This is a genomic window from Paraburkholderia sp. BL27I4N3 (assembly GCF_003386115.1).
GTDB lineage: Bacteria > Pseudomonadota > Gammaproteobacteria > Burkholderiales > Burkholderiaceae > Paraburkholderia.
This window is the reverse complement of record NZ_QREJ01000001.1, coordinates 6,032,957-6,148,299: the sequence shown is the minus strand read 5'-3', so window position 1 is coordinate 6,148,299 and position 115,343 is coordinate 6,032,957. Positions and strand designations below refer to the sequence as shown.

The following is a 115,343-nucleotide window of genomic DNA, read 5'->3' as shown; positions in this document are numbered from 1 at the left end:
CAGCCGTCGGCGCTGCATCCGACCATCGGCGTGGACGCGCCGCTCACTTTCGATCTGGTCGACACATGGGCCGGCCGCTCGGTGGGCGGATGCCAGTATCATGTCGCTCATCCGGGCGGGCGCAACTACCAGACCTTCCCGGTGAACGCCTATGAGGCGGAAAGCCGGCGGCGCGCGCGCTTCTTCGCGTCGGGTCATACGCCGGGGCCGCTCACGGTCGATGCGCCGCACCGCAGTCTGGAGTTTCCGTTCACACTCGATCTGCGCTACTGGTGAAACCAGCACACTCTTAAAACGACACGACCTTGGCCTTTCAATCGACTTTTCCCTTCGAGACGTCCGCGGCGCGCGCGGACGCTTCGTCCCTGTTGCGCCTGCTGCCGGCCTACGAGGGACATTGGGACGAGTTACGCGACGCCTCGGGCGCGCTGCGCGAACCGTGGCGGCAATTCTTCCAGCGGCTCGGCGAGGACGGCATCGCGCGGCTCGACGATCATCTCGCCTCGGTCGCGCAGCAGATCCGCGACAACGACATCAGCTACAACGTCTACGCGGACAACGGCGAGCCGCGGCCGTGGGCGCTCGACCTGCTGCCGTTCCTGATCAGCGAGGACGAGTGGGCGCATATCGAGCGCGGCGTGACGCAGCGCGCGCATCTGCTCAACGCCATCGTCGCCGATATTTATGGGCCGCAAACCTTGCTGGAGCGCGGGCAATTGCCGCCCGCGCTGGTTTTCGGCCACCCCGGCTATCTGCGCTCGGTGAAGGGCTACGCGCTGCCGGGCGGCCAGTACCTGCAAGTGGTCGCGGTCGACCTGGCGCGCACGCCCGACGGCGACTGGACCGTGATGGCGCATCGCACCGAGGCGCCCTCGGGTCTCGGCTACGCGCTGGAAAACCGCCTGATCGTCTCGACGCTATTCGCCGATCCGTTCCGCGCCCTGCGCGTGAGCCGGCTTGCGCCGACCTATTCGCAGCTGATCGCGACGCTCGTGCAGGCGGCGCAGGCCACGATGCGTCACGAGAGCGACGGCGCCGACCACTCGCCGCATATTGCGCTGCTCACGCCGGGGCCGTTCAGCGAAACCTATTTCGAGCACGTGTTTCTGGCGCGCTACCTCGGCGTGACGCTGGTCGAAGGCAAAGATCTGACCGTGCGCGACGACAAGCTTTATCTGAAGACGCTCGCCGGTCTCGAACGCGTGCACGTGGTGCTGCGGCGTCTGGACGACGCGTTCTGCGATCCGGTCGAGTTGCGCGCCGATTCGAGCATCGGCGTGCCCGGCTTGTTGCAGGTCATGCGCGCGGGCAATGTGATCGTCTCGAACGTGCCGGGTTCGGGCTTTGTCGAATCGCCGGCGTTGCACGGTTTTCTGCCCGGCATCGCCGAAGTGCTGCTCGACGAAGACCTCATATTGCCGAGCGTGGCGACGTGGTGGTGCGGCGAGGAGGCAGCACGCGAGCACGCATTCCGGCGGCTCGACGAGGCGTTCATCGTGCCGACCTGGCCCGTTACCGGCCGCGATGCGCCGCCTGGTGTGGAGCAGGGACGCCAGCGCTTGTCGACGTGGCGCGAACGCATCGAAGCCATGCCCGACACGTACACGATCCAGCAGGCGCAGCGCTTTTCCTGCACACCGCGTTATGAGGATGGCACCGTGGGGCGCCGGCCGTCGGTGCTGCGCGTCTATGCGATTGCGGACGTCAACGGCGGCTGGCATGTGATGCCTGGCGGCTTCACCCGCATGGCGGCCGAACGCCAGACCACCGTGTCCATGCAGTACGGCGGCAGCAGCGTCGATACCTGGGTACTGTCGAGCCAGCCGACTTCGACGTTCACCTTGCTGCCTTCACCGATGCAGCCCGCCGACCTCGCGCGCAAGCATCGCACCGTGTCGAGCCGCGCGGCGGAAAACCTGTTCTGGGCCGGACGTTACGGCGAGCGCGCCGAGAACAACGTGCGGCTGTTGCGCCTGATCCTCGGTTCGCTGGAAGGCAACGACGCCGACGCGATGTTTCCGACGCTGGTCGAACTCGCCTTGCATTGCGGGCTCGTGCAATCCGGCGACATGTTCGCGCCGCATTCGCCACAAGCTTTCGAGCGTGCGCTGGTCGCCAACCTGATCGAGAGCACCGGCGCCGCGAGCATCGGCCAGAACCTGACTTCGCAGGCGCGATCCAATGGCGAAGTGCGCGGGCGTCTGTCGAACGATCACTGGCGCACGATTCTCGCGGCGCGCAACGACTTCCGCGACGCGTTGCAGATGTTGATGCCGGCGCCGGGCAATGGTGGCGGTTCAGCTTCCTCACAAGCTAACGGTAACGGCCGCGGCGAACGTTACGAGCGTTACGACCGCGTCACGCTGATGAACGCGCTCGAACACCTGTCGGTGCAATTGTCGGCAATCAGCGGTGCACAGGGCGACCGCATGACGCGCGACGAAGCATGGCGTTTGCTGTTCGTGGGCCGCCATATTGAACGCGTGTCGGCGATGACCGCGTTCCTGCGCGTGGTCGCCGACAAAGGCCAGCTCTCCACGCCAGCCGGTTTCGATCTGCTGCTGCAGTTGTTCGACAGTACGTTGACGTACCGCTCGCTCTATCCGGGCCGCTTCGAAGTGCCGGCCCTGCTTGACCTGCTGGTCATCGAGCCGACCAATCCGCGCGGCATCTACGGCGTCTATGAGCGGCTGCGTAAAAAGCTCGACGAGATCGCCGTGGCGGCGGGCAGCACGCGGCATCGTCCGTTCGCCGAATTGATGGCGCCCACCGATGTGTTGCCGACGCTGGAATCGCTGTGCGAGGTGGACGAACACGGCGCGTACGTCAATCTGATTGCGGTATGCGATCAGATCGCCGGATTCGTCGGCGCGGCCGGGCATGAGATCAGCGCGCGCTATTTCAGTCACGCCAGCACGGTCGCCTCGCAGGTGTGGTCATGAAGCACACGCCGACCGTGCTGTCCGTCTCGCATCGCACCACTTACCGCTACTCCACGTATGTGGAGACCGCGCAGCATCTCGCGACGATCCGGCCGATTGCCTGTTCGTGGCAACGCGTGGTCTCGCACAGCGAAAAGATCGAACCCGAACCGTCGTATCTGAATAGCCGGATCGACGCATTCGGCAACGACGTGCTGTATTTCGCGCTGGATGCGCCGCACGAGCGCTTGCAACTCGTGAGCGAAACCACGGTGGCGCTCATGCCGCGCTGGACCGATCTCGATCCCGAGGCGACGCCCGAATGGGACGACGTGGCCGATGCGCTGCGCTTTCGCGTCGGCGGCCAGTTCCGGCCCGAAGCGGAATTCTGTTTCGCGTCGCCGAATATCGTGCCGCGGCCGTCGCTGCGCGACTATGCATTGCCGAGTTTTCCACCCGGCATGCCCATCGCCGCGGGCGCGATCGATCTGATGCACCGCATTCACGAAGACTTCGCCTACAAGCCTTCCGCGACGATGTTCGATACGCCCGCCGAACGCGCCTTCGAACTGAAGAGCGGCGTGTGCCAGGACTTCGCACAGGTGATGATCGGCTGCTTGCGCTCGCTGGGTTTGCCGGCGCGCTACGTGAGCGGTTATCTGCGCAACGATCCGCCGCCGGGACAGCCGCGGCTGATCGGCGCGGACGCGTCGCACGCGTGGGTGTCGGTGTATTGCCCCGGCAGCGGCTGGATCGATCTCGATCCGACCAACGACGTGCTCGCCGATATGGATCACGTGACGCTTGCCATCGGCCGCGATTACAGTGACGTGTCCTTGCTGCGCGGGATGATTCTCGGCGGCGGTGCGCATCGCGTGGAAGTGGGGGTGACGGTGCTTGCGCTGTAGGGGCCACGTCGCGCTTTCGCGTGCTAATTCACGTAGATATTTCCGGCCTGGACAAGCTTCAGGCCGCGACCCATCTGTCGGAGCTGCCGCGCTCACGGCTGCGCTCCTTTCCCGCATTCGCAAATCCACGTCTACACCGGCAATGCAGCAACGCCGCCGAATGCTTATACCGCACGTAAAACCCACGGCCCTGTTGGGAAAGTTCCCGTCTTCTCTCAGTGAAATCGACTAGCGGGCGCGAGCGCCAGCGCCGATACTTTCCTTCGAAAACGCGCTCACACAGAGCCACGTGCGCATCGCTAGACGCATAACGAACACTGACGGTTGAAATGGCGGGGAAAAGACAGTCCGAACTCGCGCGGGGACTGAATAGGCATGCGTTCAGGCACACCCATGCGCTAATGTTCGGCGCGCTCGGCGCTTGCGTGTCGGCGTCCGGGCACGCGCAGGCGCTTGACGGCGTGAGCAGCGTGTTCAGCGGCCCGCGCAATGGCGATGGCGTCGATGCTTCGGCAATCGTGCCCGACGTGCCGGCGCCGACGAGCGAACCTGTCGTGAATCCGTACGCGGACAGCCCGTCGGCGGCGCTTGGCTACGCGTTCAATACGTTTCATACGTCCGGTCAGGGAGTAGCGGATACACAGAGTTATCTTGGCTTGACTGCCGGCGTCAATATCGGCACCTGGCGAGTGCGCGAACAGGGTGTGTTGCAGTCCAATACGGGCCGGGGCACGTCATACCAGAATGTCGCGGCTTACCTGCAACACGACATCCCCTCGTTGAAGAGCCAGATCGTGCTCGGGGACCAGTTCACGGACGGCGCGGTGTTCGACAGCATCGGCGTGCGTGGCGTAAAGATGGAGAGTATCGATAGCGCGGCGTCTGAGTCGCTGCCCGGTTACGCACCTGTGGTGCGCGGTGTGGCGATGTCGAATGCGCTGGTCACCGTTACGCAGAACGGCAACCGTTTATACGAAGCGACAGTTGCGCCAGGGCCGTTTGAGATTGATGACGTTGTACCAACCGGGTACGGCGGCAACCTGAACGTTACCGTGACGGAGGCAGACGGCAGTCGGCACAGTTTCACTGTGCCGTACGCATCTGTCGTACCGCTCGTGCGTCCGGCCTCGACGCGCTTCAGCATCGTCGGTGGCGTGACCCGTGACACGCAGGTCAGGCATCAGGGCGCTTTGCTGCAAGGTGCGGTGCAGCGCGGTATCAACGGCGTGATAACGGGCTATGGCGGGGCGATCGTCGCGGACGGCTATCTGTCCGGCCTGATCGGCGCGGCGCTCCGTACGCCGATCGGTGCGCTGTCGGCCGATGTTTCGGAGGCTCAGGCCGATCTATCGCATGCACGAAGGTCGCGCGGCACAAGTTTGCGTATCGGCTACAGCAAGTTTATCGAGCAGACGGATACGACCGTGTCCGTCGCAGCGTACGGCTACTCGTCCGGTGGCTTCCTCACGCTGCGCGACGCAATGCTGCAGCGCGACGCCGTGCAGGCGGGTTCCGGCGCAGACAGCATCGGACGCCCGCGCAACCGGTTGCAGATCACCCTGAGCCAGCGCACCGGCGCCGGTGACGGTTCGCTTTATGTGGCCGGCTCGACAGCGAATTATTGGAACCATTCGGGTTCCGACACGCAGTTTCAGATCGGCTACGCCAGCGCGTTACGGGTGGTCGAAACGAATCTGAATTACACGGTATCGGTTTCTCGTCAGCGCAACGGGTTGGCAGGGCCAATGAGCAACCAGGTATTCGCAAGCGTCTCGCTGCCGCTCGGCAAGACGGAGCGCGCTTCGTCGCTGTCAGCGGGCCTGATGCATGACAGTCGCGCTGGCTGGTCCGAACAGGCCATGCTCGCGGGCTCCGCCGGCACCGCGGATGAACTGCGCTACGGCATGTACGGAACGCACTCGGAACGCTCGACTACAGGTGGCGGCAATGCGCAGTACCAGAGTGCTTACGCGACTGTCGGCGGGAGTGCGAGCGGCGGTTCTGGCTACTCGCAGGCGTCGGCGAATATGCGGGGCTCGGTGTTTGTTCATCGCGGCGGCATTGAGCTGGGCAATCGACCTGAAATGGCAGCGGACATTGGCCTGCTGAAGAAAGGCTTGAATGTCGGCGCGTCGGACTCTGTTGACCCCAACGTGAGCAGTCCCGGTTATGTGCCGGTGCCGCATCTGGAGCCGGGTGGTGCGGATCCGATCGACATCGGCGTCCACCGCGATCTGGTCACGGGTGGCACCGAGCCGACGAGCCGGCAGACTGAGTCGCGATGGGACGCGTGGGTCACCAGGCAGGAGCCGGCTGGCGACAACGTCGCTGGGAATGTCGCCACGGCGGACCAGACGGAAGGCGCCGAGCGTCTGATGCTGTTCATGAACGCCGTGCCGATGAAGGTGTATGCACGTAATTCGGTTGTTTTGTGGTCGGATGTCGAGCGCGCGAACGGGCATCACTGATAGGGCTTGGGACGCTCGCGCGACGTCCTGACTCCGGCTGTCAGTAAGACCGCGTGGCCCGGGTAGCTAAGATTAAAGAATTGGCCGAGCCTCAATAGAAGCAAAGCCATGTTTTGCAGTTCGCAGTCTGTAGTTATAGCTGTACTAACTTTATTTCACTAAAGGCAAGAAAATGCAAAAAATCGATCGTAACGCGCTGGCTCAATCGAAAATCGCTGGTGGCTGCTGCAAGTCATCCTGCGCACCGAAGTCTGCTCCGGCGCCGAAGGCTGCTCCGGCACCGGTAGCAAAGACCCAGTCGCGCGTCTAAGCAGCGTGCAGTAAGGGTGCAAAGGCGGACTGATTGTCGGCCCGTCTTCTCGCGAAACCCGTCGTTCATGACCGGGTTTCGCGTCCAGATGACGAATGATGGCGTTCCTGCGGGATGGCTATGTCACCGTGACGAAGGAGCCAGCATGGAGTGGTTGAAGGCGTTTCGCGCGATGCCCGTTGCCTTCAGGCGCGGTGCGAGGCGAAGCCGCGCCTGGGCGCAAGGCGCCTGTCTCGCGCGTATTCCTCTCCGTGCGATCGAGCCGCTTGCCATTTCCGCATGGTATGTGGGGAGTCGTTTCAACGCTCGGCTCCGCTGGAGCGGTATTGAGCGGCGGGATGTCGGGCGCGACGTGTTGAAGCTCGAACGTGTTGGCGATCATCGCGTGCTGTCGGGCAGGGTGCTCGAGAAATTGATCGATCAACGGCTTCATTTTGGCCGCCAGCGCAACCGCGCCGAAACCTGGCCGGATTTGCAACGCGCGGCTGGCGATCTCGCGCAGATCATCAGGAACGTGAGAACAGCGACGCCGGAACGGGCGGTCATCGTTTCGCCGTTTCACTACCTTTCGCAATACGCAAACATTTATCTGATCGACGAACTGCGCCAGCAACTTGGTCTCGCGTCCATCGGTGTCGTATCCGGCGTGCCGCAAGATATCTACGGAAGCGATGAGGCGATGATTCCGCACATCGAGATCCTTCACACCTATAGCGAAACGAATCGCGGCGGATTGGGTTTGCGCGCGGCGCGCTCGCTCAGACGCAACGGTGTCGTCGTACTGTTTTCCGATGCTCCGCCGTTCACGTTGAGCGGCTATCCCATGGAGACGGTCGGCGTGTCCATTTTTGGCCGTCCGGCGCGTATTCATAACGGCGTATTCCGCATGGGCGCGCCGCTCGACGCGCTGCTGCTGCCGTTCTATCTGCGTTTCGCGCGCGGACGTTTCCGAGCCGTCGTGCTGGAGCCGATCGAGCTCGCGCAAAGCGACGCGCCTCAACGTCTTGCCGACTGCATCGAGAAAGCGCTGAGAGACAACTATGCGCGCTCGCTGGCCGCCGGACATCCTTCAATGTACGCGTTCGCGCCCGCCAGATAGCCCACGCAACCGGTGTTGAACAGATACATCCCGGCTCCAGAAGAGAGGCGGAAGGACAGTAATGGAACCAACCAGTATTCCGCAGTTCAAGGACATCTCGTGGCGATGGATCGCCTATGTCGCGTCCGCAATCATGATGCTCGCAATCGGCTTCGGCTTCCTGCATGAAGTCGAACTCAAGCAGGATGTGCAGTGCGAAATCGTCTCGCCGTCTGAAGTGAAGATACGGGGGTTGAGCGGACTCGTGACGTCGGTGTACGTGCACCCGTCGGAACGTGTGGCGTCGGGTGCACCCTTGTTCGCACTGCAGCGCGATCTATCGCTGTCCAGCGACGGCCGCCAGCGCACTGTGTTCGACTCGCAAATGCGCGACGAGCAGATTCGCGTCGCTGACGAGCAGTACACGCAACGCAAGGCGCAACTCATTGCGCAGCGGGATGCTTCGTCGCTGACCGGCGCGAGCCGGAGAGCGGAACTCAGCGCGCTGGATGAACAGATTGCCCAGAACCGTGAGCTTGTGGACGAATCGCAGCAGAAGCTCGTGCGCCTCAAGTCGGTGTCGGACTACGTGACAGCCGATCGTATCGAGCAGGCCAGCGCCGACGAGCATCAGGTCAAGGTCTCCATTGCTCAGGGCAGGGCGCGCCGCGAACAGTTGCGCGGCGAGATATCCACGTTAAGCGGCACGCTGATCGACCTCGACGCGCAACTGAAAGAGAACGACGCCAGGCACGAACAAAGCATTCAGGAAATCCAGATGCGCTTCGAACAGTCGCGCCTCGACGCAACCATCTCGGCACCGCACGCGGGCGTCGTCATGTTTTCAAAGCTCGTGCCGGGCCACACGCTGGAGGCTTCCGACGTCGCGCTCGTCATCGCGACGGACGAGAAGGGCGCGTTGCGGGCGGCCTTACGTATTCCGTCGCGGCGTCGTGGGTTCGTCGAAAAAGGTCAAACGGTACGGCTTAAATTCGATGCGTTTCCGTACGCGAAATTCGGCAGCTACGAAGCCCGCATCGACGCTATTTCCGACACGACCATGCAGGCGTCCGCGGTGCCGCCTGGCGTTCCCGCGTCGCTGGTCGCTCAAGGCGGTGGCGACGGCGACTATCTGGCGTGGGCGACGCTGCGAGGCAAGACGTTCGACTACGGCAGGCAACATTTCGACATCTTGCCGGGGATGCGGGCAACGGCGAGCATCGTCGTCGAGCGCAGGACGATCGCCGAATGGGTGCTGGCGCCGCTTTTCCGCATGATCAGAGGCTGACAGGAGGCCCAGTGCGAACGATCTATCAGAACGAACTCGCGGAATGCGGCTATGCCTGCCTGGCAATGGTGCTTTCATATCTCGGCCGCGCGACCGAAGTGCGCGAATTGTCCGCGTTCAGGCCAATATCGGCAAACGGTCTGACGTTGATGGATCTCTACGACATAGCGACCGACTTCGGCCTGGCCGTACAGGCCTACCGGTTCGACATGGCGGATCTTCATTCGGTCAAGCGGGGCTCGATTCTTCACTTCGGCGGCGCGCATTTCGTGGTGTTCGAGAAGTGCGGGCATGGTTACGTTCAGGTTGTGGATCCGGCTAGCGGGCGGCGGCGGGTCTCGATGGATACGTTTATGGCGAGCGTGTCCGGTTATCTGCTGGAATGTTCGGCAACCCCTTCCATGCCGCGCATTCGCGCGAAATCGCCGGTGCCCGGCGCGCTTGCACGCGTGCGAGCACTGAATCCCGCACTGCGCAGACAACTGGCGAAAGTCATGTTCGTCGCGCTGGGAAGCCAGTTCGCAATTCTCGCCATGCCTTATCTCGGCAACCTTGTGCTCGACTACGTGGTCTCCGCGGACAACCTGAATTTGCTGAGCGTGTTGGTGCTGACATTTGCCGGCATTTTCGCGGTCGGGGCACTGAGCCAGTATGTGGAGTCGCGCCTTGTCGAACTGCTGCATCAGCTTACGCAGATCAACATGACCGAGGGATTGCTCGGCCATCTCCTGCGCAACCCGATGTCGTGGTTCGAAAAGCGTCACGTCGGCGACGTGTTTGCGCGCGTCAAGGCGCAGGACGAGATCAGCGTCTATGCGACCCGAACCGTGACGTCGATGTGCATCGACATTGCGGTGGGATCGCTGGCGCTCGGTCTGATGCTGGTGCAGAGCCGCATGCTGACGGCGGTCGCCGTGGCCATGTTCGTCCTCTATCTCGCCGTCGCACTGGGCATGTTCGCGCGCATGCGGGACAACCATGCACTCGTGCTGGAAACGTCGGCGCGCTGCGACGACGCATTGATCGAAACGATCCGGGCTGCGGGCCTGATCAAGCTCGCTCAGGGCGAGACGCGCCGCACGGCGCTCTACATGATCAAGTACAAGGAATATGTGGGTGTGCTGCTGGCCAGTAACCGGTTGAACAGCGCGCGCGACGCGATCCTCAAACTGGTTCAGTACGCGGACACGATTGCGATCACCTGGTTCGCCGCGCGGCTGATGCTGGCCGGCAGCGTTTCCGTGGGCGTGTTCTATTCGTTTCTGATCTACAAGTCGTTGATGTCCGAGCGCTTTGCCCACGCCGTCAATGGCGCGTTCGCGTATTTCATGCTGAGCGTGCCGACCGCGCGCGTGGCGGACATCGTCGAGTGCGAGGAAGAGCGGTATACGCCGCTTGCCGAGCGCAACCGCGTGACGGAGATACGCGTGTTCGAGCGTATCGAGGTGCGCAACCTCACGTTTCGCTACGGTGTGTCCGACCAGCCGGTTTTGCGAGACGTGAGCATCGATATCCGTAATGGCGACAAGATCGCTATTACGGGGCCGTCTGGTGCGGGGAAATCGACGTTATTCAAACTGCTGTCGGCTGCCGAGCCGCTTCAGGAAGGCCAGATCACGCTCAACGGCATCGCATGGCCCAATCTGACTATCGACGAAATCCGCCGGCATGCCGCCCATATGCGGCAGGGCGACCTGATCCTGCACGGCTCGATTGCCGAAAACATCACGTTATTTGCAGCCAGTGTCGACGAAGAGCGCGTCCATGCGCTGCTCGAAGACGTGGGATTGATGCAGGACGTCATGCGTCTGCCGATGCGCACCCGAACCGTGATTAGCGACACCATTGCGAACATCTCCGCTGGCCAGCGGCAACGCCTGCTGCTGGCGCGTGCGCTCTATCAGGGCCGAAGTCTGCTGCTGCTCGACGAGCCGACGTCCAATCTGGATCCGGCTTCGGTGCAACACGTGGCCGGCTTGCTGCGCCGGCTGAAGTGCACGGTCGTTGTGATCACCCACGACCGGTCCCTGGCAGCCGCATTCGACGTTCGGTATCGCCTGATAGACGGTGCACTGGTGCCCGAGCACTTACATCCTCTGCCGGAGCCGGCCCATGTTTAAGTTCCGTGTCGCGCGCGTGGCGGTGCACCTGTTTTGCGCCATGGCGAGTCCCGCATTTGCGGCCGACCTTGTCACCGTCACGCAACAGACGCTCGGCCGCGACACCGGTCTCGCGCAGGCACGTGCCGGCTACGCGGCCGCGCAGCAGGCCGTTCCGCAGGCGCGGGCAGGCTTACTGCCGCAGATTTCCGCAGGCTGGGGGCGCACTTACAATCGACTCGCGACGGATGGTTTTCCGACCACGACCTACTGGCAGTCGGGCTGGACCGTCAATATCGCGCAGCCGTTGTTCGACTGGACGAAATGGAGCAACTACAAGCAGGCGGATTTTGTCGAAGCGCGTGGCGCTGTCGAACTGAATGCTGCGCAACAGGCGGCAATTCTGCGGGCCGTGCGTGTCTATTTCGAAGCGCTTGTCGCCGAGGATGAGTTGAGACGCGTCAGCGAATACGCGGCCGCGGTCGATCAGCACCTGCAGTTGATCAATCGAGGCAAAGCGGCGGGTGAAGCAACGCTGATCGACTTGCGCGACGCCCAGACCGCGCGCGAGAAGGTCGCGATCGAGCGGATGGACGCTGAAAACACGCTGCTTGCGAAGCGCCGCGCATTCGAGCAAGCCACCGGCGTGCCGTTCGAGACGCTCGCGCGATTGCCTGAGTCCTTGCCCATGCCGCGCCTGCAACCGGAGGATATCGAAGCGTGGGCCGCGCAGGCAAAGGATCACGCCTTCAACGTTCAGCTGAAACAACTGGACTGGGAGATCGCCCGGACTGAAGTGAGCAAGGCGCAGTCGGAGCACTTGCCCTCGGTGTACCTCGCCGGAAGCTATACGCCGGCCGGCGCGGCCTCCGGTTACGCGCGACCCACCACCACGACAACGGGCATGCTGGCCGTCTCGATACCGATTTTTTCCGGCGGTGAGACACAGGCAAAGGTAAAGGCGTCATCGGCTCTGGAAGACAAGGCCCAAGAGGGCTTGACAGGCGCGGCGCGAGACGCCGAAGCCGCCGCCCGCGATGATTACAGCCGCTATCAGTACGGGCGCACGCGAATCGACTTGCTTGCCCATCTGGTGGCGTCTTCGCAAGAGGTGTTGGCGGCAAGTCGAGTCGGTTTTCGGGTGGGCAGCCGGACGGCCAGCGACGTGCTCAGAGCGATCGACGCGCTCTATTCTTCGCAACGCGATTTGCTGGCGGCTCGTTATGACGCCATTGTCGCGCTGATGCAACTCAAGGGCGACACAGCCGCCCTGAGCATTGCCGATGTGGTCCAGATCAACAATGTGCTGGTGCATTGAAGCAATCGCGATTTGGCCCCGTTGATATGTGATACGTGCTAAAAATACACCCGGCGTGCGCCACCCGCCCATCTATCGGGAAGCAGCCTTGATGGGGCCATTGATCATATTCAGCAACACTGTGTTCAAACCAGCCAAACTTGACGCTGTGCGTATGCACATATAGACTCCACCTCATGAACCGTCCCATCTCTTACGACGAATGCAACTGCTTCGCGCTGCGCCAGGCGGCCCGGCACGTCACGCAAATCTACGAGCGCCACCTCGGCGAAGTAGGCTTGACGGCTGCGCAGTTCACGATTCTCGCCAGGCTCGCGCGCATGCCGAATCTGCCCATGGTGGATCTGGCGGACGCGATGGTGATGGAACGCACCACGCTGGTCCGCGCAATGAAACCCCTGCAGCGCGACGGCCTGGTGGTCGCGGAAGCGGCGGAGCATGACGGCCGCACATTCCTGTTCAGTCTGACGGAGAAGGGCGAAGCCACGTTCGACCAGGCCGCCATTGCGTGGCGCGCCGCGCAGGACGAGTTCGAAAAGAAGTTTGGCCATGCGCGCGCCAAAACGCTGCGCGCCGAACTTTTCAGCATCACCGGCTAGTTGAGACGCACCCGCTCGTTCCGGCGAGCGTCGGTCCGCGTGTTTGTGTGCATACGCACTCACTAACGAGGAAGCGCAACAATGGAAGGGCTTTTCGACGACGACTGCTTTGCCATCCGCCAGGCCGCGCGTTATGTCTCACAGATATACGACCGGCACCTGGCGAATGTGGGGCTGACCATCACGCAGTTTTCGCTGCTGGGACGGCTCAAACGCACCGGCCCGATGACGATGAAGCAAATGGCTGAAGCCATGCGCATGGAACGCACCTCCCTGGTCCGCACGATCCAGCCGCTGCGCCGCAACGGTTTGGTGTCGAGCGAGGCGCTCGGCGCCGACGCGCGGGCGCTGACGATTGCGCTCACGGCGGCAGGTGAAGAGCGTCTCAAGGCGGGCCGCGAGCATTGGCATGCCGCGCAAGCCGAATTCGAGCATCGTTTCGGCGAACGGCGCGCGGCGGCATTGCGAGGCGAACTGTTCGCTATCACACGAGATCCAGTCTGAAAGTCGCGGCTACGGCGACGCACGGCCGGCGCGGTCCACGCGCTTTTTTTTCAACGTAACGAGTGCATACGCACATATCGACATCATGTCCACTACTCCATCGACTATCGCTCCGCCGAGCGCGGCGCAGACCGCCAAACCGGCACGCCGCATTCCGTGGATGTTGCTCGCGATCATCACGGTTCTTGCCGTGCTGGCGCTTGCGGCGTCGTACTGGTTCTTCGTCGGCCGCTTCGTCGAAACGACTGACGATGCCTACGTGGGCGGCGATGTCACGGTGATGGCGCCGAAGGTGAACGGCTTCGTCAAGGACGTGCTCGTGCACGACAACCAGTTCGTCCACGCGAACGAGGTGCTGATCCGGCTGGATGCGCGCGATTACGACGCGCGGCTCGCGCAGGCCACGGCGGAAGTGCAGAGCGCGCAGGCCTCGGTGACCGAACTGCAGGCGAAGAAGTCCTTGCAGCTCGCCACCATCAACGAGCAGGCCGCCGAAGTCCGCGCGTCCGGCGCCGAACTGACGCGTAGCGCCGCGGACCAGACGCGCTACCGCGAACTGGTGAAGGACGACGCGGTATCGAATCAGGTCGTCGAACGTGCGAATGCTGATTTGACCAAGGCGCGCGCGGCTGTGGATCGCAGCGGTGCCGCGCTGATCGCGGCGCAACGGCAGATCGCCGTGCTCGACGCGCAGATCGGCGACGCCGAGGCGCGCATCGCGACGGCGCAGGCCGCCCAGCGTGTCGCGGCGCTGAACGTGGAATACACGACGATTCGCTCGCCGATCGACGGCTATGTCGGCAATCGCACGGCGCGTGTCGGCCTGCTGGCGAACACCGGCGTGTCGCTGCTGACCGTGGTGCCATCAAGCGGTTTGTGGATCGACGCCAACTTCAAGGAAGACCAGTTGAAGAAGATGCGCGTCGGCGACAGCGTCGATGTCGATCTCGACGCCTCGAGCACGCCGATTCACGGCGTGGTTGAAAGTCTGGCGCCGGCCACCGGCGCGACCTTCAGCGTGCTGCCCGCCGAGAACGCCACTGGCAACTTCACGAAGATCGTGCAGCGTGTGCCGGTGCGTGTGCGGCTGGATGTGCCGAAGACCATGCAAGGCGTGCTGCGTCCGGGCCTGTCGGCCACGGTGAAAGTGCATGTCGATAGCGGCAACACGCCGGCGCGCGGATAAGCCGATCATGACTCAAGCTCCCGCCAACCCCGCCAACCCCGCCGACCTGCCGACGCGAATCAAGGTCCTGGCGTTCACGTTGATGTGCGTCGGGTTTTTCATGGCGACGCTCGATATCCAGATCGTGGCGTCGTCGCTCAAGGACATCGGCGGCGGCTTGTCCGCGAGCCAGGACGAACTCTCGTGGGTGCAGACCTCGTACCTGATCGCTGAAATTCTGGTGATCCCGATGTCCGGCTGGCTCACCCGAGTGTTCTCCACGCGCTGGGTGTTCGCGTTTTCCGCGCTCGGCTTCACGGTCACCAGCATGCTGTGCGGTCTCGCATGGGACATCAACTCGATGATCCTGTTCCGCGGTCTGCAGGGCGCGCTCGGCGCCGCGATGATCCCGACGGTGTTCACCACTGCGTTCGTGCTGTTCCCCGGCAAGCAGCGCCTGATCGCCTCCACCACCATCAGCGCGCTCGCCACGCTCGCGCCGACCATTGGTCCGGTGATCGGCGGCTGGATCACGTCGCAATGGTCGTGGCACTGGCTGTTCTATCTGAACCTCGTGCCGGGCCTCGCCGTCACGCTGTTGGTGCCGAAGTACGTGCACTTCGACAACGTCGACCTGTCGCTGCTGAAGAAGGGCGATTACCTCGGCATCCTGTTGATGTCCGGTTTTCTCGGTTGCCTCGAATACGTGCTGGAAGAAGGGCCGCGCAAGAACTGGTTCGGCGATCACGTGATCCTGACGTGCGCGTGGATCACCGCGATCTGCGGGTTTCTGTTCCTCGTGCATGCGTTCACCGCAAAAGAACCGATCGTCGATTTGCGCGCGTTGGCGATCCGCAACTTCGGCATTGGCAGTCTGCTGTCGTTCATTACCGGGATCGGGATTTTCTGCGCGGTGTTCCTGACGCCGGTGTTCCTGTCCCGTGTACGCGGTTTCGATTCGTTGCAGATCGGTGTGGCGTTGCTGTCGGTCGGCTGTTTTCAACTGGTCGCGATGGTGGTGTATTCGATAGTTGCGCGCTTTATCGATATGCGGATCCTGCTGGTGTTCGGCCTGGTGCTGTTCGGCGTCGGCTGTTATCTGTATGTGCCGCTGACTAATCAATGGGGCTGGCAGGAGTTGCTGATTCCGCAAGCGTTGCGCGGCATCGGCCAGCAGTTCTGCATTCCACCCATCGTGACGATGGCGCTGGGTTCGTTGCCGATGTCGAGGCTTCGTTCCGCCAGCGGCCTGTTCAACCTGATGCGTAACCTCGGCGGCGCGATCGGCATTGCCGTGAGCAGCACGATGCTCAACGACCGGTTGAACCTGCACTACGAGCGGCTCGATGAACATCTGAACGTGGGCCGTCCGGTGGTCGAATCGATCTTGCAGCAACAAAGCGCGCATTTCGCGGCAGTGGGCGGCAACGTGCTGAACGCGGCCAACGCCGGCCTCGGTGAACTGCACGCACTGCTGATGCGTGAAGCGCTCGTACTGACGTTCTCCGACACGTTTTACGCCCTGTCGCTGTGTTTCGTCGTCGGCCTGCTGAGCGTGCTGTTCTCGCGCCCGTTCGGCAACACCGCACCGCCGCCCGATGCTCATTGAGGAATCCAACATGAAACCGATCCTTTTCAAAGTACTGGCGAGCGCCGCCTTGCTGACGCTCGCGGCGTGCGCGGTGCAACCGGAAACGCACGCGGATTTGCCGCAAACCGTGAAGACCGTCGCGCCTGCCGCGTGGAATGTCGACGCGCCGCAAGACAGCGTCAGCGCTAACGCGTGGTGGGAGCAATTTGGCGACCCGGTCATGCATCAACTGGTCGAATCGGTGTTGACCGGCAACCTCGATGTGCAGGCGGCAGTGGAGCGCGTCAGGCAGGCGCAGGATCTGGCGACGCAGAATCGCGCCGCCCTGCTGCCGGAATTGAATGCGAGCGCGACCGCGTCCGACTCGCGTCAGAACACGCCGCCGCCGCTCGGCTATGTGCGCCAGGCCGGTGTCGGCTTGACGGCGAGCTGGACGCCCGACGTGTTCGGCGGCGAACGTCTTGCCGTGCTGGCGGCGCAGGCGCAAGTGTCGGGACGCCAGTCCGCATTGAACGAGGTGCGCCTCGCGCTCGCGGCAAATACGGCGGCAGCGTACATCGATCTGCGCTGGGCGCAATCGCAGTTGCAGATTCTGAGCGACAACGAGCAGATCCGCGCACGCGCGCTGAAGCTCACGCAGCAGCGTCTGCACTATGGGCTGTCGACGCAACTCGACGTTGCGCGCGCGCAGAACCAGCTCCAGGATTTGCAGGCGCAGATTCCGCGCGTGCAGTCGGCGGTGCAGCATCAATTGAGTCTGATCGCGGTGTATTCGGGGCGCACGCCGGAGAGCGTCGACAGCTTGTTGCTCGCCAATGCACGCGATATCCCGGTGCCCGCGCAAAGCGTGCCGCAGATGCTGCCCTCGGAAGCGCTCCTGCAGCGTCCCGACGTGCGCACCGCCTACGCGACGGTCGAGCAACGCGCGGCGGAAGTGGGCGTGTCGAAGGCGCAGCGCTATCCGCAGTTCCGCCTCAATCTCGCCGACGGCCTGCTGGCCTCGTCTTATCTCGGCTTGCCGACGCTGACCGACAACCTTTTCAGCGCCGCGTTAAGCGCGACGAGCCCGATCTTCAACGCGGGCCGCATCACCGCAAATATCGACGCGAGCGAGAGCCGCATGCGCGAATCGCAACTCGGTCTGCAGCAGACCATGCTGCAAGCGCTCAAGGAAATCGAGGACAACCGCAGCGATCTCGTGAGCGGCGCGGTGCAGGTGCAACGTCTCGGCGGCGCGCTCGATGCGTCGAATCAGGCGCTGCGTTTGTCGAGCGAACTGTACAAGGGCGGCGCGGCCGATTTTCTTGATGTGCTCACCGCGCAGGAGGCGTATCTGCGCGACGCCGAGTCCTTGAACCAAGCCAGGCGCGAGCACGCGCTCTCAGCTGTCGCGTTGTACCGGTCGCTCGGTGGCGGCTGGGATGCGCCTGACGCGGTCACGGCGGTGTCGTCGAACAACTGAATACTTGAACAAGCGATCGACTGATGCACGGGCGTGGCCAATGAGGTGTTGAACCAACTGGAGAGAAATGATGGCGAATCAGCGAGAAGTAGTGATCTGCAATCCGGTGAGAACGCCGATCGGCGCATTCGGCGGGGCGCTGAAGGACGTGCCCGCTACGGAGCTAGGCGCGCTCGCCGTGCGCGAGACGCTGCGCCGCAGCGGGCTCGACGCGGCCGAGTTGGCATCGGTCGTGATGGGCAATGTGATTCAGGCCGGCAACAAGATGAATCCAGCGCGCCAGGCGTCGATCGGCGGCGGCGTGCCGGTGGCCGTGCCGGCATTGACGGTCAATCGCGTATGCGGCTCGGGCGCGCAGGCGATCGCGTCGGCGGCCCAGGAAATCCTGCTGGGTCTCGGCGATGCGGCCGTCGCGGGCGGCATGGAAAACATGGACCGCGCGCCGTATCTGCTCGACGGCGGCCGCTGGGGCTACCGCATGGGCAACGCGCAAATCCACGACAGCCTGTTGCGCGACGGCCTGAACGACGCGTTTTCCGGCGAGCATTCCGGCTGGCACACGGAAGACCTCGTCGCGCAGTTCGATATCACGCGAGAAACGCAGGACCGTTGGGCCGCGCGCTCGCAGCAGCGATTCAGCGAAGCCCGAGCGCGCGGCGATTTCGACGCTGAACTGGTTGCCGTGGAAATAGCCGGGCGCAAAGGCCCGCAACATTTCACGCGCGATGAACAACCGCGTCCCGACACCACGGTGGACACGCTCGCGAAACTGCGGCCGGCATTTCGTCCCGACGGCACGATCACCGCGGGCAACGCGCCCGGATTGAACAGCGGCGCAGCCGCGATGCTGGTGGTCGAGCGCGGTTTCGCGGAAGCACGCGGCATCGCGCCGCTCGCGCGTCTCGTGTCTTATGGCGTCGCCGCTGTCGAACCCGGCATGTTCGGCCTCGGTCCCGTTCCGGCGGTGCAGATGGCGTTGGCACGAGCTGGTTGGCAACTGCACGATGTCGAGCGTTTCGAAATCAACGAAGCATTTGCCGCCGTGCCGATCGCGGTCGCGCGCAAACTCGGCATTGCGGACGAGTTGATCAACGTGCAAGGCGGCGCGATTGCGCATGGTCATCCGATCGGCGCGACGGGCGCCGTGCTGACCACGCGCCTGCTTCATTCGATGCAGCGCGATGGCATCAAACGCGGCATCGTGACGCTGTGTATTGGCGGCGGTCAAGGTATCGCGTTGGCATTGGAAATGCTGTGAGTTTGAACCGATAGCAGCAGGGTGCGTCGACGCGCGATAGACATGTCGATGCACCTCGCTGCGATTCCTGAGATGCGCGGCGCATCAACCGTGGCGCATCCTGCGGCACTAGAGTGCCGGCCCATATTTAAAGTTTTTATTCCGGCACCGGTTTCGTTTAGCATCACTGCCACTTTCACAAGAACACCACGAGACATGGCACTGATCGTTAGAAATATCCTGGGCATCGCAGTACTGCTACTCATCGCGTTCATCTTTTCCACCAACCGTGGCGCCATCCGCTTACGGACTGTAATTAGCGCGCTGCTGGCGCAGGTGGGAATCGGCGCGTTCATTCTGTTCGTGCCGCTCGGCAAGTCGATCCTTTCGGGCGCGGCATCCGCCGTCAATCATGTGCTCGGCTACGGTAACGCGGGCATCGAGTTCCTGTTCGGCGGCCTTGTGCAGGCCAAAATGTTTCAGGTCTTCGGCGACGGCGGTTTCGTGTTCGCCGTGCGTGTGCTGCCGGCCATCATCTTCGTCACTGCGTTGATCTCCGTGCTGTATTACCTCGGCGTGATGCGCTGGATCGTGATCGTGCTCGGCACGGTATTTCAGAAGCTGCTCGGCGTGTCGAAGATCGAATCGTTTTCCGCGGTCACCACCATTTTCCTCGGCCAGAGCGAAATGCCCGCCGTGGTCAAACCGTTCACGCCCGACATGACCGGCGCCGAACTGTTCGCGGTGATGTCGAGCGGCATGGCGGCCGTTGCCGGTTCGGTGCTGGCGGGCTACGCGGGCCTCGGCGTGCGCATCGAGTATCTGCTGGCGGCGTCGTTCATGGCGGTGCCGGGCGGCTTGCTGTTCGCCAAGATCATTCATCCGTCCACCGAGCCGAGCCGCGTTCGTCTCGACAACCTCAACTTCGACGAGAAGCGTCCCGCCAATATCATCGAAGCCGCGAGTTCCGGCGCGACCGTCGGCCTGAAAATCGCGGTGATGGTCGGCGCGATGCTGATCGCGTTTGTCGGTCTGATCGCGTTGGTCAACGGAATCGTGGGCGGCGTGGGCGGCTGGTTCGGCCATCCGCAACTGTCGATGCAATCGGTGCTCGGCGTGGTCTTCGCGCCGCTCGCCTATCTGATCGGCGTGCCGTGGAACGAGGCCACGATTGCCGGCAATTTCCTCGGCCAGAAAGTCATTCTCAACGAGTTTGTCGCGTATGCGTCGCTATCGCCGTATCTGAAGGACGCTGCGAGCGTGACCGCGGCCGGTCTGACGGCGCTCGATCCGCGTACCATTGCTATCCTGTCGTTTGCGTTGTGCGGCTTCGCGAACTTTTCGTCGATCGCGGTGCTGACGGGCGGCTTTAGTGCCGTCGCGCCGGGACGCCGTGCCGAAGTCGCGCGCTACGGCCTGCGTGTCGTGCTTGCCGCGACGCTCTCGAACCTGATGAGCGCCACCATCGCGGGCATGTTCATTACGCTGAATTGAATCGAGGATTGCTGGATGAATATGGAAGAACTGTTGGAACGCGCGGGCCTCGCGCGAGAAAAGGCCTATGCGCCTTATTCGAAGTTCAAGGTCGGCGCGGCGCTGCTGACTAAAGACGGCCAGGTGTTCGACGGCTGCAACGTCGAGAACGCGTCATATGGTTTGTGCAATTGCGCGGAACGTACCGCGTTTTTCAGCGCTATCGCTGCCGGTTATCGGCGTGACCAGTTCGCCGCGCTCGCCGTAATCGGCGACACGGACGGCCCGATCGCGCCGTGCGGCGCGTGCCGCCAGGTCATCATCGAACTGGGCGGCCCTGAACTGCCGATTCGCCTCGGCAACCTGCATGGCGTCACGCGCGACACCACCGCGCGCGAACAATTGCCGGACGCGTTCTATCTATGAGCAAGCACAAGGTCATCTACGACACCGACCCAGGCGTGGACGATGCCATGGCGCTCGTGTTTCAGGCGCTGCATCCGGATATCGAACTGCTCGGCCTGACGAGCGTATTCGGCAACGCGACGATCGAAACGACCACCCGCAACGCGCGCTTTCTCGCCGGACGGTTCGCCGCCGGCGTGCCGGTCGCGCAGGGCGCGGCAGCGCCGCTCAAGCGCGGCGCGCCCGAGCCGCTCGCATGGATTCACGGCGACAATGGGCTCGGCAATATCGCGCTGGATACAACGGACGAGGCTCCGCTCGACGCACGTCCCGCGCACCGCTTCATCATCGACATGGTGCGCGCGCATCCCGGCGATGTCACGCTGCTCGCGGTGGGCCCGCTCACGAACCTTGCGCTCGCGCTGGCCGACGATCCGCAGATCGCCTCCCTCGTCAAACAGGTGGTGATCATGGGCGGCGCGTTCGGCACGGACGGCGTGCTCGGCAACGTCACGCCCGCGGCGGAAGCCAATATCCTGGCCGACCCGGATGCCGCCGACATCGTGCTCGGCGCGGCGTGGCCGGTCGCGATCGTCGGGCTGGACGTCACGCAGCCCACCATCATGAGCCACGAGTATCTGGCGTCGCTACGCGAACGCGGCGGCGCGGCCGGTCAGTTCGTATGGGAAGTGTCGCGGCACTACGAGGCGTTTCACGAGCAAAGCGCGCAGCTGGCGGGCATCTACGTGCACGATTCGTCGGCGGTGGCCTATATGCTGGCGCCGCATCTCTATACGACGCGCAGCGGTCCCGTGCGTGTGCTGACGGAGGGCATCGCGGTGGGTCAGACCATCCAGAAGCCGGCGACTATGCCCGTGCCCGCGCCGGCCTGGGATAGCCGGCCCGACTGCAAGGCGTGTATCGGGGTGGACGTGCCGGGTATGCTGGCGCTTTACGAGCGCACCATTTGCGGCACGCTGTGAACGTGAAAGAGGCGCTTGCCTGACGCGCCGGCGGCATTGCCCGATTGATCTGAGGTAAGCCGCTGTGCAATGCAACACGGCGGCTCGCGTCAATCCTGGCCGGTGCCGATCTTCAATCTTTGCTACATTCTGCACACGCGCCGCATTCGCGCCCCCCGAAACTCTCGCTCGTGGAGGCAAGCGCGTGATCGAAATCTATCAAGAGGCCAAAGATGCGAATTCTTGTAGTAGGGGCGGGCGCAGTAGGCGGCTATTTCGGCGGCCGTCTCGCGGCGGCGGGCCAGGACGTGACCTTCCTCGTGCGTCCGGGCCGGGCGGAAAAACTCAAGCGTGACGGGCTCGTCATCAGCAGCGTGCGCGGCGATCTCAGTCTGCCCGATCCGCAAACCATTCTCGCCGGCGTCGGCGCCGAGCCGTTCGATCTGGTGCTGCTGAGCTGCAAAGCCTACAGTCTCGACGACGCCATCGACTCCTTCGCGCCGCTCGTCGGCGAGTCGACGCTGATTCTGCCGATGCTCAACGGCATGCGCCATATCGACGTGCTCAACGAAAAGTTCGGCGCGGCGCGCGTGCTGGGCGGCCAATGCGTGATCGCCGCCACGCTTAATGCCGAGCAGCACATCGTGCATCTGAACGACATGCATGCGATCACGTTCGGCGAACAGGCCGGCGGCACGTCGGAGCGTGTTCAGGCGATCGCCGAGGCCATGGCCGGCGCGAATTTCGACACGCTGGTCAGCGACAACATTTTGCTGCGCATGTGGGAGAAGTGGGTGTTCCTGGCCACGCTGGCGGCCAGCACGTGCTTGATGCGCGGTTCGGTCGGCGATATTCTGGCTGCGCCGGACGGCAAGCGCGTGATCGAGAATCTGCTCGGCGAGTGCCGCGCGGTGGCCGAGCACAACGGCTTCACCATGGGCCCGGACTTCGACGCACGCGCCACGCAAACGCTCTTCACGCCTTCGCCGCTCACCGCGTCCATGTTGCGGGATGTGGAAAACCATTCGCATACCGAGGCGGATCACATTCTCGGCGATCTGATTTCGCGCGGTGGCGACGCGCAAAAGGGCGAGCACGGCTTGTCGTTGTTGCGCATCGCCTATAGTCATCTGAAGACATATGAAGCGAGGCAGGCCCGCACGTCCTGAGGGATGCCACGGGCACGAATCGGGACTTCACGGGCATAGCCAACAGCCTAACGATCAGAGGTGAAGCATGCCGAGCCCCATCGGATCAGTGCCCGCACTCAGTGCCGCTTCGGCCACGATCTTCTCGATCGGCATCGTCTTTCTCGGCTACTGGGGTTTGTATGAACCGACCCATTGGCGAGTCGCCGATGTCTTCGTGTTCGTGTCCGCGCTGATCGGATTCGGCTGCCTCGGACTCGTGCCGTGGGTCGCCACGAGTCCTGTCGAACCCGAGGGCAGCGATAGCCGCATTCGCATTGCGCGGCATCTGTTTCTTGCCGGCGTGGTGGGAATCTGGCTTGCGGTGGCGATGTCGGTGATTTTCTAGAACGACACCCACGCTCAAGCATAAAAAACGCGCGCCTTGCACAGTTGCAAGGCGCGCGTTTTTGTTGATGCGCAACCGGTCAGCGCTTAGCGCTCGATCTGCCGGTTCCAGCGCGTATCCCACTGCGCGCGGTGCGCGTTGATCGTGTCCCAATCGACCACCGTCACCTTGTGCACCAGGTCGTCGACGTTGCCGAGGCTTTGCTGCATCGGCGGCGTCATCTTCGCGAGACGGTTGGTGGGAATCTGACGCCCGGCTTCGGCGGCCTTGGTCTGCGCCGGCGCGGACAACAGGAATTGCGCGAGCTTCTGTGCCAGTTGCGGATCGGGGTTGTTGTTGACCACGCACAAGTCGACCAGCAACAGCACCGGACCTTCCTTCGGATTCACATAGCCGACCGGAATGCCCTTGTCCGCCAGGTCGCCCACGGCGGTCGGCGTCAACGGGAACAGGCCCGCCTCGCCGGTCTGGACCATTTCGGAAATCTTCGCGGAGTTCGGCACGTACTCGACCACGTTCGGTCCCACCGTGGTTGCCCATTTCGTGAAGCCCGGCTCCACGTTCTGCTCGCTGCCGCCCATCAGGCGGTTGATGGCGAGAAAGCCGTGCAGCCCGAACGTGCTGCTCGACGCCGACTGGAACACCACCTTGCCCTTGTATTTCGGATCGGCGAAATCCATCCACGAGGTCGGCGGCGCCCAGCCTTTTTCAGCGAACAGCTTCTTGTTGTAGGCAATGCCGGTCATGCCGAGTTGCACGCCCGCGCCCATGTCGTCCTTCATGCGCGCGAACGGATAGAGTTCCTTGAGCACGGGCGCGTCGTCGAGCTTCTTGCACACGCCCATGCTGACCGCGCGCGCCATCACGCCGTCGTCGAGAAACACCACGTGGATCTGCGGGCTGGCCTTGTTGGCGAGCAGCTTGGCGAGAATGTCCGACGACGTGCCCGGCACCACAACCACCTTCACGTTGTTGGCCTTCTCGAAGTCGGGCAGTACCTGGCTCGTATAGGCCTTCTCCATCGGGCCGCCGTTCATGCCGATGTAGATCGTCTTGGTTTGCGACCACGCCGGCGCGGCCGCGCCGAATGCGCACAATGCGGCCAGCGCCGCGAGCGTCTTGAACAGTTTCATTGAGGGGCTCCTGAGGTTCGTTAAACGAGGACTTAAGCGACCGGTGAGGTCGCGACAGCAGCAAAGCGGCCAATCGAAAAAGCGTCGAGTGGCGTCGCGGTGGCGCCGTCGACGACGAGATCGGCGAGCACTTCGCCGACGCCCGGCGCGAGCAGGAAGCCGCCGCCTGAAAAACCGAATGCATGTAACAGACGCGGCACGCTACGGCTCGCACCGATGATCGGATTGCTGTCGGGCGTTTCGCCTTCCACGCCGCTCCACGTGCGGATCAGCAGCGCCTCGCGCAAGGCGGGCAGCAGCGCGCACGCGTCGCGCATCACGGCACGCGTGGTATCCGTCGACGGCTGGCCGTATTCGCCGTCGCCATGTCCGCGTCCACCGCCGATCACGCAATTGCCGCGCGCCACTTGCCGCGCGTAGATGCCGCCGCCATACACGCCCAGGTTGTGGGCGATGAAGAGCGGCAACGGCTCGGTGACCCACATGTTCGGGTAGATCGGTTTCATCGGCGCGGTCTCGCCGAAGTAGCCCGCCACCGTATTCGCCCACGCGCCTGCTGAATTGATGAGCCAGTCGGCGCTGATGCGAAGATCGCCGGCGCGCAGTTGAAAGCGCGTGCCGTCGTGATGAATGTCGGTGAGTTCGGTTTGCTCGCGCACATCCGCACCCGCAGCCCGCGCGGCGCGCGCGAAGGCGGGCGACACCAGCCGCGGGTTCGCATGGCCGTCGGTGGCGCACAGCGAGCCGCCCACGGCCGCCGGCCCGAGCCACGGGTAGCGCTGGCGGAACGCCGCGCCGCTGATCAGTTGCGTGTGTAGTCCATAGTCGCGCGCCATGTCGGCCCACGTCTGCAGCGCGGCGAGATCGCTTTCGCTGCGAGCAAGGCGCAAATGTCCTGACATCGTGAACTCGCCGTCGATGCCGATCAACTCCGGCAAGCGGTCCCAGATACGTCGCGCGCGGATTGCGAGCGGCATCTGTTCCACCGGTCGGCCCTGGCAGCGCACGCCGCCGTAGTTCACGCCGCTTGCCTGCGCGCCGCAATAGCGCCGCTCGAACAGGCCCACGCGCAAGCCGCGTTTCGCGAGCGCCAGTGCCGCCGATGAACCGACCAGGCCGCCACCCGCAATCGCGACGTCGTAATGCAGCGTGTTATTCATCGCGCGCCTCCGCGGGGATGTCGGCGACGTCGTCGGCATACATTTCCGGCGCGAGCGGAATCGGTTTGACGGGCGGCTGGCTGCGCAAACGGCCCACTGCGTCGAGCGGTTTGCCGGTTTCCCCGGCGAGCAGGGTCAGCGCGGCTTCGCCGCACATGCGTCCCTGGCAGCGGCCCATGCCGACGCGCGTGAGCGCCTTCAGCCGATTGATCTCATTCGCTTCGCCGCCGCGGATGCACCGCCGTAACGTGCCCGCGTCGATCTCTTCGCAGCGGCACACGGTCATGTCGTCGGGCCATTGCGACGCGCAGTTGGCGGGCGGCGCGAAGGCTGTTTCGATACCCTCGCGAAACACCGCGATACGTTTCAGACTACGCTCGATCGATGCGGCGTCGGGCATGCGCAGACCACGCGGATGCGCGATGCCGAGATCGTCGAGCAAGGCGAGCGCGGCGCGGCGCCCCGCCAGTTCGGCGGCGTCCGCGCCGGCGATGCCCGCGCCGTCGCCGGCGAGATAGAGGCCGGGCACGGAACTGCGGCCCGCTTGGTCGACTTCAGGCAGCCAGCATCGGTTGGTCGCGTCGAAGCGGAAGTGGCAGCCCGCGAGATCGGCGAGTTGCGTCTCGGGCTTGAGGCCGAAGCTCACGCCGACCGCGTCGCATGCAATGGTTTCAGTCGGCGAGCCTTCACGCGACGCGCGCCATTCGAGCGCTTGCACACCATCCACGCCACGAATGCCGACCAGCGTCACATCACGCTCGATCCGCACGCCATGTGTTTTCAGCCAGCCGACGTAATACAGGCCTTTCGCAAAAGTAGCCGGCAGACGCGCGAGTTTGGGCGCCGCGGCGATCTGCCGCGAGAACGGACTCGTGTCGAGCACGGCCGTGACTTGCGCGCCGGCTTTCACGTACTGATACGCCACGAGATATAACAGCGGTCCGGTGCCGGCCAGCACGACGCGTCGGCCGATCGCGCAGCCTTGCGCCTTCAGCGCGACCTGGGCCGCGCCGAGCGTGTAGACGCCAGGCAAGGTCCAGCCCGGCACCGGCAGCACGCGGTCGGTCGCGCCGCTGGCGATGATCAGATGCGAGAACGGCACGCGCAGCTCGCGTCCCGCATGCAACGTATCGAGTCGGCCCGCTTCGCAGGCCCACGCGAGCGTGTCGGGGCGATAGTCGAGATGAGGCAGCAGCGCGGCCATGGTCGAATGCAAGGCTTCGGCCTTGTGCGCTTCGAAACCGTAGAGCGTTTTTTTCGAGCGCTCGAAGCCGCCGTTCGCCGGCGGTTGCCGATAAATCTGGCCGCCCCAGCGCGCGTTTTCATCGATCACGATCGGCTTCACGCCAGCCGCGACCAGCGTCTCGGCAGCGCGTACGCCCGCCGGCCCGGCGCCGACGATCACGATGCGGTGTGCGTCGCTCATCGGGCGTCTCCGGTTTTATTCACCGCGCCGAGATCGGCATCGGCGCCGGCTGCGGTCGTGGCGAGCCGCGTCAGCACGCGCATGCCTTCGCTTACGAGCGTCGAGCACGCTCGCACGCGTTTGCCGTCTTCGGTACGCATCCAGCAGTCCTGGCATGCGCCGATCAGGCAGAAGCCCGCGCGCGGCGCGCCGCTGAATTCGCTTTCGCGCACGTGGCGCTGCTGCATCAGCACAGCGGTCAGCAGCGTGTCGCCTTGCAGCGCGGCGACCTGTTCGCCGTCGAGATAGAAGTGCAGCGTTGCGCGCCGCGTTTCCGCCACGCGAACGAACTGCGGCTCGCGGCGCGCGGCGTCCGCGTGGGTAGACGGTGAATGGGACGGCAGCGTGGACGGCATGAGAGCGTGGTCGGAAGAGGACATCAGTGCTGGCCGATCAGAATGCGGTTCAGGCCGTACACGCGGTCGAGCAGCAGCATCGCGCCGCCGGTAATGAAGATCACCAGCGCGGAGACGGAGGCCATCATCGGATCGATCGATTCGGTCGCGTACATATACATGCGCACCGGCAGCGTGACGGTTTGCGGCGAGGTGACGAAGATCGACATGGTCAATTCGTCGAAGCTGTTGATGAAGGCAAGTAGCCAGCCGCCGGTAATGCCTGGCAGAATCATCGGAAAAGTGATGCGGCGAAACGTGGTCCACGGGTCGGCGCCGAGCGAGTGCGCGGCATGCTCGATACTGCGATCGAGGCCGCTCACCGACGCCAGCACGAGCCGCATCACGAACGGCGTAATGATGATCATGTGCGCGAGCACGAGCCAAGCGAACGAGCCGGTCGCGCCGATCAGCGCGAAGAAGCGCAGCAGCGCGATGCCGAGTACGAGGCCGGGAATCACGAGTGGCGACAGCAACAGGCCGTTGAGAAAGCTGCGGCCCGGAAAGCGCGCGCGGCCGATGGCGAGCGCGGCGGGCAGCGCCACGATCAGCGACAGCGTCGCCGAAGCGAACGCCAGTTTCAGGCTGTTGAAAAACGCGCCGATGAAATCCGGGTAATTGAGGATCGCGCGGAACCAGCGCAATGAGACGCCGTGCGTGGGCAACGTGAGCGTTTCGTCGGGCGTGAAGGCGACCAGCACGACGATCACGAGCGGCGCGAGCACGAACGCAATCACTAGCGTATGGAAAATCAGCGCGATGGGGCCGTTTCTTCTCATGATGATTTCACTGAATATGCCGATGAAAATGCCGATGAATTAACCGAGGCTTCTGGTGTACCTGCGCTCCAGAACCCGGTAATACGTGAGCATCACGATCAGATTCGCGACCAGCAGCAGGAGCGCGATGGTCGCGCCGAGCGGCCAGTTCAGCGAGCCGAGGAATTCGTCGTAGACGGCGGTGGCGGCGACTTTCAGGCGTCGTCCGCCGAGCAGGCCGGGAATCGCGAAGGCGCTCGCCGACAACCCGAACACCATCAGGCTGCCCGACAGAATGCCCGGCGTCAGTTGCGGCAGAACAATGCGGCGCAGCGTGGTGGCGGGCGACGCCATCAGCGAAAGCGCGGCGTTTTCCGTTTGCGGGTCGAGCTTCTGCAGCGCGGTCCACACCGGAATCACCATGAACGGCAGCATCACGTGCACGAGTGCGATGACGATCGCGAAGGTGGTGTACTCCAGCTTGTACGGCCCGAGTCCGACCAGACCGAATGCCTGGTTCACGAGGCCGCCGGTGTTGAGCAGCATGCTCCAGCCGAACGCCCGCACCACTACCGAAACGAGCAGCGGCGCGAGAATCACCAGCAGGAACATCGAGCGATACGGATCGCGCATGCGCGACAGTACGTACGCTTCCGGCGTGCCGATCGCAACGCACAACAGCGTGACGAGAAACGCAATGCCGAAGGTGCGCAAAAAGATGGTGTGGTAATACGATGAACTCAGCACTTCCACGTAATTGCCGAACTGGAACGCGGCGATCGGCCCGCTGGCCGGATCGAAGCGATAGAAGGTCAGCACCAGCGTCATCAGAAGCGGCACCAGCACGAGCGCCACGAACAGCAGAAAGGCCGGCGCGCACATCAGCCAGAGCGGCAAAAATGCTTGCCAGGGCGCACGGAGGGCGTTGCCGGACTTCATGTCGCGGTCGTCGGCGGCGGGCAGCGTACTAGCCATGATGCGCGTCCCGTTGAATGAAGCGGATCGCCTCGCTGTTCCAGTCGACGCCGACCGCCGCGCCTTCGGGCAGCGGCTCCGTGCCTTCGTTCTGGCAGCACACCAGCACTTCGCCGAGGCGGCTGTCCAATCGATACAGCCATTGGCTGCCGAGGAAGAAACGGCTCGTCACGGTGGCCGGCACACGTCCCGCGTTCGGTGCGCACAGGCGCAGTTTTTCCGGACGGATGCACAAGGTCACCGCGTCGCCGACGCCGACCACGCGCTCGCGCGCCGGCAACTGCGCCGTATGTCCCGTCTCCGCGAGATCGTGGCCGAGGTCGATGCGGATCGCGTCGCCGTCGCGTGCCACCACGGTGCCCGGCAGCATGTTGGCCTTGCCGATGAACTGCGAGACGAAGCGATTTTCCGGGCGCTCGTACGCTTCGTACGGCGTGTCGATCTGCGTGATGCGGCCGGCTTCCATCACCACCACGCGATCGCTGATCGACAGCGCTTCGGATTGATCGTGCGTCACCATGATGGTGGTCGTGCCGATCTTGCGTTGAATGCCGCGCAGTTCGAACTGCATGTCTTCGCGCAGCTTGGCGTCGAGATTCGACATTGGTTCGTCGAGCAGCAGCACCGGCGGCGCGATCACTATGGCGCGGGCAATCGCCACACGCTGCCGTTGGCCGCCGGAGAGTTCGCGCGGAAAGCGATGCGCTAGTGCGTCGAGGCGCACCAGCGACAGCGCTTCGCGGATGCGCTCCTTGCGCTCGGCCTTGTCGATGTTGCGCATCTCCAGCCCGAAGCCGACGTTGTCGGCGACGCTCATGTGCGGAAACAGCGCGTAGCTCTGGAACACGATGCCGAGGCCGCGCTTGTTCGATTTCATGTGCGTGATGTCGCGGCCGTCGAGCGTGATGCGGCCGCGCGTCGTCTCCACGAAGCCCGCGATCATCTGCAAGGTGGTGGTCTTGCCGCAGCCGGACGGACCGAGCAGCGAAACGAACTCGCCTTTCTCCACCGACAGGTTCACGTCGGTGACTGCCTGCAGATCGCCGAACGATTTCGTTACGTCCGTGAGTGTGAGGAACGACATGATCTGGCCTTTGGATGGTTCGACACCGGTTCAATCGACTACTGCCTCGATGACGCCGACTCTAGCTAGCCAAATTACCGTCAGTCAATTTCAAATTCCAATTGCCGGTACAAGATTAGAAAAAATTCCGTCAAACGGAATCTATTCACTGAAACCGACGGCAGGTGTTCCGCTGTATGGTCTCCGGAAAATCCCTATGAATCATCGATACAACGCTGCCGCGTGGGAAAGCTGGCAGAATTCCGCTGACGGATAAAACGCCTTATAGTGTTCCAATCAGTGAAATAATTCCGAGCCAATGAAATGAATCCTGCCGCCAAACGAGATGCCGACACCGCGGACACGGGCAGTGCCCCCGGCCCCGGCATGCTGGAACGCGCGTTCGCGGTAATCCGCGCATTGTCCGAAGCGCAGCCCGACGGCGGACGTGTCACGCGTCTCGCGAAGGCGGTCGGGCTCACGCAAGGCACGGTGCATCGCATCCTGCATGCGTTGATCGCGGAGGGCATCGTCGAACAGGACGAAAGCTCCAAGCTGTACCGGCTGAGTGTGGATTTTTTCGCGCTCGCGGCGCAGGCCGGCAACCCGAGCGGCATGCGCACGCTGTGCCGTCCCGCGTTGTTGCGTCTGTGCGCGAGTCTCGGCGACACGATCTTTCTGCTCGTTAAAAGCAGCTTCGACGCGGTCTGCCTCGACATCTGCGAAGGGCCGTTTCCGATCCGCTCTTTCACCGGCGATATTGGTGGGCGTGTCGCGTTGGGTGTCGGGCAGGGCAGCCTGGCGATTCTGGCGTTTCTACCCGAGGCGGAGCGCGAGGAGATCATCCGTTTCAACGTGCCGCGCATTCGCGGCTACGGTGTGCTCGACGAAGTGTATTTGCGCACCGAGATTGAACGTGTGCGCCAGTTGGGCTACGCGGGGCGCAATAGCGGCGTGCTCGACGGCATGGCGGGCGTGGCGGTGCCGATTCTGGACCGCACGGGCGTGGCGGTCGGGGCGTTGAGCGTCGGCACGCTGGCCGCGCGTCTCGGCGACGACCGTCTGCCGATGGTGGTCGAATTGCTGCGTCGGCAGGCCGATGCGATCGGCCCGCAAACCAATCCGTTCGATGTCGCGTTGCGCCGGCCGATGCATGGCCTGTCGCGCGCGATGACCACCGAACGGATCACCGGATAAGCGCACGCGCGATGAACGAGGCAGCGCGCAAGCCGCGCCGCCTGTCGAATCGCCCGAGAGCGTTTAGAACACCTTCACCGGCACATTCACCACCAGCCGGTATTCCATGTTGTTGCCGTCTGAGTAGTGATACTGGCTGTTGTGCCACATCGCGATGAAGGTGACCTTCGTATCCTTGAAGCGCCCGCTTTGCAGCGTGTAGCTCGGAATGAAGCCGAATTCGTGATGATGGCCATGCACCGGCTCGCCGTTCTTCCAGTACAGATCATGCAGCGGCGCGGAAGGCGAGGCATTCTCCGCCGCGCCCGCCGACGCATCCGCGCCCCAGCCGTATTGCCCCCAGAACATCGCTTTGAGTCCGGGCACGCCGGCGTATTTGCCGTCGAATGTATAGCGCAATTGCAGCGACTGCTCGTGCGGCGCGTTGTAGTCCACGTCCATCGAGTTGGTCAGATAGATACCGTTGGTCTCGTTGACGTAGTCGAAGAACTGGTCGCCGAGCACCTGCTGGTAGCCGAGCAACAGCGCATGCGGGCCGTGCTGCGCGGAGACCGACACGCTGTACGCGTTGCTGTTGATGTGCCCCTGACGCGACGCGCCGGTGTCGTGCGTCGAGTAAATGTTCGCAAGGCCGCTCCACTTGATGGTGGTCGGATCGCCGAACGACTGGGCGACCGAGCCGTAGTACTGACGCCAGACGTCGTCGGCCTGATCGACATATAGCGCCATCTCGCCGTTCTTCGCGTAGTGCCAGGTGCCGCCCACATAAGTGAGGCGATCGATCCGCGTGCCGCCGTACGAGGTGGTGAGATTGGTCAGATTGGTGTGGCCGCGGGCGTCGACTTTGGTGAAGCTGCCGGCCTGCAATCCAGTGTGCGCGAGATCGTTGCTGACCATCGAGACGCCGAGAAAAGTCGGCGGCAATGCGCGATTGTCGTGCGGTTCGAGGAACGGGTTTGTCACGTCCTGCAAACCGTACTTCACGACCGTCTCCGAAATGCGTCCCTTGATGTCGTACATGCCGGGATACGCCCACGCGAGCTGCTGCGAACCGCCGCCGTCCTTGCCCACGTGCACCATGTTGCCCGCGCCACTGCCGCCGTCGAGTTTGAGCGCCCCGAACAGCGATGCATCGACGCCGAAGCCGATCAGCCCTTGCGTGTAGCCGGATTCAAAGTTGGCCTGCGCGCCTTGAACCCACGCGTGACGGTAAATCGTGTTGGGCGCCTGGAAGTAGTCGGCGTAGTTGCGAAACTGCAGATTCAGATGGCTGTCTGCGATGAAACCCTTGCTTGCCATTTGGCTCGACAGCGGCGCGGGCGGCGTCACGGTCTGACTGGCCTCGGCGTTGACGACGGCGTTGGTGGTATCGGGTTGGTCGTTACGCACGTGGCCACCTTGCTCCGCCCGGCGCTTGCCGGAAGCATCGATTTGCTGCGTCGGCGTGGTTTGCGCGAGTTGCGCGGGGGACGACAACGTTTGCGCGACCGTTTGAGTTTTAGACGCCTCGGAGGTGGGCTCCGTGACGCTGTCGTCGGCATACGCGTTAACGGCTAGTGTCAGTGCCGGAAGCGTGAATGCGCAGTAAAAGAACGTTGCTGCTCCGGTTTTTTTTGACCGGTTTTTTGATCGGGTATCTTTCATTGAGTACGTCTCTGATTATTGTGGTGAATCTTTGGCCGGCGCTTAGCCAGTCCATGCTTATCGCTCGTTCCGCGGTTGGCAGGACGAACGAATCCGACGGCGCGGCGGCCTGCCGCGCCGGGAATACGGTTTTGATTTCTCGGGTTCTTCGGTGTGCTGGCGGTGCGCCGGCGGCACTTACCTCACGGCGTCGTCAACGCGAATACATGCGACCCGTGTTGCCCTGGCCCCGTGCGTGACGGGCTGCGGAATCTCCCTGGCGCAGGCGTCGATTGCATCCGGGCAGCGCGTGCGAAATGCGCAACCGGAAGGCGGATTCAGCGGCGAGGCAATCTCGCCGCGCAACAGCAGATGACGGCGCGCGCGCTCCACCACCGGATCGGGCACCGGCACGGCGGAGAGCAACGCGCGCGTGTACGGATGGCGCGGTGTGCCATATACCTCGCGCTTGTCGCCGAATTCCATCACCCGGCCCAGATACATCACCAGCACGCGGTGGCTGATCGCTTTGACCACGGCCAGATCGTGCGCGACGAACAGCAACGAGAGCGACAGTTCGCGTTGCAGATCGCGCAGCAGGTTGACGATCTGCGCCTGGATCGACACGTCGAGCGCGGACACTGGCTCGTCGCAGATCACCAGTTGCGGTTCGCCGATCAGCGCGCGCGCAATGCCGACGCGCTGACATTGGCCGCCGGAAAACTCGTGCGGATAACGGCGCAGATGCTGCGCGTTGAGTCCGACGCGTTCGAGCATGGTGAGCACGCGCCGCTGTACATCGGCACGGGCGATATCCTGGCCGTGCGTCATCAACGGTTCGGAAACGATCTGTTCGATCGTCATGCGCGGATCGAGCGAAGCGAGCGGATCCTGGAAAATCATCTGCACGTCGCGGCGCAAACGCGAGGTATCGCGGCGCGCGCCCGGTAGCACGGTTTCGTCGCCGAGCCAGCGCACGCTGCCGCTCGCCACCGGCGCGAGTCCGATGATCGCGCGCGCCAGCGTCGACTTGCCGCAACCCGATTCGCCGACGAGTCCCACGGTTTCGCCGCGCCGCACGCTGAACGACACGCCGTCCACCGCGCGCAGCGTCGCTTTGCCGGACCACGGAAAGCCGCCGCGCGGCACGCCGAATTGCACCTTGAGATTGTCGACGCGCAGGAGCGTGGCCGCGTCCTGGTTTGCGATAGGCGTGGCGTTCATACGTGTTGTGCCTCCAGGATTTCGCCTACCGGCTTAAAGCATGCGCGCAGGGCGTCGGGATAGCCTTCTGCGGCAACAAGGGACGGCCGCGATTCGCGGCACCGTTCGGTGCAATATCCACAGCGCGGCGCGAACGCGCAACCTGCGCCGACTTCGCCGGGCAGCGGCGGATTGCCCGGAATGGTTTGCAACGGACGGTCGTCGTCATCGTCGGTCAAACGTGGCAGCGCGTTCAACAGACCGAGCGTGTACGGATGCGTCGGCGCGGCGAACAGCGCGGCGGCGCTCGCCTGCTCGACCGTCTGGCCGGCATACATCACCATCACGGCGTCGCACAGGCCGGCCACCACGCCCATGTCGTGCGTGATCAGAATGATCGCCGTGCCGCTTTCGCGATTCAGTTCGCGCAACAGTTCGATGATCTGCGCCTGCACGGTGACGTCGAGCGCGGTGGTGGGTTCGTCGGCGATCAGGATCTCGGGCTCGGAGAGCAGCGCCATCGCGATCATCACGCGCTGGCGCATGCCGCCGGAAAACTCATGCGGATACATGCCGATGCGGCGCGCGGCATCGGGAATGCGCACCGATTCGAGCGTTTCGATCGCGCGGCGGCGCGCTTCGCGGCGCGACATCTTGCGATGCAGTTGCAGCGTCTCGGTCATCTGCCGTTCGATTGTCAGGAATGGATTGAGCGAGGTCATCGGGTCCTGAAAGATCATGCCGATGCGGTCGCCGCGAATCCTGTTCAGCGCCGCTTCGTTCATGGTCAGCAGATTCTCGCCGCGATAAGTCGCGCTGCCGGACACCTTGCCGTTGCCGGCAAGCAGGCCAAGCAGCGCCATCACAGTCTGACTCTTGCCCGAGCCCGATTCGCCGACAATGCCGAGCGTGCGCCCCGCCTCGAGTGAAAACGACACGCCTTGCACCGCATCGACGGGTGCGCCTTCGCGGCGCGTAAAGCGCACGCTGAGGTCTTTGACTTCGAGTAGCGGCATGTCAGCGGTCCTTCGGGTCGAATGCGTCGCGCAAACCATCGCCGACGAAATTCACGCAATACAGCGTCACGCACAGCATCACGGCCGGGCACAGCAGCAGCCATGGCATCGATTCGAGCTTCTGCGCGCCGTCCTGAATCAGCACGCCCCAGCTCGTCATCGGTTCCTGCACGCCGAGGCCGAGAAACGACAGCACCGATTCCGTCAACACGATATTCGGCACCGTCACGCTCGCATACACGACGACCACGCCGAACAGATTCGGCACGATATGACGCGCGATGATCGAACGCGAACTCACGCCAATCGCCTTCGCGGCGTCGATGAATTCGCGCGAGCGCAGCGACAGCGTCTGACCACGCACCACGCGTGCCATATCGAGCCATGAAAACGCGCTGATGGTGAGCACGACCAGATAGAAAGCGCGGCCGAACATCGTCATCATCAGAATGGCGATCAGCATGTAGGGAATCGCGTACATCATGTCGACGATACGCATCATCACCGCGTCGACGCGCCCGCCGAGATAGCCCGCGGTCGCGCCATACGCGACGCCGATCAACCCCGACACCAGCGTGCCGAGCAGCCCGACTTCGAGCGACACGCGGCCGCCCTGCAGCGTGCGCGCGAGCAGATCGCGGCCGAGTTCGTCGGTGCCGAACCAGTGCATGTTCTGCAAAGTGGGCGGCAGGCTGATCGCGCTCCAGTCGCTATCGATCGGGTTGTTCGGCAAAAGCCACGGACCGGCCACGCAGGCGATCACGATCAGCATCAGCACGACGAAGCCGGCGAAGGCGGCGCGGTTGCGCACGAAGCGCCACGCGGCGGTGGCGAGCGGGCCGCGCGAACGCGGCGCCCTGGCGATGGCCGCGAGCGGATCGAGCGCCGCGGCAGTCGATTGAAGAGAGCGGGGCATGGATCAGTACCGGATGCGCGGATCGAGCCACGCATACGCGAGATCGATCAGCAGATTGAACAGCACCGCAACGGCGGTGGTCAGCACGACGAGGCCGAGCACGAGGGTGTAGTCGCGATTGATCGCGCCGTTGACGACCAGTTGGCCGAGGCCCGGCAGCGCGAACACCGATTCGGTCACCACTGCCGCGGTAATCGACGAGATGCAGATCGAGCCGAGCAGCGAGACGACCGGCATCAGCGCCGGCTTCATCGCGTGACGCAGGACGATCGTGCGGCCCGGCAAACCCTTGGCGCGCGCCGTGCGGATAAAGTTGCCCGACAGCACTTCGATCATGCTGCCGCGCATCACGCGCGCAATCGCGGCGACGTTGATGATGGTGAGCAGCACGATCGGCAGCACGCGGTAACGCCACTCGCCTTCGCCCCAGCCGCCGGCCGGCAGCCAGCCGTGTCCCTCGGACGTTTTCAGCAGGATTGCGAAGATCCACACGAGCACCGGCCCCAGCACGAAGGGCGGCACCACGTTGCCGAGATTGCCGAGCACCATCACGAAGTGATCGACGAAACGGTCGCGCCGCACTGCGGCCACCGTGCCGAGCGCGACGCCGATCACGAGCGCGATCGGCACCGACACGCCGCCCACGCCGAGACTCACCGGCAGCGCCTTCCACACCAGGTCGTTGACCGACCAGTCGGCGTAGCGGAACGACGGCCCGAGGTCGCCGTGCAGCAGCGAGCCGAGGTAGTGAAGGTACTGCAGCCACAACGGTTCGTCGAGGTGATACTTGGCGTTGAGGTTCGCCAGCACGGCTGCCGAGAGTTGCTTCTCGGTGTCGAACGGGCCGCCCGGGGTGAGATGCAGCAGCAGATAGCACGCGGTGATCACGGCGAGAATCGTCGGGATCGCCCAGAGCGTGCGGCGCAGCGTATAGGCCAGCATGACGGTGCTCCCGCGTTTAGTGCTTGGTCAGATACATATCTTGCGTGGCGCGCATGTCGAGGTAGTTGGTCGGCTTATAGCCGCCTACGTACGACTTGACCAGCCGGTCGGCCGAATACTGGAAGAGCGAGACCACAGGGTAATCGTTCATGGCCAGATCGTGTGCCTGCGTGAACAGCGCGGTGCGCTTCGCGTCGTCGAGCTGCTGGTTGCCTTCGTCGATCAGCTTGTCGACTTGCGGGTTGCAGTAGCGCTGGTCGTTCTGCACGCTGTTGCAGCGGATCAGATCGAAGAACGAGTTGGCGTCGTTGTAGTCGACGAACCAGCCGTCGCGCGAGGCCTGCACCTTGCCTTCGTGGCGTTGCTTGAGCAGCACCTTGTATTCGACGTTTTCGAGCTTTGCCGTGACGCCGAGCTTGGTGCGCCATTCCGACGTGGCGAACAGCGCGACCTTCTTGTGCAGGTCGTTGGTGTTGTAGGTGAGCGTGAACGTCAGCGGCTTCGCGTCCGAATAGCCCGCGGTCTTCAGCAGGTTGCGCGCGTAGTCGATGCGCTTGGGCATCGGCCAGCTCGCCCACTCCGGCGTGAAGACGCCCGAGCCTTCGGTGCCCTTGGCGATCAGGCCGTACATCGGCACTTCACCGTCGGCGGTCAAACGTTTGGTCAGCAGGTCGCGGTCGAGCACCATTGCCAGCGCCTGGCGCACGCGCTTGTCTTTGAAGGCGGGGTCTTCGTTATTCAGGCTGTAGTAGTACGTGGCGATCTGCAGGCCGGTTTTCAGTTCGGGGCCGAACTGCTTGCTGACCTGCGCGTACACACCGGACGGAATCGAATACGTGTAGTCGAACTGGCCGGCCTGGTACATGCGCATCGCCGTTTCGTCGTTTTCGATCGGCAGGTAGGTCACTTTCGTGATCACGACCTTGCTGCTATTCCAGTACGTCGGGCTTTTGGTCGCCACGAGGCGGTTGCTCGGCTGCCAGTCGGTCAACGCATACGGACCATTGCCGACGAAGTTGCCCGGACGGGTCCAGTCGCCGCCGAACTTCGTCACGACCGCGCGGTTGACCGGCGTCATCGTCGCCATGGCGGTCAGCTGCGGGAAAAACGCGGCGGGCACTTCGGTGGTGACTTCGAGTGTGTAGGGATCGACGGCACGCACGCCGAGGCTCGTCAGCGGCGCCTTGCACGCGAGAATCGCCTTGGCGTTTTTCACGAATTCGACCAGCACTGTGTATTTCGAACCCGTCTTCGGATCGAGCACGCGTTGCCAGGAGTAGACGAAATCGGCCGCCGTGACCGGCTGCCCGTTGCTCCAGCGCGCATCGTGACGCAGCTTGAAAACCCATGTGTTCGGTCCGCTGCGCGACCACGACTCCGCGACACCTGGCACGATCGCGCCGCTTGCGTCCATGCGCGTCAGGCCTTCGAACAGGTCGAGCCCGATCGTGTTGCCGGTCCATGACTCGATATGCGCGGGGTCGAGCGATTCGGTTTCGCCCGGCACCTGGCGAGTCATCTCCTGGCTGGCGGCGAGCGTGACGCCGGCGGGCACCGTAACGGCGAAAGCGGAAGGGGCAAACGTGAGGACGAGCGCGGTCAGCGCCGCCGTGTAGACGAACGGGGTTTTCATCGGTTGAGATCGCAGGAAAGGTCGAGAGAGAAACGCGCTGGCGCCAGGGCGCCCGTTTAGCTGCGTTGCTCGGGCCAGGGCGGCCCTTGTTGCTCGTGGTGGTAGCGCGACATGCAGGATTCCTTACATTGCGTAATGCAGGCAATCCCTCGCCGGCTCAACCGGATAAGGTGCCTGCCCTTTAGAACAGTCTTGGTGTGCCCACCCAGACGACCACCGACTCGATGCGCGCGGTGTTCACCCAGCTGTGCGGCACCGTCGATTCGTAATGCGCGCTGTCTCCCGCGTGCAACACGAACGTCTTGCCTTCCAGCGTCAACGACACTTCGCCGTCGATCACATAAACAAACTCTTCCCCGGCATGCGTGGTGACTTCCGAGCGCTTCTGCCCGGGCGGCATCCTCACCAGGATCGCTTCGAGCTGACGGCCGCCCGTCAAGTTGGTCAGCCGCGCAAACAGATTGGCCGAGTCCGCAAAACCGAAAAACTTCAACTGATCGCCCCGGCTCACGCAGCGTTCCTCGCTGGGTGTGTCGACGAAATACTGCACCGTGACCCCGAGTGCGTGGGCGATACCGGCCAACGAAGTGATGGACGGTGACGCCAGCCCGCGCTCGACTTGCGACAAAAACGGCTTGGAAATACCCGCTGCGGTTGCCGTGTCATCCAGCGTGCGCTTGAGCCGTTGGCGCAGCGCGCGGATCTTGCTGCCGATTTCTAATGCCGGATTGCTTTTTTGAATTGTCGTGACCATAGCAGGAGGAAATTAGCCCGTCAAAATTTGTTTGATATAAGTAAATATGGTTTGATTGTGGTCTTGGGCGGGACTGCAGGTCTTTTCAGCCCTGGGTGGTTGCGAGTGACCACATTTCGAGACAGGACTCTATGTTGCCAGAATCGAAACTAACCCCGGCCAAAACGACCGTTTATTTCTGGAAACGGCGAACAATCGGCGTATCGACTGCAGTAGGCATGCTGGTAAGCGCGGTTATGCAATACGAGTATCAGGACGATTAAGCGTATGACACCAAAGGTTATTTCCGACGGCACGCGTCGATTTGGCGAAAAGACATGGCTGTAAGAGCAAGTAATCGACGTGGACTCAGTGGATTCCCTGAGTGACTTGGGATGTATCTGTTTGCAGAATCAGGCCCGCTTGCGGACGGGCGCGCATTTGGACATCACACGTGCACATCCGGCCGCTGTTTATCATTTCGCCCGCAGCGATCCTGCGTGGCGGAGCACTGTCCGGCACGTTCCAACCGAACGGCGGCCGGCGCAAGGACATGACTATCACCGCCGATTCTTTCCACCGCGGGCTTTACGCCCGCCGCCGCGTGGCAACGCTTCTCTCTGCGGTCCTCGGAATCCCCCTTGTTCGCGATGCTTTATCATTGGGCCCGCTCCGCATGCCGGAGTCCGAGCCCGGTGTGCCGCAGCGTCCTCCAGGAGGACTTGCCGCGGGGCGTTTCGCGAGGCGGGCGTCGATCCTATCCCTTGGTTGATCTGCTGGTTTGGCGCTTTAGCGCGCGCAAGAGCGGGCTAAAGCGCTGCATCAGTGCGCCTGTGCGCCAGTGGATCCACATGAGGGCGCACGCTTCGCCGACTGTCTTTCCAGCTTCCGTTTCACGCGCCGCGCGGCCAGTTCGCGCGACGCCGCAACCGTTTGAACAAGAGGTACACGATGAACTCATCCAATCCGGCGGGCGCACACGTCTCGCAGACCCGTTCGTTTTCGACAGTCTTTCTGATCGAGATGTGGGAGCGCTTCGGCTATTACGGCATGGCCGCGCTGCTCGTGCTGTTCATGATCGACAAGCTGCAGTTCACCGACAGCCACGCCACGCTCACGTGGGGCGCGTTCACGGCGCTGGTGTACGCGTCGCCGTCGATCGGCGGCTGGATCGGCGACAAGATTCTCGGCGCGCGGCGCACGATGATCTTCGGCGCTGGCGTGCTGTCGGCCGGTTATTTCATGCTGGCGCTGCCCAATGACCAACTCGCCTATATGTACGCGTCGCTCGGCGTGATCGTGGTGGGCAACGGCCTCTTCAAGGCCAACGCGGCGAATCTGGTGCGCCGTATCTATGAAGGCGACGACGCGCGCATCGACAGCGCGTTCACGATCTACTACATGGCGGTCAACATCGGCTCGACGGTGTCGATGCTCGCCACGCCGTGGATCAAGGACCATTGGGGCTGGCATACGGCCTTCGCCGTTTGCTGCGCGGGGATGCTGTTGTCGGTGCTGAACTACTTCATCATGTTTCGCACGCTCGCGCATATCGGCTCCGCGCCGGACGCCGAACCGGTGCGCTGGAAGCGTGTCGGCGCGGTCGCGCTGGGCGGTCTCGCGCTCGGTGCTACGACCATGTTCGTGCTGCAACACAAGGCGATCGCGGTGGCGTGCGTGTACACGGCGGGTGTCGCGATTCTGGCGATCTTCGGCTACATGCTGATGAAGTGCGAGCGCTCGGAGCGCTCCGGGCTGGTCGCCGCGTTGGTCCTGACGGCGCAGGTGATCCTGTTCTTCGTGTTCTACGTGCAGATGTCGACGTCGCTCACGCTGTTCGCGCTGCGCAACGTCGATCCGCGTTTCATCCTGTTCGGCCAGACGTGGTTCACGTGGAGCGCCGCGCAGTTCCAGGCGCTCAATCCAATCTGGATCATGTTGCTGAGCCCGCTGCTCGCGCTGCTGTATACGAAGCTCGCGAAGAGCGGCAAGGACGTGCCGGTGGCGGTGAAGTATGCGTTCGGTTTCGCCGTGGTCGCGGCCGGTTTCTTCGTCTATGCGGCAAGCGGCAACTACGCGGTGAACGGGCGCGTGTCGTCGTGGTTCATGGTGGGCGGCTACGGCCTGTATTCGCTCGGCGAATTGCTGGTGAGCGGCCTGGGGCTCGCAATGATCGCGCGCTACGTGCCGGCGCGCATGAGCGGTTTCATGATGGGCGCGTACTTCGTGGCGACCGGCGTGTCGCAATATCTGGGCAGCGTGGTGGCGAATTTCGCACAGATGCCGGCGGGCGATATGGATCCGCTGGAATCGTTGCCGCTTTATACCAAGTTGTTTACCGGCCTCGGCTGGCTCGCGGCGGTGGGCGCGCTGGTGGCGGTTCTGCTGCTGCCGTTGATGCGCAAGCTCTCGCGCGAACATCAGCGTTGCAGCGACGAGGCGCGTGAGAATGCGCGGCAAACGGCGGCGTTGAATGGGGTGGTGGTGGAGTAATCACGCTTGCGTTGACGAACGAGGCGCACGCCATGACGTGCGCCGGTAAAACAGAATGGCGCGCCTCGCAACGCAAGGCGCGCCATTTTTGCATGGGGAAGTGCCGCGCGCGCTGAAGTGCCCCAAAGTGTCCATCCGATAGCACAGCCGGAGGTAAGCTAACGGTTGCAATTGGTCTTCCCACGCAACCGTTTCCCAGCCACCCAAGGTAGCCACCCGGATGGAAATCCATATCGCGGTAGAAGGTCATCACGATCTGTCCGGCCAGATCTATCGCCAGTTGCGCGCGGGTATTCTCGAAGGACGCCTTGCGGGCGGCACGCGTCTGCCGTCCACGCGCGACCTCGCCACGCAACTGGGCGTGTCGCGCAAGACCACGCTCGACGTGTTCGAGCGGCTGCTCTCCGAAGGCTATCTGAGCGCGCGCGGCGGCTCGGGCACCTTCGTCGCCGACGGTCTGAAGCGTCTGCCGGTGGAGCGCTCCGCGCATGCGCGGGCCGCGGAGTCGTCGCGCGAGCGGGCCAAGGCGAAGGCTGCCGCGCGCGCCCAGCCGCTGTGGGACGAGATGCCCGAAAGCCTGCCCCTGCCGAAGCCTTCGGTGGCGTCGCCGCTAGACTTCGTCGGCGGCGCGACTGACAAGACGCTGTTTCCTTTCGACGTCTGGCGCCGCTGCGTGAACCACGCGTTGCGTGCTCAGGCGCGCGGCCCCGGCATCTATCGCGACACGGCCGGCGAGCAGGAGCTGCGCCTCGCGATCTCGCGCTACTTGGCCTTCAACCGCGCGGTCGCAAGCAACTGGGAAGACGTGATCGTCACGCAAGGCGCGCAGCACGCGCTCGATCTGCTGGCGCGCATCACCTTGCGCGCGGGCGAAGTCGCGGCGATCGAGGATCCTGGCTATACGCCGGCTCAGGCGTGCCTGAAGGCCACCGGCGCGCGCGTGGTGCCCGTGCCGGTGGACGCTGAAGGCCTGATCGTCAGCAAGCTGCCGGACAAGGCGCGGCTCGTCTACGTGACGCCCTCGCATCAGTTTCCGCTCGGCATGCCGATGAGCCTCGAGCGGCGCGTGGAACTGCTCGAATGGGCGCAGAAACGCGGCGCCGTGATTATCGAGGACGACTACGACTGCGAGTACCGTTTCGAAGGACGGCCGATGGAGCCGCTGAAAAGTCTCGACCGCGCCGGACTCGTCGCCTATGTCGGCACGTTTTCGAAGACGATCTTTCCCGAGCTGCGCGTCGGCTATGTGGTGCCGCCGGCCTCGCTCTACGGTGCGCTCATCAAGGCGCGCCAGATCGGCGACTGGCACGGCTGCACGCTCACGCAGACGGCGCTCGCGTCGTTCATGCTCAACGGTGAATTCGCCAAGCATCTGCGGCGCATGCACAAGACCTACGCGGCGCGCCGCGCGATGCTGCTCGATCACCTGCACGGCGGTCTCGCGCCCTGGTTCGATCCGATCGTGCCGACGGCCGGCATCCACATGGCGGCGCGTCTGAAGGCGCCGCTGACGGAAGAAGCGGTGGTGAGCGCGGCGCGTTTAGCATCGATCGGCTTGTATGGACTCGCACCGTTTCATGTACGCGCGAAGGCGCAGCCGGGCCTGATGTTCGGCTACGGCAACATCGCGGTCGAGCATATCGATGCCGCGCTCACGAAGCTCGCCGGCATCCTGCCGCAGCTCGTGCAATAGGCCCGCGTTCCGGGCGTGCAGATTACTTATCGGCTTCACGCCGCCCGCGATCATGGCGTGGGACAAGCGCTGGCTCGACGGCAATGTCTATACGCAAGGCCTCGTGGAAAGCGTGTCGAAGTACGTGCCGGAAATGAAGGCGAAGGGCGCGCAGATCATCGTGGCGATGTCGCATGGCGGGCTCGATAACTCGACCTATTCACCGTCGATGGAAAACGGCAGCTACTATTTGTCGAAAGTAGCCGGCATCGACGCGATGCTGATCGGCCACTCGCACCAGGTTTTCCCCGATAAAAACAGCACCGTCACGCAATTCAATCTGCCGGGCGTCGACAAGGTGAAGGGCACAGTCAACGGCGTGCCGACCGTGATGGCGAATTTCTGGGGCAAGCATCTCGGCGTGATCAAGCTCGCGTTGAACTACAACAACGGCACGTGGACGGTGGACCGCACCTCGAGCACCGCGGAAGCAAGCTCGATCCAGAACGCCGCGGATCGACGAGCAACGCGAAGGCGTCGAGCGCTATCGCCGGCTTGCGCACGAGGGCGCTCCGCGTGCGCGTGCCACGCTCGGGCATCTGCTGTTGCGCGGGTTGCCCGGCGTCGCGCCGGACTACGTGGAAAGCCGCCGTTGGCTGACGCTGGCGGCGTCGCATGATTCGCGCGATGCCCAGGCGGCCTACGATCTCGCGACGCTCTATCGCAACGGCTACGGCGTGGCGCGCGACGCCGTAGCCGCGATTCGCTGGCTCGAACAGGCGGCGCAAGCGGGCTTGCCGCTCGCGCAATTCCAGCTCGCCAACGAGTATCGCTTCGGCGCGACGCGGCCGCACGACGACGCGTTGGCGCTTCAATGGCTCACGCGCGCGGCCAATGCGGAGTTACCCGAAGCCAATCTCGCGCTGGCGATGGCCTATCGCAATGGCGAGCTCGGCATGGCGCGAGACGAGAACGAGTATTGGGCTCACGTGAAGGAAAGCGAACACGATCTCAAACACGTCAACCGGCAGTAAAAGTGTTTTGACGCCCGCCCGCGATTTTCTGTCGCAGGGCGAGATTGGCCGCCCCCTGCAGCGTTTTTCGCTGCAGGGGGCGTGTTTTTTCTGCCGCGTGAAAGTGCGCGGCGAGCGAGTCATGAAGTGTTTTTCTCGATCATCGAGCGATCCGCCGGCGATGGTCAGGCGCAGAAAGTGCCGTTATTCATGCATCGAAATGGCTTGTAACGTACGTTACGTGTTGGTGTTGCCAGGCTCGCCGACGCATGTTTACCCGCTAAAACAAGCATCAAAATGTGTTGCGCAGTCTGCGCCGCGCAACAAACCTTCGCTGTTATACATAAAAGAGTCGCGCAAATCGTATTAGCGCTTGTAGAATCCGGCGTTGAAGCGTGCGCATACGGTGTGCGCTTCGTGCAATTCACTGACCACAACAGGTAGGAGAAACATGCCGACTTCCGCAAAAAAGGTGGCCAAGAAGGCTGCTGCCCCGGTACCCGCCAAGAAGGTTGCTGCAAAGAAAGTTCCTGCGAAGAAGGCCGTCGCAGCTAAGAAGGTCGCCGTGAAGGCGTCCAGCGCTCCGTCGCCGATCAAGGACACCTTCACGAAGGCCTCGCTGGCTGCACACGTCGCTGAACGCGCTGCTGTGGAACCGAAAACCGCCAAGGCTGTTCTGGCCGCGCTCGAAGACACGATCCTCGGCGCCGTGCACAAGAAGGGCGCCGGCGAATTCACGCTGTCGGGTCTTCTGAAGATCGTCGTGCAAGCTGTCCCGGCGAAGAAGAAGCGCTTCGGCAAAGACCCGTTCTCGGGCGAAGAGCGTTGGTTCCCGGCCAAGCCGGCTAGCGTGCGCATCAAGGCACGTCCGCTGAAGAAGCTGAAAGACGCTGCCGCGGGCTGATCGAGCTTCACGCGTTGCCGCTGTTTTAACAATGGTTGACGCTTGAGGCGAACCGAGGCACACGCCCTCGGTTCGATCCGCGGTACACGTTGTCCGAATCCCCGTGGGTGAGAATCCACGGGGATTTTTTATGCGTACGCGGCGTATTGCGATTTCGCCGGATGCCTCACATGACCTGCTCTTTCCGTGCACCGCCGCGCCGCACATGCACTGTACTAGCGCATCATGGGCCGCCGCAGTACGATGACAGCGAAGCCATGCCGGCCGGGATGCGCTATTCGCGTGCATGCAGGCGGTTTAGTACGCAGAAAGCTCAATGGCATAGCGCTTGCTTGATCGATTGTCGAACACCGAATGCGCAGCGCATTCGCCTTCTATCCGACAACAAGAGCGGGGCGTGACATGCGATGCTATGACGAGATGCGTCATCATGACGATGCCGTGCGGCCACACTACGCGCGCTTTGAGCGGTGGCTGGTGAAGCAGGGCAACGAGGCGATCGCACGCAAGCGTGCGGAAGCCGACCTGCTGTTTCGCCGGGTCGGCATCACCTTCGCGGTGAACGGCGACCTGTCCGGCACTGAGCGGTTGATCCCATTCGACCTGATTCCGCGCATCATTCCGCGCGGTGAATGGCAGACGCTGGAGGCCGGTTTGCGTCAGCGCGTGCAGGCGCTCAATCTGTTCATTCACGACGTCTATCACGACCGCAATATCGTGCGCGCCGGCATCGTGCCGGCCGAGCAGGTCTACACCAACGCGCAATACCGGCCTGAAATGCAGGGCGTGAATGTGCCGCTCGGTGTTTACGCGCATATCGCCGGCGTCGACGTGGTGCGAGCCGGCGACGAAGGCGAGTTCTATGTGCTCGAAGACAACCTGCGGGTGCCGTCGGGCGTCTCCTATATGCTCGAAAACCGCAAGATGATGATGCGGCTTTTCCCCGAGCTGTTCGTGCAGAACCGCATTGCGCCGGTCGCGCATTATCCCGATCTGCTACTCGATACGCTGCGCTCGGTCGCGCCCGAAGGCGTCGACGATCCGGTCGTGGTGGTGCTCACGCCGGGCATGTACAACTCCGCGTATTTCGAGCACACCTTCCTCGCGCAGCAAATGGGCGTGGAACTGGTGGAAGGCAAGGACCTGTTCGTCGACGACAACTATGTGTTCATGCGCACGACGCAAGGGCCGAAGCGCGTCGACGTGATCTACCGCCGCGTCGACGACGATTTTCTCGATCCGCTCGCCTTCCGCAACGACTCGGCGCTCGGCGTGCCCGGTTTGCTGACCGCGTATCGCGCGGGCCGCGTCGCGCTCGCGAACGCGATGGGTACCGGCATCGCCGACGACAAATCGATCTACCCGTACGTGCCGGAAATGATCGAGTTTTACCTCGGCGAGAAGCCGATCCTCAATAACGTGCCCACGTTCCAGTGCCGCAAGCCGGATGACCTGGCGTACACGCTCGCACATCTGCCGGAACTGGTGGTCAAGGAAGTGCACGGCGCGGGCGGCTACGGCATGCTCGTCGGACCGGCTTCGACGAAAGCCGAAATCGAATCCTTCCGTGAGCGGTTGATCGCGCGTCCCGCGGGCTACATCGCGCAGCCCACGCTCGCGCTCTCCGCATGTCCGACCTTCGTCGAAGCCGGCATCGCGCCGCGCCATATCGACCTGCGGCCGTTCGTGCTGTCCGGCAAGACCGTCACGATGGTCGCCGGCGGACTGACGCGCGTGGCATTGCAGGAGGGCTCGCTCGTCGTCAATTCGTCGCAGGGAGGCGGGACCAAAGATACGTGGATGGTCGACTGACGCGGTTGCCGATGCGGTTGCACAGGGTTCACGCAACCGCGCCCGCAACCCAACGCGCCGGGCAGCACGTGATATGCAACACGCGCGCCGCCGGTGCACACGGATAACCAGCGCGAGCCTTTTACCTCGACGAGGCCTCGCGTCATCAGATACGGAACGCCGTCATGCTAAGCCGAACCGCCGATCACCTTTTCTGGATGGCCCGCTACATGGAGCGCGCGGAGAACACCGCCCGCATGCTCGATATCAACCTGAAGGCGCTGCTGTTGCCGCAGACGCCCGACCAGGAGGCGCGCGCGCAACGCTCGGTGCTGCGCATCTCCGAACTCGAAACCGCCTTCGCGCAGCGTTACGACGAACCGACCCGCGAACACGTGCTCGATTTCATGGTGGCCGATGCGACCAATCCGTCGAGTATTCATTCGTGTCTGCAGGCCGCGCGCGAAAATGCCCGCGCCGTGCGCGGCACGCTGACGACCGAGTGGTGGGAAACCATCAACGACACGTGGCTCGAATTCAACGAGCGCGCCTCGGCGGGGCAGGCCGCGAGCAATCCGGGCGCGCTGTTCGAATGGGTCAAGTTCCGCTCGCACCTGTCGCGCGGCGTGACGATCGGCACCGCGCTGCAGGACGACGCGTTCTTCTTCACGCAGCTCGGCACTTTCCTCGAACGCGCCGACAACACCGCGCGGATTCTCGACGTGCGCTTTGCCGACGTGGAACCGAATTCACGCGATGCCGCGCGCCAGCTCGAAGATTTCTATTACTGGACCTCGATCCTGAGTTCGGTGTCGGCGCTGGAGATCTATCGCAAGGTGTATCGCGACGTCGTCACGCCGGCGCGCGTGGTCGAACTGATGATCCTGAATCAGCAGATGCCGCGTTCGCTGCTGGCGTCGCTCGAAGGCGTCTGCGTGAATCTGGCGATGCTGCGCACCTCCGGCTCGAACCAGTGCGAACGGTTCGCCGGCAAGCTGCGCGCCGAACTCGTGTACTCCGACATCCGGCAGATTTTCGAAGCCGGCCTGCACGCCTATCTGACACAGTTCCTCGCTCGCGTGTTCGAGCTGGGCAATCTGGTTGCGCGTACCTATCTGATGTTGCCAGTCGCCTGACGGAGTTTCTTTATGTACCTGACGATCCGCCACGACACGTCCTATCGCTACGAAGCGACTGTCCATTATTCGATCCAGCAACTGCGTCTGACGCCGGCGAGCGGCGCCTCGCAGGTCGTACGGCGCTGGAGCATCGACGCACCGGGCAAGCTCGACGCGACCTTCGACGCTTACGGCAACGTGCTGCACACGCTGGTCATCAACAAGCCGCATAGCGAGATTCGTCTGCACGTGGCCGGCGAAGTGGACACGATTGCGCTGATCGACGGCCATTTGCCCGACGCCGTCGGCCCGATTCCGCTCGAGCATTTCACCTGCTCGACGCGCTTGACCGAGGCCGATGCGGCGGTCCGTGAACTGGCCGAATCGGTGCCGAGCTTGACCAGTTCGGCGAACCTGATCGCGCTCTCCGAACAGATCGTGCAGCGCGTGAAGTACAACCCGGGCATTACCGAAGTCACCAGCACGGCGGCCCAGGCCCTCGAACTCGGCAACGGCGTATGTCAGGACCACGCGCATCTGATGCTCGCGTGCTGCCGCGCGCGCGGCATTCCGGCGCGCTACGTGAGCGGCTATATCGAACCCGGCGAGGTGACGCACGGCGCGAGCCATGCGTGGGTCGACGTGTGGGTCGAAGGCAAAGGCTGGATTTCCATCGACGTCACCCATGCCGCGTTTGCCAGCGAACTCTACTGTCGCCTCGCCGTTGCGCGCGACTATGAAGCGGCCGCGCCGGTGCGTGGCCGGCGTATCGGCGGGCTGGAAGAACAGCTTAAAGTGTCCGTTACGGTCAGCGGGCAACAGTCGCAGTAGACGCGCAACGAGGCCGGCTCGCAAAAGGGCTCCGGAGGCGCCAGTGAGCGCCAGCCCTCATATCGCCATTCAGAATAGGCCCGCGACGGCCGATAAACGGGATATAACGGGATAGAGGCGCATGCGCGCCGCATTACAATAGCGCCGTTCAGTTGTTTTTTTGCGGGTACCTTTTCTTATGACTTACTGTGTCGCGATGTCCGTCGACGACGGTCTCGTGTTCCTCTCGGACACGCGCACCAATGCGGGCGTCGATCACATCAGCACCGCGCGCAAGATGTCGGTGTTCGAGTTGCCGGGCGAACGCATGCTCACGCTGCTGGGCGCCGGCAATCTGTCGCTGACTCAAGCGGTGCTGCACGAGTTGTCCGAGCCCACCGATCCTTCCCAGCCCACGCTCTGGAGCGCGCCGACCATGGCCGACGCCGCCCGCGTGATCGGCCGTGCGGTGCGTTGCGTGCATCAGCGCGAGGCCGAGGCGTTGCAGGAATTCGGCGTCGACTTCAATTGCAGCTTCATTCTCGGTGGGCAGATCGCGGGTAACCGGCCGCGCCTGTTCATGATCTACGCGGCGGGCAATTTCATCGAGGCGTCGGCGGTCAATCCGTATTTCCAGATCGGCGAGGCCAAGTACGGCAAGCCGATCATCGATCGCGTGTTGACGCCGTCCACACCGCTCGACGAAGCCGCCAAATGCGCGCTGATCTCCATGGACTCGACGCTGCGCTCGAATCTGTCGGTCGGGCTGCCACTCGATCTGCTGGTCTACCAGAAGGACACGCTGCGCGTTACGCGCTTCGTCTCGATCGATCACGACAACGCGTACTTCGAAATGATTCACCGGACGTGGGGCGAGCGGCTGCGCCAGGTGTTCGGCGAGATCCCTGATCCGGACTGGCAGGAATCGCCGAATGTGCCGCTGTTGCAGCGGGAGCGGGCGCTGGTGCTGCATCGCGCGCCGGTGGGTGCTGACGGCATCGAACATGAACTCGACGCGAAGCCCGCGCAGACGTTGGCGCAGGCGGAGAGGGGCAAGGCGCAGCGAAAGTAGGCCGAAGACAGACGCGGTCGCATGCGTCGGGCCGGCGTGAAGCGCGGGCTCGGCGGGAAGCAGTACAGCAGAGGTCGTCAGGAGCCTGAAGCGGGCTTGCTGGCGGCCTTTTTCGTTGGGTCATCGAGAAGCATCAAGGAACTCAGGACGAAAAAAAACCAGCCACAGGCTTTCGCCCGTGGCTGGTCTTCAACTGCGTGTTGCTTCAGCAGTCCGTCAAGTTCGATTAGAACTTGTGGCGGATGCCCAGGCTGACCAGTTCTTGCGAGCTGGAAGCCGAGTTGTAGCCGTACGAACCGATTGCCGCGCCTGCATCAACCAGCGTACCGGCCGACGTGCGTTGCTGACCGCTTGCGTGCTGATATGCGCCGACCAGGTAGACGTCCGTGCGCTTCGACAGGTTGTAGTCGCCGCCCAGGGAAACCTGGTGATACGTTGCGCTCGAATCGCCGCTAGCCTTGGTGTAGATGTAGCCCACGCCAACCAGCATTGCCGGCGTTGCCTGGTAACCCAGGTATGCGCCACCGACGTTGTACTTCTGGGTCGAACCGAAGCCCGAGTTCGCGTCCGGCTTGTACTGTGCATTGCTGTAACGCAGGTTGGCCGTGAACGGGCCTGCGACATATTGCACAGCGACCGAAGCGATGCCGATCGACTTGGCTGCGGCGTATGCGCCGTTGACCTGGTTGTCGAACGTGCCGTCCGACGTGCTGCCGTTCCAGCCAGCTGTCGGCGGCGTGCCGGCGGTGCGGCTAGCCAGCGTGTTGCCGTTGTCCATGCGGAAGTAACCGGCAGCCACGCTGAACGGGCCCGTTGCATACGTTGCAGCGCCCGACCACGATTGACCCGAACCCGTTGCGCCAGCCACGCCGCCCAGAGCGTACATGCCTTCGAACTGGAAGCCGCCCCACACCGGCGAGGTGTACTTGATGGCGCTGTTCGTGCGCGAGGAGTTGTCGTTGTTGTCGACGTCGCCCGGCGTGGTGAAGGTCGAACCGAAGTAGTTGTCAGCCGTCAGCGGCTGAACCAGGTCGACCAGCGGGTCGTATTGACGACCCAGCGTGAACGTACCCCACTGATCACCCGTCAGGCCGACATACGCTTGACGACCGAACATACGGCCGCCTTGACTCAGCTTGCCGTTGTTCACGTCAAAGCCGTTTTCCAACTGGAAGATTGCCTTCAGGCCACCGCCGAGGTCTTCCGTGCCCTTCAAGCCGAAACGCGGACCTTGCAGGTTGCCGCCGACCAGGCCGACCTGATTCGAGTTCTTGCCGTTCGCGTCAACCGTGTTGTGAGCGTACTGGATCGATTCGTCGATCAAGCCATACAGGGTCACGCTGCTTTGAGCATGTGCCACGCCAGTGACGCCGAGGAGCGCCAGCGAGAGGGTAGACAGTGCGATTCGTTTCATCCATTTCTCCACGCAGATGATTAGTTTCTTTGTTGCGGAAAGGAGAATAGCTCACGGGGTCAATCGGCAAGAACTGGAAAAAAAAGAGTGTCTCCAAAAACTGACAAATCACGCAAAGCCTTGTATTTAAAGCGCGTTAACGATTATTTCTGTTTCAGCAACATTTATTCGTTGACTCAGCATTATTGTTGTTTTGATGACAGTGACGACTCCAATACGCGTACTTTCGACATCGATTTGTATGCTAAATGTAATGATGTCGTCTAATTTTCCGGCTCGTTCTGTAGCGTTCCCATAAGAATTGAAGCGGATCTGGCTTGACGGAGCGGCTAGACAGGTTTTCGTCGTTGTGAGCAGGCGCACCCGTGCAGCCGCTTGCAGGTGCGGCCGGGAAGCTGGGCCGGGACTGGAGGGCTTAGCGTTCGCTGTGATCGGTATTACGGCGCGCGACCATTGCTGCAGCCAGTCCGGCGGTCGCCGCCACGAGCACCGAAGTCCACGGATGCCGCCTCACGTAGCGGTCGGCCGCAACGGCTTTGCGGCTCGCTTCGATCAGTGTGACCGCGGCGATGCGGGTCGCTTGCGCTTCGGCGAGCACGACCGTGCGGCCGACCTTGAGCGCCGTTGCCCGCGCCGACGGCCGGTTTCTGGCTTGCATCCGGAAAGTCGCCGCTGGCGCCGCGCTGTTCAGCGCGCCGGCCCTCGCGGCGCGCATGGCGGGAGTGAGAGCGGCGTCGCCCGGCGCGGCGCGTTCGTCCGCTTGCGCGTCGGCGTGCGGCACCGCGTCCGCGGCGACAGTCGATGCCGCCAGCACAGAGGCGAGCTTGGCACGGCTGCCCGGCGGCGTCTCGTTCTGCATACCCCAGCCTCCGCGCGGATCATGCATGCGCCCGCGCGCCGCCGAGAATTCCGCACCGAGCAGCAGCACCGCGGCGGAGAAGTACAGCCACATCAGCAGCACGGCGAGCGAACCGGCCGCGCCGAACGAGGTGGCCATGCCGGCGTGCGCGAGATACAGCGCGAACAACTTTTTGCCCGCCGAAAACAGCACGGCCGCGACTATCCCGCCGACGAACGCATCGCGCCAGCGCACGCGCGCATCCGGCAAAAACTTGAGCAGGCCCGCGAAAGCGAACGCCAGCACGAGCAAGCCGACGCCGAGTTGCAGAAGATTGCCGATCACGACGTACGGCGAGTCGCCCCACAGCCACTTGCCGACGAAGGTGATGACGGTATCGAGCACCAGCGACACGATCAGCAAAAACGCGACGCCGAGCACCAGCCCGAACGAAATCAGCCGCACGCGCACGAGTGCCATCACGCTCGACGAACGCGGCCCGGTATTCGGCCAGACTATATTGAGTGCGCTATTGAGCGAAGAAAAGGTCGCGGAGGCGCCGATCACCAGCGTCACGAGCGAGATCACGGCCGCGATGCCACCCGCGCTGCCGCTGTGATGCGCGTTCTCGACGATCGTCTGGACGCCCGCGGCGGCCTGGTCGCCGAGCAGTCCGTGGATATGGGTGAACAACTCGCCACGCGCGGCTTCGGCGCCGAAGAACCAGCCGGCCACGGCGATCACCATCACCAGCGTGGGCGCAAGCGAGAACGCCGCATAGAAGGCGATGCTGGCGGCCATGGCCGCGCAGCGGTCTTCGGCAAACTGTTTGAAGGCGCCGATGGCCCAGTTGGCCTGTTTGCGGGCCACTTGCTGGAGGTTCTCGGCGGAAAGCGTGTCGATGTCCATGGTCGTGTTTCCCAATGGGTGCTGGCGCCGCGCGGGCAATTCGAGGTGGCGGGTGCGGACCGGGTGTGTGCGGACAGATCGGGCTGCTTCGCCGCAGTCTTCGCGTTCAAGCCTTTCGCAAACCTTGTGCCTGTCACTATAACAAGCGTGACCGGCGCGCGCCGCGTGCGTGCAGGTCACGTGCCGGCACCGTCGGCGCACCTTGAGCCAGGTGTGCCGTTAGAATGCGCGGGGATCCTCACACACTTTGCTCACTATGCACTCGCACGAACTCGTACAGCGGCTGGACGTCATTGCAGCGGAACAATTGGACGCGCATTTGCCTGCGCATGTGGTCGAGCAGTTGCCGGCGCAAGGCGTCACGGTTTTCTCCGTCACCGACGACGCGTCGGACACCGCCGCATTCAGCGCGCGCTACGGCTTCGGTCTGGAAGACTGCGCGAACACGATCGTGATCCGTTACAAGAAAGAGGGCGGTGAGCATTACGCGGCGGTCGTCTCGCTGGGTTCGCTGCGGCTCGACATCAACGGTGCGGTGAAGGCGGCATTGGGCGCGCAGCGGCTTTCGTTCGCCAAACGGGAAGCGGCGGTCGAGCATAGCGGCATGGAGTTCGGCGGCATCACGGCCTTCGGTCTGCCGGACGACTGGCGCATTCTCGTCGATGCTGCCGTCATGGAGCGGACCCAGATCGTCATGGGCGCGGGCGTGCGAGCCGCCAAGTTGTTGCTGGCGCCTGACGTCCTGCGTCAGTGGTCGCGCTGCGAAGTTGCCTCGCTGACGCTGCCGGCGGAATAAATCGTCGCCCACCTCGCGTGCACATAATCAGGTGTGAAGGCGCCGCCGCGTCCGTTGCGTCGTGAGCCGCGCCTCCCACACCCTCGTCCTGGCCCTGCGCCCGAAGCCGATCGGCAAAGCCTGAAGTTTTGTGTCCCGTTCCGCCGTTAATCCAAAGAGTGACATGAATCGCCGCGGCGTCCGCGGCGGTGTTCACGCTGCCGGAACGACGCAGGCCTGCGCCTGAGCGTACGTCAGGCTAGCGCGATACCGGCGCGGCTCAGCAGGCGCTGGTTGCGTTCGGACAAGTTCTTCATGCTCAATTCCTTGCCGGCTTTTCGATAACGTTCGACCAGCGCTTGCAATGCCGCCAGGGCCGAATGATCTGCCAGCAGCAGATCGCGGCAGTCGACGGTGACGCGCTCGGGATCTTCTACGGGGTTGAAAAGCTCGTGAAAGCGGGTGGTCGATGCGAAAAACAGCGTGCCGCGTGGCGCGTAAATCTTGTCGCCGGCGCGGTCTTCGACATGCGCGTGGATTTCACGAGCGTGCTGCCACGCAAAATTGAGCGCGGCGATCACGATGCCGCACAACACCGCGATCGCCAGATCGGAAAATACGGTGATGACGCTGACCGCCACGATCACCAGCGCGTCGTTACGCGGCACCTTGCCGAGCACGCGCAGCGAACCCCACGCGAAAGTCTGTTGCGCCACCACGAACATCACACCGACCAGCGCCGCCAGCGGAATGCGTTCGATCAGCGGCGACAGGAACAGGATGTACATGAGGATCATCACGCCGCTGACGACGCCGGACAGTCGCGACCGGCCGCCCGAATTCAGATTGATCATGGTCTGGCCGATCATGGCGCAACCGCCCATGCCGCCGAACAGACCCGAGGCGATATTCGCGGCGCCGAGCGCGAGGCATTCACGATTCGGCTGGCCGCGCGTTTCGGTGATCTCGTCGGTCAGGTTGAAGGTCAGCAGCGTTTCCAGCAGACCGACGATCGCCATCAGCACCGCGTAGGGCAGCACAATATGAAGCGTGTCCAGATTCAGCGGGACGCCCGGCATATGCAGACTCGGCAGCCCGCCCGCAATGTGCGCCATGTCGCCGAGCGTGCGGGTCGGCACAGGCAGCCACTGCGTGAAAAGACCCACGCCGACGATCGCCACCAGCGCGGGCGGCGCCGCGCGCGTGAGCCGCGGCAGCAGATAGACGATCGCCATGGTCAGCGCGACGAGTCCGCACATCACGAGCAGCGCGCTGCCGTGCAGCCATTGCTCGCCTTGCGGCGTGCTCTGCCTGAAGTGCGCGAGCTGCGCCATCGCGATGATGATCGCCAGTCCGTTGACGAAGCCGAGCATCACCGGATGCGGGACCATGCGGATCAGTTTGCCGAGCCGCAGCGCGCCGAACAGCACCATCAAGATGCCGCTCAGGATCACGGTGGCAAGAAGATATTGCGCGCCGTGTTGCACGACGAGCGCCACGATGACCACCGCCATCGAACCGGCGGCTCCGGAAATCATGCCAGGTCGTCCGCCGAATAACGCCGTGATGGCGCAGATGAAGAAGGCGCCGTACAGGCCCATCAACGGGTTGAGATGGGCGACCAGCGCGAAGGCGATGCATTCCGGCACCAGCGCGAACGACGAGGTCAGTCCTGCGAGGATATTGCTTTTGATGCCGGGCAGCGTGGCGAGCCAGCCATGAGTGGGACGAGCGGTGTTCATCTTCAGCGAGGTGGGAGGTCCGGGTTGACGGCGTGCATGCAAGCGAGACGCGCGTCCGCAGACAGATGAGTGTCCCGGCCTGGGGCGCAGCGGTGGCCGGGCAAGATTGCAAAAAGCGTGGATTTTACAGCAGTGCGGTCTGGATGACCGGGAGGGGAATTAAGTGGCGGCAGCTTCCGCTGCGCGCCAGTTAGAAATGCCAGACAGCCGGCGAGGCGGCTGTCTGGCAGTGCGCGTGGACGCTCACGTTCAGATCATCAGACGCGAAACCTTGGTGCCTTCGAGCGATACGCCGGCCATCAGTCCGCCGTTCGTCAGCACAAAGGCTTCCACCGGGCTGGTGGCGGTAGAGGTATCGACCGCGCCGTTCGCGCCGATCTTCAGCAAGGCGACGGTGGCGTCCGCACCGGCTGCCCAGCCCTGGCTGCTCGTGAATTTGTCGAGTGCTTCTTGCGTCATGAACAGGAAGATCAGGGCCTTGGACTGTGCTCCGATCTGCAGACCGAACGAGCCCGCGACGGTGCTGTAGTAACCCGCCGTGCGGCCACCCACGCGCAATGCGCCTTCGCCGTATTGGCCGCCGACCCAGAAGCCCGCCGAAATGACGTTCGGGAACACCAGAACGCCGCGCGCCTTGGCCACCAGTTCACGTGAGCCTGTGACGTTCTCGTAGAGACGCGACAGCGTGGAATCGACCCCGGCATTGATGCTGTCCCGTTTGCCCGCGTTGGCCGAAGGCGATGCGCTCGAGGACGGCGACGTGGTCGTGCAGCCGGCAAGGCCGAGTCCGGCGGTGGCGAGCGCGGCGCTGGTCGTCATGATGAATTGTCGTCTACGCATGATTGTTTTCCTTTTGCGTTATTGGTGTTATGAAAGTGGCGTTGTTCATTGTCGTTCAGGCGGTAGGGGCGTGACGCCGACAAGCCCGTACGCTGATTGCTAACCAGCACATACCGTGCCCGACCCCGCGGTGCGCGTGTTCAGTGCTGGTGCGGCGCGCGTGGGCGGGGCCACGCGCGAATTGCCGGCGGCCGTTACCCCGCCTGCTCATTACTACACCGACGGCCGGATGTTCTGGTTGTGACGGAACAGGTTGCGTGGATCGTAGCGGTTTTTTACAGCGACGAGGCGTTCGTAGTTCGGCCCGTACGCGTCGGCGACGCGTCCGCCTTCCTCTTCCGTCATGAAGTTGACGTAGACGCTGCCCAGCGCGAACGGCGCGGCGGCATCGAAAAATGCGCGGGCCCAGCCTACGCAGCGCTCGTCATCGCTCGCATCGTCCCAGCGGCCGTGCACGTTCATCGCGTACACCGTGTCGCGGCTCGAATAGGCGGTGGCTTCGACTGGCACGCTCCGGGTCTGCTCGCCGATCTGCCCGAAGAAAATCTCGCATTGCGGCGACGGGAGGTTATTAATCGCGTTGAGCAGCGCGTCGATGAGGCCGTCCGGAATGTCCACCAGATTGTGCGATTTCCAGTAGTTGCGCGCGCCCGGCGTGAGCAGCGGGTCGAACGCCTGTTGCCACATGGCATACGGCATCGGACCGAGATGTTCGCCGAGCGGCGTTCCGAAAGCGCGGACGAATTCCACCGTGGACGGACCGCTTTCGACGGCGCCGGTATAGTACATTGCGAAGACGATCACCGGCTTGCCGTGGACTTCGGGCGGCAGAAACGGCAATGGTGGCGCGAGCCGCAGCACGGCCCACACGCTCAGTTCCTTCGGCATCGCGGATTGCGCCGCGCGGTATTTGAGCAGGGCGTCCCTTGCCTGCTCGATCGGCAGGACCACGAGGCCGGCGTAGACCAGCGGCCCGACCGGATGCAGGACGAACTCGAAGCGCGTGACGACGCCGAAATTACCGCCGCCGCCGCGAATCGCCCAGAACAGGTCTTCGTGCGAATCGGCGCTTGCGTGGACCAGTTCGCCTTCGGCGGTGACGACGTCGGCCGACACCAGATTGTCCACGGTCATGCCATATCTGCGGCTCAGCCAGCCGAAGCCGCCGCCGAGCGTCAGGCCCGCGACGCCGGTGGTCGAGTTGATGCCGAGCGGCGTGGCGAGCCCGAAGGCCTGCGCTTCATGGTCAAAATCGTGCAGCGTCGCGCCCGGTTCGACATACGCGCGACGCGCCGCGGGATCGATCTGCACCGATTTCATCTGCGACAGGTCGAGCACGACTCCGTCGTCGCACAATGCGCTGCCGCCGATGTTGTGGCCGCCGCCGCGAATCGCGAGCGGCAGGCCGTTCTCGCGCGCGAAGGCCACGCCCTGGCGCACGTCGGCAACGCCCGCGCAACGCAGGATGATCGCCGGATGCCGGTCGATCATCGCGTTCCAGATGCTGCGTGCTTCGTCGAAGGTCGCGTCGCCGGGTAACAGAACCTGACCGCGCATGGCGGTTTTCAGTTCGTCGACGGCGCTGCTGGACACGTTAACCATGGCTCAATCTCCTGAGATAGTGGGAGAGATTCGCAGAACACTATTCAGCTGACCAAAGCAAATTGGAAGTGTCCTGAAGGCTTGTTTGCGTTCAGTAAACGAGCCTGCCTTCTGAAGTCAAACGAAGGTAAACCCGCGTTTTTTGCCGGTTGAGCGCGCGGGCTGGCGCGGCAAGCTTGCGGGAGCCTTGACGGTGGCGAAGACCTGCCCGGTGCCACGGATGGTGGAAATGCTTCGGACAAAGATACTGCGGGAATGTGTTGGGTGCGCCGCTGCGTGGTGGGTGCGCAGCGACACTTCCCGGTCCGGGTCGCCGGCGCGTGGGAGCGCGCGCGAGTGTCGAGCAGACCGCTTAGCTCTTCACGAGGCCGCCGTCGACGATCAGATTCTGGCCGGTCACCGCGCGTGACCACGGCGACAGGAAGAACAAAACCGCATCCGCGAATTCTTCCGGTGTCGTGACGCGGCGCACTGGCGTGGAGCTCGCGATCAGATCGAAGACGAAATCCGGCGTGGCCGCGCTCGCGTCGGTGGTGCGCAGCAGTCCGCCCGACACCATGTTCACCGTGATGCCGTCCGGACCGAGGTCGTGGGCAGCGGTGCGCGTGAGCGACAGCAGCGCCGCCTTGGCCGCCGTGTAGTCGTGATAGGGAACGACGGGGTTCTGAAACAGATTGGTGCCCACGTTGACGATGCGGCCGAACCCACGCGAACGCATGCCGGTAACGGCCGCCTGAATCGTGTTGAGCGCGCCTTTGAGCGAGCCGTCGAGTTGCTGCTGGAAACGCGCCCAGGCGATGGAATCGATTTTCGGGCGAGCATCGCCATCGAACCGGAAGTCGGCCAGCGCGTTGTTGACCACCGACACGATGGGTTGGCCGGTTTGCAACTGCGCTTTGTCAAACAGGCGCGCGACGGCGGCCGCGTCCGTGACGTCCGCTCGAAGTGGCAGCACCCGATTGCCGAATTCCTCTTTCAGTGCGAGCGCGGATGTTTCGCTGTTGCGATAGTTGACGACCACACTCGCACCTTCGCGTAGCAGTGCGCGCGTGATCGCCGCGCCGAGTCCGCGAGCGCCCCCCGTGACCAGCACCCATTGTTCGGATAGAAGCATCTTTGTCCTGTTATCGATCGAGTTGCGATGCTCGTATTGTCGCCCGAATCGGAATTCGCATCCGGTCCGTGCGATGGCGCATATATCGCTAACGAATTCATAAAGGGAGTGGCCCTGAGTTTGCGCGGCAGTCGGAATGCGCGGCGGACCGAAAGTTTTTTGCGGCGAGTAGGGCGACTGGTCCGATGGCGGACTGCTTTTTATTCACTCGACGGTCTTATGCGTTGCCGAAGCGCGGGGGTGATCATGGCGCTGGGTAAATAGTCCGAGTTGCGCCGTCTGTGTGATTGCACTCACTCCTGCATGGGCAACTTCTGTTTTGTGTTCGGATGCACACGTATGTGAAGCATTTGAACCATGGTCGCATGGTTAGTCTGATCACGTGGATTGAAGAAAATGTAAAAAAATAATAGTTTGTACTGCGTATCTATGGAAGAAAACTTTCTCCTATTTATAAAGCTGGTAATTGAATTTCTCTGACAGTTCAGCTGCGCAATTCATCGTAAAAACCGTGGCGATATCGCACTGCGTGGGGTAACGCACGGTCGCTGAATGGCACTGCGCATAACTTCAACGTCCATCAGGCCCAGCTGTGCGTTTTCAAAACCGGGGTTCGCGCACAGCCAGTTGTCCTCTCTCGAATCACGTTGAATCGGACCGGGGTTTTCCGTGCGAGAGATGCCGAAAGTCATGTGGTTTTAGCGTGACGCGAGGCGATGACGACCGGGCGTTGAGGTTTCATTTTTAACAGTGAACAGAGATTCGCTTGTTACCAGGGCCGGTCGCTAAAAGCATATAGTTAGGAGAATGAAATGAAAAAGCAAAACGGGGACGCACTGGTGCTGGGGACGCGCCGGGCGGTATTCGCAGTTGCTGTGAGTCTGTATGCGGCGATGGCGGGTGCGCAAACTGATCCGGCCGTGTCGGCCGCGCCGTCGGTCAGTTCGAACGTGATGATGTTGACTCAGGCGTTGCCGGATGATTGTGCGGGCACGCCCGGCTGCATCCGGCAAAGCAGAAGCCTCGTGATGCCTGGTGGAAGTGGCTTCGCCGCGGGTGGGGTGGGGGCGGTAGCGGCCGGGGGCACGCAAAGCGGCGGCGGGACTTCGTCGACCGGGACGGCTACTGCGGGCAATAGCGGCGGGAGTGGTTCGGGCTCGTCGGGACTGGGTTCCGGGAGCACGGGCAGCGGCAGTGGTAGCGGCGGAACCGGCACCGGAGGTGATGGCGGCACTGGCGGGGATGGCGGTGACGGCGGCAGTGGAGGTGACGGTGGCGGCGGCGACGGCGGCCATGGTCATGGCCATCATGGGCACCACGGTCATCATGGCCACCACGGCGATGGCGGTCATCATGGTGACGGCGGTCATGGCCACGGCCATGGCGGCGACGGTGATGGAGACGGCGGCCATGGAGATGGTGGTCACGGCGATGGCGGTCATGGTCACGGTGACGGCGGCCATGGTGACGGCGGTCATGGAGACGGCGGTCACGGCGACGGCGGTCATGGAGACGGCGGCCATGGTAATGGTGGCCATGGTGACGGTGGCCATGGTGACGGTGGCCATGGTGAAGGCGGTCACGGCGACGGTGGCCACGGAGAAGGCGGCCATGGTGACGGTGGCCATGGTGAAGGCGGCCACGGAGATGGCGGTCATGGCGACGGTGGCCATGGCAACGGCGGTCATGGTGAAGGCGGTAACGGTGACGGTGGCCATGGCGACGGCGGTCACGGCGATGGCGGCCATGGAGACGGTGGCCATGGCGACGGTAGCCACGGAGATGGCGGTCATGGTGACGGTGGCCATGGCGACGGCGCTCACGGTGATGGTGGTCATGGAGACGGCGGTCACGGCGATGGCGGCAAGGGCGGGAACGGTCCTGGTGACGGCGGTCATGGCAACGGTGGCCATGGAGAAGGCGGTCACGGTGACGGCGGCAATAGCGGAAACGGTCCCGGCGCGGGCGGTCCCGGCAATGGTGGTCACGGCGACGGCGGCAAGGGCGGAAGCGGTGCCGGCGTAGGTGGGTCGGGCAATGGCGGTCCCGGCGCAGGTGGCCCGGGCAATGGCGGCAAAGGCGGCGGCGGTCCCGGCGCGGGTGGCTCGGGCAACGGCGGTCCTGGTGCAGGCGGCCCGGGTAACGGCGGCAACGGTGGCTCCGGCAATGGCGGCAAAGGCGGCGGTGGTCCTGGCGCGGGAGGCTCGGGCAACGGTGGTCCTGGCGCAGGCGGCCCGGGCAACGGCGGCAACGGTGGCAACGGTGGCTCCGGCAATGGCGGCAAAGGCGGCGGTGGTCCTGGCGCGGGTGGCTCGGGCAACGGTGGTCCTGGCGCGGGTGGCTCGGGCAACGGTGGTCCTGGCGCGGGTGGCTCGGGCAACGGTGGTCCTGGCGCGGGTGGCTCGGGCAACGGCGGTCCTGGCGCAGGCGGCCCGGGCAGCGGCGGTAACGGTGGCTCTGGCAATGGCGGCAAAGGCGGCGGCGGTCCCGGCGCGGGTGGCTCGGGCAACGGCGGTCCTGGTGCAGGCGGCCCGGGTAACGGTGGCAACGGTGGCTCCGGCAATGGCGGCAAAGGCGGCGGTGGTCCTGGCGCGGGTGGCTCGGGCAACGGCGGTCCTGGCGCAGGCGGCCCGGGCAACGGCGGCAACGGTGGCTCCGGCAATGGCGGCAAAGGCGGCGGTGGTCCTGGCGCGGGTGGCTCGGGCAACGGTGGTCCTGGCGCAGGCGGCCCAGGCAACGGCGGCAACGGTGGCCCAGGCAACGGCGGCAAGGGCAATGGCGGTCCTGGCGCAGGCGGCCCGGGCAACGGCGGCCCCGGCGCAGGCGGCCCAGGCAACGGCGGCAACGGCGGCCCCGGCGCAGGTGGCCACGGTCACGGCGGCGACGGTGGCCCCGGCGCAGGTGGCCACGGTCACGGCGGCGACGGCGGCAAGGGCGGAAATGGCCCAGGCGCGGGCAACGGAGGCCAAGGCCATGGAGGCGGCTTCGGCGGCGGCTTTGGCTCAGGCCACGGTGGCGGCTTCGGCGGCCATGGCGGTGGCTACGGCGGTGGCGGCGGAGGCCACGGCGGCGGCAACCACTAACGGAGCGACGTTCCTTCATCGCACGGAGGCCGGGAGACCGGCCTCCCTATCGATGCCAAACGGAGCGAGCGAACGACCATCGTCCTCTCGCTCCCATCTTCAACCTCCGCAAACTAATCGCTCAAAAAACCAGTACGAAATCCCGCGTCACACCACTTCAATCACCCTCTCCTGCACCACCAGAAAAACCTTCTCCTCAGCGACACGACCGTCCTCTCGCGTCCCTCCAGTAAAGCTCCCGAACGCAGGCAACACGCCGCCCGCCGGCCCGAACCGGAAACACGGAACCCGTACCGAATCGTTGCGCGTCGCAATCCGATACACCGGATGCACATGCCCCGCGAGCGCATACGCACCTTCGGCATTCTGCGGGTAATGACACAGCGCCCACGGCCCGACACGCCAGGGCTCCTGAACATACTCGACGTCGAGCGTCGCCGGCAGCGCGCCCGCATGGCGGTCGTGATTGCCTTCGACCAGCACGACCCGCAACCGCGCATGCCGCGCGCGCCAGACGTGCAATGCGTCGAGTGTCTCGGCGCCGTGCGCCTCGCGCGCATGCAGCAGGTCGCCGAGAAACACCAGCATGGCCGGTTCGAACTCCGCGATCAGAATATCCAGGCGCATCAGGTTGTCGGCGGTCGAACCGATCGGCACCGGAATGCCGCGTGCGCGAAACACGGCGTCCTTGCCGAAATGCGCATCGGCGACGAACAGACAACGCAGCGCCGGATCGAACGCCGCGCGCAAGCTCGACAGCACGAGAGGATGCCCGGCAATCTCCACCGGCAACGAAGCAGGCCTCATGTGCGGGCCGCCTTCTCGAGTTCGGCCAACATCCGCTCGACGCGATCCGCGAGCTTCTCCGTGCTGACCTTTTCCCGCAGGCGTCCGACAATCAGCGGAAACGCGAACGGTGTCGGCTTTTTCGGCCGCGTGACGACCACGCGGCTCGCGTTCATGCGTTCGAGCGCAATGCGAATGCGGTGGGCGTCGAGTTCCTGCAGAAGCACTTCATCGTCGGCCTGATTAAGCAACAGATTGCCGCGATCGTGATTGCGAAAGATCTCGTAGAAGAGACCACTCGAGGCCTGCAATTGCCGCGCGCTTTTCTGCTGCCCTGGATGCCCCTGAAACACCAGCCCCGACACGCGCGCAATCTCGCGAAAACGCCGCATCGAGAGTTCCGACGAATTGAGGCTGGCGAGAATGTCGTGATCCAGTTCGTTTGGCGAGAGCAATCCGCTTTCGAGTTGCGCAGCCCAATCGAATGGTTGCGCGGACAACAGTTCGAAACCGTAGTCGTTCATCGAAATAGAAAACGTACCGGGTTTTTCGCGCGCGACGCGCCATGCCAGCAGCGCGCCCAAACCGATATGGGCCGTGCGCCCGGCAAATGGATAGCAAAAGAAGTGGTGCCCTTCGCGCGATTTCACCAACTCGACCACCAGCACGCCCGGCTCGGGCAAGGCCGACCACTTCTGCTGCAATTCGAGCAGCGGCCGCACGGCGCGCATTTCGGGTTCGTCATAGATGCCGGCGGCGGCGCGCGCGAGCATCGTCAGCGTGGCGTCCGCGAGTTCGGAGGAAAGCGGCATACGGCTGCCCGCCCATTGCGGCATGGCTCCGCGCGACGAGGTCGCGCGCCGCACCCACGCGGTCATATCCTGTACGCGGATCAATTCGAGTGCACGTCCGCCGAAAGTAAAAATATCGCCCGGCTTCAGCCGTGAAATGAACGATTCCTCGATCGCGCCGATCCGGCCGCCGGCAAGATAAGCGACATTCAACGTGCCGTTCGCGACGATGGTGCCGATATTGTTGCGATGCCTTCGCACCACATCCTCGCGCGGCACGCGGTACAAGCCGTCGCTTTCGCGCACCACGCGATGATAGTCGGGATACGCGCGTAACGCCGTGCCGCCGCCTTCGACGAAGCCGAGCGCCCAGTCGAACTCCGCCTGCGTCAGTTGACGGTAGGCATAGGTGCCGCGAATTTCGCCGTACAGCTCGCGCGCCTCGAAACCGCCGCCGATCGCCACGGTGACGAGATGCTGCACCAGCACGTCGAACGGTTTCTCAGGCGTTTCGCGGCCTTCTATCTGACGCTTCTCGACGGCTTCGCGCGCGGCGGCGGCCTCGACCAGTTCGAGCGCATGCGTCGGCACGATCGTGACACGCGACGGCCGCCCCGGCGCGTGACCCGAACGGCCCGCGCGCTGCATCAAACGCGCGACGCCCTTGGGCGAGCCGATCTGAAACACGCGCTCCACCGGCAGAAAGTCGACGCCCAGATCGAGGCTCGATGTGCACACCACCACTTTCAACAAGCCGCTCTTGAGGCCACGCTCGACCCATTCGCGCACTTCCTGATCGAGCGAGCCGTGATGCAGCGCGATCAGGCCGGCCCATTCGGGCCGCGCTTCGAGCAGTGCCTGATACCAGACTTCGCATTGCGAGCGCGTATTGGTAAACACGAGCGAGGTCTGAGCTTCGCCGATCGCCTCGGCCACGGCGCCGACCTGGCGCATGCCCACATGACCGCCCCACGGAAACCGCTCAATGGTCTCCGGAATCACCGTATCGACGATCAGTGCTTTCGGCAGCGCGCCATGCACGCTTACGCGTGGCGTCTTCACGGACGCGAGCAGAACATCGGCGGCGAAAGACAGATTGCCGAGCGTCGCCGACAAGCCCCACACCTGCACTTCAGGACGCCAATGCGCGAGACGCGCGAGCGCGAGTTGCGTCTGCGTGCCGCGCTTGTTGCCGAGCAGTTCATGCCATTCGTCGACGATCACCAGCCGCACGTGTGCAAGCACATCGCGCGCATCGGGGCGAGTGAGGATGAGCGAGAGACTCTCCGGCGTCGTGACCAGTGCCGATGGCATGCGCCGGTTCTGCCGCGCGCGCTCGGCCGACGACGTGTCGCCGGTGCGCAAGCCGACGCTCCACGGCACGGCCAGTTCCGCCGCCGAACTTTGCAACGCGCGCGCGGTGTCCGCGGCGAGCGCGCGCATCGGTGTGATCCACAGCACTGTAAGCGGCTCCGGTTGCGTGCGGGGCGTGCCGCGTTTTCGCGCGCTTGACGTGGCTGCGAAGGCGGCCAGTGCGCCGAACCAGACGGCCCATGTTTTTCCGGCGCCGGTCGTGGCATGCAGCAAACCGCTCGCGCCGCGGCCGATTTCCTCCCAGACCTCGCGTTGAAATTCAAATGGTTGCCAACGGCGCGCCTCGAACCATTCGGCGAGTTTTTCGGAAAACGGGCGCTGCGCAGCGGCTTCGTCGATGGAAAAAGGCAGCGGCTCGAAGGCTGGTTCGCGTGCGTCGAGCCGCGCCTGCTGCTCGCGGCTGCGCGGAATCCGGCGCGGCCGGGGTGCACGGCGTCGCTCCGGCGCAGCGGAAGGCGCGGGGACTGTGGTTTCGTCGGAGTCAGCCGGCTCGGTCATCGAAAGCGCTCTTTAGCATCGGATTCGCGTGTCGGCGAACAACTCGAAGGAGGGGATTTCCTATGTGGACCGCTAAACCGCTCAGGTGGTTCACCTCGAATCTTCGCACTTACATGTGGCGCGCCGCTCATGTTTAAATGCCGGGGCATTGCCTGCCGCGATCCAAGGTCGAACGCGCGCGGTCATAACGCAACAGTCCTTTCATCACGGAGCGCACGTTGAATCACACACAGGCATTGCTGCCGCAAACCTCATTGCGAATCGCGGCTGCGCAAGCGCAACCGGTGTGCGGCGATGTCGCGACCAACATCGCCAGAACGGTCGAATTGACCGCTCTGGCTGCCGATGCCGGCGCAAAACTGGTGGTTTTTCCCGAGAAATTCCTGACCGGCTACGAACCCGACCTGATCGCCGGCGATCCCGCGAAATACGCATTCGATGCACACGACGCGCGGCTCGAACCGATCCGGGCCATCTGCCGGCAGCGTGAAATCGCGGTCATCGTCGGTGCGGCGACGCGCGGCGAGGGCGGCCTGCATATCTCTTCGCTCGTATTCAGCCGTGCCGGCGCGCAACTCGATTCGTATCACAAGCAATACCTGTACAGCAGCGAGACAAAGATCTATCGCCCGGGCACGCAAGGCCGCATGCTCGAACTCGACGGCTGGCGCCTCGCACTCGGCGTGTGCTACGACTCGGGTTTTGCGGAGCATGCGCGGCATGCGGCGGTCAATGGCGCGCACGCGTATCTGGTGAGCGCACTTTTCAGCGTGCAGACCGGCTACCATCAGTCGCGCATCTGGTTTCCCGCACGAGCCTTCGACAATACCGTCTACGCGTTGCTGTCGAATCATGTCGGCACCACCGGCGGCTGGGCCGCGTGCGGTGCGAGCGCGATCTGGAGCCCGACCGGCGACGTCATCGTGGAAGCGAGCCGCGAGCGTGCCGACGTGATTACCGCGCTACTCGATCCGGCCGTGCTGGCCGACGTCCGCGAACGCGAGACAGTGCTCGCGGACTTTCGCGCGCGCAGCGAGGCGGCCCATGCGATCCGTTACAATGAGGCGCACCACCCATCTGGAGACTCGCTTTGAAATCTATCGTTGCATTGGTCGCAGCTGCTCTTCTGTCTTCGACGGCAATGGCCGCCGCGCCCACCACCGAAAAACTGCCTTCCGGCGTCGTGGTCGAACACCTCACGCAAGGCACAGGAGCCCAACCGGCTGCCGAAGATGTCGTGAAGGTCAACTACCGCGGCACGCTCGCGAACGGTACTGAGTTCGATAGCTCGGCGAAACACGGTGGCCCGGCCACGTTCCCGCTGAATCGCGTGATTCCGTGCTGGACGCAAGGCGTGCAGAAGATGAAAGTGGGCGGCAAGGCCAAACTGACCTGCCCGGCAGCGACCGCTTACGGTGATCGCGGCGTCGGCGTGATTCCGCCGAATAGCGATCTGACCTTCGAGGTCGAACTGGTCGGCATCGTCAAATAAGCAGCACGACGTGAACTGAGACTGAGCCCCGCTCCGAATTTCGCAGCGGGGCTTTTCTTTTTCCGGGCACTGCGTCTGCCCACTGCCAAGTACTCCCGCAATGAAGCGCGAAAACAATCCCGTACAGGTGGCCAGCATCGGATTTACCGGCAAGACGGCCCAGCAATTTTTCGATCTGCTGAAAAACGCCGAGGTGCGGACGGTGCTCGACATTCGCCTGAGCAACACGTCGCAGCTGGCCGGTTTCGCGAAGAAACAGGATCTGCCTTTCTTTCTCGACAAGTTGTGCGGCGCTGCTTACCAGGAAATGCCTGAGCTGGCTCCGGAGCCCGACTTGTTCAAGCGCTACAAGGCCGACGAACTGACGTGGGGCGAGTTCTCCGCGGCCTACATCGAGCTGATCGCCAGGCGCCGGGTGGAAAGCAATCTGGACGTCGATCTGTTCCGCTCGGCATGCCTGCTTTGCAGTGAACATTTACCTCACCATTGCCACCGGCGGCTGGCGCTCGAGTATCTGAACTCGCATTGGAATAGCCGCCTGAACATTACCCACCTGTCGCAACTGCCCGTTCGATAGCGGCGTCTTTGCGCAACTGGAGAACGCCGGATTTCACTCGGACGGCGCGAAAAGCATCGAGATATAAACGATCGTGGAGACGACCGTAATGCCGACTCCGATGAAAACTTTGGTGCGATTGAATTCGAGTCCGCCGTTAATGGCCACGCAGATGCCCACCACGGACGCCAGGGTGCCGATCGTGGCCAGCAAGACGTGAAGCTTGCTGCGTATCAGCTTGCGCCGTTCCGGACTGGCGCCTTCTTTCCACTTGTCGAGTTTCACGGGGATTGTCCTTTGCGTTAGCGTGTACTGAGCCCGAAGGTTTGGACGGGAGAGTGGTGCGGTCCGGTTATGCCCTTTCGCATTACGAATGGTTTCCAATGGCACACAGCATAGCCGAGCTGCCGGACAGTGCAAATAATAAAAGCGGAAAGATTGTTGCAAGTCTATTTGGCGGCGCGCGCGCGTAGCGGACTCGGCCCGAAACAGGGCGGCGAACGTTTTTTTAAAGTCCTGGTGCGTTCGGTCGTCTACTATCTACTCACGCGCCGACACGGCATCCCCCTCGCTGCGCAGTCCAGAATCCCCCCGTCGTCATTCGTCGCGCTTCAGGAGCGCCAGCCATGAATATCGACTTTCACTACGGTGTCATCTATATTGCCGCCCGCGTGGCGGGGATGCCGGCCGACCACGCGATCACCGTGGCGCACGCCTGCCAATATGTGGACGATGCGACGACCGCGGGCATATTACGCTTCAAGGGCGGCGAGACGTTCGAACGCTTCGCCACCGCCCACAAGTTGTTCGATTACGCCACCACGGAGGACGACAAGAACCGCCTGGTGTGGACGCCCTTTCATTTCCTGCCGGCGGCCGAAGGCTCGACGTTGCACGAGAAGGCCGTGTGCCGGCCGGATAGCGCGGTCGCGCGCGAGGTGGTGCGGCGCGCCATCCTGCGCCGGGACACCGAAACGGGACTGCATCGGCTGGGCGTGACGCTTCACACGTATGTCGATACATGGGCGCATCAGGGGTTTGCCGGGATCGAAAGTCCGTGGAATCGGGTTCATCTGCTGGAAGCTCAGGACTGCACCCGCAAAGGCTGGTTCGCCAAACTCAGACTCGCTACCGAGCACCTGCTCGAACACATGGAGGAGGATGTGCTGACCGTTGCGCTGCCGGTCGGTCACGGTGCTGCCTTGCACTATCCTGACCAGCCGTGGGCGAAATGGCATTACATCGACGGTAGAAACGAGTTCGTCCAGCGACACAATCTGCCGGATTTCGTGCAGGCAGCCCAAATGGCGTGCCGCGCGGTGCGTGCCTATCTGGGGGGTCGGCAAGACTTCGAGAACCTGCCCGGCATGCCGGACGATGTGACAGACGTGCTCACGAATCTGCTCAATACGAACCGACTCGAGGACGACAACGATCGCTTGCGGCACATTTGCCGCGTCGTGAAGGCGGGCGGCATTCCGGGTTTGAAAGAGTCGATTCCGGACTATGTGCCAAAAGGTCCCGGCTCCTGGAAGTACATGGCCACCGGGTTGATGTTCGGCGACGATACCGGCGAGAAGCCCGAGTGGACGAACGCTTTTGAGAAAAGCGATTACCGTCTATTTCACGACGCGGTCAAACAGCACCGCTTCGTGACCACGCAGGAGATTCTGCCCACGCACGGATTGCGGATCGCCTGAACGGGGCGCGAGCGCCCCGAACCCGGGTTATTGCAATCTGGCCTGCTGACGTTGCGCAGCCTGTTCTTCCGCATGCTTTTTGGCCATATGCCGGCCGACCAGACAGCCGCCGACCGCGCCGACCACCGCGTGATGTCCGGCGTAGTGTCCCGCCACTCCGCCTACAACTGCCCCCTTCATGCAGCCGGCCGCGTTTGCCGTGCCGACCGCGGCCGAAGTGAGCGCCACCGCCGCGAGGGCGGTTCTGATGTAACCAGCTTTCATCTGAAAAGTACCGTGCAATTAAAGAGGGGTTCTAACATGGTGCTATACGGCGTCATTTCAATAGCCATTCCAGTGCCGTTCACGCCATTCATGTTCGCGCCAGTGCTCGCGGCGCCATTCGCGTTCGCGCCATTCACGACGTTCGCGCCATTCGCGTGCATGCCAGTCACCGTAGCCGTAGCCGCCGTAAACAACCGGCACCGGGGCCGGGCCCCGCGCGACATAAACGGGCGGCGGCGGTGCAACCACGCCGACTGGAATACCGACTCCGACCGCCACATCCACGTGTGCCGAGGCTGCCGACGATGCCGCCAGCACTGCCAGACCGAATACCGCGCCGATGATCTTCTTGTTCATTTGCCTTCTCCTTGCATATCGAAGTGCGGTGCTTCCGATTGCCTCAGGTTCACCCTTGCGGGTTTTCCAGAGCTTTGCGTCGAGTTACGGTTTGGAGTGTAGAAGGGCGGTCCGGACACAGGTGAAACAGCGCTGCGAGATTGGTAACGCGGGGTTACGACGCTGCCGGATAGCGCATTGCCTCTCGGGAAGCCCGCATTTCATGGCTGAAAAAAGTGTTTTTATAAGAGCGGGCGGACGCGCGAACGTACTCAGGCAATAAAAAATGTACTACTGCCCTTTGAATCTCCTAATGCTTGCCTATAGTAGAAGCGGCTCTTGCCGCGATGCACGGGGCCGCCTTTCAGTGCGACACAATGCCGTCGTCGATCGCCTGCCGGGAATTGGAAAGGCGGCTCAGGAATTGGAAAGACAGTAAAAGGGAAGGGAGAGTGGCAAAGGAAAAAGCCGGAAAAGTGTGGCGACGAAGTAAAGAACCCGAAAAGTTCGTACTCCACCGAATGCATGATCGACTCAGAGTCGTGTTTTTATAGCCACGCCGATCTGCCTTTCTCGCGTCATTCGTGGCATAGTTCGATCGATTACCACATAAGGAGCAATCAAATGCCCACATTAGAGCAAATCCAGGCAAAGCTTAAAAAGCTTCAGGCGCAAGCTGACGTCCTTCTGGCCAGGAAAGCGCAAGTCGCGGTAGACCAGATTCGTGATCTGATGCTCAAGCATGGCCTGACTACCGCGGATATCGAAGCCAAGGCAAAAGCCCGGCGCGCCGCGAGAGGCTTGAACGGCGGTGGCAAGGCGAAAGCCGTGAGCTCCGGTAAGTCATTGGCAAAGTACCGCGACCATAAAACCGGTGCGACCTGGACGGGCCATGGCCGCGCGCCGGGTTGGATTGCCGGCGTGAAAGATCGCGCGCAGTTCCTGATCGAAGGCGCGAGCGAACTGAAGTCGGCGGCGAAGAGTGCTGTCACCCAGGCGAAAGGCAGCAAAGGTCAGCCGAAAGGTGCGCAACCGCCCAAGTACATCAATCCGAAAACAGGAGCAACCTGGAGCGGCCGCGGCCCGGCACCGGCATGGCTTGCCACCGTCAAGGACCGCACCAGATTCCTGATCGATAGCGCCTCGGCAACTGTGGCGGATGCGGGTCACAAAGCCGCGAAGAAGGCCGGCAAAGTGAAATCGGCGGCAGCTAGCGGCGTAGTGAGCAAGAAAGCCGCAGCCCGAAAAGTCGTGGCAAAGAAAGCAGGCGCGGCCAAAAAGACGGTTGCAAAGAAAGCCACTGCGGCAACTAAAAAAGTAGCAGCAAAGAAGGGCGCGGCGAAGAAGAGCGTCGTGGCCAAGGCAGCCAGGAAAGCACCGGTTCGCAAGGCCGCCGCCAAAAGAACCGTCGCGACGAGTGCCGCGGCTACGCCCGCAGCAGCGCCGGCGTCAGCTGGCGCATGAGCGCAACCGAGTCGTAAAGTAGATGACCCGTACGCTTGAATCAACCCAGCAGGAAGACCAGGTCGTCCTGCTGGACTCCGTTCCTTATCCGGCAGAAGATGCCGCCGAACCCTTTATCGTCGCGAGTGACCGCCGGGTCATTCTCTCTTATCCGATTGCGGAGTCCGACTTCGAGCGGTTCGGACCATTCGATCCCGACGACGATCCATTTTGCGCGGTGCTATTTCCGGACGCCGTATTTCATCGTCTGGGTCCGCCGGGCGACGCCGATCTCGAGATTCACCCGCTCGCCTCGCAAGGTCTCACCGGCTATTCGGTTCATGAAGTCATGAATTCGTCGCTGGCCACCGAGCTTGCGGCGGTGGCATCGACAGGCCCCGCGCTGCGCCATTTCGTCATCACCTTTCAGGCCTCCACATTCGAATGCGTGGCGTCGGACTATACGGTGGTCGGTGTCTACGGCGCAGGTGAAATAGCCAGCCGGGAAGCGTTCTCACTGGTCAGGTAATGAGATGGAGTAGCAAGGTGCGGGCCTGCATTGGGCACGCGCAATGCGTCCTGCGTTCGTCGTAAAGGCCGGGCCGAGGTCCGGAATGTTCGTCAAACCGCAGGACGTGCACGCGACGCGTCCCGCCGATTAGCATCGAGGCTACGCATGCTGGCGATTCCGATTACTGCTTTCGTCACGCTCGTCATCATCCTGGTGATTGCCAATTTATCGAGCGGCGAGAAGAAGATCGAGCATAAGATCGATCGCCTTTACGCCAGCGACGATCCGCAATTCCTTCGCTCAATGGGTTTGCTGCTTGGGCCGCCGGTCATTTCGGGTAATCGCTTCGAGATGCTGCTGAACGGCGACCGCATTTTTCCTTCGATGCTGGAAGGCATCCGGTCCGCACGTCGAACGATTACATTTGAAACTTTTATCTATTGGTCCGGCGAGATTGGCGAGCAGATTGCGCAGGCGCTCGCGGATAAAGCGCGCGAGGGCGTCGCCGTGCATGTGCTGCTCGACTGGGTCGGCTCGTCGAAAATGGATAAGCGCTATTTGGATATGCTTCGCGATGCCGGCGCGGAAGTGATTCAGTATCACAAGCCCCATTGGACCGGCCTGGGCCGCATGAACGATCGCACGCACCGCAAGCTGCTGGTGGTCGACGGCCATATCGGCTTTACGGGCGGTGTGGGTATTGCGCCGGAGTGGACCGGCCACGCCCAGGATGAAAAGCATTGGCGCGATACGCATTTCCGCGTGGAGGGTCCGGTGGTTGGCCACATGCAGGCCGTATTCATGGACAACTGGGTCAAGGCAACCGGCAATGTGCTGCACGGCCCAGCCTATTTTCCCGATGTCGAGCCAATGGGTGACGGCCTCGCGCATATGTTCAGCAGCTCGCCCTCGGGCGGCAGCGACGACATGCAGTTAATGTATCTGATGGCGATCACGGCGGCGACGCACTCCATTCATCTGGCGAGTGCCTATTTCGTTCCCGACAAGCTGACCATTAACGCGATCGTCGAGGCGGCGAAACGCGGCGTGAAAGTGCAGATCATCATGCCCGGAAAACGGATCGACACGCATACTGTGCGGGAGGCATCGCGTGCGTGCTGGGGCGATCTGCTCAGAGCCGGCGTGGAAATGTACGAGTATCAGCCGACCATGTTTCACTGCAAATTGCTGGTGGTGGACGAATACCTGGTCTCAGTCGGCTCGACCAATTTCGATAGCCGTTCGTTCAAACTCAACGACGAAGCCAATCTGAACATCTACGACCGCGACTTCGCCAGGCAGCAAACCGCTGTTTTCGCCGACGATATAAAGAAGTCGCAACAGATCACGCTCGAAGCATGGATGCATCGGCCGTTTACGGAAAAGCTGATCGAGAAGTTTGTCCCGCTGCTGGATTCGCAGCTCTGACGAATCTTCTGATTACCGATGCGCGCCAGAGAGATAGGCTTCGATAGGTGATAGAGAAGGGGGCGCGCCGCTTTCCACTTCCATGGCAGGCAGCGGTGTGCCAAGAAGCGATTTTGCACGTTGAGCGCGCGGCGGCGGCGCGCCAAAGCGTCCGTCGCATTCGCGTCTTTTATCTCGCTTTCCGCGGTCATTAATACGGCGTCCGCGCGCTCACCTTCCTGAATGCAATCGGTGCCGAGGTACGCGGCGCTCTGATTGCGTCCAGCTAGCAAGAGATGTTGCAACGTATCCGGTACGAGCGGATCAAGTGGCACCACTTCGCACGTGACCGGCTTGTCGTTCAGATGCAGGGTGCAGCGTCCGTCGTCAGCGAGTGCGGGGCAGCGTGCCAGCGAAGGGTAATCGTAGCCCTGCGTCATGATGCTGAAGATGTCGCCGGTTCGATAGAGCAGCCTGTCCGCAATCGAATCGAAGGCGGCGATATCGGCCTCGTCGAGCACGGCTTCACGCTGGCCGACGCGCAACCGCTCACCCACGCGCCTGCGCGGCGCGCGGCCGATTGCGAGGCAGCCGATGAACCGGTCGCGATGCCGGAACAACTCGGGTAGTGCCATAGCCGGCGGACTATTGCAGCATTTGCCGCACGCCGTGCACGCGAACGAGAAAGCGTTCACCACGGCCGGCGCACCGAGTCCTGATAGCGCATCAGAATGAAATGCGCGACGTCGTGCGAATGATAAGCGGCCACCAGTTGCGCAACCCACGGCTGAGTGCGGTCGGTGTCTCGCACCGTCAACACATTGGCATAGGGCGAGCGCGCATCTTCGAGACCGAGGCTATCGCGCGCCGGGTAAAGACCCGTGCGCGCCGCGTCGTCGCTATCGATCACGGCGAAGGCTACGCTGTTCAATGTGTCGAACAGTCGTGCGCGCGGCACCTGGCGGATCTGCAGATTCAGCCGGTTGTTCGTGATGTCGGCAAGCGTTGCATGCAAGCCCGCCGTGTCCCTGAACGTCAACAGCGTGAAATTCTGCAGCAGGATCAATGCGCGTGCAGTTCCTTCCCGGTCGTTGGGGATCGCGATCGTCGCGCCGCGTTGCAACTGGCCGAGGTTGGTCAGTTTGCGCGAGTACAAGGCGATCGGAAACGTCACGGTGGTGGCGACGCTCGTCAACGGAAAGCCGTGCTGTTTGCGCTGCGCTTCGAAGCGTGGCTCGTCTTCGAAGCTCGCCGCATCGATCTGTTTCGCGGCCAGCGCGGCGTCGATACGCTCGGGCTGATCGAATACGACCACATCGAGCGTGAGGCCGCGACTGGCCGCGACGCGGCGCACTTCGTCCATGATCTCGGCATGCGCGCCCGCGCTCACCCCCACTTTGATGACTTGCGGCGCTGCAGCCTGCACGTTCTGAACCATTGAAGCGACAACCAGCAGCGCCGCCGTCACGAATCGCCGAGCCTTCATGACGCGTCCCTTAGCACCGTGCGAAAACCGATATGCGACGCGGGCAAATCCGCTTCCTGCTGTTCGCGCGACGCCGCCCGATAGCGCACGCAATAGTCGCGCGAGCATAGGAACGAGCCGCCTTTGATGACCATCGGCGTGTCGTGTTTGCGGCTGAGCGGCGCGACCGCCGCGGTGTCGCCGTTGGTGTGCGACTGGTGCGGACCCGTGTAGACATCCCTGGTCCACTCCCATGCATTGCCGATCATGTCGTAGAGTTTGAAGTCGTTGGCGGCATAGCAGCCAACGGGCGCGAGACCGACGTGACCGTCCTCATTCGTATTAAGCACGGGGAACACGCCTTGCCAGTAATTCGCGCTCGGCTTGCCGTGTTCGTCGCGCGGCGCGGTGTCGAGGTCCGCGCCTTCGCGGCCTGCTTTGCCCGCGTATTCCCACTCGGCCTCGGTGGGCAGATCGCGGCCCAGCCAGCGCGCGTAGGCGAGCGCGTCGGCCTGCGTGACCATCGTCACGGGCTGATTCAGACGGCCTTCGAGCGTGCTGCCGGGTCCGGTCGGATGATTCCATGCGGCGCCTTTCACCCATGTCCACCATGCGAGATCGCGCGCATTCATCTCATCGCGTGTCGGCGTGTGAAACACCACGGCGCCGCCCTGGCGCTCCGAATCGCTGACGTAGCCCGTCGCCTTCACGAACGCCGCGAACTGCGCATTTGTCACATCGGTCTGATCGATCCAGAAACCGGCGACGCGCGTCTCGCCGTCGCCGGCGGGACGCTCGTCTTCGTAACCGAGCTTGCTGCCGAATACGAAGTCGCCGCCACGCAGATGCACCATGCCGGCTTTCGGATCGTCGCGCCAACGCGAGGGTAAGCCGGCGTAGCGCTCGCATTGCTGCTCGGAGCCGAGTGCGGCCAACGGGCGCGACGTGTTGAGTTCATCGAACGCGCCTTGTTTGCCAACGCCGCTAAAGACCGCCGAAGCGGCCGTCGCGGCGGTAAAAGCGGCGGCGAACGCGACCGTGGCGATCGCGGCGTAGATGCTGTACGGCGCCGCGTTGCTCTTCAACCTGAATCTGACGGTCATTGCGTGCTCAGTAGTAACCGTGCGGACGCAACGGTTCCACGCCGCCGACGCTGCTCATATAGTTGTTCCACTGCTGCACGAGACCGTCGATCACCGAAGGGTTCTGCGTCGATACGTCCTGCGTTTCGCCACGGTCGGCGCTCATGTCGAACAGTTGCCAGTGACCATCCACGGGGCCGAGCGGCGGTTCCGTCCACAACGCTTTCCAGCGGCCGTCGGCGCTGCGCAGATAGCCGCGGCCGTAGGCTTCGTCGCCGAACGACGCGGTGTGCACCGCGCTCGTCGCCTGATCGTTCAACAGCGGCAGCAGCGACTGCCCGGTGACCGGATACACGTAGCGGTTGTTGTAGACCACCTTGCCCTTGTTCTGATCGACGCCGGTGAGCGTATTGATGAGCGGCGGCGCGGCCTGCGTGGGCGGCGAGATCTGTGCGACGGCGAGGAACGTCGCGGTATTGTCGGTGACGTGCGTGAAGTCGCGCAGCGTCGGCTTCTGCGTGGTCTGACCCGGCAGATGGACGATCAACGGCGTGGACACGCCGCCTTCGCCCGAATAACCCTTGGTCAGACGGAACGGTGTGGCGCTGACTTCGGCCCAGCGCAAACCGTATTGCAGACGTTGTGCGTTCTGCTTGCCGTTGTCGGTGCCGAGTGCGGAGTAAACCGGATCGGCGGCGTTGGCGGTGTCGGTCGCGGTCGGGTCGGCGCCGGAGTCGATCGGCCAGCCTTCCGCGCCGTTGTCCGACTGGAACATGATGAAGGTGTTGTCGTACTCGCCGATATCCTTCAGGTGCTGGATCAGCAGGCCAATGTTGTGATCGAGATTCTCGACCATGCCCGCGTAGATTTCCATATATCGCGCCTGAGCTTTCTTCTCGGCGGGCGAGAGGCTCGCCCACGTCTTGTTCACCGTGCCAGGGCCATAGTCGGTATAGCCTTGCGCCGCGCTATGCACGGCGCTCACGTACTTCGCGTTCACCGTGCCGTTGTTCGCCGTGGCCGCGGTGGCGACGAGCGTTTCCGATGCGCCGCCGTACGGCACGAAGTCGTTCGGAATGATGCCGAGCGCTTTTTGCCGCGCGATGCGCGCGTTGCGGATCGCGTCGTAACCGGCGTCGTATTTGCCGGCGTAGTTGTGCAGATAAGGCTCGGGTACTTGCAGCGGCCAGTGCGGCGACGTGTAGGCCGCGTAGGCGAAGAACGGCTTGCCGTCGCCCTTGTTCGAATCGATGTACGAGATCAGACGCTGGGTATAAAAGTCGGTCGAATAGAACACTGCGGGGCTGCCACCCGCACCGCCCGGTTGTCCCGGCTGGCCGGGCTGCACGTATTTGCCGTCTTCGGTGTAGTTCCTGGAGTTCGCGGGTTCGTGCGCGAAGTGATTGGTCGCGGCGCCACCAAGCAATGCATAGCTATGTTCGAAGCCCCATTGGTCGGGCGTTTGTCCGCCGCCCGTCGTGCTGCCGACAATGCCCGAGCCGATATGCCATTTGCCGGCCATGTACGTGTGATAACCGCCGTCCTTCAGCAGTTGCGCAACGGAGAGCGCACGATCGTTCAGATAGCCTTCATAGCCCGGCAGTCCTTTGCGCTCGTCGGTCGGCACACCCATGGTGCCTTCGCCGACCAGATGATGATCGGTGCCGGAGATCAGCATGGAACGCGAGATCGCGCAGACGGTGCCCGTATGGTGATTCGTCAGGATGCGGCCCGATTGCACCAGCGCGTCCAGATTGGGCGTGTTGATTTCGCCGCCGAACGCGTGGATGTCGGAATAGCCGAGGTCGTCGGCCATGATGTACAGAATGTTCGGGCGCTTCTGGGCGACTACGGGCGTGGGCGTCGGGCCTGGCAGATTGTCGTCGCCGCAGGAGGCGAGAGCGATGAGACTGGCGACGGCGGCGCCGATCATGCCAAGGCGAAAAGAAGGGCGCAGCGATCGTTGCGTTGTCATTGTTGTGCGGACCGGATATGTCGGGTCGCCGATGGTAGCAATGACGCCAGAACGCCCAAAGTTCGATTTCTGCGTTGCTTTGTTCGATTGCCGATATAGCGTTGCAGCGTGATACCGCGTATCAGCCGCGCGCCGCTATCAGCCTTCAAACGCAGATGGCTAGTTGCCCGGATCGAGCACCGGCTTGTCTGGATTCGCAAGCGTTTTGTAGGGGAGTTGTGCGGCGCGCGGATTGGTGACGGTGTCGTCGATCACCCGCTCGACGTCCGCGGTTTTCGCGAGTTCGGTGAGGAAGGTCCGCTTGTCGAAGCCCGGCGCAACGCACCCTTCCACGTAAATGAAGCGGCGTTGCAGCGTCAGCCAGAGCGTCGACTGTTCGCGCCAGTGCGTGGCGAAATTGATGTTGGTGAGGCGACGCTGCACGGCCTCGGCGATTTCCACGTCGTACAGATAGGCGTTCGATAAACGGCAGCGGCCTTCCACCCAGCAACTATTGCCGCGTTCAATCCTGTAATGGCTGTCGTCGAGCCATTCTTTTTCGGTTTCGAGCGGCCCCAATGGCACCGGACAATCGCCGATTGCTTTGGAGATCTGAAAGAACGGATCGTGGCCGCGATTGACACGCGCCGGTTCGGCATGGGCGTGAATAGCAGTTGCGGCGAAACAGATCAGCAGACTCGCCAGCCGCAATGGGATCGTGCGTTTCATCCTCATCAGCTCCATGTGTTGGGCGTTGAGTAGAGTGGACGGAACGATAGCAGTGGTTGAGTGTACGCAGCGCCGATTATGCGACGATCGCCGATCCGCATCAGTCAGGTCTTCAACGGTTCGTGCGCCGGTTTTCGACCGCGAACTTGATCAACTCGGCCTGGCCTTCAATATCGAGCTTGCGTTTCAGATTCAGCCGATGCGTTTCCACCGTGCGCACGGAGAGATCGTTGCGCTGGGCGATCTGCTTACTCGACAACCCTTCGGCAAGCGCATCGAGAATGTCGCGCTCGCGCGGCGTGAGCCGTTCGACGGGCGACTGCATGGCCGAAGCCTGAATCAGACGTGCGCCGAGTCCCGCGCTGAAAAACTGTTTGCCTTCGAGTACCGCGCCAATGGCCTGGATGATTTCGGTGGACGGCGAGTCCTTCAGCACGTAGCCGCTCGCGCCCGCGCGCACGGCCTGCGTCACGTACTCGAGATTGTCGTGCATCGACAGCATGAGCACGCGAATCGCCGGGAAGCGCTCGTGAAACATGCCGGCCAGCGCGATGCCGTTCATTCCGTTCATGCCGACATCCATCAGTACGAGATGCGGTTCCGCGCTCGCGGCGAGGGCGAGCGCTTCGTGCGCATTGCCCGCTTCGCCGACCACTTCGAGGTGGCGCACCGCTTCGAGCCGCGCGCGCAAACCGTCGCGCACGAGCGGATGATCGTCGACGAGAATCAGACGGGCGATAGCGGATGAGGCGTCGTTCATGGTCAGGTTTCCTGCAAGGCCGGCAATGTCGGCTCGGTCGATCCCAGTGGCACGCGCGCGGTGACGAGCGTGTGGCCGGCTTGTGAGCTGAGCGACAGTGTGCCGCCCAGCGCTTCGAGCCGCTCGCGCATGTTGCGCAGACCCACACCCGAGCGCCGGCCGACGAACACATGCGTCACGTCGAAACCGCGCCCGTTGTCCGCGATATTCAGCGTGACCGCGTCGTTCGATATTTCCAGCGCGAGCGCCGCGCTCGACGCGTGCGCGTGGTGCACGATATTCGTCAACGCTTCCTGGGCGATCCGGAACAGCACGGTGTTGACGGCGTCGGGCAAAGCCGCCGCGTGCGTGTGCGCGATCTGTGTGAAGCCGATCTCGATGCCCGACTGCTCGCTGAGTTCGCGCGAGAGTTGTTCCAGCGCGGCCGCCACGCCGAGATCGTCCAGCATCGACGGACGCAGCGCGTGAGAAATGCGCCGCACTTCGCGCAAGGTGTCGCCAAGCCGCGTGAGACTGGTGGTGAGTGCGGCCTCTGCCGCGGGCACGCGCACTTCGCTGCGCTCGAAGCGCGCCAACGCGGATTCGAGCAGCAGCTTCACGGAGACCATCATCTGGCTGATGCCGTCGTGCAGTTCGCGCGACAGGCGCGCCCGTTCGTTTTCCTGCGACTCCACCACCTGCTGCGCGAGCCGTTTCAGTTTGGCGTCCGCGCTGCGATATTCGGTGACGTTGAGCACGAGCGCGCACAGTGCGATCACGGCGAGTCCGGCAACGGCGATCGCGTCGATCCATTTCATCGTACGATCGATATTGGCGGCCGCGCGTTCGTCGATACGCGCGAGCGTGTTATCCACGTCGTCGAGATAGATGCCGGTGCCGATCATCCAGCCCCAGCGCTGCAGCGGCACTACGTAGCCGAGTTTCGACGCCACCTTGCCCGTCGACGGACGATGCCACAGATAGCGTACATACCCGCCGCCTCGCGAGGCCGCGGCGAGCAGTTGCTGAATGGTCAGCGTGCCTTGCGGATCGCGCAGTTCCCACAGGTCGCGCCCGACGAGGTCCGGCTCGCGCGGATGCATCAACGAACGGCCGTGCATGTCGTAGACGAAGAAGTAGCCGTCCGTGCCGAAGTCCATTTTCTGCAGCACGTCGAGCGCGCGTGCGCGCAGCGTCGCGTCGTCGCGCGCATTGTCCTGGCCGGCGTCGTAGAGCGGCTCGATCGCGGTGGTGGCGAGCTCGACGTAATGCTTGAGCTCGATCTCCTTGCTGGCCATGTAGGCGGCCTGCGTGCTCGCGTGTTGCGTCTCGGCGAGCGCCGTGGCCTGCCGTTGCACACCCACTTCGATGCTCGCGATGGCGGCCAGGAAGGGCACGATCGCCAGCAGGACAATCTTGGCTTTGAGTTTCATGGTTGAAAAGACCGCTGACCGGCTACGTAGTACTACGTAGCCGGCTTACGTAGTTGCGCGCTTGTGAGGACGCTCACGAAGGCGAATACTACATCCCCACGGCATAGTGCGCCTTGCAGGCGGCTACGCCCATCGTCGCGCGCCTCGCGCGGCGTAATAAGCACCCCGGTTTGCCGGCTCATACCCGCTACCGGTTTCCGCGTGCCGGACCACAAGTCGTGGCGCGTGGTGTCAATAATAGACTTAGGAGATGATTGTGGAGACATCCCAACCTGCCGGCCGTTCATGGCTATGGCTGATCCTGTTGCTCCCATATATCGCATTGCTGTGGCTGCCGTTTTATAACGACACGCGTCCGTCGTTCGCGGGCTTTCCTTTCTTCTACTGGTATCAGTTCTTGTGGGTGCCGTTGACCTCGCTACTGATTTACGCCGTGTACCGAGGTGTCAAATGAGCGACGTCAATCCTGTGAATCCGGTTGCGATGACCGTCTTTATCGCGTTCTTCGTTCTCGTCACCGTGATCGGCTTCTTTGCCGCGCGCTGGAAACGGGGCGACCTGACGCAATTGCACGAGTGGGGCCTGGGCGGCCGCCAGTTCGGCACGGTCATTTCATGGTTCCTCGTGGGCGGCGACTTCTATACCGCCTATACGGTGATCGCCGTGCCCGCGCTGGTCTATTCGGTCGGCGCGTATGGCTTCTTTGCATTGCCGTACACGATCATCGTTTATCCCTTCGTGTTCGCCGTGATGCCGAAACTGTGGAAGATCGCGCACGCGAAGAACCACATCACGGCAGCGGACTACGTGCAGGGCGAATACGGCGGCAAGTGGTTCCCGGCGGCTGTCGCGATCACCGGCATTGTCGCGACCATGCCATATATTGCGCTGCAACTGGTGGGCATGCAGGTCGTGATCAAGGGGCTCGGCGTGACCGGCGAAATGCCGCTGATCGTCGCCTTCGTGATCCTCGCGTTGTATACGTATGCCAGCGGCCTGCGCGCGCCGGCCATGATCGCGTTCGTCAAGGACATCATGATCTACATCGTGGTGATCGCGGCGGTGTGGCTGATTCCGGCCAAGCTCGGCGGCTATGCGCATGTGTTCGACGCGGCCGATACGTATTTCAAGGCCAAGGGCGGCGCGACCGGCATCATTCTGAAGCCGACGCAATTCACCGCGTATGCGTCGCTGGCTTTGGGCTCGGCGCTGGCGGCGTTCATGTATCCGCATACGATGACGGCGGTGCTGTCGTCCTCGTCGGCGAATACGGTGCGCAAGAATGCGATCTTCCTGCCGGCGTATACGCTGCTGCTCGGTCTGATCGCGTTGCTCGGCTATATGGCGATTGCGGCCGGCGTGCATGTGAAGTCGGCCTCGGACATGGTGCCTGCGCTGTTCAACACGCTGTTCCCGTCGTGGTTCGTCGGCTTCGCGGCGGCGGCGATTGCGATCAGCGCGCTGGTGCCCGCGGCGATCATGTCGATCGGCGCGGCCAATCTGTTCACGCGCAATTTGTGGCGTCCGCTCGTTTCGCCGAATATCTCGCCGGAAGGCGAGGCTTCCACCGCGAAGATCGTCTCGCTGGTCGTGAAGTTCGGCGCGCTGCTGTTCATCGTGTTCCTGCCGACGCAGTACGCGATCGACCTGCAACTGCTGGGCGGCGTGTGGATTCTGCAGATCTTCCCGGCAATCGTGTTCTCGTTGTACACGCGTCGTTTGAATACACCGGGCCTGTTCCTCGGCTGGCTGGCCGGGATCGTGCTCGGAACCGGGCTGGCGATTTCGCAAGGCCTCAAGCCGGTGTACGCCCTGCATTTCGGCGATGCGGTCTATCCGGTGTATATCGGGCTGATCGCACTGACGGTCAATATCGTCGTGAGCTTTGTCGTGTCGGTTCTGTCGCCGCGTAGGGTGGTGGCCGCGGCCTGAACGATTGATGTCGAGGTAGAGGAACGCCGCGGAGCTTGTTTGTCCGCGGCGTTTTTTTTATTGCGGCCCGAAGCGTTATCCGTGCCGTGCGAATCGCTCGACACTGAACGGCAGGGGGTCCACGAGCGTTGCTTCGCCCGTCATCATTTCAGCGAGCAGACGGCCGGTTATCGGACCCAGCGTCAGCCCGTGATGCGCGTGGCCGAACGCGAACCACAAGCCCGGATGTTTTTTCGCGGGCCCGATGATCGGCAGCATGTCCGCTGTACAAGGACGCCGGCCCATCCAGGGTTCGTCATCGAGACGCTCGCCCAAGGGGAACAGCGTGCGGGCAACCGGCTCGACCGCGGCGAGTTGCGCCGGCGTTTTGGGCGCTTCTAGATCCGCGATTTCCGCGCCCGTCGTCAGGCGGATGCCGCGTGCCATGGGCGCCAGCAGGTAGCCGCCTTCCGCGTCGAGCACCGGATGATTCAGGCGTGCCGTGCCCTGCGGCGCGTAGTGCATGTGATAGCCGCGTTTGACGGCGAGGGGCAAGCGGTAACCCAGGCGCGTACTCGCGCGCTCCGACCACGGCCCCAACGCCACGACCGCGGATGAAGCGGAGATCGTTCCCGCTTCCGTGTCGACGTGCCAGCCATCGCGCAGCGTATCCGCATCGCCGATAAAAAACCGTCCGCCGAGCGCTTCGAAATATCTGGCGTAGGCGGTGACGAGCGCGTTCGGGTCGCTCACGGAATCGGAATCCGGATAGCGCAGGCCGCCCAGCAAGGTCTTGTCGAGATCGGGTTCGAGCTGTTGCAGGCGGGCGGCGTCGAGCGCTTCGAACTCGACTTCATATTCGCGATGCCACCGTTCGGCGAGCCGGGTTTCCGCGTCATGAGCCGCTGCGGTGCGGAACACTTTCATCCAGCCGATCGGGCGTAAAAGCGCGCTCGCGCCGGCCTCGGCGGCGAGCGCGCGGTGCTCGCTCACGCAATGCTCGATCAGCGTCGCGTACGATTTCGCAATGGCGGCGTGCCGCGTTGGATGAGAGTTGCGCCAGTATTGCCAGAGAAATGGCGCGGTCTTGAGGATCGCGTCGGCATGGTAACGAACGTCGGGCGATTGGTTGCGCGCATAGCGCAGCAACGTGCCGAGTCCGCGAGGGAACGCATAGGGATAAACGCCTTCGCGCTGGATCAACCCGGCGTTGCCGAACGAGGTCTCGTTGCCGGGCAGCTTGCGATCGACCAGCGCGACCTGGCGCCCGCGTTTCTGCAATTGCGCGGCAATGCACACGCCGACAATGCCCGCTCCCAGCACAACGGTATCGAATTTCATTCTGCTTATAGGCCTCGCTTAAGGTCGCTTTGTTCGAAGAGTGCCGCGATCCAGTCGACAAACGTTCGGGTCGCGCCGCGCCGTCCACGGGCGCGTTGAGGCGGGCGTTCATCTTACATGGAGTCGTTCGCTTTATCCGACCTGAGCCGGCGGGTTCGACGCTCGAGCACCCCGCCGCTCAAGTAAAATGCGCCTCGCGCACGGCCTGCGAATCGGCCTGCGAATCGACTTGCAGCCGCTCAGGCGTCGACAGCGTGTAAACTGGCGACTTTTTTGCCTCCGGTGGTATGTCGCAACCCCCCCAGCGCACAGCCCTCAGCGGCCCGGCGCTCATTCGCTTACTGGCACGCCTCGCGGATGTCGATGTTCCCGAATCCAGGCAATCGCTCTCGGACCGGCTCAGCCAATGGCTCGGCTGGACCGACGCCATTGCGCTGTCCTCGGTACTGAACGGCAACCCGCCCGCCGTTGCCGCCGGCGCGCGCGGCTTCGGCGGCGCGGAGGAGTCGGAGTACGTCCGCGCGCGCAGTTCGCTGGCGAAGACCATCACGGGCGATAGCGTGTTCGCGGCCGACAGGCGGCGCGGGCCCGTACGCGCGTCCGCGCATGCGTCGTCGCAGAGTGCGCCCGCCGATCCGGCGGCCGATTACGCGGTGTTCCGTCAACGCTATCTCTCCATCCAGCAGTCGATGGAAATGGCGATCGGCAATCTGCGCGGCCGCCTGCGGGGCATGCTGGCCACCAGAACACCCGCCATGGCGCGGCTCGCCGTGGTGGACGCGGTAATGGAGCGCGCGCTGAGCGAGCGCGAGCGCAATCTGCTGGCCGCCATACCCGCGCTGCTGGCCGGGCACTTCGAGCGCTTGCGCGCGGCCGAGCAGGTGACGCTGGCCGCCGCCCAGGTGTCGGACGAAGCCGCCGGCGACGCAGCCAGCAACGCAGCGGCGGTCACCGCCGGCGCATGGCTGAATGTGTTCCGCAAGGACATGCAAAGCGTGTTGCTTGCCGAACTGGATATTCGTTTACAACCGGTCGAAGGGTTGCTCGCCGCCCTTCGCGCCAGCTAACTGGGACACTATGTCCAGATATCGTTTTGATCTCGTTGTGTTTTTGGCTGGTCTGGCCGCTGTGTGCTGGATCGCCGCCGGCTACGCCGGTTCGAACCCGCTGGCACTGGCCGTCACCTTATTGATCGGCGTGTGCTATCTGGCGGGTTCGCTCGAATTGCACCGCTACAACCAGGCGACCGCTACGCTCACGCAGGCGGTCGCCGGGCTATCCGGGCCACCGCCGAGTCTCGGTGCATGGCTCGAGCCCTTGCATCCGAGCCTGCGGCACGCTGCGCGCCTGCGCGTTGAGGGCGAGCGGGTGGCCTTGCCGGGTCCGGCACTCACGCCTTACCTGGTCGGCTTGCTGGTGCTGCTGGGCATGCTGGGCACGTTGCTCGGCATGGTGGTGACCTTGCGCGGCACCGGCATGGCGCTGGAAAGCGCGACCGACCTGCAGGCGATCCGCGCTTCGCTCGCCGCGCCGGTCAAGGGTTTGGGCTTCGCGTTCGGCACCTCGATTGCGGGCGTGGCGACTTCCGCGATGCTCGGGCTGCTGTCCGCGCTGTGCCGGCGTGAGCGCCTACAGGCCGCGCAGATGCTCGACGTGAAGATCGCGACGACCCTGCGCATCTACTCGCAGAGTCACCAGCGCGAGGAGGCCTTCAGGCTTCTGCAGCGCCAGTCCGAGGTGATGCCCACGCTGGTCGACCGTCTGCAGACGATGGTGTCGGCCATCGAGCAGCAAAGCCTCGCCTTGAACGAGCGGCAGATCGCCAGCCAGGAGGCCTTCCACGGCAGGGCCGAGGCCGCTTATACGCGCCTCGCGAGTTCGGTCGAGCAGTCGTTGAAGGAGAGCGTGGCGGACAGCACGCGCGCCGCCGGCGCGGCGCTGCAGCCGGTCATGCAAGCCACGATGGCCGGCCTCGCGCGCGAGACGAGCGCGTTGCACGACACCGTTACGCACGCCGTGCAGCGGCAACTGGACGGGCTGTCGAGCGGCTTCGAGACGACCACCACGACCGTCGCGGATATCTGGAACAAAGCATTGGCGGGACATCAGCGTTCGAGCGAGGAACTGGCGCAGCATCTGCGCGCCTCGCTGGATCGCTTCACCGACGCTTTCGAGCAACGCTCGGCCGGTCTGCTCGACGGCGTTTCCGCGCGGCTGGAAAACACGGCGGGCAACGTTTCGAAGGCCTGGAACGAGGCGTTGGCGCGTCAGGAGCGCGTCGGCGAAAAGCTCGCGGCGAACAACCAGCAGGCCTTGGCGGCGGCCGCCGCGACTTTCGAGCAGCACGCGGCGTCTCTGCTGCGTGGCGTGGGTCAGTCGCACACGGACTTGCAGACCGAATTGGCTTTGAAGGATGGACAACGGCTCGCCGCCTGGACTGAAACACTCGGCGCGATGGCGGCGACGTTGAGCAAGGCGTGGGAGCAGTCGGGCGCGCAAACCGCGAGCCGTCAGCAGGAAATCTGCGAGAGGCTGGCGCAAACCGCGCGTGATATCTCGGCACAGACGCAAGCGCACGCCAGCAACACGATCGCGGAGATCGACAGGCTTGTCGAGGCCGCGGCCGAAGCGCCGAAAGCGGCGGCGAACCTGCAGGCCGAACTGGCTTCGCGCGATCAGCAGCGTCTGGCCGCCTGGACCGAGACGCTCGGCGCGATGGCGGCGACGTTGAGCAAGGAGTGGGCGCAGTCCGGCGCGCAAACCGCGAACCGTCAGCAGGAAATCTGCGAGGCGCTGGCGCAAACCGCACGCGATATTTCGGCCCAAACGCAGGCGCACGCCAGCAATACGATCGCCGAAATCGACCGGCTCGTGCAGGCCGCGGCCGAAGCGCCGAAGGCCGCGGCAAATCTGCAAGCCGAACTGGCCTCGCGAGACCAGCAGCGTCTGGCCGCCTGGACCGAAGCGCTCGGCGCGATGGCCAGGACCTTGAGCGCGGAATGGGAACAGGCGGGTGAGCGCACCGCGAGCCGTCAGCAGGAAATTTGCGAAACGCTGGCGCAAACTGCGCGCGACATCTCCGCCCAGACACAGGCCCACGCCAGCGAGACGATCGCCGAGATCGGCCAACTCGTTCAAGCGGCTTCGGAAGCGCCCAAGGCCGCGGCGGAAGTCGTCGCCGAATTGCGTCAGAAGCTGTCCGACAGCATGGTCCGCGATACCGCGATGCTGCAGGAGCGCAGCCGCTTGCTGGAAACGCTGGAAACCCTGCTCGACGCCGTCAATCATGCGTCCACCGAGCAGCGCACGGCCGTCGACGCGCTTGTCGCGACATCGGCGGATTTGCTGGAGCGCGTGGGCACGCGCTTCACCGACAAGATCGAACTCGAAACCGGCAAGCTGGGTTTGGTGGCCGCGCAAGTCACCGGCAGCGCCGTCGAAGTGGCGAGCCTCGGCGACGCGTTCGGCACCGCCGTGCAAGTGTTCGGCGAGTCGAACGACAAGCTGGTGACGCACCTGCAGCGTATCGAAACCGCGCTCGACAAATCCCTCGCGCGCAGCGACGAACAACTCGCGTACTACGTGGCGCAGGCGCGGGAAGTCATCGATCTGAGCGTGATGTCGCAGAAGCAGATCGTCGAAGACCTGCAACAGCTTGCCGCCCGGCGTGCGTCAGCGGGAGCTGAAGCGGCATGAGCGAGGACATCGACGGCGGCGTGGAGCAGGTCGCGCCGATCTGGCCGGTTTTCGGCGACCTGATGTCGGTGCTGCTCGGCGCCTTCGTGCTGATCCTCGTGGGCGTGATCGGCGTGCAACTGGAGCTGTCGAGCAAGCTGGAGCAGGAAGTCAAGCAGCGTCAACTGGAAACGCAGCGCCGCAAGACGCTCGAGCAGGCGCTCGCGGGTCCGCTCGCGGCTGGGCGCGTGACGCTGGTGAATGGGCGCATCGGGATCAGCGGCAATGTGCTGTTCGCGCTGAACTCCGATCAGTTGCAGCCGCAAGGCCGGGATTTGCTGAAGAGTCTGGCCGGGCCGCTGTCCGCGTATCTCGGCGCCAACGACGAAATCCTGATGGTGAGCGGCTTTACCGACGACCAGCGCTTGCGCGAAGGCAACCGCCGTTTCGCGGACAACTGGGAATTGTCGGCGCAGCGCGCGCTGACGGTGACGCGCGCGCTGATCGACGACGGCGTGCCCGCGTCGTCGCTGTTTGCGGCGGCCTTCGGTTCCGGACAACCGGTGAGCTCGAATACGGACGAGCAGGGCCGCGCCAAAAACCGTCGCGTGGAAATTGCGCCGGTGCCGCGGCCGTCGACCTCGACGGTAAAGCCTCGTGAGTAACGCGGGCGATAACGATCCGGCACGCGGAGCCCGTGCGACGCTGGACGCGTGGCGCGAACGCGGCGCCGATCGGCTCGATCCTGTCCGCTTCCATTTCATCGACGCGCTCGAACGGCGCGCGGCCGGTCACAGCGGCGAAGCGCGGCGGATTCTGGACGAAAGGCTGTCCGGGCTACTGGACGCGTACGCCGGGCACATCGAACGCGCCGCCGCATCTTCGGCTGATGACACTGCTGTGCAAGCCGCCAACGAGCCCGCGTACGCAGCGCTGAAGAGCCTCGTCGACTACATCGCGAGTCAGGATCATGTGCCCGCGGCGAGCGGTTTGCCGTGCGCCGCTTCATATCCCGAGATGCCCGCGCTCGATTACTTCAGGGACGTCTGGTCGAAGGTCCGCACGGAAAAGCAGCTGCGGCAGTCGCTGGAAAAGGTGCCGGGCAACGCCGGCCCGCTCAACTCGAGCAGCCTCGTGCATCGGGCGCTCTCGCTGATGAGCGAAGTGTCGCCGGGCTACCTCAAGCAGTTTCTGTCCTACGTCGATGCCTTGTCGTGGATGGAACAGATAAACGGCGGCGCCGCGCCCGCCGGTAAAGACGCGCCCCGCGCCGGCAACGCCGGCAAGAGCGCTCGCGGCAAAGCACGTTAGTGCGATATGTGCCGGAACGTGCCCGGCGCGTTTTCCCTCGCGGCTGACGGCGCTCAGTCGAAATCGAAGACGTCGAAAAGGGAGCGCTTTTTCTTCTGCGTCCGATAACCCGATCGATGATCGTCGTAACCGCGGTGGCTGTCGTACGAACGATCCCGTTCCCGGTGGCCGTCGTGGCTTGCGCGCGGGGCGGGCGGCGGGTCGGGTTGGGCCGCGTCCTGCGCGATCAGCTTGTCGAGTTCGCCTCGATCGAGCCACACGCCCCGGCAGTCGGGACAGTAGTCGACTTCGATTGAGCGGCGCTCGGTCATCAGCAGGTCGGTGGTCTTGCAAACAGGGCATTTCATAGCGTTGCTCCTCAAGAGTAGAAAGACATCGCATGCTGGACCGGGCGAATGCACACTCCCGATCCGGGAAAACCGTCACGCGCTTTTCGCTTATTGCCCGCTACTGAGCGCGCGCTTCGATTTCGCGCGGCGCACCAGCATGTTCATCGCCTCGACGAACGCGGAGAACGCCATTGCCACGTAGATGTAAGCCTTGGGCACATGCGAACCGAAACCTTCCGCAATCAGCGTCATACCGATCACGAGCAGAAAGCTGAGCGCGAGCGTGACGATGGTCGGATTGCGATCGATAAAACGTGACAGCGGGCGTGCTGCGAACAGCATGGCGAGGACCGCGCTGATCACCGCGATGAACATGATCGGCATGTGTTCGGTCATGCCCACAGCCGTGATGATGCTGTCGACCGAGAACACCATATCGAGCACCAGGATCTGGCCGATCGCGGCCGCCACGGTCAACTGGACGGTGCTGCCCGCTTTGTCGCGTTGCTCCTCGGCATGCGTCACGTGGTGATGAATCTCGCGCGTCGCCTTCCAGACGAGGAACAGGCCGCCGCCGAGCAGGATCAGGTCGCGCCACGAAAACGCGTGACTGAATAGCGTGATGGCCGGCGCGGTCAATTGCGCGATCCACGCGACCGTGCCGAGCAGGCCGAGCCGCATGACGAGCGCGAGCATGATGCCGATGCGCTGCGTGCGCGCGCGTTGCGCTTCCGGCAGCTTGTTGCTGAGGATCGAGATGAAGATCAGGTTGTCGATGCCGAGCACGATTTCCATCACGACCAGCGTGAGCAGCGCGGCCCATGCGGCGGGGTCGGCAGCGAGTGTGAGCAGAGTGTCCATGGTGTCCGTAAGCGGATGAATGCGGGTGACGTTGGATTAGCGATCATGATCGCTATCTTCTGGCTTCGGATAAACAAGTGATACTCTGAGCGACATATCGTTTTTTTCGAAGTGTCACGCCATGCTCAATTACCGGCATCTGTATTACTTCTGGATAGTAGTGAAAGAGGGCGGCTTCGCGCGTGCGGCCGAACGTCTCGATATGGCCGTGCAGACCATCAGTGCGCAGGTGCGGGAACTGGAGAAGTCGATCGGGCGCCAATTGCTGAAACCGGCGGGACGGGGCGTCACGATGACCGAAGCCGGCGAGACCGCGTTCAATCGCGCGGAGCAGATTTTTCAGCTTGGCGAGGCGCTCCTCGACGAGATGCGCGATGCCGGTGGAGAAGGTGTGGCACGGCTCGCCGTCGGTCTTTCCGATGGCATTTCGAAGCTCGCGGCGCACGCGCTGCTGGCGCCGGTGCTCGGCACGCCGTCGCTCAGGCTTCTATGTCACGAGGGCGAGCACGCGGAGCTGATGTCCGAACTCGCGCTGCATCGGCTCGATCTGGTGCTCGCTTGCCGGCCGGCGCCGCACAATGCCGACCTGCGCGTGCTGAGCCAGCGCCTGGCTGGTTCGCCGGTCGACTGGTATGGCCCGACCGAGATCGTCCGCAAATCCGCGCGCGCGGGCTTTCCGCAGTGTCTCGCGGAGGTGCCCGTGCTTCTGCCGACCCGGCACGCCGCCTTGCGCGCGCGGCTCGACCGTTGGTTCGACGCGCAGGGCATCCGGCCGCGCATCGTCGGCGAATTCGAGGACAGCGCGCTCATGGCGGTGTTCGCCGCGCGCGGACTCGGCGTGTTTCCACTCGCGGAACTCGGCGCGGAAGATCTGACGCTGCTGCGGGGCCTGCGGTGGCTCGGCCGCGCCGATGGCGTGATCGAGGAGATTCACGCCATCCGATCGCGTCGCGGGCAACATCACGGGCTCGCTTCTCAGGTGGTGGCCGGCGCGCGCTGATAACCGCGCATGACGCGCGACGGCAGTCCGTGACGGTTGACGGCCGGCGTCAGGTCGGGTCCCCACGCGTTCAACATGGCGGCGAGCAGGGCGATTTCGCCGTCCGCCAGATAGTCGTCCGCGACCGCCACGGCGACACACAGGCGAATGACCTTGCGGCGCAACGTGGGTTCGTCGATCTCGTCGATCAAGGTCGTGAGCATGGTCGGGTCGAGACGGCCCACCGGCGGCGCGAACGACAGATGCGCGACCGAGTGGTCTTCGCACAGCGTCTGCACGATCTGCTCGAATTGCGCGGGCGCGAGACCGAGTTCGCCGGCGATATTCAATCTCTGCAGCACACGCTCTTCCGAACTGCACACGTGGCCGTCCGCAGTGAGGGCCAGCGCGACGATGCGTGCTGCGGCTTGCGGGCTGTTACGCGGGTAGGTGCGCATGATTCTTTCCTTGCCTGGACGACGTCCGTAGTGAAGATGAGGTCCAGTGTGCGGTAGGTTAGGGATCGGATAAACCTGCTAAATGCGAAGCGAAGGTTCGGAAAAGACGAAGATTGGGGGGAGCCGTTCGAGCGTTTGTCCGCTGCGTCTTGGTCGCCGCGCGTGCCGTGTTCCTACTGCATTCAGGTGAGTACTTTGATCTCGGCCCGGATGTGACGGATCGAGTGGACTGGCCGGTCACCGGTGAAGCGCCCGACTTCCAGGCGCCTCATCGGAGAACCAGGCGAACTTTGTCGATTTAAAGCGGATGAAGTTTGCCATTGAGGTCCATCGACCACTTCGAGCCGTCGCCGAACGTGAGCACGCCATTCATGGCGTCGATGTGGGTCGGCTTGCCGACAGGTTCTTTATCTTTGCCGCCGACGACGCGTGCCATGTCGGCAGAGCTCATTTCTTCATTGCGATGCAGTTCGCGGATCTTCAGGTCTTTCATGACGTTCTCCTTTGAGAAAATTACCTGGGTGTGCGAGCACTCTTGTGTGTGCTCGCACACTTACACTGCACATGATGTGCCATGCATGCCTGAAGATCCTCAGCGTGCTGATAACAAAGGGGTTGCAGGTTTGATGAGCTTGCGGCGAAGCTGTGGGTGGTGCGGTAAAACCAACAGTCGGCCAGCCTGCTGTCTGTTGAACCACAACAGCTCTACACTGGCGAGGTTCTGTTTCAAACGATCATGGCTCCACGGATTTTGGCGAAGGGCACCGAAGCTTTCGCATCCAGCCGCTAGACGCGAATGCCGTCCCCTGGTGAGTTGCATGCCGGCAAAAAAGCAGCGTCGATCCGAAGAGGACCGACGCTCGAAAGTAGACCCCGCTGTCCACAGGTTCACACACACCGGGCCGCCATCAATGCATGGGCGTGTCCTGCATGGCCGGCTGGTTGTTGTTTAGTGCGCTCTGCTGGGCCGCGTGCATGGCGGCTACTTTTCTTTCCGCTTCCTGAATGTCGGCGGGATAGTCGCTTTCGTCGCCGCGAGACGGATCGTATCCGGCGGCTTCCAGCTCCTCGAGTTCGTGGCGCACTTCGGCGCGCGTGAGCGGATGCGCGCCGGGCGTGGCCGACGTTTGCGCGTAGGCGCCGCTTGCCGTTGCCAGAAGGGCGGCACTTGCAACGAGTGCGCCGGCTGCGACGCGGGCCATGAGACGGTTCAGAGAGATCAGTTTCATGTCAATACTCCTCGATATGCGAGCGCAATCTTCGAACTCGACGTGAGTCGGCGTCAACACGCTCTGAACGGTTAAACCAGGGGAGTGGATGTCTTATTCCCGGCAGTGCGTTGAAAAATACGAGGGAATAATCACGTCGGATTCGGCGTCTTGCAGTGCGTGAAGACACGAATTGGGGTGAGCAAAATGAACATCATCGATATGGCCCGCGAATCGGGAATGGCCGTCATTCTCGACGCCCGGATCGGCCGGGAGGAGTACCACAGCGTATGCGGTTCGCTGTCGGCGCTGGAGAAATTTGCCGACGCTATCCGCCAGACGCCGGTGAATCACAAAACGGGTAGCGAGCGGCGGAAACGGCCTCTCACGCGAGGCCTGAAATGAATCGAACGCGTATTGCGACCTGGAAGCCGCTGTATTCGGCCGACATGCTGCGGGCCACCGGGCGCGCGCCGATTGCGCCTTTTCGGCGGCCGCTGGGTATGGTTGTTCGCGTGGCGAGGGAACCGGCTGTTCATACTCTGCTGCGCCGCTGTCAGCTAGTGTCCGGCGTGGTGCTGCTGGTCTATCTCTCCCTGCATCTGATCAATCACGCGCTCGGTATCTGGTCACTGGACCTTGCGGGTCGCGGTCTTGCGCTGGCTTTGCGGGTGTGGCGCAGTGTGCCGGGAACGGTGCTTCTCTATGGCGCGTCGCTATTGCATTTTTCGCTGGCGCTGCGAACGATCTACGGACGCCGTCACTGGAAAATGCCGCTCGCTGAATGGGTCCGGCTTTGGGCGGGACTGAGTCTGCCGCTGCTGTTGATCCGTCATGTGGTATCTACCCGGCTTGCCTCGTCGCTGTACGGATTCGAGCCGAACTACGAGCGCATTGTGATATCGCTCATCACCAGCGGCACGCAAGGTTTGCAGCTTGCACTGCTTGCGCCCGGCTGGGTGCATGGTTGTCTGGGACTGTGGCTGCGTATGCGTCATCGTGCCGGGGCGCGGCGCGCGAAACCTTATCTGATGGGGCTGCTCGTTGGATTGCCCATGCTGTCCGCCGCGGGTTTTGTTCGAATGAAGCAGGCAGTCCTCGCACTTTGCATCGGGCCATTGCGGACCGATCCCAAGCTGGTCGCGCATCAACTTTCACTCGATGCATGGCGCCACAACATTCTGATGCTGTATCTGTCGTTGTTGATCGGCGCCTTCGTGGCGGGTCAGCTACGCAACTGGCGGGAACGCCGGCAGCTTCGGAAGGCGGCGATGACCATCTGATGCCACCGTTCTGATACCCTGGTCCCTTCGACGACGCCACGCACTCTGCAAAATATTCCGCTGTGGCGCTGAACTCGTGGACTTTTTCGCGCGCAATGTAGGAGGCGGGCAAGCTGGGCGATGCCGACGATCGCAGCACCTCCCAGCGGAGCCAGGCGCCGTCCGTCACATCAGGACACCGGCGGAACTCGACCGGTTGACGGCCGTCGGCAATTCGAAGCAGAAGGTCGTGCCCGCTCCCGACGTGTCGAGCAAACGTATCTGGCTCCGGTTCAGTTGCAGCATGCGCTGGACGATCAGTAGCCCCAGTCCGCCGCCCCGATGCGCGCCGCCTGAGCTGAACGGGCGTTCGAACAGACCTTCGCGCTGTTCGGGCGGAATGCCCGGACCCGTGTCGGCGATCGTCACCGACACCTTGCCGTCCTTATGCGCGAGATCCACTTCGATCGATCCTCCAGTGGGCGTGTGGCGAATGGCATTGTCGAGCAGGTTCGTCAGCACGCGCTCGATCATGCCGAGATCGGCGCTGACATTCGGCAGGCGCGACGGAATATTCGCGCGCAACTGAATGTGCCGCGCCTCGGCCGGCAATTCGAATTTCTGAAACACGTCCTGCACCAGATCGACCAGCGAGAACTGTTCGAGCGCCGGCTGCACGTTGCCGTGTTCGAGTCTGGCCAGTTCAAACAGAGCTTGCGCCAGCCGGCCCACCTTGACGCTTTGCGCGAGCGCGATGGCCAGATAGCGTTTGCGCTCCGTTTCGCCGAGCGTGTCGGCCTTCAGCGAGAGCGTCTCGAGATAGCCGTGCAGCGAGGTCAACGGTGTGCGCAGATCGTGCGAAATATTGGCGATCAGTTCGCGACGCTGCTGGTCCTGTCGCGTCAGCGCTCGCCATTGTTCTCCGATGCGGTTCGCCATCTGCGCGAACGTCGCTTCAAGCACGGCGATTTCGTCGCGCCGACCGGCCGGCGACGAGCGCGGCACACTCGGCTGGGTGTCGGGCTCGCCCTCGGCGTCGAAGCGGCGCATGGCGTCGGTGAGGCGCCGCAGCGGGCGCGTGATCAGGCCGAATGCGGTCAAGCCGGCCAGCAATCCCAGCAGCGCGACCAGCGCCATCGACCACAAGGTAGTGCGCAGCACGGAACTGGCCGCCACGCGCGCGGCGAGCGCGTCGTGTTCCTCGCCGAGCAGGACCACGTAGATATAGCCGGACGGCGCCTGTCCGCCCAATTGCAGTGGCGCTGCGCTGAACACCTTTTTACCGTCGATGCTGCGCGGATCGTCGCCGAGAATCGGCAGCGCGTCTCCCGCGATGAATTGCCGGATCGGCGCAAGATTCACCTGTTCGCGCTTGACGTGTCCCGCGGGCGCGTCGTCGCCTTTAATGTGCCCTTGATTGTCGAGCAGGTACACCTCGACACTCGGATTCACCCTCATCAACTGGCCGAATAGCTGCCGGACCGCGTCGGGGCGCAAGCCATTGGCGTCCATCAACGAGTTGCCATGAGCGATATGGTCGGCGAGATTGCGCGACAGGCTCTGGATGACTTCTTTCTCGTGCAGATCGCTGGAACGGATCTGCAGGAACGCCGACGCGCCGCAGCATGCCAGCAGCAGCACCGAGAAAACGAGCGAGAGCCGCTGGGTCAGCGTCAGATTCACGATGGGTCCTTCGGTGCGCCGGCCGGCTCGCCGGGGACAGCGAGCTTGTAGCCGCGTCCCCAGACGGTCAGGATGCGCTCGGGTTGAGCCGGATCGGCCTCGATCTTCGCGCGCAGCCGGTTGATATGAGTGTTGACGGTGTGCTCGTAGCCTTCGTGCTGATAGCCCCACACCGCATTGAGCAGGTCCATGCGCGAGAACACTTTGCCGGGATGCTGCGCGAAGTAGTAGAGCAGGTCGAATTCGCGCGGCGTGAGTTCGATCGGCCTGCCGTCGACGGCGGCCTCGCGTGTCAACGGATCGATCGACAACCCCGCGATGCGCAGATTGCCGGCTTCGAGTTTCGAGTCTTTCGCCAGCGCGTCGACGCGGCGCAGCAGCGCTTTCACGCGCGCCACCAGTTCGAGCACCGAGAACGGTTTGGCGAGATAGTCGTCCGCGCCGAGTTCGAGGCCGAGAATCCGGTGCACTTCGCTCGACCTCGCGCTGGTGATGATGATCGGCGTATAGCGCGTCATCGCGCGGGCACGCCGGCAGATTTCCAGCCCGTCGACGCCGGGCAGCATCAGATCGAGAATCAGCGCGTCCCAGCCGCCTTGTTCCAGCAGGCGCAGCCCTTCATTGCCGTCGGCGCTGTGCACGACTTCATAGCGCTCGTCGCGCAGATGCAGGCTCAGCACGTTGGCGATGTCGACGTCGTCTTCCACGATCAGGATGCGCTTCGGATTGTCCATGGTGGGCTTGTGCCGCGGTTCAGGGAATGGTTGAGGAGGAAGGCCGGGCGCGGCCGCCGGGAAAAGCGGCCATGGCGCCATTGTGCAAAATTTCCGGGCCGCGAGTTATCACATTTAATTTAACTTTTCGTGAGGACTTCGACACCAGCGGCGCTCTAGGATGTGGGCACTTTCTGCAGTATCAGGTTTTGAATGAACTGTACGCCGGCTGCCGCGCGAGCCGGCGTGCCCACTTTAACCGACCTACACGAACGTTCGGAACTGACATGTTACTCATCGTTCTCGCCTATCTCGGCGGCGCCCTCACGATTCTCAGCCCGTGCATCCTGCCGGTGCTGCCGTTTGTTTTCGCGCGCGCCGACCAGCCTTTCGTGCGCAGCGGCTTGCCCTTGCTGGCGGGCATGGCGCTGACCTTCGCCCTCGTCGCGACGCTTGCCGCGGTGGGCGGCGGCTGGGTCACGCAGGCTAACCAGTACGGCCGCTGGGTGGCTATCGCGCTGCTGGCGATTTTCGGGCTGACGCTGCTGTTCCCGCGCTTCGCCGATCATCTGATGCGGCCGCTCGTCAGCGCCGGCAATCGCCTGTCGAACTTCGCGCAGGCCGACGGTCAGCAGGTCCGCGCGGGTTCATCGTTTCTGCTCGGCATTGCCACCGGCCTGTTGTGGGCGCCGTGCGCCGGTCCGATTCTCGGTCTCGTGCTGACGGGCGCGGCATTGCGCGGTGCAAGCGTCGGCACGACGTTCCTGCTGGTGGCCTACGCGGCCGGCGCGGCGACTTCGCTGGCGGTGGCGCTGCTGATCGGCGGCAAGGTGTTCACGGCGATGAAGCGTTCGCTGGGCGCGGGCGAATGGATCCGCCGCGGCATCGGCGCATTGATGTTGTGCGGCGTGGCGGCGATTGCGCTCGGTTTCGACACCGGCGTGCTCGCTCGCGTCTCGACGGTTGCGACTGGCGGCCTCGAACAGAAACTCGTCGATAAGCTGTCGCCGAACGCGGCGCCGGGCAAAGCGCCGGTCGCCGGCAATCCGGCCGATGCGTCCGGCGGCGCGATGGCGAGCGCCAACCTCGCGCCGCAATCGGCCGCTAACGCCGATTCGGATTCCACCGCGACCAATGCGGCGCAGGGCGGTGCGATGATGCGCACCGCCGCGGAGGCGGCGCCGCTGCCGGTCGAAGGCGCGCTCCCCCCGCTGGACGGCGCGGTCCAATGGCTGAATTCGCCGCCGCTCACCACGCAGGATTTGCGCGGCAAAGTCGTGCTGGTCGACTTCTGGACATACTCGTGCATCAATTGCTTGCGTTCGCTGCCGTATGTCAAAGCGTGGGCGCAGAAGTACAAGGATCAGGGGCTTGTCGTGATCGGCGTGCATGCGCCGGAGTTCGCCTTCGAACGCAATATCGACAACGTGAAGAAAGCCACGCACGACCTCGGTGTCGACTATCCCGTCGCGATCGACAACAACTACGCAATCTGGCGCGCGCTGAATAATCAGTACTGGCCCGCCCACTATTTCGTCGATGCGAAAGGGCAGATCCGCTATCACCACTTCGGCGAAGGCGATTACGCGGAATCCGAAAAGGTGATCCAGCAACTGCTGACCGAAGCGGGCCACGCGAATGCGTCGAAAGTGGCCATTGGTATCGCCAACGGCGGCGCGCAGGGCGTGCAGGCCGCGGCGGACAACGCCGATATGCAATCGCCGGAAACCTACGTGGGTTATCAGCGCGCGGAGAACTTCGCGTCGCCGGGCGGGGAAGTGGCGGACAAGACGCACGTGTATGCAGCGCCGCCGCAACCCGGCGTCGACGACTGGGGCCTTGCCGGTTCATGGAACGTGGGCGCCGAGCACGCCACGCTCGTGGCACCGGCGGGACGCATCGTGTATCGCTTTCATGCACGCGACCTGCACCTGGTGCTCGGTCCGGGCAAGGACGGCAAACCGGTGCGGTTTCGCGTGAGCGTCGACGGTGCCGCGCCCGGCGCGTCGCACGGCACGGACATCGCCGCCGATGGCAGCGGCACCGTGACCGGACAGCGTCTCTATCAACTGGTGCGCCAAACGGGCGAAGTCGGGGATCACACGTTCTCGATCGAGTTTCTGGACCCGGGCGTGCAGGCATTTGCTTTCACGTTCGGCTAAGCCGAAGCCGACGCAAGTGGCTCGACTCAACTCTTACTGACCTCAAGGACTGACCATGCGTACGATATCCACCAGCACAGCGTCGCCGCGGAGGCGTTTCTCCGTCACGCGAATCATGGGCCTCGTCGTCGTTGCTCTGGGCGCCGTGGCCGCGCAGCACGTCGCGCATTCCGCTGAAGCCGCCACGAAGATTCCCGCGCCCGTACAGGACGAGAAAGCCGCCGCGACGCATAGCGAAACGGCGGTGTTCGCCGGCGGCTGCTTCTGGGGCGTGCAAGGCGTGTTCGAACACGTGCGCGGCGTGAAGCAGGTCGCCTCGGGTTACACCGGCGGGGCGGCATCCACGGCGGAATACGAAACTGTCAGCGAAGGCGATACAGGACACGCGGAATCGGTGCAGATCACCTACGATCCGACGCAGATTACGTATGGCCGCTTGCTGCAGATATTCTTCTCGGTCGCGCACAATCCTACCGAGTTGGACTATCAGGGCCCCGACCACGGCACGCAGTATCGTTCGGCGATTTTTCCGGTGAATGCGGCGCAGCGCGGCATCGCGCAGTCGTATATCGCGCAGCTCGATAACGCCCATGTGTTTCCGGCCAAAGTCGTGACGCGCGTCGAAGACTTCAAGGGCTTTTATCCGGCGGAAAGTTATCACCAGAACTTCCTCGCATTGCATCCCGACTATCCGTACATTGCGATCAACGATCTGCCGAAAGTAACCGATCTGAAGCGGATGTTCCCGGATCTGTATCGCAACGATCCGGTGTTGTTCGCGACGGCGTCGCGGTAGGGTGTGGGCTGATGCGCCGCCACGGCCGTAGCCGTGGCGGCATGCGGCGCATTGATGGGAAGTAGTGGTTGAGCCGACACGCGCACGGCCGGATGCTTCCATACTGATGTAGCGGTCTGCTGCGCGATACGCTCAAGCTTTGTGAGTTGGGTAATGCTTGCTTGCGCATCACTTGCCGGCGGCGTTGCATGGGTGAAGGTGCTAGTCGAGCAGACGCTGCGTTGATCTTCGCTGGCAGCGGCGAAATCGACTCTTTACGGCAAGTCGAGGTAGTTCGTGATGCGAAGTAACCACTAGCCGCAGACGCCTCGATCTTTGCGTTCCGGTTGTTCCTCGCGGGCCGATTTTCCGATAAGAGGATGCGACACTATTTCTGCATTACATTCAGCTTATCGGTTTATGGTCGGCTAGCCGTCCCCGTAAGTGCACGAATATTTGTATTACGATTATACAAAATTGCACTATTCCAGATCCGCCTCCAGAAAGCGCCGTTAACCTCCTGACAAATCAAACAATTGCGTTTTAGTCGCTGCGGCGAGGCAGAGCTTTTCCATTCCTCTTCTTTTGGAAAAGCTTCAGACGATTACGAATGCATTCTTTTGCAATTGTCACTTATCACCCTCGGAACCGGACACGTTACGCGGATGAAACGTTTATAATTCGTCTGCCCAAAGGTTCTGTAACTAATACCGGGAAGATGGGTCGGGCGTCAACGCGTCTGTAACAGTTACAGATGGGTTGCTGCGCTGCGGCAAGTGCTGTTGTGGGCCAAGCAGCCTGGCGGATCACGGGTTTTTCGGTGGCACACCTGATTCGCGACGCGAGGGCGCACCTAGAGCACTGTCGAACCGGTGGTTCACGCCAATAACTTGCGGTCAACGGTGAACGAAAAAAATGATATTAATTTTTCGTCATCCTGAATTTTTTAAGCCGCGCATATTGGTGCGAAATTTGTTGATCAAACTGAGGTGCGCTGATCCGTCAGTGTGAGCCTCGCCAGATGTTCGCGTCGCGTCAGCGGCATGCATTGATCCTCGTCACGTTTGCCCGGTCATGCGATCGGCGGGATTCTCCATGCCGGTGTCGACTGCATCTTTCACGCAATCGGTGCGCGTTGCGCTCGAAAGCCGCTGTTGAAGATATCGATGTAGTCATTGTTGCGATTGTCGAATGATCGTCGTGCAATGTAATAGTAAGGATGACGTAATAAATAGAATGTTCGCCCGACGCTGGGAAAACATTTCGACTCGGCCGCTGTTCGGTGAAGTCGGAATGCGAGCGGAAGGCAGCGCGTCCGTCAGCGGATAGCGGCACATCAAAGCTTCATCAGCAACGAACGCGGTCAGCGCGTTCTCAGATTCACCTCTCTCTGGACTCAATAACGTCAAGGCGGGACGACTGATCGATCTTGCTGGCTTCTCGGGGGCAACCTGCTTTTAGCGAAACATACGGACAATGACGAGATACTTGAAACTATTGGGTGTTGCATCAGCAACAGTGTTGGCATCGTTTGCCGCGGAAAGCGCGCAGGCCCAGGCAAGCACCATCACGGTCTCCGGGCAGCAATACAAGTTGTGCGCGCAGGAGAACGGCAAGTGCTCGTTCCTTGGCACGGGCTCGGTGGTATTCGGTGCGGTCCCGCCCACGTCGCCCTCGGTGATGTTGAGCGCGCCGCGTACGTTCAGCAACGGCGTCGGCTGTTATGTCGGCGCCGTTTCGCAGTCGGACCCCGCGTACGGATATGGCAAGTCATGCTGGGTTAAAGCGGTTGCGGCAACGCCGACTCCGGCTCCTACCCCGACGCCCGCGCCGACGCCGACGCCGACTCCCACGCCGACGCCGACGCCAACGCCAACTCCCACGCCGACCCCGACTCCTACACCAACTCCGACACCCACTCCGACTCCAACTCCGAGCCCAACGCCGTCCCCCACGCCGGGCAACTCGGCCATGTCATGCAGCACGCCGACGCAAACGGCCGGTGGAACCGCGAACGGCGTGATCAGCGCCGACACGCCGACCACCGACGGTCTGCGCGTGTTCCAGAACAACGCTTCCTTCAAGCTGACGATCACCACGAACGCGCCGAGCGCGGATACCGTCGTCTGGTCCGTCGCGGATTCCAATGGCGCGATCAAGACGCAAGGCAGTTTTGCGGTCAAGGCCGGCGTACAAACCAGCACCATTCCGTGTACGTCGACGTGGTCAGGCTATGGCGCACTCACCGCCACTCTGCGTTCGAATGGCGGCACGTTGCCGAGAAGCGGCACGCGTCCGGTCGGCATCGCCACGTTCGGCGTGTTGCCGAATCTCAGTTCGGTATTGGGCACCGTGACATACGCGCACCAGGATCAGCACCGCTTCGGTATGCAGGGCTTCAACGGCAACATCGCCGCGCTGCACGCGCTGGGTATTTCGTGGACGATCGACGATCGTCAGGTTTCAGCCATGGAACCGAACGGCCCCAACACGTACGCGCCCAACGTGAATGACCTCGACCCGTTCTACAAGACCAATCCTGATCAGATGCGTATCGTGCGTCTGGATGGACTGCCGGCGTGGGACTCGAAGACCGGCCAGTTCAACGACAGCTATTACGCGCCGTCGAACATGCCTGAATTCAAGACCTTCATGAGCAAGGTCGGCACCGATACGAGTCTGATCCGCGCTGCCAACTACCCGAATCAGCAAAAGAACTACTATCAGGTGACGTGGGAGCCGAGCCTCGGCTGGGCGGATAGCGACGCGAACTTCGTCGCCATGTACAAGGCTGCCTACGAGGGCATTCACTCGACCGATCCGAATGCGGTCGTGATGGGCACCGGCAATCCGTTCGCTTCCAATTGCGATACCTGTACGACGGGCTATCTGCAGAAATTCGGCGCGCTCGGTCTGTGGAATTACATCGATGCGGTCGCAACGCACGGCTACTGGAATGCGGGCACGTACCCGGCTCATCCGCCCGAACTGCAGGATTCCGATCCGAGCACGGCGAACCAGGCCAACGCGCTCGATAATCAGATGGCGCAGCTGCGTTCAGTCATGCAGGCCGGCAAGCCGAACATGAAGCTCTTCTTCACGGAAGCCGGCGTGAGCTACGACCCGGGCCTCAACTACGGTCCGAATGTGCCGTCGCAGAACCAGTTGTTCGCGCATGCGGCAGTCGGCGTGCGAGCACACATCATCGTGCTTGGCGGCGGTGCGCAGGTGACGACGCTGTTCTACGGTCCGGACTATCCGGGCGAAGTGGGATACGGCTCGTTCTTCGACCTGAACAACGCACAAGGCGCCTTCGGTGCGACCAACCTTTCGCCGAAGCCCGAAGCGATGGCCTTCGCAACGATGACGCGCGTTCTCGACGGCACGAATACGCTGGGCCGCATCAAGGGCGCGCCCGCCGGTGTCTTCGCCTATGGGTTTCAGCAACTGGGCAACGGCAAGGTCGTGACCGCCGCGTGGACGCACAACAATGCGCAGTGGCCGGCAAGCAACGGCACCTATAGCCAGAGCTATTCGACGAGCTATTCGCTCCAGGTCGACAACGCCGGCACGTCGGGCAATGTGACGAAGATCGACGGTTACGGCAATGTCAGCACGGTGGCCTACACCAACGGTCAGGTCGCGCTGACGCTCACCGAAGTGCCGCAGTACATCGTGTCGAACAACGCCACGGTTGCCAAGGCCAATGCGACTGTTCCGCTCGGTTACACGGGGCAGTGACTGGCTCAATGAGCAGCTAGATAAGCGCGTCAACAAGCAGACTAATAAGCGCTGAAAAAAGATCGACGCGCCGCCGATATTAAAGGCGGCGCGTCGATTACGCATTTCTGCCACGTCGGCGACGGCATGAAGAACGTGAGCCCGGCGACGATCGGCACTCGCGGCGTCTACGGCTGTGTCAGGCAGGTCTGAATCTCGGCGAGCGCGAGTCCGAAACGGCGCAGCGCCCGGATCTGACGAAGCCGGGTGATGTCGTCGCGGTCGTAAAGCCGGCAGCCATTCCCGGCACGCCCCGAAGGCGTGAGCAATCTGATTGCGTCGTAATGGTGAAACGTGCGGCCGTTCAGTCCGCTGCGCTCGCAAACTCTTCCACTTTCAACCGCAATCGCCTCCAGTCAGTGTGCACATTGGATGTTAGGACCTCACGCTACGTGAGGGTCAAGGCGAATCGAGGCGGGATTCCCGCGACCGGCGAACCTCGGACATGGCATATTGGCGAAGCCAGTCATCAACAGGAGCACACCATGCGAATCCAGACCTCTTTCCTCTTCGATCTCGACGGGACGCTCGTCGACAGCGTCTACCAGCACGTGCTGGCATGGAAAGAAGCGCTCGACAGCGAAGGCATTCCCTTGTCGGTCTGGCGAATTCACCGCAAGATCGGCATGAGCGGCGGCCTTTTCACCCATCAGCTTCTGCGGGAAACGCACGGCGAAATCAGCGCCGACCGGGTCGAGCGTCTTCGTGAAGCTCACGCCGCCGCCTATCAGCGATTGCGCGCGCAGGTGTGTCCGCTGCCGGGCGCGCGGGCGCTGCTCGACGCGCTGACGCAGGCGGGAACACCTTGGGCGGTGGCGACCAGCGGCCGCATGGAGACGGCGGCGCTCAATCTGGAGGCGCTCGGTGTCGATCCCGCGAAGGCCGTGGTCGTCACGCGCGACGACGTCAAATATGCAAAGCCGGATCCGGACCTGTTCATCGCAGCGGCCGGGCGGCTCGGCGTACCGGTCGAAAACACCGTGGTGGTGGGCGACAGCATCTGGGACATGCTCGCGGCGCGGCGCTGCCGGGCGCTGGGTGTGGGCTTGCTGTCGGGCGGGTACGGCACGGAGGAACTCGAGCGCGCCGGCGCGTTGCGGGTCTACGACGATCCGGCCGATCTGCTGGAACATCTGGACGAGGTGGCGTCGCGGCCGTAAAGGTGGCCTCTAGTTGCAGATTGCCCAGAACGCATAGGCGCTGCCGTTGATCGCCGCGACGACTTCGCGCGATCGATGCCAGGGGCCTGTACTATATTGTTCAGCGGAAAACCGCCTCGGCGACCGGCGTGAGAGAATCCTGCCCATAGGCAGGTGCGAAGCGCGCCGGAATGGTCCATATGCGACCATGCGGGATCCGGAAGCGGCAAAATATATGACGCTCCCATGGGGCCGATGGCCGAGGCAGCGGGGCCCCATGTACTCGGGGATCCGCCGCGCCGCAAAGTGCCGCGCGGGTTGTTGTGACCCACGGCCGGCGGTCTGCCGCGGTTGTCCTCCAGAGGGGCGTGACGAACCACGTGAAACCATGAACAATTTTATTCGACCACCTGTTCTCCATCCGTCGACGGTTGTTTTCGTGGATGACAACGACAGCTATCTCGACGCGTTGCGGCGCTTCTTTCCGGATAGCGCCACCAATCTGTTTTTTACGCGGCCTCAAACCGCGCTTGCGTTCATTCGTCAGCACGCTCGCAAGAATTCGCTGGAGTTCGCGCCGGCGTCGGCATGCGTGAGCGAGACGGGTTTTGAGCGCTACATGGAGACCGCTGCGGAACGCGATATCCTGGCCCGCGGCTCCCGTTTCGCGGAAGTCGCGGCGGTCGTGGTGGATTTCGACATGCCGGGCATGAACGGCGTGGAATTCCTCTCGTCCATCTCCAATCTGCGTTGCGCGAAAGTGCTGCTGACCGGGGTCGCGGACGAAACCGTCGCGGTCAAAGCTTTCAATGCGGGCATCGTCGATTTATACCTCAGAAAAACGGATACCGACTCCGCCAACCGGCTGGCCCATTTCCTGACGGACGCCAAGGCCAGGCACTGTTCGGAAGGCGGCTGGCTCGCGTTGGGCGAGAACGGCCTGACGTATTGCGACCCGCGAACGCGTAAGGTCATCGACGAGGTGGTCGCCGCGAACGGTATCGTCGAATATTACTGGCGCCCGGAGCAGGACGCCATTCTGATGTTCGATCGCGCCGGCAACCCGAGCGTTTTCGTCGCGTGGGCCGAGCACGACTGGATCTCGCAGGGCGAAATCGTCGCGGACGAGGACGGCCCGGCCGACCTTCTCAAGCAAATGGCGGTGCGCGAGGTGATGCCGATCTTCTGGCCGAACCTGGCCTACCGCTCCGGCATGACCGTCAAGACGCTGACGCCGCAAACCATTCCGGGCTGGGACGACGTTTTCTATTGCTGGACCCCGATCGACAGGGCCGACGTGGGCATGGACCTGATGACGTTCGCGCAATGGCGGAAGGAACGGACTCGCTAAAGTCTGCCGGGACGTCAAGCCACATGTACGCCATTCCGACTGCCTGCGTGTCCGCGATGTTCGTGGTGTTCGGCCTATACGTCCTGATTACGCAAGGCGCGACGCGTTTGTTCACGCCGTTCATCCTGATGTGCGTCTCGACCTTCGCGTGGCAAGGCGCATGGACACTGCTGTTTCAGACAGACAACCCACACACCGCGGACCTGCTGGTCAGGGGCGGGTATCTCTTCATTCTTTTTTTACCCACAACGTTCTACCACTTCGTGACGGAAGTGGCGGCGCAGCGCCGTGAGCGGCCGATATTGTTCGCGTCGTACGGGCTGTGTTTCGTTCTCGCGATCCTGCTGCCCGGCAACGAAGTGGTGGCGGGCTATCGGCATTTCTTCTTCGGCTACTATCCGGTCGCCGGCCCGCTGCATCCCGTGCACGTGGTGCAGACCGTGTTGCTGGCCGGCCGCAGCGCTCAGCTTCTGCTCGCCGCGCGCCAGAAGGCGGAGGGTGACGCGCGCCGGCGCCTCGATCTGTGTCTGGCGAGCCTTTGCCTGTACTCGTTCGCCGCGATGGATTACGCCGTCAATTACGGCTTCGGGTTTTATCCGCCTGGCGTCCTGTTCATCGGCCTGAGCCTCGGGCTGCTGGCAATCACCATCGTGCGCTATCACCTGATTCACCCGTATGCGGTGGCGGCGACCATCGCGCATGAAATTTCGACGCCGCTCGCCACCATCGGTATGCACGCCGACGAAATCGCCAGCGTTTGGGGGCACGTGTTCAAAGGGTATCGAACAGCTGTGACGCACGGGCTGTATGACGATCACGACGAGTCCGGACAGTCCGAACGCATCGGCCAGCTGGCAACGGCAATCCGGCGCGAAGTCTCCGGCACCAGCGCGATGGTCGAAATGGCGCTCGCGTCTTTCACGCTCGATCGTCTGGACCGCGGCGACTTCAGCCGGCATTCCGTGTATCAGTGCGTGATGTCGGCGCTGGAACGGTATCCGTTCAGCGGCCGCGAGCGTGAACTTGTCACGGTAAAGCCCATCGATCCGGCCATGTCGTTTGCGGGCTCGGATACGGTCGTGGTTTTCGTGCTGTTCAATTTGCTGAAAAACGCGTTGTATGCCATTCGCGTGGGCGGCGATGGCGACATCACGATCAGTGCTGTTCAGGATCGGGACTTCTGCGTGCTGCAATTCCGCGACACCGGGCCGGGCATTGCGCCCGACGTCCTGCCCTATATCTTCGACGCCTTCTTCACGACCAAGCGGCACGGCAGCGGCGCGGGCATGGGACTCGCGTTCTGCCGTCGCGCAACGGAACTGCTGGGCGGGAGCATCGAGTGCAGTTCGATACGCGGCGTCCACACGACCTTCACCGTGCGGTTGCCGGCGCCGGACACGCCCGCCGATCGCGCATTGCGCAAGACACCGGCGCGTTCGCTTCGCCGAAGTTAGAGTTGACAGGCCGCTCACAGGTTGAAACCGGTGGCCGTAGCGGCTGATTATCCGGCGGCCTGAACCGGAGAGGCGCTAACGACCGGCCGCCGCCGACGCTCGCGTCACATGGGCGGACAGAAAACGGCACACTTCCTCATGCAGCTTCTGTACGCCGGGGCTCGATTCGATGGCGCGCCAGCACCCATGCACGAGCCCAGCGCCGATCAGAAGCGTCGCCTCGCCGCCAGCCGCGCTAATACGCTCGGCAAACACGCGCGCGTCGTCCCTCAACGGATCATGTTCAACGCCGATCGCCAGCGTCGGCGGAAGGCCGTCGTAACGTGTTGCATCGAGCGGGATCGTCCACGCGGGGTAGGGCGGGTGGGTGCCCCAATACAGATCGCGGAACGCATGAACGTCGGTTAGCGTGAGCATCGGCGCGTGTGCTTCGCTTTCGCGCGCGGGCGACTGCGGCTCGGTGCCGAGCATCGGATAAACCAGCACAAGACCGCTTATGCCTTGCACCGCTTCGTCGCGCAGCCGCATCGCCACGCTGGCCGCGAGCGTGGCGCCGGCACTGTCGCCCGCCAGTTGCAGCGGAGCGCCGGCACGCAGATCGAACGGCAAGCGCCCTGCCAAAGCGGCGAGCGTCACCTCCATGCAATCGTCATGCGCGGCCGGCGCGGGGTGTTCGGGAGCCAGCCGGTAGTCGACCGCGATCACGTCGAGACCGGTGTCCGCGGAAAGGCGTGCGGTTACGAGCTGATGACTATCCAGCGAGCCGAGCACGAAGCCGCCGCCGTGAAAGTACAGCACGGCGCCACGCGCCGCCTCATGATACGTTGCGCGGTTCCGGTATAGCCGCAGCGCGATCGAATGGCCCGCGCCGGTTCGGAATTCGGCGTCTTGAGTCACGACTTCATCGGGAAGCGCGGGTGTGACCGCCGCCGCGTACTCGTCGTAGATCCTGCGCTGTTCAGCCGGCGTCAATGAAGTCGAATGCCCCGGATAAATCGCGGCGGCTCTTTCGATGAACGCGGCCATTTCCGCTTCAACCATGCTCACTCCCACTCGGCTTCGTTTTCGCCGGCAAGCCGATCACGCGGCCGACAAAGGCGGCGGGCGGCAGTGCGGCATGCGCGTCGGCCAACGCCTGCACACGCGCCGCGACATCCGGATCGAACGCGGCGGCGCGCGGGCCGCCGGTATCCACGTGCAGCAACATCTGCTCGCCTGCCGCCACCGGTTCGCCGCCGTCGCCGGAGAACATCTCGAGGTACAGATGCAGCCGCCTCGCATCGTGCCCGAGCACGCGCATGTCGACGCGCACCTGCGCGCCTTCCTTGATCTCGTGCAGATAGTTGATATGCGCTTCGAGCGTATAGATCGAGCGCCGGCGTTCCTTGCGCACGGCGTCCGGCAAACCGATCAGGTCGATCAGGGAGTCAGTCGCGAAGCTGAAGATCAGCATGTAGAACGCGTCGCGCAGATGGCCGTTGTAATCGACCCAATCGGCGCGCACCGTGTCACGATAGTCTGGTAGGGCAATGGGTTGCGGCATCGGCAAAATCGTCTCCCTCATTCGTATCAAAGGTGGCGGCTGCGCGCGGGCTTTCCGCCGCCTCTGTGCCCGGCGATCTGTGCGCGCTTTCCTCCGTTTCGCGGTGGCAGGTCCTGCCGCACCTCCGCGCGCTCGCCCTCAGTCAGCCGGCAGCAACCCATGCCGCGCCTTCGCCTCCGCAATCGCCGTCAGCACGCTCGTAATGCAATCGTCGCGGTAACGTTCGAGCTGTTTGATCGAGCGCGGCCCGACCTGCTCGGCGGTGCCGTCCACGACCCGGTCGATCAGTTCATCCGTCAGCTTCGGCGCCACCAGTTTAGTCCAGGGCAGCTCCAGCGCGGGTCCGAATTGCTGCATGAAATGGCGCATGCCCGCGTCGCCGCCGGCCAATGTGTACGTCAGGAACGTGCCCATGAACGACCAGCGGATGCCCGCGCCGAAGCGGATCGCGTCGTCGATTTCGCCGGTGGTCGCCACGCCCTCGTTGACCAGATGCAAGGCTTCGCGCCACAGCGCTTCCAGGAGACGGTCGGCGATGAAGCCCGGCACTTCCTTGCGAACCCGCAGCGGTCGCATCGACAGCGCACGATACACCTGCAGCGCGGCGTCGATGGTTTCCGGCGCGGTGTTTGCGCCGCCCAGTACTTCGACGAGCGGCAGCAGATACACTGGATTGAACGGATGCCCGACGATGCAACGCTGCGGATTCACCGCCCGTGCATAAAAATCACTCGGCAACAGGCCCGACGTCGATGAAGCGATGATCGCATCCGGCTTTGCCGCGCGGCTGATCTGTTCGTGCAGCGAGAGCTTCAATGCCTCGCGCTCAGGCGCGCTTTCCTGAATGAAATCCGCCTGCCCGACGCAGGCTTCGATCGTATCGACGAAACGCAATCGCTCCGGCGACGCGCCCGCAACGAGCCCTACGCGCTGCAGCGCCGGCCACGCGTTCGCGACGTTCTCGCGCAGCTGCTTCTCCGCGCCCGGCGCCGGGTCCCACGCGATGACATCGAGCCCGTGCGCGAGCGCGCGCGACACCCAGCCGCTGCCGATCACGCCCACGCCGATTGCCGCGAATGTTTTGATATCGACGATCACTGCCATTGCTGATGTTTCCTTTGCCTGTGTGTTGTCTGGTTTCGAAGCGAGTTGCATCGAGCCGGGTGAATCAAGCCAGCTGAATCAGGCGTACTGTCCCGCCGCACGCCGCTCCAACTGACGCTCGCCACGCGCGGGCAGGCCGAGCTTGCGGCGCCCTTCGGCGGGTGTCAGCGCGCGCGCGCCGAGCCGTTCAATAATTTCGACCGCGCGCTGCACCAGCGTGCCGTTGGTTGCAGGCACACCTTTGTCGAGCCAGATGTTGTCTTCGAGGCCGACGCGTACGTGGCCGCCGAGCAGCATCGCCTGCGCGACCATCGGCATCTGCATGCGGCCGATGCCGAAGCCCGCCCATTGCGCGCCGGGCGGCAGGTTGTCGGCCATCGCTTTCATGGTGGTCGTGTCGGCGGGCGCGCCCCAGGGAATGCCGAGGCAGATCTGAAACAGCGGCGGCGCGTCGAGCAGTCCTTCCTTGAGCAATTGCTTCGCGAACCACAAATGCCCGGTATCGAAGATCTCCAGTTCAGGCTTCACGCCGAGTTCCTGGATGCGCCGCGCGCCGGCCCGTAACTGTGCGGGCGTCGACACATAGATGTAGTCGCCGTCGCCGAAATTGAGCGTGCCGCAATCGAGCGTGCAGATTTCCGGCAGCAGTTCCTCGACATGCGCGAGGCGCGTGAGGCCGCCGACCAGATCCGTGTTCGCGCCGAAGCGCATCGGGTCTTCGCCCGGACCGATCTCCAGATCGCCGCCCATGCCGGCTGTCAGGTTGATGATCACGTCCGTGCCCGACGAGCGGATGCGGTCGACCACCTCGCGATACAGCTGCGGATCGCGGCTGCCTCGTCCGGTTTTCGGATCGCGCACATGGCAGTGCGCAACGGTCGCGCCGGCCTTCGCGGCTTCGATGGCGGCCTCGGCGATTTGCTTCGGCGTGACGGGAATGGCCGGATGCTTGCCGACGGTATCGCCTGCGCCGGTGACCGCGCAGGTCACAATGACTTCATGATTCATGCGAGCTGGTTCCTGTGGATTGATATGCGCGACATTCGGAGTCAAAGACCCAGATAGGCCTTGACCGCGGGCAAGCCATCCTTGCCGTCGTAGGTCTTCACGCCGGCAAGCCAGGCATCGAGTACCTGCGGGTTTTTCTTCAGATATGCCTTGGCGGCGTCGGCGGGCTTTTCCTTGTTCATCACCGATTGCATCACTACGTTTTCGAGCTGCGTCGAAAAGCGCAGATTGCTCACGAGCTTGCCCGCATTCGGGCAGCGCGTCAGGAAGTCGGGGGACGTCAGCGTATAAACGCGTGCTTCGCCGTCGTTCGGGCCGAATACGCCGTCGCTGCCGGTGAGGTATTTCATGTCGATCTGGATGTTCATCGGATGCGGTTCCCAGCCGAGAAACACCACCCATTTCTTCTCACGGATCGCGCGATCGACCGAGACCAGCATGCCTGCTTCACTCGATTCGATCAGCTTGAAGCCGCCGAGGCCGAACTGATTGTTGGCGATCATCTTCAGGATCGCCGCGTTCGCGCTGCTGCCGGGTTCGATGCCGTAGATCTTGCCGTCGAGCTGGTCGCGGTGTTTGGCGATGTCGGCGAAGGTCTTCAGGCCCGCGTCGTATTCATAGCTCGGCACGGCGAAGGTGGCCTTGGCGCCGGTCAGGTTGGGCGGCTGCAGCACCTGGATCGATTTCGAATCGACGAACGGCGCGATCGCCTTTTCCTGCACCGGCCACCAATAGCCGAGCGACACGTCGAGTTGTTTGCTCTTGAGGCCCGCGAACGAGATGGGCACGGAGGCGACGGTCGTCACCGGCTGATAGCCGAGCCCTTCGAACACGGTCGAGGCGAGCGCGGTGGTCGAGGTGATGTCGGTCCAGCCGATATCGGCGAAATGCACCGCGCGGCAGGCGGCGGGATCCTGCGCGAACGCGGGTAGCGCGGTAACAGCGGCGCCGACGGCCGCCGCGAGACACGCAAGATGGGCAAGCAGGGTTTTGATGCGCAACTTCATGACGTTCCCTCTTCTGACTCGGGTGACAACGTGTTTCGAACCGGGCCGCTTCGCCTGAGCGAACGACATGAAGCGAAGCGGCCCCCGGACATGCGATACCGCTTGTGTGATGCCTAACTGCACGAATGACGTAACGTTAATGCCCCATATTCCAGCTAAAGCGACCGCCAGCGACCGGTTCTTGCTCCCACGCGACCATGAAGGAAAACCTGTGCCGTGCACATTGCGATGCAACATCGGGTTCGCGCGAATTTTGGCGCGCCTTGCCTGCTTGGCTGCTGCTTGCTACGCTCGCCGGGAACCCGCGTCCGCCTGCGTTTTTCCTGATCGAGTCCGAGCACGATGCCCGAAGATATGTCGTTCCTGTTGCTGCCGGGCTTTTCGGCGATCGGTTTCATGTCGGCAGTGGAGCCTTTGCGCGTGGCGAACCGCTTTCGCGGCGATCTGTACCGCTGGCGCATTCTGAGTCTCGACGGCGCGCCGGTGGCCGCCAGCAACGGCATTTCAATCAACGCGGATGCGGCCATCGGCGACGTCGATGCGACGCGCACGCTTTTCGTCGTCGCGGGCTTCGAGCCGCTCGCCTGCTACACGCGCGTGCTGGGCGATTGTCTGAAGCGCCTCGCGCGCGCGGGCGCGACGCTCGGCGGTATCGACACCGGCAGCTTCGTGCTCGCGGAAGCCGGGCTCCTCGGCGGCGCGGATAGCGTGACTGTGCACTGGGAAGCGCTGTCGGCATTCCGCGAGCGCTATCCGTCGCTCGATGCGAGCCAGGAACTGTTCGAAATCGGAGCGCGGCGCATTACATGCGCAGGCGGCACAGCGTCGATCGACATGATGCTCGACCTGATCGGCCGCGAGCATGGCGCTGCGCTGGCCTCGGCCGTCTCGGAGCAATTCGTGGTGAGCCGTATCCGGCAGCGCTCGGACCATCAGCGCATGGAGGTCGCGGCGCGCTACGGCGTGCACAACCGCAAGCTGATTCAGGTGATCGGCGTGATGGAACAGCATATGGAGGAGCCGCTCACGCCGGACCAGCTCGCGCGGGAAATCGGCGTTACGCGGCGGCAACTGGAGCGGCTGTTCTGCGCGTCCCTGAAGGACACGCCAACGCATTTCTATCAGCAGTTGCGCCTCACGCGTGCGCGCGAACTGCTGCAACAGACCGACATGTCGATTACTTCGATTTGCGTGGCATGCGGATTCGAATCGCCTTCGCATTTTTCGCGGACCTACCGCGCGCGTTTCGGCGCGAGCCCGAGAAGCGACCGGCAAGGGACGGGCGGCCGAAATGCCGGTGAACTGGCGCCGTCGCCGGGGCAAAACCTTATGTCCGCGCCCCAGTTATCCCATTTATCGCAACAGTGAATTCGACGATTGGGGGTTTACCCTATATTCATTGACTCCTAGACTGCCTCCATACGCTGCAGACACAGGTTCGCAGCATGGCAAAAAACAATCTCTGGAGGTAGGTGTCATGAAATCCCTGATCGAAGCTGTTGTTATCGCCGCTCTCATTTCCGCTCCGCTGGCCGCTTTTGCTCAACCGAATCAGCCGGTTACTCGTGCTCAAGTGCGCGCCGAACTGATCCAGCTGGAAAAGGCCGGCTACAACCCGGCCACCGCGAACGACGAAGAATATCCGTCCAACATTCAGGCTGCGGAAGCGCGCGTCGCCGCACAGAAGAGCGCTGCCCAGACAAGCGGTTACGGTTCGGCCACCAATGGTTCGTCGCAGGCAGGCAGCCGTTCGGACACGACGAACAGCTCGTACTCGGCGCCGGTTGTGAACTACGGTCGTTAATCGATCGCGTAGGGTGTAGTAGCTGTAGCGGGGCGCTGGATCGTGGTATTCCAGCGCCTATGAAACGGCCTGACGCGTGCACCGCCCGATCTTTTGGTCATACGCGTGATTACTGGCCTCGATGGAGTCGATAGAACGTTCGGCCCATTGCTTCAATTCGGTGACGATTGGCAGCGCGGTGCGAGCGAGTGCGGTTAAGCCATACTCGACACGCGCCGGGTGCCGGTCGTCGACGCATCGCTCGACAAGCCCGTCCCTTTCCATCGCTCTCAATGTCTGAGAAAGCATCTTGTCTGAGACGCCGTCCAAACGACGCCTGATCTCGGCAAAGCGCAAATGCTTTTCTCGCAGCGCGATCATTACCAAGACGGTCCACTTCTGACCGAGACGTGCGAGAGCGAGTCGCGACGGACAAGCTCCCGAAAATGCATCTGGCGACGATACGCCATGTCGCGGCATAACCTGCTTTGCGCAGTTGTCCGCGGATATTGGCGGAGTTGCGGACACCACACGCATGTCTCTCGCGCCGTCACTCATCCTTATTCCCGATGTCCGAACGCGCAAAGGGCGCGTCGTGAATAACGTCGCCCTGATAGAACGCAGGGAAGCGGTCGAGTTGGCGCTGCGCGTCCTCTGGATTGATACCGTCTTTCAATACCGCACTCGAAAACCCGGTTCGCTCCATCTGAATCAACTGATCGACGAGCACGTCGCCGGTCGCCCGCAAATCGCCTTTGAAGCCGAGCCTGCGGCGCAGGAGATACGCCTGACTGTAGGCCCGTCCATCGGTGAAGTTGGGGAAGTGCAACTCCACGCGTGCGGCAGTCGCGATCAGCTCCTTTTGCTCGGCCGGGTCTGCGTCGTTTGCCAGAGAAACAACCTGCCGGGATGCGGTTGATGCGTCCGATGCGTGCTCGGCCAGCGTGATCAGCCTGATACGTGTCGAGCCGTTCATGCCGTTTTCTCCATCAGTGTGCGTACGCGATCCGCGGCTGTCCTGAACGGTTCGATGCCTGCCCGTCGAACAGTTTCGACGAACGACTCGCGCCGCCCGCCAACGGTCGCCCGAATGTCGAGATAGGCAGACAGCAGCGCGTCGATGACCTCGGGCACTTCAGCGGCGGAAAACGACGGGCCGATGACCTTGCCCGCTTGCGCGCGACCACTGGCGTGCGAGCCGTCCGAGCCGCCCAGCGTCA

General features: G+C 63.2%; 103 protein-coding genes and 2 pseudogenes (2 of these 105 running past the window's edge). 55 read left to right on the top strand and 50 right to left on the bottom strand.

What is annotated here, in order from left to right; translation table 11 throughout:
- The 19 genes from B0G71_RS27930 to B0G71_RS27840 form a co-directional block, all read left to right on the top strand.
- Positions 1–276, top strand: partial view of a DUF2126 domain-containing protein gene (locus B0G71_RS27930; RefSeq protein WP_116145834.1) — the 3' end only. Its footprint begins 3,198 nt before the window's first position; the window shows 276 of its 3,474 coding nt (coding positions 3,199–3,474); its start codon lies off the left edge, out of view; the stop codon is at positions 274–276.
- Positions 277–305: 29 nt separating this feature from the next.
- A complete protein-coding gene (locus B0G71_RS27925) occupies positions 306–2,942 on the top strand; it encodes a circularly permuted type 2 ATP-grasp protein (protein WP_116145833.1) in 2,637 nt (878 codons plus the stop codon).
- On the top strand, positions 2,939–3,829 hold the full coding sequence (locus B0G71_RS27920; protein ID WP_116145831.1) for a transglutaminase family protein: 891 nt from the start codon (positions 2,939–2,941) through the stop codon (positions 3,827–3,829). Before B0G71_RS27925 ends, B0G71_RS27920 begins: the two co-directional genes overlap by 4 nt.
- Positions 3,830–4,158: 329 nt before the next feature.
- Positions 4,159–6,297: a fimbria/pilus outer membrane usher protein gene (locus B0G71_RS27915; protein ID WP_116145829.1), complete on the top strand. Its 2,139-nt coding sequence runs from the start codon at positions 4,159–4,161 to the stop codon at positions 6,295–6,297.
- A gap of 455 nt (positions 6,298–6,752) precedes the next feature.
- Positions 6,753–7,706: a hypothetical protein gene (locus B0G71_RS27910; protein WP_116145828.1), complete on the top strand. Its 954-nt coding sequence runs from the start codon at positions 6,753–6,755 to the stop codon at positions 7,704–7,706.
- Between the two features lie 61 nt (positions 7,707–7,767).
- The gene (locus tag B0G71_RS27905; RefSeq protein ID WP_116145826.1) at positions 7,768–8,973 is read left to right on the top strand and encodes an HlyD family secretion protein; all 1,206 of its coding nucleotides are present in this window, start codon (positions 7,768–7,770) and stop codon (positions 8,971–8,973) included.
- An 11-nt stretch (positions 8,974–8,984) separates the two neighbouring features.
- Positions 8,985–11,093 carry a peptidase domain-containing ABC transporter gene (locus B0G71_RS27900; RefSeq protein ID WP_116145825.1) on the top strand — a complete coding sequence of 703 codons (2,109 nt, stop codon included), beginning with the start codon at positions 8,985–8,987 and terminating at the stop codon, positions 11,091–11,093.
- Complete coding sequence (locus B0G71_RS27895) at positions 11,086–12,390, top strand: TolC family outer membrane protein (RefSeq protein ID WP_116145823.1); 1,305 nt, start codon at positions 11,086–11,088, stop codon at positions 12,388–12,390. The genes B0G71_RS27900 and B0G71_RS27895 overlap by 8 nt, the downstream gene beginning before the upstream one ends.
- A 176-nt stretch (positions 12,391–12,566) precedes the next feature.
- On the top strand, positions 12,567–12,989 hold the full coding sequence (locus B0G71_RS27890; protein WP_116145822.1) for a MarR family winged helix-turn-helix transcriptional regulator: 423 nt from the start codon (positions 12,567–12,569) through the stop codon (positions 12,987–12,989).
- Positions 12,990–13,070: 81 nt separating this feature from the next.
- A complete protein-coding gene (locus tag B0G71_RS27885; RefSeq protein ID WP_116145820.1) occupies positions 13,071–13,493 on the top strand; it encodes a MarR family winged helix-turn-helix transcriptional regulator in 423 nt (140 codons plus the stop codon).
- Positions 13,494–13,578: 85 nt separating this feature from the next.
- Positions 13,579–14,679, top strand: a complete 1,101-nt coding sequence (locus B0G71_RS27880) for an HlyD family secretion protein (RefSeq protein ID WP_181916835.1) — start codon at positions 13,579–13,581, stop codon at positions 14,677–14,679.
- Positions 14,680–14,686: 7 nt separating this feature from the next.
- Positions 14,687–16,267: a DHA2 family efflux MFS transporter permease subunit gene (locus tag B0G71_RS27875; RefSeq protein WP_116148927.1), complete on the top strand. Its 1,581-nt coding sequence runs from the start codon at positions 14,687–14,689 to the stop codon at positions 16,265–16,267.
- A gap of 10 nt (positions 16,268–16,277) precedes the next feature.
- A complete protein-coding gene (locus B0G71_RS27870; RefSeq protein ID WP_116148929.1) occupies positions 16,278–17,711 on the top strand; it encodes an efflux transporter outer membrane subunit in 1,434 nt (477 codons plus the stop codon).
- A 70-nt stretch (positions 17,712–17,781) separates the two neighbouring features.
- Positions 17,782–18,969: a thiolase family protein gene (locus B0G71_RS27865; protein ID WP_116145817.1), complete on the top strand. Its 1,188-nt coding sequence runs from the start codon at positions 17,782–17,784 to the stop codon at positions 18,967–18,969.
- A 195-nt stretch (positions 18,970–19,164) separates the two neighbouring features.
- Positions 19,165–20,442 carry a NupC/NupG family nucleoside CNT transporter gene (locus B0G71_RS27860; RefSeq protein WP_116123271.1) on the top strand — a complete coding sequence of 426 codons (1,278 nt, stop codon included), beginning with the start codon at positions 19,165–19,167 and terminating at the stop codon, positions 20,440–20,442.
- 15 nt (positions 20,443–20,457) lie between these two features.
- Positions 20,458–20,847: a cytidine deaminase gene (locus B0G71_RS27855; protein WP_116145816.1), complete on the top strand. Its 390-nt coding sequence runs from the start codon at positions 20,458–20,460 to the stop codon at positions 20,845–20,847.
- Complete coding sequence (locus B0G71_RS27850; RefSeq protein WP_116145814.1) at positions 20,844–21,809, top strand: nucleoside hydrolase; 966 nt, start codon at positions 20,844–20,846, stop codon at positions 21,807–21,809. Before B0G71_RS27855 ends, B0G71_RS27850 begins: the two co-directional genes overlap by 4 nt.
- 212 nt (positions 21,810–22,021) lie before the next feature.
- Positions 22,022–22,957: a 2-dehydropantoate 2-reductase gene (gene panE, locus B0G71_RS27845; protein WP_116123274.1), complete on the top strand. Its 936-nt coding sequence runs from the start codon at positions 22,022–22,024 to the stop codon at positions 22,955–22,957.
- Between the two features lie 67 nt (positions 22,958–23,024).
- A complete protein-coding gene (locus B0G71_RS27840) occupies positions 23,025–23,324 on the top strand; it encodes a hypothetical protein (RefSeq protein WP_116145813.1) in 300 nt (99 codons plus the stop codon).
- Between the two features lie 86 nt (positions 23,325–23,410).
- Here the strand turns inward: B0G71_RS27840 and B0G71_RS27835 are convergent, their stop codons facing one another.
- From B0G71_RS27835 to B0G71_RS27805, 7 genes are read right to left on the bottom strand one after another with little or no spacing between them, the layout of a single operon-like run.
- Positions 23,411–24,457 carry an ABC transporter substrate-binding protein gene (locus B0G71_RS27835; protein WP_116145811.1) on the bottom strand — a complete coding sequence of 349 codons (1,047 nt, stop codon included), beginning with the start codon at positions 24,455–24,457 and terminating at the stop codon, positions 23,411–23,413.
- Between the two features lie 32 nt (positions 24,458–24,489).
- Positions 24,490–25,617, bottom strand: a complete 1,128-nt coding sequence (locus B0G71_RS27830; RefSeq protein ID WP_116145810.1) for an FAD-binding oxidoreductase — start codon at positions 25,615–25,617, stop codon at positions 24,490–24,492.
- Entirely contained in the window at positions 25,610–27,043 is a 1,434-nt protein-coding gene (locus B0G71_RS27825; RefSeq protein WP_116145808.1) for an NAD(P)/FAD-dependent oxidoreductase, read from the bottom strand. Before B0G71_RS27825 ends, B0G71_RS27830 begins: the two co-directional genes overlap by 8 nt.
- Positions 27,040–27,462 carry a (2Fe-2S)-binding protein gene (locus B0G71_RS27820; RefSeq protein ID WP_116145806.1) on the bottom strand — a complete coding sequence of 141 codons (423 nt, stop codon included), beginning with the start codon at positions 27,460–27,462 and terminating at the stop codon, positions 27,040–27,042. The genes B0G71_RS27825 and B0G71_RS27820 overlap by 4 nt, the downstream gene beginning before the upstream one ends.
- Positions 27,462–28,256 carry an ABC transporter permease gene (locus tag B0G71_RS27815; RefSeq protein WP_106277067.1) on the bottom strand — a complete coding sequence of 265 codons (795 nt, stop codon included), beginning with the start codon at positions 28,254–28,256 and terminating at the stop codon, positions 27,462–27,464. Before B0G71_RS27815 ends, B0G71_RS27820 begins: the two co-directional genes overlap by 1 nt.
- 39 nt (positions 28,257–28,295) lie before the next feature.
- Positions 28,296–29,210 (bottom strand): ABC transporter permease, encoded by a 915-nt coding sequence (locus tag B0G71_RS27810; protein WP_116145805.1) that lies wholly within the window; start codon positions 29,208–29,210, stop codon positions 28,296–28,298.
- Complete coding sequence (locus B0G71_RS27805; protein WP_116145803.1) at positions 29,203–30,294, bottom strand: ABC transporter ATP-binding protein; 1,092 nt, start codon at positions 30,292–30,294, stop codon at positions 29,203–29,205. Before B0G71_RS27805 ends, B0G71_RS27810 begins: the two co-directional genes overlap by 8 nt.
- Here B0G71_RS27805 and B0G71_RS41035 point away from each other — a divergent pair.
- Positions 30,293–30,550, top strand: coding sequence for a hypothetical protein (locus tag B0G71_RS41035; RefSeq protein ID WP_147308713.1), 258 nt, complete (start codon positions 30,293–30,295; stop codon positions 30,548–30,550). The two genes, B0G71_RS27805 and B0G71_RS41035, sit on opposite strands and share 2 nt — an antisense overlap.
- Positions 30,551–30,597: 47 nt before the next feature.
- Positions 30,598–31,470: an IclR family transcriptional regulator gene (locus B0G71_RS27800; RefSeq protein WP_116145801.1), complete on the top strand. Its 873-nt coding sequence runs from the start codon at positions 30,598–30,600 to the stop codon at positions 31,468–31,470.
- Between the two features lie 63 nt (positions 31,471–31,533).
- On the opposite strand, the gene B0G71_RS27795 is transcribed toward B0G71_RS27800, so the two are convergent.
- The 7 genes from B0G71_RS27795 to B0G71_RS27765 form a co-directional block, all read right to left on the bottom strand.
- On the bottom strand, positions 31,534–33,114 hold the full coding sequence (locus tag B0G71_RS27795; protein WP_116145800.1) for an OprD family outer membrane porin: 1,581 nt from the start codon (positions 33,112–33,114) through the stop codon (positions 31,534–31,536).
- Between the two features lie 177 nt (positions 33,115–33,291).
- On the bottom strand, positions 33,292–34,317 hold the full coding sequence (locus B0G71_RS27790) for an ABC transporter ATP-binding protein (protein ID WP_116145798.1): 1,026 nt from the start codon (positions 34,315–34,317) through the stop codon (positions 33,292–33,294).
- Complete coding sequence (locus B0G71_RS27785; RefSeq protein WP_116145796.1) at positions 34,314–35,312, bottom strand: ABC transporter ATP-binding protein; 999 nt, start codon at positions 35,310–35,312, stop codon at positions 34,314–34,316. Before B0G71_RS27785 ends, B0G71_RS27790 begins: the two co-directional genes overlap by 4 nt.
- A gap of 1 nt (position 35,313) precedes the next feature.
- Positions 35,314–36,228, bottom strand: coding sequence for an ABC transporter permease (locus B0G71_RS27780; RefSeq protein WP_241974794.1), 915 nt, complete (start codon positions 36,226–36,228; stop codon positions 35,314–35,316).
- 3 nt (positions 36,229–36,231) lie between these two features.
- Positions 36,232–37,170 carry an ABC transporter permease subunit gene (locus B0G71_RS27775; RefSeq protein WP_116145795.1) on the bottom strand — a complete coding sequence of 313 codons (939 nt, stop codon included), beginning with the start codon at positions 37,168–37,170 and terminating at the stop codon, positions 36,232–36,234.
- 16 nt (positions 37,171–37,186) lie between these two features.
- The gene (locus tag B0G71_RS27770) at positions 37,187–38,803 is read right to left on the bottom strand and encodes a peptide ABC transporter substrate-binding protein (protein WP_116145793.1); all 1,617 of its coding nucleotides are present in this window, start codon (positions 38,801–38,803) and stop codon (positions 37,187–37,189) included.
- Between the two features lie 181 nt (positions 38,804–38,984).
- Positions 38,985–39,557, bottom strand: coding sequence for a cupin domain-containing protein (locus tag B0G71_RS27765; protein WP_012426331.1), 573 nt, complete (start codon positions 39,555–39,557; stop codon positions 38,985–38,987).
- A gap of 930 nt (positions 39,558–40,487) precedes the next feature.
- Between B0G71_RS27765 and B0G71_RS27760 the strand changes: the two genes are divergently transcribed.
- From B0G71_RS27760 to B0G71_RS27720, 9 genes and pseudogenes are all read left to right on the top strand, one after another.
- Entirely contained in the window at positions 40,488–42,029 is a 1,542-nt protein-coding gene (locus B0G71_RS27760; protein WP_116145792.1) for a peptide MFS transporter, read from the top strand.
- Positions 42,030–42,249: 220 nt separating this feature from the next.
- Positions 42,250–43,722: a PLP-dependent aminotransferase family protein gene (locus B0G71_RS27755; protein ID WP_116145790.1), complete on the top strand. Its 1,473-nt coding sequence runs from the start codon at positions 42,250–42,252 to the stop codon at positions 43,720–43,722.
- A 25-nt stretch (positions 43,723–43,747) separates the two neighbouring features.
- A pseudogene (locus B0G71_RS27750) lies at positions 43,748–44,212 on the top strand (bifunctional metallophosphatase/5'-nucleotidase); the annotation flags it as partial.
- Between the two features lie 94 nt (positions 44,213–44,306).
- Positions 44,307–44,735, top strand: a complete 429-nt coding sequence (locus B0G71_RS27745; RefSeq protein ID WP_116145789.1) for a tetratricopeptide repeat protein — start codon at positions 44,307–44,309, stop codon at positions 44,733–44,735.
- A 430-nt stretch (positions 44,736–45,165) separates the two neighbouring features.
- A complete protein-coding gene (locus B0G71_RS27740; protein WP_035559188.1) occupies positions 45,166–45,618 on the top strand; it encodes an HU family DNA-binding protein in 453 nt (150 codons plus the stop codon).
- Between the two features lie 402 nt (positions 45,619–46,020).
- Complete coding sequence (locus tag B0G71_RS27735) at positions 46,021–47,430, top strand: circularly permuted type 2 ATP-grasp protein (RefSeq protein WP_012426335.1); 1,410 nt, start codon at positions 46,021–46,023, stop codon at positions 47,428–47,430.
- A gap of 164 nt (positions 47,431–47,594) precedes the next feature.
- Complete coding sequence (locus B0G71_RS27730) at positions 47,595–48,545, top strand: alpha-E domain-containing protein (protein WP_106277087.1); 951 nt, start codon at positions 47,595–47,597, stop codon at positions 48,543–48,545.
- A gap of 12 nt (positions 48,546–48,557) precedes the next feature.
- Positions 48,558–49,358, top strand: coding sequence for a transglutaminase family protein (locus tag B0G71_RS27725; protein ID WP_106277088.1), 801 nt, complete (start codon positions 48,558–48,560; stop codon positions 49,356–49,358).
- 178 nt (positions 49,359–49,536) lie between these two features.
- Entirely contained in the window at positions 49,537–50,409 is an 873-nt protein-coding gene (locus B0G71_RS27720) for a proteasome-type protease (RefSeq protein ID WP_106277090.1), read from the top strand.
- A gap of 226 nt (positions 50,410–50,635) precedes the next feature.
- On the opposite strand, the gene B0G71_RS27715 is transcribed toward B0G71_RS27720, so the two are convergent.
- On the bottom strand, positions 50,636–51,823 hold the full coding sequence (locus B0G71_RS27715; RefSeq protein ID WP_116123291.1) for a porin: 1,188 nt from the start codon (positions 51,821–51,823) through the stop codon (positions 50,636–50,638).
- 415 nt (positions 51,824–52,238) lie between these two features.
- A complete protein-coding gene (locus B0G71_RS27710) occupies positions 52,239–53,570 on the bottom strand; it encodes a YihY/virulence factor BrkB family protein (RefSeq protein ID WP_116145787.1) in 1,332 nt (443 codons plus the stop codon).
- A gap of 256 nt (positions 53,571–53,826) precedes the next feature.
- Between B0G71_RS27710 and B0G71_RS27705 the strand changes: the two genes are divergently transcribed.
- On the top strand, positions 53,827–54,366 hold the full coding sequence (locus tag B0G71_RS27705; RefSeq protein ID WP_116145785.1) for a YbaK/EbsC family protein: 540 nt from the start codon (positions 53,827–53,829) through the stop codon (positions 54,364–54,366).
- A gap of 233 nt (positions 54,367–54,599) precedes the next feature.
- On the opposite strand, the gene B0G71_RS27700 is transcribed toward B0G71_RS27705, so the two are convergent.
- The 7 genes from B0G71_RS27700 to B0G71_RS27665 all read right to left on the bottom strand — a co-directional run bounded on the left by B0G71_RS27700 (position 54,600) and on the right by B0G71_RS27665 (position 66,175).
- On the bottom strand, positions 54,600–56,087 hold the full coding sequence (locus tag B0G71_RS27700) for a SulP family inorganic anion transporter (RefSeq protein ID WP_116145784.1): 1,488 nt from the start codon (positions 56,085–56,087) through the stop codon (positions 54,600–54,602).
- A 249-nt stretch (positions 56,088–56,336) separates the two neighbouring features.
- Positions 56,337–56,927 carry a YSC84-related protein gene (locus tag B0G71_RS27695; protein WP_106277098.1) on the bottom strand — a complete coding sequence of 197 codons (591 nt, stop codon included), beginning with the start codon at positions 56,925–56,927 and terminating at the stop codon, positions 56,337–56,339.
- 213 nt (positions 56,928–57,140) lie between these two features.
- The gene (locus B0G71_RS27690) at positions 57,141–58,529 is read right to left on the bottom strand and encodes an FAD-binding oxidoreductase (protein ID WP_116145782.1); all 1,389 of its coding nucleotides are present in this window, start codon (positions 58,527–58,529) and stop codon (positions 57,141–57,143) included.
- Positions 58,530–58,881: 352 nt separating this feature from the next.
- Positions 58,882–59,643 carry a 3-oxoacyl-ACP reductase gene (locus B0G71_RS27685; RefSeq protein ID WP_116145781.1) on the bottom strand — a complete coding sequence of 254 codons (762 nt, stop codon included), beginning with the start codon at positions 59,641–59,643 and terminating at the stop codon, positions 58,882–58,884.
- Between the two features lie 785 nt (positions 59,644–60,428).
- Positions 60,429–62,618, bottom strand: coding sequence for a hypothetical protein (locus B0G71_RS41495; RefSeq protein WP_181916834.1), 2,190 nt, complete (start codon positions 62,616–62,618; stop codon positions 60,429–60,431).
- Between the two features lie 255 nt (positions 62,619–62,873).
- On the bottom strand, positions 62,874–63,533 hold the full coding sequence (gene pdeM / locus B0G71_RS27670; protein ID WP_116145779.1) for a ligase-associated DNA damage response endonuclease PdeM: 660 nt from the start codon (positions 63,531–63,533) through the stop codon (positions 62,874–62,876).
- Positions 63,530–66,175: a ligase-associated DNA damage response DEXH box helicase gene (locus B0G71_RS27665; protein ID WP_116145777.1), complete on the bottom strand. Its 2,646-nt coding sequence runs from the start codon at positions 66,173–66,175 to the stop codon at positions 63,530–63,532. Before B0G71_RS27665 ends, pdeM begins: the two co-directional genes overlap by 4 nt.
- Positions 66,176–66,393: 218 nt before the next feature.
- On the opposite strand from B0G71_RS27665, the gene B0G71_RS27660 reads away from it, so the two are divergent.
- The 3 genes from B0G71_RS27660 to B0G71_RS27650 all read left to right on the top strand — a co-directional run bounded on the left by B0G71_RS27660 (position 66,394) and on the right by B0G71_RS27650 (position 68,244).
- Positions 66,394–67,269 (top strand): carbon-nitrogen hydrolase family protein, encoded by an 876-nt coding sequence (locus B0G71_RS27660; RefSeq protein ID WP_116145776.1) that lies wholly within the window; start codon positions 66,394–66,396, stop codon positions 67,267–67,269.
- Positions 67,266–67,667 (top strand): FKBP-type peptidyl-prolyl cis-trans isomerase, encoded by a 402-nt coding sequence (locus B0G71_RS27655; RefSeq protein WP_041759096.1) that lies wholly within the window; start codon positions 67,266–67,268, stop codon positions 67,665–67,667. The genes B0G71_RS27660 and B0G71_RS27655 overlap by 4 nt, the downstream gene beginning before the upstream one ends.
- Positions 67,668–67,767: 100 nt before the next feature.
- Positions 67,768–68,244: a DUF488 family protein gene (locus B0G71_RS27650; protein WP_116145774.1), complete on the top strand. Its 477-nt coding sequence runs from the start codon at positions 67,768–67,770 to the stop codon at positions 68,242–68,244.
- A 33-nt stretch (positions 68,245–68,277) separates the two neighbouring features.
- On the opposite strand, the gene B0G71_RS27645 is transcribed toward B0G71_RS27650, so the two are convergent.
- Complete coding sequence (locus tag B0G71_RS27645) at positions 68,278–68,508, bottom strand: DUF2964 family protein (RefSeq protein WP_106277115.1); 231 nt, start codon at positions 68,506–68,508, stop codon at positions 68,278–68,280.
- Between the two features lie 341 nt (positions 68,509–68,849).
- On the opposite strand from B0G71_RS27645, the gene B0G71_RS27640 reads away from it, so the two are divergent.
- A complete protein-coding gene (locus B0G71_RS27640; RefSeq protein WP_116145773.1) occupies positions 68,850–69,923 on the top strand; it encodes a DUF6765 family protein in 1,074 nt (357 codons plus the stop codon).
- 27 nt (positions 69,924–69,950) lie between these two features.
- On the opposite strand, the gene B0G71_RS27635 is transcribed toward B0G71_RS27640, so the two are convergent.
- Both B0G71_RS27635 and B0G71_RS27630 read right to left on the bottom strand, forming a co-directional pair.
- Positions 69,951–70,187: a hypothetical protein gene (locus B0G71_RS27635; protein WP_106277119.1), complete on the bottom strand. Its 237-nt coding sequence runs from the start codon at positions 70,185–70,187 to the stop codon at positions 69,951–69,953.
- 57 nt (positions 70,188–70,244) lie between these two features.
- The gene (locus B0G71_RS27630) at positions 70,245–70,544 is read right to left on the bottom strand and encodes a hypothetical protein (protein WP_116145771.1); all 300 of its coding nucleotides are present in this window, start codon (positions 70,542–70,544) and stop codon (positions 70,245–70,247) included.
- Between the two features lie 603 nt (positions 70,545–71,147).
- Here B0G71_RS27630 and B0G71_RS27625 point away from each other — a divergent pair.
- From B0G71_RS27625 to cls, 3 genes are all read left to right on the top strand, one after another.
- Positions 71,148–71,987 carry an H-NS family nucleoid-associated regulatory protein gene (locus B0G71_RS27625; RefSeq protein ID WP_116123304.1) on the top strand — a complete coding sequence of 280 codons (840 nt, stop codon included), beginning with the start codon at positions 71,148–71,150 and terminating at the stop codon, positions 71,985–71,987.
- Positions 71,988–72,009: 22 nt separating this feature from the next.
- Positions 72,010–72,495 carry a hypothetical protein gene (locus B0G71_RS27620; RefSeq protein ID WP_116145770.1) on the top strand — a complete coding sequence of 162 codons (486 nt, stop codon included), beginning with the start codon at positions 72,010–72,012 and terminating at the stop codon, positions 72,493–72,495.
- A gap of 147 nt (positions 72,496–72,642) precedes the next feature.
- A complete protein-coding gene (cls, locus tag B0G71_RS27615) occupies positions 72,643–73,905 on the top strand; it encodes a cardiolipin synthase (protein ID WP_116145768.1) in 1,263 nt (420 codons plus the stop codon).
- Between the two features lie 670 nt (positions 73,906–74,575).
- Here the strand turns inward: cls and B0G71_RS27605 are convergent.
- The 6 genes from B0G71_RS27605 to B0G71_RS27580 form a co-directional block, all read right to left on the bottom strand.
- Positions 74,576–75,370, bottom strand: coding sequence for a MetQ/NlpA family lipoprotein (locus tag B0G71_RS27605; RefSeq protein WP_116145766.1), 795 nt, complete (start codon positions 75,368–75,370; stop codon positions 74,576–74,578).
- Complete coding sequence (locus tag B0G71_RS27600) at positions 75,367–76,452, bottom strand: formylglycine-generating enzyme family protein (protein ID WP_116145765.1); 1,086 nt, start codon at positions 76,450–76,452, stop codon at positions 75,367–75,369. The genes B0G71_RS27605 and B0G71_RS27600 overlap by 4 nt, the downstream gene beginning before the upstream one ends.
- A 7-nt stretch (positions 76,453–76,459) precedes the next feature.
- Positions 76,460–78,406, bottom strand: a complete 1,947-nt coding sequence (locus tag B0G71_RS27595) for an arylsulfatase (protein WP_116145763.1) — start codon at positions 78,404–78,406, stop codon at positions 76,460–76,462.
- Between the two features lie 159 nt (positions 78,407–78,565).
- Positions 78,566–79,114, bottom strand: coding sequence for a hypothetical protein (locus B0G71_RS27590; RefSeq protein WP_116145761.1), 549 nt, complete (start codon positions 79,112–79,114; stop codon positions 78,566–78,568).
- Between the two features lie 112 nt (positions 79,115–79,226).
- Positions 79,227–79,874, bottom strand: a complete 648-nt coding sequence (locus B0G71_RS27585; RefSeq protein ID WP_116145760.1) for a response regulator transcription factor — start codon at positions 79,872–79,874, stop codon at positions 79,227–79,229.
- 2 nt (positions 79,875–79,876) lie between these two features.
- Positions 79,877–81,286 (bottom strand): cache domain-containing protein, encoded by a 1,410-nt coding sequence (locus B0G71_RS27580; RefSeq protein WP_116145758.1) that lies wholly within the window; start codon positions 81,284–81,286, stop codon positions 79,877–79,879.
- A gap of 256 nt (positions 81,287–81,542) precedes the next feature.
- Here B0G71_RS27580 and B0G71_RS27575 point away from each other — a divergent pair, with 256 nt between their 5' ends.
- The gene (locus B0G71_RS27575; RefSeq protein ID WP_012426370.1) at positions 81,543–81,740 is read left to right on the top strand and encodes a DUF3311 domain-containing protein; all 198 of its coding nucleotides are present in this window, start codon (positions 81,543–81,545) and stop codon (positions 81,738–81,740) included.
- Positions 81,737–83,218, top strand: a complete 1,482-nt coding sequence (gene mctP / locus B0G71_RS27570) for a monocarboxylate uptake permease MctP (RefSeq protein WP_116123312.1) — start codon at positions 81,737–81,739, stop codon at positions 83,216–83,218. Before B0G71_RS27575 ends, mctP begins: the two co-directional genes overlap by 4 nt.
- A 75-nt stretch (positions 83,219–83,293) precedes the next feature.
- Here the strand turns inward: mctP and B0G71_RS27565 are convergent, their stop codons facing one another.
- Positions 83,294–84,538 carry an FAD-binding oxidoreductase gene (locus B0G71_RS27565; RefSeq protein WP_116145757.1) on the bottom strand — a complete coding sequence of 415 codons (1,245 nt, stop codon included), beginning with the start codon at positions 84,536–84,538 and terminating at the stop codon, positions 83,294–83,296.
- A gap of 287 nt (positions 84,539–84,825) precedes the next feature.
- Between B0G71_RS27565 and B0G71_RS27560 the strand changes: the two genes are divergently transcribed.
- From B0G71_RS27560 to B0G71_RS27545, 4 genes are read left to right on the top strand one after another with little or no spacing between them, the layout of a single operon-like run.
- Positions 84,826–85,605, top strand: a complete 780-nt coding sequence (locus B0G71_RS27560) for a DUF3348 domain-containing protein (protein ID WP_116145755.1) — start codon at positions 84,826–84,828, stop codon at positions 85,603–85,605.
- A 10-nt stretch (positions 85,606–85,615) separates the two neighbouring features.
- Positions 85,616–88,234: a DUF802 domain-containing protein gene (locus tag B0G71_RS27555; RefSeq protein ID WP_116145754.1), complete on the top strand. Its 2,619-nt coding sequence runs from the start codon at positions 85,616–85,618 to the stop codon at positions 88,232–88,234.
- Positions 88,231–88,878, top strand: coding sequence for an OmpA family protein (locus B0G71_RS27550; protein ID WP_116145752.1), 648 nt, complete (start codon positions 88,231–88,233; stop codon positions 88,876–88,878). The genes B0G71_RS27555 and B0G71_RS27550 overlap by 4 nt, the downstream gene beginning before the upstream one ends.
- A complete protein-coding gene (locus B0G71_RS27545; RefSeq protein ID WP_116145751.1) occupies positions 88,871–89,524 on the top strand; it encodes a DUF2894 domain-containing protein in 654 nt (217 codons plus the stop codon). Before B0G71_RS27550 ends, B0G71_RS27545 begins: the two co-directional genes overlap by 8 nt.
- A gap of 53 nt (positions 89,525–89,577) precedes the next feature.
- Here the strand turns inward: B0G71_RS27545 and B0G71_RS27540 are convergent, their stop codons facing one another.
- Entirely contained in the window at positions 89,578–89,871 is a 294-nt protein-coding gene (locus B0G71_RS27540; RefSeq protein WP_116145749.1) for a zf-TFIIB domain-containing protein, read from the bottom strand.
- A 90-nt stretch (positions 89,872–89,961) separates the two neighbouring features.
- Positions 89,962–90,714, bottom strand: coding sequence for a TerC family protein (locus B0G71_RS27535; protein ID WP_116145747.1), 753 nt, complete (start codon positions 90,712–90,714; stop codon positions 89,962–89,964).
- A 121-nt stretch (positions 90,715–90,835) separates the two neighbouring features.
- Here B0G71_RS27535 and B0G71_RS27530 point away from each other — a divergent pair, with 121 nt between their 5' ends.
- Positions 90,836–91,714: a LysR family transcriptional regulator gene (locus B0G71_RS27530; RefSeq protein ID WP_116145746.1), complete on the top strand. Its 879-nt coding sequence runs from the start codon at positions 90,836–90,838 to the stop codon at positions 91,712–91,714.
- On the opposite strand, the gene B0G71_RS27525 is transcribed toward B0G71_RS27530, so the two are convergent.
- From B0G71_RS27525 to B0G71_RS27515, 3 genes are all read right to left on the bottom strand, one after another.
- Entirely contained in the window at positions 91,690–92,151 is a 462-nt protein-coding gene (locus tag B0G71_RS27525; RefSeq protein ID WP_116145744.1) for a TerB family tellurite resistance protein, read from the bottom strand. The genes B0G71_RS27530 and B0G71_RS27525 overlap by 25 nt on opposite strands.
- 298 nt (positions 92,152–92,449) lie before the next feature.
- A complete protein-coding gene (locus tag B0G71_RS27520; protein WP_106277155.1) occupies positions 92,450–92,644 on the bottom strand; it encodes a hypothetical protein in 195 nt (64 codons plus the stop codon).
- A gap of 415 nt (positions 92,645–93,059) precedes the next feature.
- Positions 93,060–93,380 carry a DUF4148 domain-containing protein gene (locus B0G71_RS27515; protein WP_116145743.1) on the bottom strand — a complete coding sequence of 107 codons (321 nt, stop codon included), beginning with the start codon at positions 93,378–93,380 and terminating at the stop codon, positions 93,060–93,062.
- 186 nt (positions 93,381–93,566) lie between these two features.
- On the opposite strand from B0G71_RS27515, the gene B0G71_RS27510 reads away from it, so the two are divergent.
- Complete coding sequence (locus tag B0G71_RS27510) at positions 93,567–93,764, top strand: hypothetical protein (RefSeq protein ID WP_116145741.1); 198 nt, start codon at positions 93,567–93,569, stop codon at positions 93,762–93,764.
- A gap of 98 nt (positions 93,765–93,862) precedes the next feature.
- Positions 93,863–94,642 (top strand): hypothetical protein, encoded by a 780-nt coding sequence (locus tag B0G71_RS27505; protein WP_116148925.1) that lies wholly within the window; start codon positions 93,863–93,865, stop codon positions 94,640–94,642.
- Between the two features lie 165 nt (positions 94,643–94,807).
- Here B0G71_RS27505 and B0G71_RS27500 read toward each other — a convergent pair whose 3' ends face one another.
- Positions 94,808–96,304, bottom strand: coding sequence for a HAMP domain-containing sensor histidine kinase (locus tag B0G71_RS27500; protein WP_116145739.1), 1,497 nt, complete (start codon positions 96,302–96,304; stop codon positions 94,808–94,810).
- The gene (locus tag B0G71_RS27495; protein WP_106277160.1) at positions 96,301–97,038 is read right to left on the bottom strand and encodes a response regulator transcription factor; all 738 of its coding nucleotides are present in this window, start codon (positions 97,036–97,038) and stop codon (positions 96,301–96,303) included. The genes B0G71_RS27500 and B0G71_RS27495 overlap by 4 nt, the downstream gene beginning before the upstream one ends.
- 266 nt (positions 97,039–97,304) lie before the next feature.
- Between B0G71_RS27495 and B0G71_RS27490 the strand changes: the two genes are divergently transcribed.
- Positions 97,305–99,179, top strand: coding sequence for a cytochrome c biogenesis protein DipZ (locus B0G71_RS27490; protein WP_116145738.1), 1,875 nt, complete (start codon positions 97,305–97,307; stop codon positions 99,177–99,179).
- Positions 99,180–99,234: 55 nt separating this feature from the next.
- The gene (gene msrA, locus B0G71_RS27485) at positions 99,235–99,975 is read left to right on the top strand and encodes a peptide-methionine (S)-S-oxide reductase MsrA (protein WP_116145736.1); all 741 of its coding nucleotides are present in this window, start codon (positions 99,235–99,237) and stop codon (positions 99,973–99,975) included.
- A gap of 1,436 nt (positions 99,976–101,411) precedes the next feature.
- On the opposite strand, the gene B0G71_RS42120 is transcribed toward msrA, so the two are convergent.
- On the bottom strand, positions 101,412–101,663 hold the full coding sequence (locus B0G71_RS42120) for a hypothetical protein (protein WP_258875672.1): 252 nt from the start codon (positions 101,661–101,663) through the stop codon (positions 101,412–101,414).
- Between the two features lie 262 nt (positions 101,664–101,925).
- Between B0G71_RS42120 and B0G71_RS27480 the strand changes: the two genes are divergently transcribed.
- Positions 101,926–103,695, top strand: a complete 1,770-nt coding sequence (locus B0G71_RS27480) for a hypothetical protein (protein WP_258875671.1) — start codon at positions 101,926–101,928, stop codon at positions 103,693–103,695.
- Positions 103,696–103,865: 170 nt separating this feature from the next.
- On the opposite strand, the pseudogene B0G71_RS27475 reads toward B0G71_RS27480, so the two are convergent.
- Positions 103,866–104,081, bottom strand: a pseudogene (locus B0G71_RS27475) (MerR family transcriptional regulator); the annotation flags it as partial.
- Positions 104,082–104,219: 138 nt separating this feature from the next.
- Here B0G71_RS27475 and B0G71_RS27470 point away from each other — a divergent pair.
- From B0G71_RS27470 to B0G71_RS27460, 3 genes are all read left to right on the top strand, one after another.
- A complete protein-coding gene (locus B0G71_RS27470) occupies positions 104,220–104,894 on the top strand; it encodes an HAD family hydrolase (protein WP_106277169.1) in 675 nt (224 codons plus the stop codon).
- Between the two features lie 367 nt (positions 104,895–105,261).
- Entirely contained in the window at positions 105,262–106,224 is a 963-nt protein-coding gene (locus tag B0G71_RS27465; protein ID WP_106277170.1) for a response regulator, read from the top strand.
- Positions 106,225–106,247: 23 nt separating this feature from the next.
- A complete protein-coding gene (locus tag B0G71_RS27460) occupies positions 106,248–107,678 on the top strand; it encodes a sensor histidine kinase (RefSeq protein ID WP_116145731.1) in 1,431 nt (476 codons plus the stop codon).
- Positions 107,679–107,753: 75 nt separating this feature from the next.
- Here the strand turns inward: B0G71_RS27460 and B0G71_RS27455 are convergent, their stop codons facing one another.
- From B0G71_RS27455 to B0G71_RS27435, 5 genes are all read right to left on the bottom strand, one after another.
- Positions 107,754–108,719: an alpha/beta hydrolase gene (locus B0G71_RS27455; RefSeq protein ID WP_116145729.1), complete on the bottom strand. Its 966-nt coding sequence runs from the start codon at positions 108,717–108,719 to the stop codon at positions 107,754–107,756.
- A complete protein-coding gene (locus B0G71_RS27450) occupies positions 108,712–109,221 on the bottom strand; it encodes a thioesterase family protein (protein WP_116145727.1) in 510 nt (169 codons plus the stop codon). Before B0G71_RS27450 ends, B0G71_RS27455 begins: the two co-directional genes overlap by 8 nt.
- Before the next feature lie 138 nt (positions 109,222–109,359).
- A complete protein-coding gene (locus B0G71_RS27445) occupies positions 109,360–110,325 on the bottom strand; it encodes an L-carnitine dehydrogenase (protein WP_116145725.1) in 966 nt (321 codons plus the stop codon).
- A 78-nt stretch (positions 110,326–110,403) separates the two neighbouring features.
- On the bottom strand, positions 110,404–111,333 hold the full coding sequence (locus B0G71_RS27440) for a 3-keto-5-aminohexanoate cleavage protein (RefSeq protein ID WP_106277179.1): 930 nt from the start codon (positions 111,331–111,333) through the stop codon (positions 110,404–110,406).
- A 41-nt stretch (positions 111,334–111,374) separates the two neighbouring features.
- A complete protein-coding gene (locus B0G71_RS27435; protein ID WP_116145724.1) occupies positions 111,375–112,340 on the bottom strand; it encodes a choline ABC transporter substrate-binding protein in 966 nt (321 codons plus the stop codon).
- 342 nt (positions 112,341–112,682) lie between these two features.
- Between B0G71_RS27435 and B0G71_RS27430 the strand changes: the two genes are divergently transcribed.
- On the top strand, positions 112,683–113,708 hold the full coding sequence (locus B0G71_RS27430; protein ID WP_116145722.1) for a GlxA family transcriptional regulator: 1,026 nt from the start codon (positions 112,683–112,685) through the stop codon (positions 113,706–113,708).
- A gap of 109 nt (positions 113,709–113,817) precedes the next feature.
- The gene (locus B0G71_RS27425; protein ID WP_116145721.1) at positions 113,818–114,144 is read left to right on the top strand and encodes a DUF4148 domain-containing protein; all 327 of its coding nucleotides are present in this window, start codon (positions 113,818–113,820) and stop codon (positions 114,142–114,144) included.
- A gap of 57 nt (positions 114,145–114,201) precedes the next feature.
- Here the strand turns inward: B0G71_RS27425 and B0G71_RS27420 are convergent, their stop codons facing one another.
- The 3 genes from B0G71_RS27420 to B0G71_RS27410 all read right to left on the bottom strand — a co-directional run.
- Positions 114,202–114,603, bottom strand: coding sequence for a helix-turn-helix domain-containing protein (locus B0G71_RS27420; protein ID WP_116148923.1), 402 nt, complete (start codon positions 114,601–114,603; stop codon positions 114,202–114,204).
- Between the two features lie 70 nt (positions 114,604–114,673).
- Positions 114,674–115,099 (bottom strand): DUF934 domain-containing protein, encoded by a 426-nt coding sequence (locus tag B0G71_RS27415; protein ID WP_116145719.1) that lies wholly within the window; start codon positions 115,097–115,099, stop codon positions 114,674–114,676.
- On the bottom strand, positions 115,096–115,343 hold the 3' portion of the coding sequence (locus B0G71_RS27410; protein ID WP_116145718.1) for a nitrite/sulfite reductase. The gene runs 1,543 nt beyond the window's last position; only the last 248 of its 1,791 coding nucleotides appear in the window; the start codon falls outside the window, past its right edge — the gene reads right to left on this strand; its stop codon occupies positions 115,096–115,098. Before B0G71_RS27410 ends, B0G71_RS27415 begins: the two co-directional genes overlap by 4 nt.

Bases quoted from the DNA above. Each gene is read 5' to 3' on its own strand.
- B0G71_RS27650 (WP_116145774.1), top strand. From the start codon at position 67,768: ATGAAGCGCGAAAACAATCCCGTACAGGTGGCCAGCATCGGATTTACC.
- B0G71_RS27555 (WP_116145754.1), top strand. From the start codon at position 85,616: ATGTCCAGATATCGTTTTGATCTCGTTGTGTTTTTGGCTGGTCTGGCC.
- B0G71_RS27695 (WP_106277098.1), bottom strand. From the start codon at position 56,927: ATGCGTAGACGACAATTCATCATGACGACCAGCGCCGCGCTCGCCACC.
- B0G71_RS27620 (WP_116145770.1), top strand. From the start codon at position 72,010: ATGACCCGTACGCTTGAATCAACCCAGCAGGAAGACCAGGTCGTCCTG.
- B0G71_RS41495 (WP_181916834.1), bottom strand. From the start codon at position 62,618: ATGGCCTTGGCCTCCGTTGCCCGCGCCTGGGCCATTTCCGCCCTTGCC.
- B0G71_RS27595 (WP_116145763.1), bottom strand. From the start codon at position 78,406: ATGACAACGCAACGATCGCTGCGCCCTTCTTTTCGCCTTGGCATGATC.
- B0G71_RS27780 (WP_241974794.1), bottom strand. From the start codon at position 36,228: ATGCCCCGCTCTCTTCAATCGACTGCCGCGGCGCTCGATCCGCTCGCG.
- B0G71_RS27460 (WP_116145731.1), top strand. From the start codon at position 106,248: ATGTACGCCATTCCGACTGCCTGCGTGTCCGCGATGTTCGTGGTGTTC.
- B0G71_RS27890 (WP_116145822.1), top strand. From the start codon at position 12,567: ATGAACCGTCCCATCTCTTACGACGAATGCAACTGCTTCGCGCTGCGC.
- B0G71_RS27685 (WP_116145781.1), bottom strand. From the start codon at position 59,643: ATGCTTCTATCCGAACAATGGGTGCTGGTCACGGGGGGCGCTCGCGGA.
- B0G71_RS27855 (WP_116145816.1), top strand. From the start codon at position 20,458: ATGAATATGGAAGAACTGTTGGAACGCGCGGGCCTCGCGCGAGAAAAG.
- B0G71_RS27440 (WP_106277179.1), bottom strand. From the start codon at position 111,333: ATGAATCATGAAGTCATTGTGACCTGCGCGGTCACCGGCGCAGGCGAT.
- B0G71_RS27450 (WP_116145727.1), bottom strand. From the start codon at position 109,221: ATGCCGCAACCCATTGCCCTACCAGACTATCGTGACACGGTGCGCGCC.
- B0G71_RS27540 (WP_116145749.1), bottom strand. From the start codon at position 89,871: ATGAAATGCCCTGTTTGCAAGACCACCGACCTGCTGATGACCGAGCGC.
- B0G71_RS27880 (WP_181916835.1), top strand. From the start codon at position 13,579: ATGTCCACTACTCCATCGACTATCGCTCCGCCGAGCGCGGCGCAGACC.
- B0G71_RS27870 (WP_116148929.1), top strand. From the start codon at position 16,278: ATGAAACCGATCCTTTTCAAAGTACTGGCGAGCGCCGCCTTGCTGACG.
- B0G71_RS27495 (WP_106277160.1), bottom strand. From the start codon at position 97,038: ATGGACAATCCGAAGCGCATCCTGATCGTGGAAGACGACGTCGACATC.
- mctP (WP_116123312.1), top strand. From the start codon at position 81,737: ATGAGCGACGTCAATCCTGTGAATCCGGTTGCGATGACCGTCTTTATC.
- B0G71_RS27805 (WP_116145803.1), bottom strand. From the start codon at position 30,294: ATGTCGTTCCTCACACTCACGGACGTAACGAAATCGTTCGGCGATCTG.
- B0G71_RS27735 (WP_012426335.1), top strand. From the start codon at position 46,021: ATGCGATGCTATGACGAGATGCGTCATCATGACGATGCCGTGCGGCCA.
- B0G71_RS27825 (WP_116145808.1), bottom strand. From the start codon at position 27,043: ATGAGCGACGCACACCGCATCGTGATCGTCGGCGCCGGGCCGGCGGGC.
- B0G71_RS27860 (WP_116123271.1), top strand. From the start codon at position 19,165: ATGGCACTGATCGTTAGAAATATCCTGGGCATCGCAGTACTGCTACTC.
- B0G71_RS27720 (WP_106277090.1), top strand. From the start codon at position 49,537: ATGACTTACTGTGTCGCGATGTCCGTCGACGACGGTCTCGTGTTCCTC.
- B0G71_RS27740 (WP_035559188.1), top strand. From the start codon at position 45,166: ATGCCGACTTCCGCAAAAAAGGTGGCCAAGAAGGCTGCTGCCCCGGTA.
- B0G71_RS27625 (WP_116123304.1), top strand. From the start codon at position 71,148: ATGCCCACATTAGAGCAAATCCAGGCAAAGCTTAAAAAGCTTCAGGCG.
- panE (WP_116123274.1), top strand. From the start codon at position 22,022: ATGCGAATTCTTGTAGTAGGGGCGGGCGCAGTAGGCGGCTATTTCGGC.
- B0G71_RS27835 (WP_116145811.1), bottom strand. From the start codon at position 24,457: ATGAAACTGTTCAAGACGCTCGCGGCGCTGGCCGCATTGTGCGCATTC.
- B0G71_RS27865 (WP_116145817.1), top strand. From the start codon at position 17,782: ATGGCGAATCAGCGAGAAGTAGTGATCTGCAATCCGGTGAGAACGCCG.
- B0G71_RS27725 (WP_106277088.1), top strand. From the start codon at position 48,558: ATGTACCTGACGATCCGCCACGACACGTCCTATCGCTACGAAGCGACT.
- B0G71_RS27705 (WP_116145785.1), top strand. From the start codon at position 53,827: ATGCACTCGCACGAACTCGTACAGCGGCTGGACGTCATTGCAGCGGAA.
- B0G71_RS27915 (WP_116145829.1), top strand. From the start codon at position 4,159: ATGGCGGGGAAAAGACAGTCCGAACTCGCGCGGGGACTGAATAGGCAT.
- B0G71_RS27465 (WP_106277170.1), top strand. From the start codon at position 105,262: ATGAACAATTTTATTCGACCACCTGTTCTCCATCCGTCGACGGTTGTT.
- B0G71_RS27445 (WP_116145725.1), bottom strand. From the start codon at position 110,325: ATGGCAGTGATCGTCGATATCAAAACATTCGCGGCAATCGGCGTGGGC.
- B0G71_RS27850 (WP_116145814.1), top strand. From the start codon at position 20,844: ATGAGCAAGCACAAGGTCATCTACGACACCGACCCAGGCGTGGACGAT.
- B0G71_RS27760 (WP_116145792.1), top strand. From the start codon at position 40,488: ATGAACTCATCCAATCCGGCGGGCGCACACGTCTCGCAGACCCGTTCG.
- B0G71_RS27875 (WP_116148927.1), top strand. From the start codon at position 14,687: ATGACTCAAGCTCCCGCCAACCCCGCCAACCCCGCCGACCTGCCGACG.
- B0G71_RS27665 (WP_116145777.1), bottom strand. From the start codon at position 66,175: ATGACCGAGCCGGCTGACTCCGACGAAACCACAGTCCCCGCGCCTTCC.
- pdeM (WP_116145779.1), bottom strand. From the start codon at position 63,533: ATGAGGCCTGCTTCGTTGCCGGTGGAGATTGCCGGGCATCCTCTCGTG.
- B0G71_RS27415 (WP_116145719.1), bottom strand. From the start codon at position 115,099: ATGAACGGCTCGACACGTATCAGGCTGATCACGCTGGCCGAGCACGCA.
- B0G71_RS27815 (WP_106277067.1), bottom strand. From the start codon at position 28,256: ATGAGAAGAAACGGCCCCATCGCGCTGATTTTCCATACGCTAGTGATT.
- B0G71_RS27420 (WP_116148923.1), bottom strand. From the start codon at position 114,603: ATGCCGCGACATGGCGTATCGTCGCCAGATGCATTTTCGGGAGCTTGT.
- B0G71_RS27920 (WP_116145831.1), top strand. From the start codon at position 2,939: ATGAAGCACACGCCGACCGTGCTGTCCGTCTCGCATCGCACCACTTAC.
- B0G71_RS27480 (WP_258875671.1), top strand. From the start codon at position 101,926: ATGTCATGCAGCACGCCGACGCAAACGGCCGGTGGAACCGCGAACGGC.
- B0G71_RS27565 (WP_116145757.1), bottom strand. From the start codon at position 84,538: ATGAAATTCGATACCGTTGTGCTGGGAGCGGGCATTGTCGGCGTGTGC.
- B0G71_RS27830 (WP_116145810.1), bottom strand. From the start codon at position 25,617: ATGAATAACACGCTGCATTACGACGTCGCGATTGCGGGTGGCGGCCTG.
- B0G71_RS27520 (WP_106277155.1), bottom strand. From the start codon at position 92,644: ATGAAAGACCTGAAGATCCGCGAACTGCATCGCAATGAAGAAATGAGC.
- B0G71_RS27585 (WP_116145760.1), bottom strand. From the start codon at position 79,874: ATGAACGACGCCTCATCCGCTATCGCCCGTCTGATTCTCGTCGACGAT.
- B0G71_RS27590 (WP_116145761.1), bottom strand. From the start codon at position 79,114: ATGAAACGCACGATCCCATTGCGGCTGGCGAGTCTGCTGATCTGTTTC.
- B0G71_RS27515 (WP_116145743.1), bottom strand. From the start codon at position 93,380: ATGAAACTGATCTCTCTGAACCGTCTCATGGCCCGCGTCGCAGCCGGC.
- cls (WP_116145768.1), top strand. From the start codon at position 72,643: ATGCTGGCGATTCCGATTACTGCTTTCGTCACGCTCGTCATCATCCTG.
- B0G71_RS27530 (WP_116145746.1), top strand. From the start codon at position 90,836: ATGCTCAATTACCGGCATCTGTATTACTTCTGGATAGTAGTGAAAGAG.
- B0G71_RS27905 (WP_116145826.1), top strand. From the start codon at position 7,768: ATGGAACCAACCAGTATTCCGCAGTTCAAGGACATCTCGTGGCGATGG.
- B0G71_RS27690 (WP_116145782.1), bottom strand. From the start codon at position 58,529: ATGGTTAACGTGTCCAGCAGCGCCGTCGACGAACTGAAAACCGCCATG.
- B0G71_RS27490 (WP_116145738.1), top strand. From the start codon at position 97,305: ATGTTACTCATCGTTCTCGCCTATCTCGGCGGCGCCCTCACGATTCTC.
- B0G71_RS27775 (WP_116145795.1), bottom strand. From the start codon at position 37,170: ATGCTGGCCTATACGCTGCGCCGCACGCTCTGGGCGATCCCGACGATT.
- B0G71_RS27430 (WP_116145722.1), top strand. From the start codon at position 112,683: ATGCCCGAAGATATGTCGTTCCTGTTGCTGCCGGGCTTTTCGGCGATC.
- B0G71_RS27840 (WP_116145813.1), top strand. From the start codon at position 23,025: ATGCCGAGCCCCATCGGATCAGTGCCCGCACTCAGTGCCGCTTCGGCC.
- B0G71_RS41035 (WP_147308713.1), top strand. From the start codon at position 30,293: ATGATCTGGCCTTTGGATGGTTCGACACCGGTTCAATCGACTACTGCC.
- B0G71_RS27885 (WP_116145820.1), top strand. From the start codon at position 13,071: ATGGAAGGGCTTTTCGACGACGACTGCTTTGCCATCCGCCAGGCCGCG.
- B0G71_RS27455 (WP_116145729.1), bottom strand. From the start codon at position 108,719: ATGGTTGAAGCGGAAATGGCCGCGTTCATCGAAAGAGCCGCCGCGATT.
- B0G71_RS27470 (WP_106277169.1), top strand. From the start codon at position 104,220: ATGCGAATCCAGACCTCTTTCCTCTTCGATCTCGACGGGACGCTCGTC.
- B0G71_RS27505 (WP_116148925.1), top strand. From the start codon at position 93,863: ATGGTTGTTCGCGTGGCGAGGGAACCGGCTGTTCATACTCTGCTGCGC.
- B0G71_RS27550 (WP_116145752.1), top strand. From the start codon at position 88,231: ATGAGCGAGGACATCGACGGCGGCGTGGAGCAGGTCGCGCCGATCTGG.
- B0G71_RS27765 (WP_012426331.1), bottom strand. From the start codon at position 39,557: ATGGTCACGACAATTCAAAAAAGCAATCCGGCATTAGAAATCGGCAGC.
- B0G71_RS27910 (WP_116145828.1), top strand. From the start codon at position 6,753: ATGGAGTGGTTGAAGGCGTTTCGCGCGATGCCCGTTGCCTTCAGGCGC.
- msrA (WP_116145736.1), top strand. From the start codon at position 99,235: ATGCGTACGATATCCACCAGCACAGCGTCGCCGCGGAGGCGTTTCTCC.
- B0G71_RS27425 (WP_116145721.1), top strand. From the start codon at position 113,818: ATGAAATCCCTGATCGAAGCTGTTGTTATCGCCGCTCTCATTTCCGCT.
- B0G71_RS27640 (WP_116145773.1), top strand. From the start codon at position 68,850: ATGAATATCGACTTTCACTACGGTGTCATCTATATTGCCGCCCGCGTG.
- B0G71_RS27600 (WP_116145765.1), bottom strand. From the start codon at position 76,452: ATGACCGTCAGATTCAGGTTGAAGAGCAACGCGGCGCCGTACAGCATC.
- B0G71_RS27730 (WP_106277087.1), top strand. From the start codon at position 47,595: ATGCTAAGCCGAACCGCCGATCACCTTTTCTGGATGGCCCGCTACATG.
- B0G71_RS27800 (WP_116145801.1), top strand. From the start codon at position 30,598: ATGAATCCTGCCGCCAAACGAGATGCCGACACCGCGGACACGGGCAGT.
- B0G71_RS27785 (WP_116145796.1), bottom strand. From the start codon at position 35,312: ATGCCGCTACTCGAAGTCAAAGACCTCAGCGTGCGCTTTACGCGCCGC.
- B0G71_RS27820 (WP_116145806.1), bottom strand. From the start codon at position 27,462: ATGTCCTCTTCCGACCACGCTCTCATGCCGTCCACGCTGCCGTCCCAT.
- B0G71_RS27435 (WP_116145724.1), bottom strand. From the start codon at position 112,340: ATGAAGTTGCGCATCAAAACCCTGCTTGCCCATCTTGCGTGTCTCGCG.
- B0G71_RS27895 (WP_116145823.1), top strand. From the start codon at position 11,086: ATGTTTAAGTTCCGTGTCGCGCGCGTGGCGGTGCACCTGTTTTGCGCC.
- B0G71_RS27510 (WP_116145741.1), top strand. From the start codon at position 93,567: ATGAACATCATCGATATGGCCCGCGAATCGGGAATGGCCGTCATTCTC.
- B0G71_RS27715 (WP_116123291.1), bottom strand. From the start codon at position 51,823: ATGAAACGAATCGCACTGTCTACCCTCTCGCTGGCGCTCCTCGGCGTC.
- B0G71_RS27535 (WP_116145747.1), bottom strand. From the start codon at position 90,714: ATGGACACTCTGCTCACACTCGCTGCCGACCCCGCCGCATGGGCCGCG.
- B0G71_RS27560 (WP_116145755.1), top strand. From the start codon at position 84,826: ATGTCGCAACCCCCCCAGCGCACAGCCCTCAGCGGCCCGGCGCTCATT.
- B0G71_RS27810 (WP_116145805.1), bottom strand. From the start codon at position 29,210: ATGGCTAGTACGCTGCCCGCCGCCGACGACCGCGACATGAAGTCCGGC.
- B0G71_RS27770 (WP_116145793.1), bottom strand. From the start codon at position 38,803: ATGAAAACCCCGTTCGTCTACACGGCGGCGCTGACCGCGCTCGTCCTC.
- B0G71_RS27630 (WP_116145771.1), bottom strand. From the start codon at position 70,544: ATGAACAAGAAGATCATCGGCGCGGTATTCGGTCTGGCAGTGCTGGCG.
- B0G71_RS27795 (WP_116145800.1), bottom strand. From the start codon at position 33,114: ATGAAAGATACCCGATCAAAAAACCGGTCAAAAAAAACCGGAGCAGCA.
- B0G71_RS27790 (WP_116145798.1), bottom strand. From the start codon at position 34,317: ATGAACGCCACGCCTATCGCAAACCAGGACGCGGCCACGCTCCTGCGC.
- B0G71_RS27580 (WP_116145758.1), bottom strand. From the start codon at position 81,286: ATGAAACTCAAAGCCAAGATTGTCCTGCTGGCGATCGTGCCCTTCCTG.
- B0G71_RS27635 (WP_106277119.1), bottom strand. From the start codon at position 70,187: ATGAAAGCTGGTTACATCAGAACCGCCCTCGCGGCGGTGGCGCTCACT.
- B0G71_RS27755 (WP_116145790.1), top strand. From the start codon at position 42,250: ATGGAAATCCATATCGCGGTAGAAGGTCATCACGATCTGTCCGGCCAG.
- B0G71_RS27710 (WP_116145787.1), bottom strand. From the start codon at position 53,570: ATGGACATCGACACGCTTTCCGCCGAGAACCTCCAGCAAGTGGCCCGC.
- B0G71_RS27700 (WP_116145784.1), bottom strand. From the start codon at position 56,087: ATGAACACCGCTCGTCCCACTCATGGCTGGCTCGCCACGCTGCCCGGC.
- B0G71_RS27525 (WP_116145744.1), bottom strand. From the start codon at position 92,151: ATGCGCACCTACCCGCGTAACAGCCCGCAAGCCGCAGCACGCATCGTC.
- B0G71_RS27605 (WP_116145766.1), bottom strand. From the start codon at position 75,370: ATGAAGGCTCGGCGATTCGTGACGGCGGCGCTGCTGGTTGTCGCTTCA.